Origin of the sequence: Arthrobacter sp. AZCC_0090 (assembly GCF_014207375.1) — a bacterium.
In the GTDB taxonomy this organism is placed as follows: domain Bacteria; phylum Actinomycetota; class Actinomycetes; order Actinomycetales; family Micrococcaceae; genus Arthrobacter.
The window spans coordinates 1-115,343 of the sequence record NZ_JACHEE010000009.1; the positions used below are offsets into that span (position 1 = coordinate 1).

General features: G+C 62.9%; 105 protein-coding genes, 1 tRNA gene and 3 pseudogenes. 33 read left to right on the forward strand and 76 right to left on the reverse strand.

The features are described 5' to 3' along the window. From HNP00_RS14570 to HNP00_RS14585, 4 genes are all read right to left on the reverse strand, one after another. A partial coding sequence (locus tag HNP00_RS14570; protein ID WP_184740331.1) for an ABC transporter permease occupies positions 1-869 on the reverse strand: 869 nt, incomplete at its 3' end. 7 nt (positions 870-876) lie between these two features. Next, positions 877-1,806 (reverse strand): ABC transporter permease, encoded by a 930-nt coding sequence (locus HNP00_RS14575; RefSeq protein ID WP_184740333.1) that lies wholly within the window; start codon positions 1,804-1,806, stop codon positions 877-879. Positions 1,807-1,940: 134 nt separating this feature from the next. Further along, complete coding sequence (locus HNP00_RS14580) at positions 1,941-3,620, reverse strand: ABC transporter substrate-binding protein (protein WP_184740335.1); 1,680 nt, start codon at positions 3,618-3,620, stop codon at positions 1,941-1,943. A 408-nt stretch (positions 3,621-4,028) separates the two neighbouring features. Further along, on the reverse strand, positions 4,029-5,876 hold the full coding sequence (locus HNP00_RS14585) for an ABC transporter ATP-binding protein (protein ID WP_184740338.1): 1,848 nt from the start codon (positions 5,874-5,876) through the stop codon (positions 4,029-4,031). 79 nt (positions 5,877-5,955) lie between these two features. On the opposite strand from HNP00_RS14585, the gene HNP00_RS14590 reads away from it, so the two are divergent. Beyond that, the gene (locus tag HNP00_RS14590; protein ID WP_184740340.1) at positions 5,956-6,585 is read left to right on the forward strand and encodes a PH domain-containing protein; all 630 of its coding nucleotides are present in this window, start codon (positions 5,956-5,958) and stop codon (positions 6,583-6,585) included. 21 nt (positions 6,586-6,606) lie between these two features. Here HNP00_RS14590 and HNP00_RS14595 read toward each other — a convergent pair whose 3' ends face one another. The 5 genes and pseudogenes from HNP00_RS14595 to HNP00_RS14615 all read right to left on the reverse strand — a co-directional run bounded on the left by HNP00_RS14595 (position 6,607) and on the right by HNP00_RS14615 (position 14,248). Then, complete coding sequence (locus tag HNP00_RS14595) at positions 6,607-7,704, reverse strand: ABC transporter permease (RefSeq protein ID WP_184740342.1); 1,098 nt, start codon at positions 7,702-7,704, stop codon at positions 6,607-6,609. Next, positions 7,701-9,242, reverse strand: coding sequence for an ABC transporter permease (locus HNP00_RS14600; RefSeq protein WP_184740344.1), 1,542 nt, complete (start codon positions 9,240-9,242; stop codon positions 7,701-7,703). The genes HNP00_RS14595 and HNP00_RS14600 overlap by 4 nt, the downstream gene beginning before the upstream one ends. Before the next feature lie 182 nt (positions 9,243-9,424). Next, complete coding sequence (locus tag HNP00_RS14605; RefSeq protein WP_184740347.1) at positions 9,425-11,206, reverse strand: ABC transporter family substrate-binding protein; 1,782 nt, start codon at positions 11,204-11,206, stop codon at positions 9,425-9,427. 349 nt (positions 11,207-11,555) lie between these two features. Then, a pseudogene (locus HNP00_RS14610) lies at positions 11,556-11,843 on the reverse strand (tyrosine-type recombinase/integrase); the annotation flags it as partial. A 1,454-nt stretch (positions 11,844-13,297) separates the two neighbouring features. Continuing rightward, positions 13,298-14,248 carry a transposase family protein gene (locus tag HNP00_RS14615; protein WP_221451526.1) on the reverse strand — a complete coding sequence of 317 codons (951 nt, stop codon included), beginning with the start codon at positions 14,246-14,248 and terminating at the stop codon, positions 13,298-13,300. Positions 14,249-14,607: 359 nt separating this feature from the next. On the opposite strand from HNP00_RS14615, the gene HNP00_RS23815 reads away from it, so the two are divergent. From HNP00_RS23815 to HNP00_RS14635, 4 genes are all read left to right on the forward strand, one after another. Then, positions 14,608-15,126: a MauE/DoxX family redox-associated membrane protein gene (locus HNP00_RS23815; RefSeq protein ID WP_184740351.1), complete on the forward strand. Its 519-nt coding sequence runs from the start codon at positions 14,608-14,610 to the stop codon at positions 15,124-15,126. Between the two features lie 12 nt (positions 15,127-15,138). Next, positions 15,139-15,690, forward strand: a complete 552-nt coding sequence (locus HNP00_RS14625; protein ID WP_184740353.1) for a hypothetical protein — start codon at positions 15,139-15,141, stop codon at positions 15,688-15,690. A gap of 137 nt (positions 15,691-15,827) precedes the next feature. Next, positions 15,828-17,552 (forward strand): ABC transporter ATP-binding protein, encoded by a 1,725-nt coding sequence (locus HNP00_RS23660; protein ID WP_184740355.1) that lies wholly within the window; start codon positions 15,828-15,830, stop codon positions 17,550-17,552. Beyond that, complete coding sequence (locus HNP00_RS14635) at positions 17,549-17,977, forward strand: S26 family signal peptidase (RefSeq protein ID WP_184740357.1); 429 nt, start codon at positions 17,549-17,551, stop codon at positions 17,975-17,977. Before HNP00_RS23660 ends, HNP00_RS14635 begins: the two co-directional genes overlap by 4 nt. A gap of 704 nt (positions 17,978-18,681) precedes the next feature. Here HNP00_RS14635 and HNP00_RS23375 read toward each other — a convergent pair. Together HNP00_RS23375 and HNP00_RS23380 are read right to left on the reverse strand one after the other, a co-directional pair. After that, positions 18,682-18,846 (reverse strand): transposase, encoded by a 165-nt coding sequence (locus HNP00_RS23375; protein ID WP_260404990.1) that lies wholly within the window; start codon positions 18,844-18,846, stop codon positions 18,682-18,684. Next, on the reverse strand, positions 18,840-19,079 hold the full coding sequence (locus tag HNP00_RS23380; protein ID WP_260404991.1) for a hypothetical protein: 240 nt from the start codon (positions 19,077-19,079) through the stop codon (positions 18,840-18,842). Before HNP00_RS23380 ends, HNP00_RS23375 begins: the two co-directional genes overlap by 7 nt. A 295-nt stretch (positions 19,080-19,374) precedes the next feature. Here HNP00_RS23380 and HNP00_RS23385 point away from each other — a divergent pair, with 295 nt between their 5' ends. Continuing rightward, positions 19,375-19,671, forward strand: a complete 297-nt coding sequence (locus HNP00_RS23385) for a hypothetical protein (protein WP_260404992.1) — start codon at positions 19,375-19,377, stop codon at positions 19,669-19,671. Positions 19,672-20,388: 717 nt separating this feature from the next. On the opposite strand, the gene HNP00_RS14645 is transcribed toward HNP00_RS23385, so the two are convergent. Both HNP00_RS14645 and ychF read right to left on the reverse strand, forming a co-directional pair. Then, complete coding sequence (locus HNP00_RS14645) at positions 20,389-20,841, reverse strand: hypothetical protein (protein WP_184740359.1); 453 nt, start codon at positions 20,839-20,841, stop codon at positions 20,389-20,391. A 227-nt stretch (positions 20,842-21,068) separates the two neighbouring features. Then, complete coding sequence (gene ychF / locus HNP00_RS14650) at positions 21,069-22,172, reverse strand: redox-regulated ATPase YchF (RefSeq protein WP_184740361.1); 1,104 nt, start codon at positions 22,170-22,172, stop codon at positions 21,069-21,071. 122 nt (positions 22,173-22,294) lie between these two features. Between ychF and HNP00_RS14655 the strand changes: the two genes are divergently transcribed. Further along, entirely contained in the window at positions 22,295-23,512 is a 1,218-nt protein-coding gene (locus tag HNP00_RS14655) for a DNA recombination protein RmuC (RefSeq protein ID WP_184740363.1), read from the forward strand. A 38-nt stretch (positions 23,513-23,550) separates the two neighbouring features. On the opposite strand, the gene HNP00_RS14660 is transcribed toward HNP00_RS14655, so the two are convergent. Together HNP00_RS14660 and HNP00_RS14665 are read right to left on the reverse strand one after the other, a co-directional pair. Next, the gene (locus HNP00_RS14660; RefSeq protein WP_184740365.1) at positions 23,551-24,636 is read right to left on the reverse strand and encodes a 4-hydroxy-3-methylbut-2-enyl diphosphate reductase; all 1,086 of its coding nucleotides are present in this window, start codon (positions 24,634-24,636) and stop codon (positions 23,551-23,553) included. Beyond that, positions 24,633-25,511: a hypothetical protein gene (locus HNP00_RS14665; protein ID WP_184740367.1), complete on the reverse strand. Its 879-nt coding sequence runs from the start codon at positions 25,509-25,511 to the stop codon at positions 24,633-24,635. The genes HNP00_RS14660 and HNP00_RS14665 overlap by 4 nt, the downstream gene beginning before the upstream one ends. Positions 25,512-25,771: 260 nt before the next feature. Here HNP00_RS14665 and xseA point away from each other — a divergent pair, with 260 nt between their 5' ends. After that, positions 25,772-27,073 (forward strand): exodeoxyribonuclease VII large subunit, encoded by a 1,302-nt coding sequence (gene xseA, locus HNP00_RS14670; protein WP_184740630.1) that lies wholly within the window; start codon positions 25,772-25,774, stop codon positions 27,071-27,073. 3 nt (positions 27,074-27,076) lie between these two features. Continuing rightward, on the forward strand, positions 27,077-27,319 hold the full coding sequence (locus tag HNP00_RS14675) for an exodeoxyribonuclease VII small subunit (protein ID WP_184740369.1): 243 nt from the start codon (positions 27,077-27,079) through the stop codon (positions 27,317-27,319). A gap of 61 nt (positions 27,320-27,380) precedes the next feature. Here HNP00_RS14675 and HNP00_RS14680 read toward each other — a convergent pair whose 3' ends face one another. The 8 genes from HNP00_RS14680 to HNP00_RS14715 form a co-directional block, all read right to left on the reverse strand. Beyond that, positions 27,381-28,235: a polyphosphate kinase 2 family protein gene (locus HNP00_RS14680; protein WP_184740371.1), complete on the reverse strand. Its 855-nt coding sequence runs from the start codon at positions 28,233-28,235 to the stop codon at positions 27,381-27,383. A 49-nt stretch (positions 28,236-28,284) separates the two neighbouring features. After that, on the reverse strand, positions 28,285-29,505 hold the full coding sequence (locus HNP00_RS14685) for a pyridoxal phosphate-dependent aminotransferase (protein WP_059387460.1): 1,221 nt from the start codon (positions 29,503-29,505) through the stop codon (positions 28,285-28,287). Positions 29,506-29,729: 224 nt separating this feature from the next. Next, on the reverse strand, positions 29,730-30,674 hold the full coding sequence (locus HNP00_RS14690) for an ABC transporter substrate-binding protein (RefSeq protein WP_184740373.1): 945 nt from the start codon (positions 30,672-30,674) through the stop codon (positions 29,730-29,732). Then, positions 30,671-31,417, reverse strand: a complete 747-nt coding sequence (locus HNP00_RS14695) for an ABC transporter permease (RefSeq protein ID WP_184740375.1) — start codon at positions 31,415-31,417, stop codon at positions 30,671-30,673. Before HNP00_RS14695 ends, HNP00_RS14690 begins: the two co-directional genes overlap by 4 nt. Next, entirely contained in the window at positions 31,414-32,136 is a 723-nt protein-coding gene (locus HNP00_RS14700; RefSeq protein WP_184740377.1) for an ABC transporter permease, read from the reverse strand. Before HNP00_RS14700 ends, HNP00_RS14695 begins: the two co-directional genes overlap by 4 nt. Continuing rightward, complete coding sequence (locus HNP00_RS14705) at positions 32,136-33,221, reverse strand: ABC transporter ATP-binding protein (RefSeq protein WP_311770581.1); 1,086 nt, start codon at positions 33,219-33,221, stop codon at positions 32,136-32,138. The genes HNP00_RS14700 and HNP00_RS14705 overlap by 1 nt, the downstream gene beginning before the upstream one ends. A gap of 136 nt (positions 33,222-33,357) precedes the next feature. Then, positions 33,358-33,816, reverse strand: a complete 459-nt coding sequence (locus tag HNP00_RS14710) for an NUDIX hydrolase (protein ID WP_184740379.1) — start codon at positions 33,814-33,816, stop codon at positions 33,358-33,360. A gap of 9 nt (positions 33,817-33,825) precedes the next feature. Further along, positions 33,826-35,625: a beta-galactosidase family protein gene (locus HNP00_RS14715; protein ID WP_184740381.1), complete on the reverse strand. Its 1,800-nt coding sequence runs from the start codon at positions 35,623-35,625 to the stop codon at positions 33,826-33,828. A 50-nt stretch (positions 35,626-35,675) separates the two neighbouring features. Between HNP00_RS14715 and HNP00_RS14720 the strand changes: the two genes are divergently transcribed. Further along, entirely contained in the window at positions 35,676-36,722 is a 1,047-nt protein-coding gene (locus tag HNP00_RS14720; RefSeq protein ID WP_184740383.1) for a pirin-like C-terminal cupin domain-containing protein, read from the forward strand. A gap of 118 nt (positions 36,723-36,840) precedes the next feature. Here HNP00_RS14720 and HNP00_RS14725 read toward each other — a convergent pair whose 3' ends face one another. Together HNP00_RS14725 and HNP00_RS14730 are read right to left on the reverse strand one after the other, a co-directional pair. Further along, positions 36,841-37,770, reverse strand: coding sequence for a BadF/BadG/BcrA/BcrD ATPase family protein (locus HNP00_RS14725; RefSeq protein WP_184740385.1), 930 nt, complete (start codon positions 37,768-37,770; stop codon positions 36,841-36,843). Positions 37,771-37,804: 34 nt separating this feature from the next. Continuing rightward, positions 37,805-38,779 carry a LysR substrate-binding domain-containing protein gene (locus HNP00_RS14730; RefSeq protein ID WP_184740387.1) on the reverse strand — a complete coding sequence of 325 codons (975 nt, stop codon included), beginning with the start codon at positions 38,777-38,779 and terminating at the stop codon, positions 37,805-37,807. A gap of 104 nt (positions 38,780-38,883) precedes the next feature. On the opposite strand from HNP00_RS14730, the gene HNP00_RS14735 reads away from it, so the two are divergent. Beyond that, positions 38,884-40,161: an MFS transporter gene (locus HNP00_RS14735; RefSeq protein ID WP_311770582.1), complete on the forward strand. Its 1,278-nt coding sequence runs from the start codon at positions 38,884-38,886 to the stop codon at positions 40,159-40,161. Between the two features lie 6 nt (positions 40,162-40,167). Here the strand turns inward: HNP00_RS14735 and HNP00_RS14740 are convergent, their stop codons facing one another. Continuing rightward, positions 40,168-41,331: a PLP-dependent aspartate aminotransferase family protein gene (locus tag HNP00_RS14740; protein ID WP_184740391.1), complete on the reverse strand. Its 1,164-nt coding sequence runs from the start codon at positions 41,329-41,331 to the stop codon at positions 40,168-40,170. Positions 41,332-41,462: 131 nt separating this feature from the next. On the opposite strand from HNP00_RS14740, the gene HNP00_RS14745 reads away from it, so the two are divergent. Further along, positions 41,463-41,966, forward strand: a complete 504-nt coding sequence (locus HNP00_RS14745; RefSeq protein WP_395797851.1) for an Lrp/AsnC family transcriptional regulator — start codon at positions 41,463-41,465, stop codon at positions 41,964-41,966. 60 nt (positions 41,967-42,026) lie between these two features. Here the strand turns inward: HNP00_RS14745 and HNP00_RS14750 are convergent, their stop codons facing one another. The 3 genes from HNP00_RS14750 to HNP00_RS14760 all read right to left on the reverse strand — a co-directional run bounded on the left by HNP00_RS14750 (position 42,027) and on the right by HNP00_RS14760 (position 44,245). Continuing rightward, positions 42,027-42,254, reverse strand: a complete 228-nt coding sequence (locus tag HNP00_RS14750; RefSeq protein ID WP_184740393.1) for a 2-nitropropane dioxygenase — start codon at positions 42,252-42,254, stop codon at positions 42,027-42,029. Beyond that, positions 42,251-42,916 carry a winged helix-turn-helix domain-containing protein gene (locus HNP00_RS14755; RefSeq protein WP_184740395.1) on the reverse strand — a complete coding sequence of 222 codons (666 nt, stop codon included), beginning with the start codon at positions 42,914-42,916 and terminating at the stop codon, positions 42,251-42,253. The genes HNP00_RS14750 and HNP00_RS14755 overlap by 4 nt, the downstream gene beginning before the upstream one ends. Positions 42,917-43,006: 90 nt before the next feature. After that, positions 43,007-44,245, reverse strand: coding sequence for an MFS transporter (locus HNP00_RS14760; protein ID WP_184740397.1), 1,239 nt, complete (start codon positions 44,243-44,245; stop codon positions 43,007-43,009). 167 nt (positions 44,246-44,412) lie between these two features. Between HNP00_RS14760 and HNP00_RS14765 the strand changes: the two genes are divergently transcribed. From HNP00_RS14765 to zapE, 4 genes are read left to right on the forward strand one after another with little or no spacing between them, the layout of a single operon-like run. After that, the gene (locus HNP00_RS14765; RefSeq protein ID WP_184740399.1) at positions 44,413-44,988 is read left to right on the forward strand and encodes an Lrp/AsnC family transcriptional regulator; all 576 of its coding nucleotides are present in this window, start codon (positions 44,413-44,415) and stop codon (positions 44,986-44,988) included. Positions 44,989-44,997: 9 nt separating this feature from the next. Beyond that, a complete protein-coding gene (locus tag HNP00_RS14770; protein ID WP_184740401.1) occupies positions 44,998-45,423 on the forward strand; it encodes a DUF1761 domain-containing protein in 426 nt (141 codons plus the stop codon). Between the two features lie 18 nt (positions 45,424-45,441). Continuing rightward, entirely contained in the window at positions 45,442-46,437 is a 996-nt protein-coding gene (gene corA / locus HNP00_RS14775) for a magnesium/cobalt transporter CorA (RefSeq protein WP_184740403.1), read from the forward strand. Continuing rightward, positions 46,437-47,648: a cell division protein ZapE gene (gene zapE, locus HNP00_RS14780; RefSeq protein ID WP_311770583.1), complete on the forward strand. Its 1,212-nt coding sequence runs from the start codon at positions 46,437-46,439 to the stop codon at positions 47,646-47,648. The genes corA and zapE overlap by 1 nt, the downstream gene beginning before the upstream one ends. A gap of 6 nt (positions 47,649-47,654) precedes the next feature. On the opposite strand, the gene HNP00_RS14785 is transcribed toward zapE, so the two are convergent. From HNP00_RS14785 to HNP00_RS14795, 3 genes are all read right to left on the reverse strand, one after another. Continuing rightward, a complete protein-coding gene (locus HNP00_RS14785) occupies positions 47,655-48,278 on the reverse strand; it encodes a dihydrofolate reductase family protein (protein WP_184740405.1) in 624 nt (207 codons plus the stop codon). Between the two features lie 96 nt (positions 48,279-48,374). Then, positions 48,375-48,905: a ferritin gene (locus tag HNP00_RS14790; RefSeq protein WP_184740407.1), complete on the reverse strand. Its 531-nt coding sequence runs from the start codon at positions 48,903-48,905 to the stop codon at positions 48,375-48,377. Positions 48,906-48,954: 49 nt separating this feature from the next. Continuing rightward, positions 48,955-49,857, reverse strand: coding sequence for a DMT family transporter (locus tag HNP00_RS14795; RefSeq protein WP_184740409.1), 903 nt, complete (start codon positions 49,855-49,857; stop codon positions 48,955-48,957). Positions 49,858-49,942: 85 nt separating this feature from the next. Between HNP00_RS14795 and HNP00_RS14800 the strand changes: the two genes are divergently transcribed. Then, the gene (locus HNP00_RS14800) at positions 49,943-50,794 is read left to right on the forward strand and encodes a LysR family transcriptional regulator (protein WP_184740411.1); all 852 of its coding nucleotides are present in this window, start codon (positions 49,943-49,945) and stop codon (positions 50,792-50,794) included. A gap of 9 nt (positions 50,795-50,803) precedes the next feature. Here the strand turns inward: HNP00_RS14800 and crcB are convergent, their stop codons facing one another. The 3 genes from crcB to HNP00_RS14815 are packed head-to-tail and all read right to left on the reverse strand — an operon-like array spanning position 50,804 to position 52,205. Next, positions 50,804-51,172, reverse strand: a complete 369-nt coding sequence (gene crcB / locus HNP00_RS14805; RefSeq protein ID WP_184740413.1) for a fluoride efflux transporter CrcB — start codon at positions 51,170-51,172, stop codon at positions 50,804-50,806. Continuing rightward, entirely contained in the window at positions 51,169-51,672 is a 504-nt protein-coding gene (locus HNP00_RS14810; protein WP_221451530.1) for a CrcB family protein, read from the reverse strand. The genes crcB and HNP00_RS14810 overlap by 4 nt, the downstream gene beginning before the upstream one ends. Then, the gene (locus tag HNP00_RS14815; RefSeq protein WP_184740415.1) at positions 51,669-52,205 is read right to left on the reverse strand and encodes a universal stress protein; all 537 of its coding nucleotides are present in this window, start codon (positions 52,203-52,205) and stop codon (positions 51,669-51,671) included. The genes HNP00_RS14810 and HNP00_RS14815 overlap by 4 nt, the downstream gene beginning before the upstream one ends. Positions 52,206-52,311: 106 nt before the next feature. Between HNP00_RS14815 and HNP00_RS14820 the strand changes: the two genes are divergently transcribed. Then, positions 52,312-53,046, forward strand: coding sequence for an SOS response-associated peptidase (locus HNP00_RS14820; protein WP_184740417.1), 735 nt, complete (start codon positions 52,312-52,314; stop codon positions 53,044-53,046). A gap of 8 nt (positions 53,047-53,054) precedes the next feature. On the opposite strand, the gene HNP00_RS14825 is transcribed toward HNP00_RS14820, so the two are convergent. Then, complete coding sequence (locus HNP00_RS14825; protein ID WP_184740419.1) at positions 53,055-53,324, reverse strand: hypothetical protein; 270 nt, start codon at positions 53,322-53,324, stop codon at positions 53,055-53,057. Between the two features lie 196 nt (positions 53,325-53,520). On the opposite strand from HNP00_RS14825, the gene HNP00_RS14830 reads away from it, so the two are divergent. Continuing rightward, positions 53,521-53,826: a hypothetical protein gene (locus tag HNP00_RS14830; RefSeq protein ID WP_184740421.1), complete on the forward strand. Its 306-nt coding sequence runs from the start codon at positions 53,521-53,523 to the stop codon at positions 53,824-53,826. Between the two features lie 170 nt (positions 53,827-53,996). On the opposite strand, the gene HNP00_RS14835 is transcribed toward HNP00_RS14830, so the two are convergent. The 24 genes and pseudogenes from HNP00_RS14835 to HNP00_RS14945 all read right to left on the reverse strand — a co-directional run bounded on the left by HNP00_RS14835 (position 53,997) and on the right by HNP00_RS14945 (position 82,591). Next, positions 53,997-56,270 (reverse strand): gluconokinase, GntK/IdnK-type, encoded by a 2,274-nt coding sequence (locus HNP00_RS14835; RefSeq protein WP_260405000.1) that lies wholly within the window; start codon positions 56,268-56,270, stop codon positions 53,997-53,999. A 61-nt stretch (positions 56,271-56,331) separates the two neighbouring features. After that, a complete protein-coding gene (gene manD / locus HNP00_RS14840; protein ID WP_184740424.1) occupies positions 56,332-57,561 on the reverse strand; it encodes a D-mannonate dehydratase ManD in 1,230 nt (409 codons plus the stop codon). Between the two features lie 119 nt (positions 57,562-57,680). After that, positions 57,681-59,009: a mannitol dehydrogenase family protein gene (locus HNP00_RS14845; protein ID WP_184740635.1), complete on the reverse strand. Its 1,329-nt coding sequence runs from the start codon at positions 59,007-59,009 to the stop codon at positions 57,681-57,683. An 86-nt stretch (positions 59,010-59,095) separates the two neighbouring features. Next, positions 59,096-60,502 (reverse strand): glucuronate isomerase, encoded by a 1,407-nt coding sequence (uxaC, locus tag HNP00_RS14850; RefSeq protein ID WP_184740426.1) that lies wholly within the window; start codon positions 60,500-60,502, stop codon positions 59,096-59,098. Positions 60,503-60,591: 89 nt separating this feature from the next. Further along, positions 60,592-61,638, reverse strand: a complete 1,047-nt coding sequence (locus tag HNP00_RS14855) for a LacI family DNA-binding transcriptional regulator (protein ID WP_311770584.1) — start codon at positions 61,636-61,638, stop codon at positions 60,592-60,594. A gap of 159 nt (positions 61,639-61,797) precedes the next feature. After that, positions 61,798-62,805 carry a Gfo/Idh/MocA family protein gene (locus HNP00_RS14860; protein ID WP_184740428.1) on the reverse strand — a complete coding sequence of 336 codons (1,008 nt, stop codon included), beginning with the start codon at positions 62,803-62,805 and terminating at the stop codon, positions 61,798-61,800. Positions 62,806-63,074: 269 nt separating this feature from the next. After that, positions 63,075-63,548 (reverse strand): DUF805 domain-containing protein, encoded by a 474-nt coding sequence (locus HNP00_RS14865; protein ID WP_184740430.1) that lies wholly within the window; start codon positions 63,546-63,548, stop codon positions 63,075-63,077. Positions 63,549-63,900: 352 nt separating this feature from the next. Then, positions 63,901-64,185, reverse strand: a complete 285-nt coding sequence (locus HNP00_RS14870; RefSeq protein ID WP_184740432.1) for a DUF427 domain-containing protein — start codon at positions 64,183-64,185, stop codon at positions 63,901-63,903. Positions 64,186-64,333: 148 nt separating this feature from the next. Further along, positions 64,334-64,503: pseudogene (locus tag HNP00_RS23390) on the reverse strand (Asp/Glu/hydantoin racemase); the annotation flags it as partial. A gap of 166 nt (positions 64,504-64,669) precedes the next feature. Continuing rightward, positions 64,670-65,518, reverse strand: a complete 849-nt coding sequence (locus tag HNP00_RS23820; protein WP_395893821.1) for an IclR family transcriptional regulator — start codon at positions 65,516-65,518, stop codon at positions 64,670-64,672. 85 nt (positions 65,519-65,603) lie between these two features. Continuing rightward, the gene (locus HNP00_RS14880; protein ID WP_184740436.1) at positions 65,604-66,719 is read right to left on the reverse strand and encodes an aspartate/glutamate racemase family protein; all 1,116 of its coding nucleotides are present in this window, start codon (positions 66,717-66,719) and stop codon (positions 65,604-65,606) included. 117 nt (positions 66,720-66,836) lie between these two features. After that, on the reverse strand, positions 66,837-67,385 hold the full coding sequence (locus HNP00_RS14885; RefSeq protein WP_184740438.1) for a 2-oxo-4-hydroxy-4-carboxy-5-ureidoimidazoline decarboxylase: 549 nt from the start codon (positions 67,383-67,385) through the stop codon (positions 66,837-66,839). Then, positions 67,382-68,677 carry a 2-isopropylmalate synthase gene (locus HNP00_RS14890; RefSeq protein WP_184740440.1) on the reverse strand — a complete coding sequence of 432 codons (1,296 nt, stop codon included), beginning with the start codon at positions 68,675-68,677 and terminating at the stop codon, positions 67,382-67,384. Before HNP00_RS14890 ends, HNP00_RS14885 begins: the two co-directional genes overlap by 4 nt. A 19-nt stretch (positions 68,678-68,696) precedes the next feature. Next, positions 68,697-69,851 carry a sugar phosphate isomerase/epimerase gene (locus HNP00_RS14895; RefSeq protein WP_221451531.1) on the reverse strand — a complete coding sequence of 385 codons (1,155 nt, stop codon included), beginning with the start codon at positions 69,849-69,851 and terminating at the stop codon, positions 68,697-68,699. Next, the gene (locus tag HNP00_RS14900; RefSeq protein WP_184740442.1) at positions 69,848-70,669 is read right to left on the reverse strand and encodes an ATP-binding cassette domain-containing protein; all 822 of its coding nucleotides are present in this window, start codon (positions 70,667-70,669) and stop codon (positions 69,848-69,850) included. Before HNP00_RS14900 ends, HNP00_RS14895 begins: the two co-directional genes overlap by 4 nt. After that, positions 70,666-71,697, reverse strand: coding sequence for an ABC transporter ATP-binding protein (locus HNP00_RS14905; RefSeq protein WP_221451532.1), 1,032 nt, complete (start codon positions 71,695-71,697; stop codon positions 70,666-70,668). The genes HNP00_RS14900 and HNP00_RS14905 overlap by 4 nt, the downstream gene beginning before the upstream one ends. A 10-nt stretch (positions 71,698-71,707) precedes the next feature. After that, positions 71,708-72,580, reverse strand: a complete 873-nt coding sequence (locus tag HNP00_RS14910; protein WP_221451533.1) for an ABC transporter permease — start codon at positions 72,578-72,580, stop codon at positions 71,708-71,710. 3 nt (positions 72,581-72,583) lie between these two features. Beyond that, the gene (locus HNP00_RS14915) at positions 72,584-73,624 is read right to left on the reverse strand and encodes an ABC transporter permease (RefSeq protein ID WP_221451534.1); all 1,041 of its coding nucleotides are present in this window, start codon (positions 73,622-73,624) and stop codon (positions 72,584-72,586) included. Between the two features lie 5 nt (positions 73,625-73,629). Continuing rightward, the gene (locus HNP00_RS14920) at positions 73,630-75,219 is read right to left on the reverse strand and encodes an ABC transporter substrate-binding protein (RefSeq protein WP_184740444.1); all 1,590 of its coding nucleotides are present in this window, start codon (positions 75,217-75,219) and stop codon (positions 73,630-73,632) included. Positions 75,220-75,402: 183 nt separating this feature from the next. Then, on the reverse strand, positions 75,403-76,647 hold the full coding sequence (locus HNP00_RS14925) for a Xaa-Pro peptidase family protein (RefSeq protein WP_184740446.1): 1,245 nt from the start codon (positions 76,645-76,647) through the stop codon (positions 75,403-75,405). 691 nt (positions 76,648-77,338) lie between these two features. Then, the gene (locus HNP00_RS14930; protein WP_184740448.1) at positions 77,339-78,652 is read right to left on the reverse strand and encodes a cytosine permease; all 1,314 of its coding nucleotides are present in this window, start codon (positions 78,650-78,652) and stop codon (positions 77,339-77,341) included. 29 nt (positions 78,653-78,681) lie between these two features. Beyond that, positions 78,682-80,103, reverse strand: a complete 1,422-nt coding sequence (locus HNP00_RS14935) for a DUF1116 domain-containing protein (RefSeq protein WP_184740451.1) — start codon at positions 80,101-80,103, stop codon at positions 78,682-78,684. Beyond that, positions 80,100-81,644, reverse strand: coding sequence for an acyl-CoA synthetase FdrA (fdrA, locus tag HNP00_RS14940; protein ID WP_184740453.1), 1,545 nt, complete (start codon positions 81,642-81,644; stop codon positions 80,100-80,102). The genes HNP00_RS14935 and fdrA overlap by 4 nt, the downstream gene beginning before the upstream one ends. Then, complete coding sequence (locus HNP00_RS14945; RefSeq protein WP_184740455.1) at positions 81,641-82,591, reverse strand: DUF2877 domain-containing protein; 951 nt, start codon at positions 82,589-82,591, stop codon at positions 81,641-81,643. The genes fdrA and HNP00_RS14945 overlap by 4 nt, the downstream gene beginning before the upstream one ends. A 111-nt stretch (positions 82,592-82,702) precedes the next feature. Here HNP00_RS14945 and HNP00_RS14950 point away from each other — a divergent pair, with 111 nt between their 5' ends. Together HNP00_RS14950 and HNP00_RS14955 are read left to right on the forward strand one after the other, a co-directional pair. Continuing rightward, positions 82,703-83,632 (forward strand): carbamate kinase, encoded by a 930-nt coding sequence (locus tag HNP00_RS14950; protein ID WP_184740458.1) that lies wholly within the window; start codon positions 82,703-82,705, stop codon positions 83,630-83,632. Positions 83,633-84,101: 469 nt separating this feature from the next. Beyond that, positions 84,102-85,136 carry a LacI family DNA-binding transcriptional regulator gene (locus HNP00_RS14955; protein WP_184740460.1) on the forward strand — a complete coding sequence of 345 codons (1,035 nt, stop codon included), beginning with the start codon at positions 84,102-84,104 and terminating at the stop codon, positions 85,134-85,136. 90 nt (positions 85,137-85,226) lie between these two features. Here HNP00_RS14955 and HNP00_RS14960 read toward each other — a convergent pair whose 3' ends face one another. The 6 genes from HNP00_RS14960 to HNP00_RS14985 form a co-directional block, all read right to left on the reverse strand. Then, the gene (locus HNP00_RS14960; RefSeq protein WP_184740462.1) at positions 85,227-85,436 is read right to left on the reverse strand and encodes a hypothetical protein; all 210 of its coding nucleotides are present in this window, start codon (positions 85,434-85,436) and stop codon (positions 85,227-85,229) included. Positions 85,437-85,497: 61 nt separating this feature from the next. Continuing rightward, positions 85,498-86,400: an aldose 1-epimerase family protein gene (locus HNP00_RS14965; protein ID WP_184740464.1), complete on the reverse strand. Its 903-nt coding sequence runs from the start codon at positions 86,398-86,400 to the stop codon at positions 85,498-85,500. After that, positions 86,397-87,917, reverse strand: a complete 1,521-nt coding sequence (gene araA / locus HNP00_RS14970; RefSeq protein ID WP_184740466.1) for an L-arabinose isomerase — start codon at positions 87,915-87,917, stop codon at positions 86,397-86,399. The genes HNP00_RS14965 and araA overlap by 4 nt, the downstream gene beginning before the upstream one ends. A gap of 35 nt (positions 87,918-87,952) precedes the next feature. Continuing rightward, positions 87,953-88,657 (reverse strand): L-ribulose-5-phosphate 4-epimerase, encoded by a 705-nt coding sequence (locus tag HNP00_RS14975; protein ID WP_184740468.1) that lies wholly within the window; start codon positions 88,655-88,657, stop codon positions 87,953-87,955. Further along, positions 88,654-90,402, reverse strand: a complete 1,749-nt coding sequence (gene araB / locus HNP00_RS14980) for a ribulokinase (protein WP_184740470.1) — start codon at positions 90,400-90,402, stop codon at positions 88,654-88,656. Before araB ends, HNP00_RS14975 begins: the two co-directional genes overlap by 4 nt. 127 nt (positions 90,403-90,529) lie before the next feature. Further along, positions 90,530-91,540 carry a LacI family DNA-binding transcriptional regulator gene (locus tag HNP00_RS14985; protein WP_184740472.1) on the reverse strand — a complete coding sequence of 337 codons (1,011 nt, stop codon included), beginning with the start codon at positions 91,538-91,540 and terminating at the stop codon, positions 90,530-90,532. 316 nt (positions 91,541-91,856) lie between these two features. On the opposite strand from HNP00_RS14985, the gene HNP00_RS14990 reads away from it, so the two are divergent. The 9 genes and pseudogenes from HNP00_RS14990 (at position 91,857) to allB (ending at position 102,050) form a co-directional block, all read left to right on the forward strand. Beyond that, the gene (locus tag HNP00_RS14990; RefSeq protein WP_184740474.1) at positions 91,857-93,125 is read left to right on the forward strand and encodes an ABC transporter substrate-binding protein; all 1,269 of its coding nucleotides are present in this window, start codon (positions 91,857-91,859) and stop codon (positions 93,123-93,125) included. Between the two features lie 258 nt (positions 93,126-93,383). After that, entirely contained in the window at positions 93,384-94,121 is a 738-nt protein-coding gene (locus HNP00_RS14995) for a sugar ABC transporter permease (protein WP_311770585.1), read from the forward strand. Then, positions 94,121-94,984 (forward strand): carbohydrate ABC transporter permease, encoded by an 864-nt coding sequence (locus HNP00_RS15000; RefSeq protein WP_184740476.1) that lies wholly within the window; start codon positions 94,121-94,123, stop codon positions 94,982-94,984. The genes HNP00_RS14995 and HNP00_RS15000 overlap by 1 nt, the downstream gene beginning before the upstream one ends. Further along, entirely contained in the window at positions 94,981-96,246 is a 1,266-nt protein-coding gene (locus tag HNP00_RS15005; RefSeq protein ID WP_184740478.1) for a family 1 glycosylhydrolase, read from the forward strand. The genes HNP00_RS15000 and HNP00_RS15005 overlap by 4 nt, the downstream gene beginning before the upstream one ends. Positions 96,247-96,256: 10 nt before the next feature. Next, positions 96,257-97,774, forward strand: coding sequence for an alpha-N-arabinofuranosidase (locus tag HNP00_RS15010; RefSeq protein ID WP_184740480.1), 1,518 nt, complete (start codon positions 96,257-96,259; stop codon positions 97,772-97,774). Positions 97,775-97,847: 73 nt separating this feature from the next. After that, positions 97,848-98,090: a hypothetical protein gene (locus HNP00_RS15015; protein ID WP_184740482.1), complete on the forward strand. Its 243-nt coding sequence runs from the start codon at positions 97,848-97,850 to the stop codon at positions 98,088-98,090. 19 nt (positions 98,091-98,109) lie between these two features. Next, entirely contained in the window at positions 98,110-98,382 is a 273-nt protein-coding gene (locus tag HNP00_RS15020; protein ID WP_184740484.1) for a hypothetical protein, read from the forward strand. Positions 98,383-99,050: 668 nt separating this feature from the next. Then, a pseudogene (locus tag HNP00_RS15025) lies at positions 99,051-100,537 on the forward strand (NCS1 family nucleobase:cation symporter-1). Between the two features lie 142 nt (positions 100,538-100,679). Further along, complete coding sequence (gene allB / locus HNP00_RS15030) at positions 100,680-102,050, forward strand: allantoinase AllB (RefSeq protein WP_260404993.1); 1,371 nt, start codon at positions 100,680-100,682, stop codon at positions 102,048-102,050. A 176-nt stretch (positions 102,051-102,226) separates the two neighbouring features. Here allB and HNP00_RS15035 read toward each other — a convergent pair. The 5 genes from HNP00_RS15035 to galU all read right to left on the reverse strand — a co-directional run bounded on the left by HNP00_RS15035 (position 102,227) and on the right by galU (position 105,716). Beyond that, positions 102,227-102,299, reverse strand: a tRNA-Ala gene (locus HNP00_RS15035). 31 nt (positions 102,300-102,330) lie between these two features. Continuing rightward, complete coding sequence (locus tag HNP00_RS15040; RefSeq protein ID WP_184740486.1) at positions 102,331-103,131, reverse strand: SDR family oxidoreductase; 801 nt, start codon at positions 103,129-103,131, stop codon at positions 102,331-102,333. Positions 103,132-103,137: 6 nt separating this feature from the next. Beyond that, complete coding sequence (locus tag HNP00_RS15045; protein ID WP_311770586.1) at positions 103,138-103,875, reverse strand: hypothetical protein; 738 nt, start codon at positions 103,873-103,875, stop codon at positions 103,138-103,140. Positions 103,876-104,183: 308 nt separating this feature from the next. Then, positions 104,184-104,804: a GNAT family N-acetyltransferase gene (locus HNP00_RS15050; RefSeq protein ID WP_184740488.1), complete on the reverse strand. Its 621-nt coding sequence runs from the start codon at positions 104,802-104,804 to the stop codon at positions 104,184-104,186. A 6-nt stretch (positions 104,805-104,810) separates the two neighbouring features. After that, positions 104,811-105,716: a UTP--glucose-1-phosphate uridylyltransferase GalU gene (gene galU / locus HNP00_RS15055; RefSeq protein ID WP_184740491.1), complete on the reverse strand. Its 906-nt coding sequence runs from the start codon at positions 105,714-105,716 to the stop codon at positions 104,811-104,813. A gap of 119 nt (positions 105,717-105,835) precedes the next feature. On the opposite strand from galU, the gene HNP00_RS15060 reads away from it, so the two are divergent. The 3 genes from HNP00_RS15060 to HNP00_RS15070 all read left to right on the forward strand — a co-directional run bounded on the left by HNP00_RS15060 (position 105,836) and on the right by HNP00_RS15070 (position 107,817). Continuing rightward, the gene (locus HNP00_RS15060) at positions 105,836-106,441 is read left to right on the forward strand and encodes a 5-formyltetrahydrofolate cyclo-ligase (protein ID WP_311770587.1); all 606 of its coding nucleotides are present in this window, start codon (positions 105,836-105,838) and stop codon (positions 106,439-106,441) included. A gap of 172 nt (positions 106,442-106,613) precedes the next feature. Further along, the gene (locus tag HNP00_RS15065) at positions 106,614-106,877 is read left to right on the forward strand and encodes an FmdB family zinc ribbon protein (RefSeq protein WP_059387425.1); all 264 of its coding nucleotides are present in this window, start codon (positions 106,614-106,616) and stop codon (positions 106,875-106,877) included. Between the two features lie 103 nt (positions 106,878-106,980). Beyond that, the gene (locus HNP00_RS15070; protein ID WP_184740495.1) at positions 106,981-107,817 is read left to right on the forward strand and encodes a Flp pilus assembly protein CpaB; all 837 of its coding nucleotides are present in this window, start codon (positions 106,981-106,983) and stop codon (positions 107,815-107,817) included. Positions 107,818-107,837: 20 nt separating this feature from the next. On the opposite strand, the gene HNP00_RS23825 is transcribed toward HNP00_RS15070, so the two are convergent. The 5 genes from HNP00_RS23825 to HNP00_RS15090 all read right to left on the reverse strand — a co-directional run bounded on the left by HNP00_RS23825 (position 107,838) and on the right by HNP00_RS15090 (position 115,253). After that, entirely contained in the window at positions 107,838-108,092 is a 255-nt protein-coding gene (locus HNP00_RS23825; RefSeq protein WP_395893822.1) for a hypothetical protein, read from the reverse strand. 24 nt (positions 108,093-108,116) lie between these two features. Next, the gene (locus tag HNP00_RS15075) at positions 108,117-112,052 is read right to left on the reverse strand and encodes an AAA family ATPase (protein WP_395893823.1); all 3,936 of its coding nucleotides are present in this window, start codon (positions 112,050-112,052) and stop codon (positions 108,117-108,119) included. 127 nt (positions 112,053-112,179) lie between these two features. Next, complete coding sequence (gene guaA, locus HNP00_RS15080; protein WP_184740497.1) at positions 112,180-113,784, reverse strand: glutamine-hydrolyzing GMP synthase; 1,605 nt, start codon at positions 113,782-113,784, stop codon at positions 112,180-112,182. Between the two features lie 120 nt (positions 113,785-113,904). Beyond that, positions 113,905-114,423, reverse strand: a complete 519-nt coding sequence (locus HNP00_RS15085; protein WP_184740499.1) for a DUF3817 domain-containing protein — start codon at positions 114,421-114,423, stop codon at positions 113,905-113,907. A 2-nt stretch (positions 114,424-114,425) separates the two neighbouring features. Beyond that, positions 114,426-115,253, reverse strand: a complete 828-nt coding sequence (locus HNP00_RS15090; RefSeq protein ID WP_184740501.1) for an SURF1 family protein — start codon at positions 115,251-115,253, stop codon at positions 114,426-114,428. Positions 115,254-115,343 lie beyond the last annotated feature (90 nt).

Consider the following 115,343-nt stretch of genomic DNA (forward strand, 5'->3'; position numbering starts at 1 on the left):
GCGGTTGCCGGGTAAAGCAGCACTTCGGGGTTGGTGCGCAGCGTATCCTTGGCCGCCGAAATGTCGTTGCCCCACGACATGATGCTGCCGGGCAGACCAATACCGAGGAAGGACAACGTTGCTTCGGTGACGATGAAGACACCCAGTTCCATGGTGGCGAGGACGATGATCGGCGCGAGCGCGTTCGGAACCACATGCCGGACGAGTGTGCCGATCTTCGAGACGCCTAGCGAGCGTGCAGCGGTGACGAAATCCGCGTTGCGGACCTCGATCACGGCGCCGCGGGTGATGCGGGCCATTTGCGGCCAACCGAGCATCACAATGACCATGACCACGGTGAAAACGCTCTTGTTCTCGCGGAAGAAGGGCAGCTGGGTAACTACCAGTGCGCCGAGGACCAAAGGCAGGGCGAAGAAGATGTCGCCAAGGCGGGCAATGACAGTGTCAACCCATCCGCCAAAGAACCCGGCCAATGCGCCGAGCGTGACGCCGATGATCAGGACGAAAATGACCGAGACAACGCCGACGGTCAGGGATGCCTGCGTGCCGTGGATGATGCGGGAGTAGATGTCGCAGCCCTGGAAGGTGAATCCCAAGGGGTGGCCGGCCGAGGGGCCAGCCAGGGAGTCTCCTAGCTGGCAGTTGTCGTTCGGGGCTGTCTGGGTGAACAGGCCAGGGAAGAACGCGACAACCAGGAGCAAGAAGATCATGAGCGCGGAGATGATGAAGAGCGGACGACGGCGGAGCTTCCGCCAGGCGTCTGCCCACAGGCTCAGGGGTGCTGCGTCGACCTTGAGGCTATCGGTTGCCAGCAGCGGTGTCTCGTCGACGGGGGCAACGTAGTGCTCGATCTGACGGTTACTTTTCATAGCGGATCTACTTTTCATAGCGAATCCTGGGGTCAAGCCAGGCGTACAGGAGGTCGACCAACAGGTTGGCCGCAACGAAGACCAGCACCAGCACGCTCACGATGGCAACGACGGTGGGGCCCTCGCTGCGGATGACTGCTTGGTAGAGCTTTTGTCCGACGCCGGGCACGTTGAAGATGCCTTCGGTGACGATCGCCCCGCCCATCAAGCCACCGAGGTTCGCACCCAGGTAGGTGACCACGGGGATCATGGAGTTTCGCAGGATGTGGGCCAGGACCACGCGGGGGCGCGAGAGGCCTTTCGCGGTTGCGGTGCGGACGTAGTCGGCGTTCATGTTTTCGATGACCGAGGCGCGCGTCAGGCGCAGCACGTAGGCGAACGACACGAGGCCAAGAACCGTGGCCGGGAGGATCAGCGTTCCCCAGTCCGCGTTGGATCCAACAGTGGGCTTGGCCCAACCGAGCTGCACGCCGACGAGCAGCTGAAGCACGAAGCCCAGCACGAAGGTGGGGACGGCGATGACCACGAGGGAGGCAACCAGCACGGTGGAGTCAAAGAGCTTTCCCTTGCGCAGACCGGCGATCAGGCCGAAAGCCACACCGAAGACGGCCTGGATGGCCAAGGCCTCAACGGCGAGCATGGCGGTCACGGGAAAGATGCGGCCAAGGGTGGCGGCGATCGGCTGACCAGTGAAGTCAACGCCAAGGTTGAAGGTGAACAGGTTCTTGAGGAAGAGTCCGTATTGGACCCAGAACGGCTGGTCGAGGTTGTATTGCTGGCGCAGTGCGGCAATGACGGACTCGCTGGGCGGCCTGTCGCCGAACAAGGCGCGGATGGGGTCGCCCGGGAGGGCAAAGACCATGAAGTACACAAGCAGGGTGGTTCCCAGGAAGACCGGGATGACCTGCAGCAAACGCCGGAGGATGTACTGGATCACAGCAAGGTTTCCTGAGCGCTCTTGAAACTAAGGGGATTCATATGGGACAGCTTTCGTGCCGGATCAAGCACACAGGGGCCCGGTTTTGTGACCGGACCCCCACGCACTATCGAGCTTGGAACGAGTCCAGAGGACTACTTTGCGGTGATGTTGTAGTAGAGCAGGACGCCGTTCCAGCCGGAGTCAACGTTGGTCACGTTCTGGCTCCAGACGGCCTGGCGGGCCTGGTACCAAAGGGGCAGGTTCGGCAAGTCCTTGAAGAGGATTTCCTGTGCCTGGGTGAACTTCTTGTTTGCGTCGTCCGTGGACTTGGAGGCCAGGCCTTCCTTCAGCAACTTGTCGAAGTCCGGGTTGCTGTAGCCCTCGTAGTTGGCACTTGCCCCGGTCTGCAGCACAGGGCCGAGGAAGTTGAACAGCGACGGGTAGTCTGCCTGCCAGCCTGCGCGGGTGAAGCCCGGAAGGGTCTTGGCCTTGCGGAGGTTCAGGATTTCAGCAAACTTGGCGAACGGCTGGCCTTCGGCCTTGATGCCGAGGTTGTTCTTCAGGTTGTTGGCAACGGCGTCGATCCATTCTTTGTTGCCACCATCTGTGTTGTACGCGAGCTGCAGAACCTTGCCGGCCGGCCACGGGCTCATGGCATCTGCCTTGGCCCACAGGTCCTTCGCCTTCGCGGCGTCGAACTTCAAGACCTCAGAACCGGCGACGTTGGCGTTGTAGCCGTCAACGGAGGGAGACGTGAAGTCCTTCGCCGGAATGCGGGTGCCGCTGTAGACAACCTTGGTGATTTCGTCGCGGTTGATGGCCATGGAAATAGCCTGGCGGCGGAGCTTGCCAGCGTCTCCCTGGAACTCAGGAAGGTAGTTCGGGATGTTGAGCGTCGCGTTGCCGGCGTAGGCCTTGTTCAGGTTGTGATCCGGGAAGTCCGTGGTGTAGGTCTTCAGCGCGTTGGTCGGCAGAACGTCCGTGACATCAAGGTTATTGGCCTGGATGTCCGTGTAGGCCGGAGCCGGATCGGTGTAGAACTTGAAGGTCACGCCACCGTTCTTGGCCGTGCGGGGACCCTGGTAATCGGCGTTCTTGACGAGGGCGATCTGGCTGTCGTGCTGCCAAGCACCCTTGGCGGCCATCTTGTACGGGCCGTTGCCGATGGGGTTCTCGCCGAAGGCCTTCGGATCCTTGAGGGCATCGGCCGGAAGCGGCATGAAGGCGGAGTAGCCGAGGCGCAACGGCCAGTCGGCTTCCGGCTGGGCCAGCTTCACTGTGATGGTCGAGTCGTCCTTCAGAACCAAGCCGGACATGGTCTGCGCGGTCGGGGCAGGGACAGCTTTGGCCTTGCCGTCGGCGCCGGTTTCCTTCTTGGTAGCGCTGACGGCGTCGTAGCCATCGATCGATTCGAAGAAGCTGCTGCTGGCCTGCGCGTTGGTGCTCAGTGCAGCGAAGTTCCAGGCGTCAACGAAGCTCTTGGCGGTGACTTCCTGGCCGTTTGTGAACTTGGTGCCCTTCTTCACTTTGATGGTGTAGTTCTGACCGTCAGTCGTATCAATGGATTCCGCGAGGGCGTTCACGGACTTTCCGCTGGCGTCGTAGCTGCGCAGGCCTTCAAACAGGAGTTCGACGACGCGGCCACCGTACACCTCATTAGTGTTGGACGGCAGCAGGGGGTGCTGGGGTTCATTGCTGTATGCGGTGATGATTTTGTTTGGATCACCGGCAGTCTGGCCACTGCTTCCGGAGGCGGCGCTGCCGCATCCGGTGAGGGCGAGCGCGGCGACTGCCAGCAAGCCAAGAGCTTTGGAAGTGCGCGAAAAACGCATTCCGCCTCCTATGGATTCAGGGGGATGAGTCGGGGCAACTCATGAATGCCCCGGGGCCAGGCACAGATTTATCCTGTGACGCGGCCTACATGGATGTGTAATCCTAACCACACGTTGTCCGAAATGTGGAATCCCATTGGCAGTTTCATGGCAAGTATGCATGTGACAGTTTTAGTAATGAAGCAGTCATTTCACGTAATGGGTTACTCCTTGGTACACTCGACACGCCTGACCCCTACTTTTCGCTGGAACTCCGGGGTTTTCGAGCATGCCAAAGCGCCTTTTGCGGAAGCTCAAAGAGGACACTCGAGGCACAAAAAAGAGTCCCCGCGACCATTGGCCACAGGGACTCTTGCGCGATTGGCGGCAGTCCGTTTGTGCCGCGAGCTCTGCCTCGCGCGCAGTTGGCTACTCGATGCCGGCGGCCATGAGCTGGGCTCGCAATTCCCGGCGCTCGCGCTGTTTCTCCGGGTCCGGAAGGGGCACCGCAGCAAGTAACCTTTGCGTGTAGGGTTCCTGCGGATTGCGAAGGATCTGTTCCCGGGTACCCTGCTCCACGATCCGGCCACGCTGCATCACGCAGATCCGGTCAGCCAGCACATCAACCACGGCGAGGTCGTGGGTCACGAACAGGCATGCGAATCCCAGCTCCTTTTGCAGGTTCTGGAAGAGTTCCAAAACCTTCGCCTGCACCGAAACGTCCAGGGCCGACGTCGGTTCATCCGCCACCATGAGCTTCGGCTGGAGGGACAGCGCCCGCGCAATACCGACACGCTGCTTCTGCCCGCCGGACAATTCATGCGGGTAACGGTTGCGGTAACCGCGAGGCAGTTCAACCTGGTCCAGAAGGCTTTCGATCCGCTTCTGCAGCTCGACGCCCTTGGCGACCCCGGCAAGGAACATCGGTTCGCCGATGCTCTCACCGATAGGCAGCCGCGGATTCAGCGACGACGACGGATCCTGGAAGACCATGCCGATATCGCGGCGCACCTCGTGGAGCTGTTTTCCATTCCGTTTCGCGGCGGAAATATCCTGACCCACCACGTGCATGCTACCGGCGGCCACAGGCAAGAGCCCGACGGCGGCGCGTCCAATGGTCGTTTTGCCGGAACCTGACTCCCCAACAAGGCCCACGACTTGGCCTGGGTAGATCACCAGGTTGGCTCCCTCAACGGCGCGGAACGCGGGAACGCGGCCTTGCTTGGGGTACTCGATGGCGACGTCGATCAACTCAAGCACCGGCTGGCCCTTGGGCTTGGCGGCTTCTTGCGCCGCCGCCTTCAAGGCATCCTGGTTCTCGCGTTCGCGGCGGAGCAACTCGCCATGCTCAACAGATTCCAGTTCGGTGTTCGTTGCCGCAGCCAAAGCGGCGGTGACGTCGACGTCGGCAGTCTCCGCCCCTTGTCCGAGGTGCGGAACCGCTGCCAACAGCGCGCGGGTGTACTCATGCTGGGGATTGCTGAAGATCTGCTGTGCCGTGCCAGTCTCCACAATGACGCCTTTGCGCATCACTGCTATCCGGTCTGCGAGGTCGGCCACCACACCCATGTCGTGCGTGATGAGGACGATGGCGCTATCCAGTTTGTTGCGCAAATGGCGCATCAGGTCCAGGATTTCGGCCTGGACGGTCACGTCCAAGGCGGTGGTGGGTTCATCCGCGATGAGGAGTTTCGGATCGCAGGACAACGATTGGGCGATCATGGCGCGCTGGCGCTGGCCACCGGAAAGCTGGTGTGGATACGATTTGAAAGCCTTTTCCGGGTCAGGAAGCTCCACGAGGTCCAGCATACGCAACGCGCGCTCCTTGGCCTCGTCCGGGGAGACCACGTTGTGAAGCCGGATCGTCTCAACGATCTGGGCACCCACAGTGTAGACGGGGTTGAGCGCCGTCATCGGTTCCTGGAAGATCACCGCAACATCCTTGCCGCGGACCTCCCTGATGGCGCCGGATTTGGCGCCTAGCAACTCCTTGCCGGACAGCTTCACACTCCCGGTGACACGACTGTTGCTGGGCAGCAATCCCAGCAAAGCCATGGAACTGGCACTCTTACCCGAACCGGATTCGCCGACGATCGCGAGGACTTCACCCGCCCTGACCTCATAATTCAGTCCGATGGCGGCCGGGACCCATGTCTTCTCCACACCGAAGTCGACGCTGAGGTCGCGCACTTCCAGGACCACGCTCCCGGGCGCACTTTTGTCCGAAGCAGTCTCAAGCGATGTTGCCTCAGGTTCGGGGCTGGTGTTGTCAGTCATGTTGGGTATTCCCTTCCGCCCGGGCCACCCTCCAAGGGGTGATTAGTGAAGTAGCCCGGAATCCTGAATTATTAGGGGCATGAGCCGAGAGCCCCATGCTGGAAATGTCGAAATCTTCAAGGCCCGCACCAGCAGGCTGTTCGCCTGGACTTGCTGGGCAATTGCGGCCTTCGGGGTGGTCGTGACGCTTGTGGTGGCCGGTCCGGGAGCCCTTCCGGGCACCGCTCCCCTGCTCCTTGTTGCCTTCATCGGCTGGTTGCTCTTCTGGCGGCCGGCGGTAGTGGTCCTGGACTCCGGCGTCAGGCTGGAGAACCCTTACAGGACCATTGAGGTCCCGTGGGATGCCCTGGTGCAAGTGGACACCCGCTACGCCCTCACGCTTATGACACCGCACAAGAAATACCCCGCGTGGGCTGCGCCGGCGCCCGGGATCTGGGGCGGGCGCAATGCCCGCCCCGAGCACCTGAAAGGTCTCCCGGACACCACCTACGGTCCGGGCAGCTCGGTTCGTCCCGGAGATCTCAAGAACACCGACTCGGGTGCCGCAGCCGTCTTGGTCCGCACCCGCTGGCAGGCGCTTGTGGAGTCGGGGCAGGTTGAACCCGGCCGGGCGGAGGAGGCCGTGGTGGCGGTTACGGTTGAATGGTTCCGCGTGGCGGCCACGGTGGCGCTGGCCGCAGCCAGTTACTGGGCGGTCTTCCGGTATTAGGGTTCCCCGGGCGGGTCCCACTCAGCTGCCCTTCGGAGTACGGGTGACCGGCGCAGTCGTTGCACTGGAGTGCTTTGCGGTCTCAATCGCGGACTTGGCCCGGAACTTCTTCTGCCGCGGGTCGAAAGCGTCCCGCAGCCCATCGCCGATGAAGTTGATGCTGAGGCAGATGAGGATGATGAACAAGCCCGGGAACCAGAACAGCCACGGTCGGGTGGCAAAAGCTTCCTGGTTCTGCGCAACCAGCAGGCCGAGCGACGTGTCCGGAGCCTTCACTCCGAGGCCCAAGTAGCTGAGGGCGGTCTCCAGCAGGATGGCGGCGGACATAGTCAGCGTCACGTTGACGATCAGCACACCGACGGCGTTCGGGAGGATGTGTTTGAAGATGATCCTGGCGTTGGAGGCTCCGGAGATCCGGGCAGCGTCAACGAATTCCCGCTCGCGGAGGGTCAGGAACTCACCGCGGACAAGACGGGCCAGGCCCACCCAGCTGACAAAGCCGAGGAAGATGCCGAGAATGACGACGCCGTTGTTGGCGGCAAACCCGGTCAACCAACTGCCCTCGTCCCTGCGGTTGGCTATCTGGCCAACCACTGCCGCGAGGAGCAGCAATGGAATGATGATGATGACGTCGGTCAGGCGCATGAGGGTGGCTTCGACCCAGCCTCGGAAATAGCCCGCAAGTCCCCCGACGATAGCGCCGATCGCACCTGCAATGCCACCGATCAGGAGCATGACTGTGATTGACTGCTGCGCACCACGCATCGTCATGGCAAACAGGTCGCGTCCAATCCGGTCTTGGCCGAACGGATGCTCGCCCCACGCAAACGGCCACAGCGATGAGGTAGGAGTACCATCATTGACGAGCGGCGAGACGTCCACGTGGTTGTACTTCCACCACCCGGGAATCCCGAACGCTCCCACCGAGGTGAAGGCAAGCAGGAAAATCACTGCGAAAACCGCGAGCCCTATCAGGGCGCCCGTGTGGCCGAAAAACCTCTTGCGGACAATCTGGCCCTGACTCAGGCCGCTGGTAACTTCGCTGCCTGTTTGGATGGCTGCAGCTTCGGCGAGCGCCTGTTGCGCGAGGAGTTCTTCCTCTTGGGTTGGCTGGCTCATGCTTTGATCCTTACGCGTGGGTCGAGCGCGGAGTACGCGAGGTCCGCTATCAGGTTGAAGACCATAGCGGTGATAGCTACACAAAGGAACACACCCATCACCGGGTTCGGATCCGTGTGCAGCAGTCCGTCAATGAACAAGAAGCCCATGCCCCGAACGGAAAAGACCGTTTCGGTGATGACGGCACCACCGATCAGTGCACCGATGTCAAAGGCGACAATCGTTGCAATCGGAATCAGGGCGTTGCGGAAGGCATGGCCCATGATCACGGACCGTTCGCTGAGGCCCTTGGCGCGCGCCGTCCGGATGTAGTCCATGTTCATGATTTCGAGCATCGACGAGCGTGTGAACCGCGTGTAGCTGGCCAACGAGACAAGGATCAGGGCTATGGTCGGCAAGACGAGGTGGGTCAAAGTGTCCGTTGACATGATCCAGAAATCGCCTTGGATGTTCGGTGTTCCTGCCCCGATGGTGGCGATCGGGCGCCCGCGCACCCGGCTGTTGTTGAAATAGGACGGCCAGGCCTGCATGAACCGGTCCACCACCAGGAGGGCTCCGACCAGGAAGGCCGTGAGTCCGGCGGCGCGCATGGACTGGCCACGGTCGTAGCCGCCCATAAAGTACCCCACCGCTACGCCGACCAGAATGGTGGCGATTGCGAGGAGGAAGATCATGAGCCCTGTCGCGTCATTGAGCAGCGGCTGCACGGCGAAATAGGCGATCACACCAATGCCCACCACAATCAGGCTCGATTGCAGTGCCTTGCGGTTCTTAAGTCCGGAAACCAAGATGGTGATTCCGACGGCGATTCCCGCCCCCATGATCGCGATGATGACGGGCCCCAAGCCCGGATTGCGGAACCATTGGGTCAGCGAGAAGTAGAAGAGGACAAGCGAAACGGCAGCAAAGACCGAGCCTCCGACGATCAGCCGGCGTTTCACCGCACCGCCCACGACGACGGCCCCAATGAGGCCCAGAACAGCTCCGATTCCAAGAGCAACGGCCGGCGGTATTTCCGGATTTCGCAGGAAATCATTAAAGCCAATCGCGCCGAACTCCTTGAGAAGGACGGCTACCCAGAAAATCGGCAATGAGAAAAACAGGAATGCCATGAAGGTCACGCCGTAGTCCAATGCGCTGTACTGGCGGAGTGCGGTGACGATGCCAAGCGAAATGCCGATGAGAATCGCGAGAACCGTTGCGCCGGTGACGAGTGTCAGGGTTTGAACCAGCGCGAAGCCGAGGGCCTCTGTGATTGGCTGTCCGGCGATGTTCTTGCCGAGATTGCAGGCGTTGCCGAAGGGAACGAGACACTGGGCGGCGCCGCCCAACCACTTGAAATAGCGAAGCGGCGCTGGTGTATCGAGATCAAGCAGATTGATTCGTGCATCCATCAATGCTTGCCGGTTCGGGGCGTTGCTGGCTCGAAGATCTTGCAACGGGTCTCCAGACAACGCTGTCAGGAGATACACCAGGAACGATGCTCCGAGAAGAATGAGTGCAGCGGTAACTAATCGCCGGACGATATAGGTCAACATCGTGAGGAACCTCAAAATCCAGGGCCGGAGTTCACCCGGGCCCTATCGCAGAATCCCGCCGTCATCCCCGGTTCTGTGGTCCGGAGGCCTCCGGCGAGGTCAGTGTAGTAGCCAGAGGGCGCCGGAGCCATGGTTCTCGGCCCCGGCGCCCTTATTAGGCAATGCGCAGTCTCAGCGTCGGATCAGCTCCGAGACCAATCCCAGAAGTTCCACCACACACCTGTCTGGTTGGGCATGGAAGTCACTCCGCTGATTTGATCGGAAAAGGCCTTCACATCCGGCGACTGGAACAGCGGAACACCATAACCGGATTTCCAGATATCTGCGTCGATCTGCTTCTGCAGATCGTCCTGCTTGGCCTTATCGGTGGTGACGATAAGCGTGTCCATCGCTTTGTCGGCGTCAGCATCGGAGAATCCATTGTAGTTCGATCCGGCCCCAGTCTTGAAAATCTGAGGCGTTCCGGAAACGCCGACGCCCGAGTTGATCCAGCCGAAAATCGTCGCGTCATAAGACCCGTCGCCGAGGTGCGAACTCCAGTCAGCCTTGCCCAAGCCGCCGTCGACGATCTTGAATCCGGCTTTGGTGGCGGACTCGCGGATCAACGAGTAAGCATCTACGCGGTTGGGGTTGTCCTTGTTGTACATGATGCGGATTTCCGGCGTAGCGCCGTTGAGGAGCTTCTTGGCGCCGTCAATGTCGACATCCTGGTAGGCCGAGGAACCGTTGTTCTTGACAGAATCGGCATAAGCAGCCTGGGCTGGTACGAAGAGTTCCGAATCGAGCGGCTTGGCGTTCGGATCGATCTTCTTGATGATCTTGTCAACAATGTCCTTACGAGGCACCGTCTTCAAGAAGGCTTCGCGGACGTTTTTGTCTGCCAATGGACCGGAGAAGTTCAAATCAAGGTGATCGTAGGAGAGCTGGTTACCCAAAAGCATCTTCACGCCGCTGAGCTGCTTGATCTGGTCCACAGTGTCGGCTGATGCCTGCGGGTTGATGATATCCACTTCGCCGTTCTTCAGCGCCTGGACTTGGGCCGGAGCCGCGCCGATCGTGCGAACTACGATCTCGTCGAGCTTTGGCGTCGGACCCCAGTTGTAGTCCTTGTTGCGTACCAGAGTCACAGACTGCTCCGGCACCACGGACTTGATGATGTATGGGCCGTTCGAGAGGTACATGTTCGGGTCGCTCGGCAAGGTCTTCGATTCGAAGCCAGTGCTCCAGAAGTCAGCCACGGCCTTGAGTTGGGGGTTCACGGGTTGCGGTGATTTACTGTCTCCCCGCTTGATTCCCTTGAGCAAATCGATCAGGGCCTGTGCGTCTTTCAGTCCGGCCTTCTGTGCCACGATATGCGCAGGAACGTCAACGCCGCCATTGCCGGGGAAACTGTACGCCAGTTCCCAATCCGCGAAGGGCTTGGAGTACTTGAGGGTCAGGCTTCGGCCGTCGGAACCCAACTCGGGAAAGTCCGTCAGGTTCAACCCGGATGTGTCGGCCGCAGTCTTGAAGTAGGTGGTACCGGTTTTGGCTTTCGAATCGGCATCGTCGTAATAAGCAGAGCCGGATGCCCATGTCAGCAAAAGGTCGGCGGCGCTAACCGGCGTCCCGTCCGACCACTTGACACCTTCGTTCACCGTGTATTTGACGGTCAAGGGATTGTCAGAGAGCTTCTCGATCTTGCCGAACTTTTCATTCCTGACGATGTTCAGCTTGTCGTCTATGTAGATGAAACCCGAGTGGGTGGCATAGCCGATGTGCCCGTTGACGTCCGAATTACCGTCAGCGGTCCCGGAGTTGAAGCTACTGAAACCGTTGGTTTCGGCAACTCCAACGGAGCCGCCCTGCTTGGCTGCTCCCGTGGTGGAAGGGGTGTTGCCACCGGTATTGCCGGCGCAGGCGCTCAGTGCGAGTGCGAGGATCGCCGCAGCACCCACTGCTTTGGAAGTACGTCCGAAACGCATTCCGCCTCCTATTTTTTGAGTGGAAAAAGCCGGCGCTGTTGACTCCGGCAGACTGCCACAACCCCCTCAGCAGGCTTGTGGCTCGTCTCACATGAGCAGTAGCCTAGCGCCCGAGACGAATGTTTGGGTCCAAAGTTTCCCGCCAGTAAGGTTTGTTATCGAGATGCAACAAGACTGCTGCGAGCACAGGGGCTAATCGCGTTTGAGGGTGTAGTCGGGGTGTGAATCCGCCGGTCTCGATGACTGATCGTGCGATGGTATTTCGGTTTCGTGGTTATGTTGCCGTCCCCGGGGTCGGCGTGCTGGCGTGCGTGGCGGGGTCTCGCGGTCAACATAACCATCGGCGACATCACCGGTTTGCGAGGAACGCGAGTAGTGCATCGGATGCTCGGTAGCGGGCTGGCGGCTGCTCATCGATCGCGGGGAGGCGGTCGAAGGTTCGGCGTTTGACTTCCAGGTCGGCGTGGAGGTAGATCTGCGTGGTCTGGATGTTCGCGTGTCCGAGCCAGAGCGCGACGCTGGCGCTGTCGATCCAGGCGTGCAGGAGGCTCATCGGGCAGGTGTGCCAGAGCGTGTGCGGGGTGACGTTCTTCCCGGTCAGCGAAGGGCATCGCCGGGCTGCGGACTTCACGTGCCGCGTGACGAGCTTGGCGGCTCTTCACGGTTCGTGGTGAATGTTCTGCCGTGATGCAGCATGTTCATGCCGCAGTTCTGGCGGCACTGCGCAACAGGATACGCGTTTTCTAGTTGTCCGACAGAACGTAGTCAGGTCAGGAGGCAGAAACGTAGAGTGGGACACGTTGAGGGTCTCCGATGGGCAGTGTAGGAACTTCGATCACCGGAAGACCCCAACCCTACGCGTCTACCTTGACCGCGCCCTCAAGCTCTGAGCTGACCACGCTCACCCCATCCGGGAATGGACAGCGCCAATAAGTCAGGGGAAAATCACAGGCACCCAACCCCGGCCCGCGCATCGAGAATATATCATTGTAGTTCAAACGAGCGGAACCACAATCATACACAGACCGGGGCGGGAACTACTCATTTAGAAATGGAATCTATTCAATCCACTTGCAAGTGCCACAAATAGCTTCCGCGGAATTTGAAGAAGCATGCGCTACTCCACCCCCAAAAAGTAGACCAATAGCAACGAGAATCGCAGCAACGATTACCTTCATGACATCCTCAATTCAATCGGTAGATTAGTGACTGAAGTCACGAAACGAACATATCAAGTCACTCTGTAAAGTCAAGAAATAAGCAACACCCCTTGACCCGCCATCGACGGCCGGCGCTGGGAGGCCTATGACTCGTTCGACGGACCGTTCAAGCGAAGAACGACAACACCTACTATCGCCATTAAAATGCGAAGCTAGTATTTTTCTTTTTGATTGTCAATCATCTGATACGGATTCATACCGTGCGCCACGGAGCGGCGGTGTCGATTTACTCAGGGACCCTTGACGCGCAGAAACGTCAGACCTCGCCGCGCTCCTTGAGATCCCCGCATTTGTTCGACGTGTGAGTCTCGCATGGGCATGAGGCAACCGAGTCTTCCTGAGTCGACAATCCATCCGAAGTGGAACTTTCAAAAGGATGGAGCTCAACCAGGGCAGATGCAATCAGGCGCCCCAACCAAGGCTGATGCGCGGCGGGATCTCGATCTGGCCCGGAAGCCCATCTCGCCAAAAAGCAGCCCCGTCCGCTGGGACTTCCCTGGCCAATAGCCCCAAACGGTTCATGCGTAGAACCCCGCGAAGCGCCAGAGTGGACTGGATTAGAACGCAGCTAAATGGGCTGACACCCTGGTCAAATCAGGTAACTCCCTACTCAAACCGGCTGACACCATTGCAACTTTCCCGTCAACAAGTCAAGATCGCGGGGCCGCTCGCAACTCTCGACATCCTCAATGCCCCGGGGAATCATGTCAAGATGCCCGCGCAGCGGCATTCGAAGAATCATTTGATTTTGCCCGGATAGATGGCTGGGGTTTGGCTGCTTGTTTGGCTGTCGCGAGAGTCCGGAGATCTGCGCAAAGTGCTTAGATCTGACGCTGGATTGCGGCCGGGTTCAAGAGTTTGTTCTCCCGTTTCAGCCGGGCTTCACATCCCTCCTCACGGTGCCGGTGTCTGCCAGGACCCGTCGGAGCGGGGTGGCGGGTGCATCGTATTTCTTGCTGATCCTGACGTCGGCGCGGACCTTCGCGATGAGTTTCTGCTGGGGTGCGAAGTGGTTGGTCAGCAGTCTTTGCAGGCCCCAGATCCGGTTCAGCAGGTCCAGCTCGCCGGCCGTGTCGTAGCGGTGGTACCCGACGGTCTGACGGACGATGTGCCAGTTCTTCTGCTCCACGTAGGCCCCGTCGTTCTTGTTCACGGACCGGGACCGGGTGAAGGTAAGTTTCTCCTTCTCGCACCAGCGAATGAGCTCCCAATTGATGAACTCCGAACCATTGTCCGAATCGATGCCCAGGATCGGAAACGGGAACGACGCGATGGCGTCCTGAATGGCTGCGAACACCCGCTTCTGGGCCCTGTTTTTCACCGAGCGGCTTTCCGTCCAGCCGGTCGCGATGTCGGTGATATCAAGGGTGAAACAGAATTCACCCCTGCTGTTGCCGCCCTCGTGCCCGACCAGATCAATCTCAACGAACCCGGGAACCGCATCGTCCCACTGGGCCCAAGTCCGCATCGGAATCGAGTCCTTCAGCAGCGTTCCGGGCTTGGTATGGGACCGGCCCCGTGGATCCAGTTTCGCCCGGCCTGCCCTGAGCCGGCGGTCAATGGTCGCCGGCGCGATCTTCAGCAGCTGTGGAGCCGCGCCGGCATCAATGTCAGGCTCTTTGAAACGCCGCAGGCGCCGGACCAGATCCGTCAGCGCCGCCGCGAGCAGCCGCCCGCGAGGGTCCCGTGGACCGCCCAGCAGAACCGCAGCGCCTCGATCACCGGCTCGCCATAGAGCGGCGGCCGGGGTGCCCTGGGCCGGGCAACCTCCAATACCAGCGCCTGCCGCAGCGCTTTGCGGTGCCAACCCGTCGTGGCGCACAGCTCATCCAGAATCTACTTCTTCGCCGCCCGGCCCGACCGGGGCATAGCGGGTTGCGGTGACCTTCGTGACAGCCCTGCGTTCACCCATTGAAAGCTCGATGGCTCACACTGCCGGGACCGCGGACGCCGGCCCGGCGGACACGCCGCTACGCGGGCATTCTCAAATGATTCTTCGAATACAGCTACGCGGGCATCTTTGATGAGTCAACGCGAATGCTTGCACAAGCGGCGCCGGTCTGGTTTACTAAGCCGCACTGATGAGGTCAGACAAAATAATTGGGGATAATAATGCAGACTTTCGGCGTCGAACGCTCTCAGAATTTTGTTCGTTTGATGTGCAGAGCGAGCAAGTAGCCAATGGATCTGATTGGCGTGGCCGGCGGGACGATAATCGCAACAGTGTTTTCAATCGCCGCTATTGGCAAACTATCGAAGGCGGGGTTTGAGACCTTCGTTGCGGCAACCGTGCGGTTTATTCCCTCGAAATTGACTCCATTTGGCCGTCTAGTTGCTAAAGCGGTACTCACCACAGAATTTGCAATCATAGCGAGCCAGTTTACGCCATTTAGATCGACAGCACTGTTTTTCGCCGCCGCCCTACTTGGAGCGTTCACAATCGGGATCGGCCTCGCATTAGGGAGAGGCGACACAGCCCCTTGTGCTTGTTTTGGAGCCGATAATAAAAGCATCGGTGCCGCGCAACTAGCCAGAAACCTGGCTCTTATGGCGATTTGCGCAATTGGCGCGTCCGGGTCTCTTCTACAGGTCTCGCCGATAATAGACATGCCAACTGCTTTGATTACAATCTTGGCATTCTCTGCGGGCTCGTTGATCGCAGTCAGATTTGACGATGTTAAGTCCATTTTCGCTAGGTAGAAAGAGTAAATAATGATTCTTCTCTCTGTCGCATTGCTGGTCACTGCTCTGATTGCAGTCGTTAATCTAGTCTTCACTTTGGCCGTCGTACGGCGACTCAGAGAACATGAGTCTAAGCTCGGGGATATCTCCACAAAGTCGGCGGCAACAGACTTGATGGTCAAGCCGGGTGAGGCACCGGCGAATTTTGACTCACTCACAATCGCCGGTGAACGGCTATCGACGGCATCTCTCGGTGCTGGCACTCTGATTGGATTCTTTTTAAAGGGATGTGCTCCCTGCTCCGAGTTGTTCCCTGACTTCGTCAAAGCCGTGCGCGAATATGGAGGCAACAGCCGACCAATCGCAGTGCTCGCCGGCTTTTCCGATGAGGACAATGACTACGTTGCTGCTTTGAGCGAGTTCGCTCACGTTGTCTTTGAAAACCAAAGCGATACCTCCGACACTTTGACAAAGGCGTTCAAAGTCAGCGCCTACCCCTCCGTCTGCACGATGGACGCCGCAGGCTGCGTGTCGTCAACAGACAAAAGGATTGTCCTTGCACCAACGCTCACAGTCGGATGACACGTAAGGAACCGTGCAGCCCTGCGCCCGCAACGCGGGTCATGCCTTGGGCCGTTAGCCTTCAACTAGTCCTAGAATGCGCGCCTGCCTCGCTTCTAGTAAGTCTTGTCTGCGCGTTTGGTCTTGGTGCAATTCCCGTGGTCAGCGCCTGGGTTCTCAAACGGTTGTTAGAAGACGTCTCGACGCGGCAGTTCGATGAACACATCGTGACCGCCGCTGTAACCCTGGCAGTACTGGGGCTTGCTCTTGCGCTCCTAACGGGGGCCGCCCGCTTCGCAGAAGCCGAACTTTCGCGCAAAATCGGATTGGGCGCTCAAGACCGGTTGCATACGGCCCTCGCTGAACGGCTCCGAGGGCTTTCGCGTCTTGAGGATCCAGCATTCCAGGACCGCTTGCGGATAGCGCAAATTGCAGGACGAACGGGACCCATACAGGTCACGACAGGGACCGTGGCTATTAGCAAGTGTGCCATCACTTTTGCGGGCTTCGTTCTAACGCTTTTCATGATCAATGTCTGGCTTCTCCTAGCAGTCATTTTGTCAGCTGTGCCCGCGATCTATGCCGAAGTCGGCCTCAGCAAAAGGCGAGACCGTGCCATTTGGAAGATCGGGCAGTCGGAGCGCCGCCAGATGTTCTACGCGTCGCTCCTCACAGCGCCAAGCGCAGCTAAGGAATTGCGACTTCTTGGATTGGGGAAGTACTTCCGCAAAAGAATGCTGAGCGAAATGCGGTCGGCCAATGCGGTCGACCGCGCAATTGACGCCCGATCATTCAGCGCGCAGACAGGTCTTTCGTTTCTGAGCGCCTGCGTAGCCGGGGTGGGCCTCGTCTGGGCCGTCAATGCGGTACGTGAGGGAAAGCTCTCCATCGGCGACATTAGTGTCCTCATAGCAGCCGTGGCGGGGATACAGTCCTCCGTCGCCTCTGCGATTCAACAGGCTGGCCTGCTCAATCGGGCAAATCTATCAATGGCACATTACGCGGCACTCACCACCCTCGAAACCGACATCATCGTTCCTGCTTCCCCTCGCGAAATCCCTCCGCTTGCACATTCGATAACACTCGAAAACGTCTGGTTCCGCTACGGGCATGGGCTGCCCTGGGTTCTCAAGGACGCCAATCTTACAATTTACGCTGGTGAAACTACTGCTCTCGTCGGTTTGAACGGCGCCGGAAAAAGTACGGTAATAAAATTACTTTGCCGGTTATACGAGCCAATTCGCGGTCGCGTGCTCTGGGACGGTATCGATGTCCGAAGTTTTGATCCGGAGGCATTACGCAATCGAATAAGCGCCGTGTTCCAAGACTACATGCAATACGAACTTAGTTTAGGCGAGAACATTGGTCTAGGCGACGTGGAAGCGATCACTGACGGTCCGCGAATACATCGTGCCGCGGCGCTCGCGGGGATCCAGGAGCTAGTTCGAAGTCTCCCAGATGGACTTGAAACTATGATCACCAGAATTTTTACCAATAGCGACGATCGAGCCAACCCCGGGACCGGTGTAGTTCTTTCAGGTGGACAGGGTCAAAGAGTCGCAATGGCTCGAGCGTTCATGCGCGAAAATCATGATCTGCTGATTCTCGATGAACCCAGCGCTGGCCTGGATGCGATAGCCGAAAAGGAGATTCACGAACGTCTTCGGACTCTTAGAACCGACAAAACTACGATACTAATTTCGCATCGGATGAATGCAGTGAGGGACGCCAATCGAATAGTTGTTCTTGACCGCGGAGATATTTCGGAAAGTGGAAGCCACGAAAATCTCATGGAAATCGGTGGACGATATGCCGAGCTTTTTAATCTGCAGTCGGAGGGATTTCAACGAGATTCCAAACCACGGATGCCATTCTTTCCGTGAAGTCTGTCAACCCCATCTCTCTTTTGATCCGTTCCCTTGCAACTTGGTTTGCAACCATAAGGCTTTCAACGGGATTCGTTGTCAGTGGTAATAGCATGTTGCCAACTCTGGCGCCGGGCGATCGGGTTCACGTCGTCCCGGTTCGCCATAAAATTCTTCCTGGCGAAATTGTGGTTTTCAGTGCCGACGGACTATATAAACGGTTGGACAGCCCGTCAGCTTGTCGCCCAGTTGAAGTTGGGGGAAGGTTGATAAAGCGAGTCTACGCCAGCGAAGGTTCACCGATCCCTTTTATTGACGATGTTCAGATAATCCCACCCGGAATGTTTTATGTGGTCGGAGACAACCTCGAGGAGAGTATCGATTCCCGCACCTTTGGTCTTATAGATTTAGGTCGTATTATCGGACTGGCGTCAAATGTTTGACCCCGAATGAGTGAAGTTCCAACGACTTGAAGAGCAAAACCATCTATTTTATTATGAGCAATTCTATTTATATTCGATTTCATGCGAAAGAGTGGTTCTCAGGTATTGATACACGTCAAAAATGATGGTTAAGTACAAGTATCGCTTTTCCGAGCGGTCGTATCAGATTCAGATACGTAGGATTTGAGCTGAATTGGAGTAAAGATGGACACGTTAGTTAGGCGCGTCGAGGTCTTGGGCGATCGACTTCTCAGTCACTTCGTGCCGCGCGCAGTTGAAGCGGGCGGCACATGTACTTACTGCAATTCCTATATCGTCCAGTGCAGTTACGGGCAGCACCAGACATGCGATATGTATTTTCAGTCCTATTGCGGCGACTGCGGCACATATTGCGGTTCTTGTGTGGGCGGAGGATGGTGACGGGAAATAGCTACCGAGTCATCGGGTTGTAGCCCTGGCGACGATGTTCGCCTACCGTAGCCTACGCTATTGCGGAAGCTACCGGCGCCCCAGAACTTGGTCCTGGTTATAGCGAGCCCTGGCGCCATTTCCTGATGTGTTCGGATAACGAGGCAACGGGTGGCCTTTTCTGATGCTACCCGTTGCCTCTCCCTGCGGGGCTGCTTAAACCGACCCCGTGCACCCCTTTGCTGCCCAAAATGGCTCTTTGCGGTTCGTGAGGAAATGGATTCCCGGAATGAGCGTCATGCCGCCGTCCTGACGGCATTCCTCAGGAGGATAACGGATTTGTAGCTGGCATTGCGGTAGCCTCGCGCTGTGCGCTTGATGTTCTTGATGGCGGTGTTGTTGGCCTCGACCTTCGCCGTCGTGGCGCCCGGATAATCAGCACCTTGATTTCCTTTCACCACCGGCAGACGGTGCGGTAGAGCCTGTTCGTCTCCGGTCGTGCGGCTGCCTTGACCAGTTCCTCGAGTTCTTTCTTCGCTGTCGCGGCGTCCTGCAGGGAGCCGATGCGCAGCAAGGTCCGGAGTTGTTCTTTGACTTGCCAGACCGATCGGAGAGTTCCGGTCGGATCATCAGCTGCAAAGACTTCCTCCAATCGACGGGCCGCCCTGAGGCTGAGGCTGTCGCCGCCGCGCACAGGAGCATGCGGGCGTCCAGGCCTTGTCGATGGCCTGCCCGCGGCGGCCCTCCTGCTGGGACAGGTTCTGCCGGGTCTCGGTGACGGCCTGGTTGGCCAGCGAGATCAGGTGGAAGTGATCAACAGGGACCGCGGTCCGGGGGAAGCCACATCCGCAATGCCTTGCGGAACGCCGCCGAAGGATTGATCGCGACGAGCTGAACCCCGAGGCGCCATTCCAGGGGCCGGTCGAACAGAGATTCCCCGACGCTCCTGTGGTCCCGGAAGTAGCGCCGACCGGAACCGGTCTTCATCGATGCCCAACATCCGCGGGCTGAGCGCATCCACGTCCGGCAGGGTTGGGAAGCAGGCTTCATTGAGCGCGGCCCGGACCATCCACCAGGACACCGCGAACCCGGCGGCAGTCTCCGAAACGGCCCTGCCCGAACGGATGACCGCATCCACGAGCTGGTCGCGGAGCCTGCTCGTGGAGCGGGCACGGCGCGGGACCTGGGCGTTGGATTCAAAGAACGAAAGCCTCTCGCACCCCGGCTCCTGGCAGTACCAGCGGTACTTGGACCACAGCACATCCACCGGCCCGCGACAGGAATGACCCTGAGCTCCTGGAAGCGGCGTTCCTTCCGCCGTGACGCGATGACGCCGCAGCTGGGGCAGCCCGGTGACTGGTCGGTTTCGATGATGACCGCCGCCGGCCGGCAGTTACAGTGGTGGAAATGCGCGGTAGTCAGGCAGGTTGAAGAGGCTGGTGGCAGCGTCGGCTGTGGCCCCGGTAGGCTCGATCAAGGCTCGTGGTCCTGTTCCAGAATTGAATGCTAAACACACTCATCCCAACAGGGCCACGGGCCCAATTGTCTTCAACGCCACGAACTCGATTCCCCACCAACCACGAAGAGCCCCCAAAATCCGGAGGGCTTGCCTGCGAATCGCGAGAACCGGACTCACCACCGCGAGCCTGCTCATTACAGACCTCGGCGCATTTTGCGACAGTTGGCGCCGGAACTACGTTCGCGACCTACTACGGATCCGCGGTCTCGGGGGACCCGGTTCTAGCCGCAATCAGGCTTATATCTCTTAAGTACCCCCTGAGGTTGGGGCGGTAGTCGTTGACGGTTGTCTTGGGAGGGGCGTGGGTGGTTCCCGTCTCCGGCTGGGCATCCTGGCCCGTGAAAGAGATCGTCGCCCCCGGCCCGTCTTCCGAGCAGACCCGGAGTTGCGGATTCTGTGCGGACTGCCGAAGCCTGACCCCTTATTTTGCAACGAAATAGGCGAAGTCACACGTTGAAGCGGAACTCCACCACGTCGCAGCCCATCAATCGCGGCTCAGATCGGTCTTGTCGACAGGCCACCAATGATCCGCGTTCCTGACGCACTCTGCGGCCATACGTCTCTCTGTGACCTTGCGTCGATCGGTCTCCAGATAGGTAATCCATTTTGTGGGCTTGTCGTAGAACTTGAGACGGCCCTCGCAGATCGGACAGGTGCCTTGTAGCCGGGCCAAACCGATCCGGCCTCCCCACCCGGTCAGAGCCGGAAACCAAGGGATTGGCGAGAAGTGCTGAGTTCGGTTGCTTGCTACGCTTCGCAACCACACAAAAACAACAAGGAGCAGAAGGACAACGGCGAGCGCGATCATCCATACCGGCTTGGGACTTTCTCTTGGAAGTCCGCGGCCCAACGTTTCGAAGAACGGAGCGAAGCCTTGCCAGCCCGCAATGACGCCGAGAACCCCTAACCCGACGGAAATCCAGGTCAGGAGCGCCAACGTCAGGGGGCTCTTCCAGGACCATCTAGGCTCGTATTGGGCCACCGGTTCCTCCGGTGTTCCACCAATGTGGATATCCCCAGCCGCTTGATAGACCCCACCGGAGATGTCGCCCCCACCCGAACTCACGCCTTGACTCGGCCCAACTCGGCCGAGTCGAGATCCACATTCCGGGCAGAACCTGGAGCTTCCCGATACCTCAGCAGCGCAAGCTGGGTTTGGGCAGATCATTTCTTTGCGCTAGAGGTTGTATTGTGACGGAACTCCACCACGTCGCCGTCGGCCATGACGTATTCCTTGCCTTCAATACGGACCTTGCCGCGGGACTTGGCCTCGGCCATGGATCCGGCGTCGATGAGGTCATCGAAGGAGACAACTTCGGCCTTGATGAATCCGCGCTGGAAATCTGTGTGGATGACTCCTGCAGCCTGGGGCGCGGTGTCGCCTCGGTGGATGGTCCAGGCACGGGCTTCCTTGGGACCGGCAGTGAGGTAGGTCTGCAGTCCGAGCGTGTGGAAACCGACGCGTGCCAGCTGGTCGAGGCCGGATTCGTCCTGGCCATTCATCTCGAGCATTTCGCGGGCTTCTTCTTCGTCGAGTTCAACGAGATCCGATTCGAGCTTGGCGTCGAGGAAAATGCTGTCTGCGGGCGCCACCATGGCACGGAGTTCTTCCTGCTTTTCCGGGCTGCCGAGGATTCCTTCGTCGGCGTTGAAGACGTAAATGAAGGGCTTGGCCGTGAGGAGGCTGAGCTCCTTGAGGTGCTCCATCTCCAGCTTGTCGCTCGTGACCGAGGAGAAAATCGTGTCGCCACGTTCCAACACGGCCTGGGCGGCCAAAATTGCTGCCAGTTCAGCGGCTTCGCGCTTCTTGATCTTGACTTCTTTTTCGATCCGGGGAATGGCCTTTTCGATCGTCTGGAGATCGGCCAGGATCAATTCGGTGTTGATCGTCTCAATGTCGGAGCGGGGGTCAACCTTGCCGTCGACGTGGACGACGTCCGGGTCATCGAAGACGCGGATGACTTGGGCGATGGCTTCTGCCTCGCGGATGTTTGCAAGGAACTTGTTGCCCAGGCCTTCGCCTTCGGAGGCGCCTTTGACAATTCCCGCGATGTCAACGAAAGAGACGACGGCGGGCAGGAGCCGCTGCGATCCGAAGACCTCGGCCAACTTCTGCAGGCGCGGGTCCGGCAGGTTGACGACGCCGACATTTGGCTCGATGGTGGCGAACGGGTAGTTCGCGGCCAGCACCTGGTTGCGGGTCAATGCGTTGAAAAGGGTTGATTTGCCGACGTTGGGCAGTCCGACGATGCCAATAGTAAGAGCCACGAGCATTGATTCTACCCGCTGAGGACCCTTGTCCGCTTTGCGGGAAGAACCCCGGACCGCATGGCCGGGCGCCGTGACCCGGCTTCGCTATATTGTCCTACCCCTATGCCAAGGTTGGAGGCATGGATGGTCTTGCAGTTATACTCGCTTTGTTCATGCTTCTTCTCGGTGCCGCCGCAGGGGTGGTGGCTGGCTTCCTCCTGTTTCGGCGCCGGAACGTCGCCCTTGAAGAAGATTTCGACGCCGTCTCGGAGCGGCTTGCCGCGGTGAACGCCCAGTTTGCAGCCGCCGACGCCGAGCGGCGCCTTCTGTCGTCGCAGAACCGCGAACTGAACGAGTCCAGGAACCAGGACAGCAGCGTGTTGCGTGCCCTTGCCCCCGTTGCCGAGAAGCTGACGGCCGTCCAGCAACAGGTCTCGCTTCTGGAACGGGACCGTTTGGAACAGTACGGCCAGCTTGCCCAGCAGCTCCAGGAAGCCCGTTTGTCGGATGAGCAGCTGCTGCGTTCCACCCACGCCCTGGCCTCCGCGCTGCGGTCCAACAGTGCGAGGGGGCAGTGGGGGGAAGTCCAGCTGCGCCGGGTGGTGGAAGCCGCGGGCATGTTGCGGCACGTCGATTTTCACGAGCAGGTGCACTCCGCTTCCGTGGACAACGCCGTCCGGCCTGACCTCGTTGTCCAGCTGCCCGGCGGAAAGCAACTGGTAGTCGACGCCAAAGTGCCGCTCGGGTCTTACCTTGCCGCCCAAGAACAGGGCAACATCAGGCACGTGGCAGAGAGCGGCATGCAATCGCCCGGCAATAGCACAGACGCATTGCTGCTGGCTCATGCGAAGGCCCTCAAGTCGCATGTGGATGCCTTGGGCTCCAAGAAGTACTGGGACATCCCCGGCAACTCGCCGGAGCTCGTGATCTGTTTCCTCCCGGCAGAATCGATCCTCGCTGCGGCCCTGGAAGCTGACCCGGCACTTTTGGACTATGCCCTCTCCCGGAACGTGGTCCTGGCATCCCCCGGCACCTTGCTGGCTGTTCTCAAGTCCGTTGCCTTCACGTGGCGGCAGGACGTTTTGACGGACAACGCCCGCGAACTGTTCGAGCTCGCCCGGCAGCTGTACGAACGCATGGGCACCCTGGGTGACAACGTGGCCAAGCTAGGTTCGTCTTTGAAGACCTCGGTAGATCGCTACAACGCACTCGTCGGAACGCTGGAGGCTCGCGTACTGCCCACGGCCCGGAAACTCAATGCCATGGACACCGACGGCTTGGTGTCACCGCCCGCTGTGGAAGCAGTGCCACGCACTTTGGCGGCGCCCGAACTGATCGAAGGAGAATCCGCGGCCTGAGACCGGGCTGAAACCAGCCTAGGACCGCCGGGCACCGCCTACGACGTTGGGCGGTTCCCTCGTCCGCCCAAGGCGCGTGTGACGTCTCCGGCCTCTTTGAGGGTGGCGCGCAGTTCCTTCGGCAGGGAGAACAGCAAGTCTTCCTCCGCTGTCACCACCTCTTCAACTGCACCATAGCCATAATCGGCCAGCAAGCGGAGAACGTCCTGGACCAGGACCTCGGGTACGGAAGCGCCCGAAGTCACGCCGATGGTGGCAACGCCCTCGAACCAGCGTTCGTCAACCTCGTTCGCGAAATCGACCCGGTAGGAGGCCTTGGCCCCGTATTCAAGTGCCACTTCGACGAGCCGCACAGAGTTGGAGGAATTCGCGGACCCGACCACGATCACCAGGTCCGCCTGCGGTGCAATCTTCTTGATGGCCACTTGGCGGTTGGTGGTGGCGTAGCAAATGTCGTCGCTGGGCGGATCCTGCAGCGTGGGGAACCGTTCCTTGAGCATCCGTACCGTCTCCATGGTCTCGTCCACGCTCAGGGTGGTCTGTGAAAGCCAGATGGTCTTCTCCGGATTGCGCACGGTGACCTTGTCAACTTCGTGCGGACCGTTGATGATCTGGATGTGGTCCGGAGCTTCACCGGCCGTGCCTTCCACTTCCTCGTGACCGTCATGGCCGATGAGGAGAATGTCGTAGTCTTCCTTGGCGAAACGGACGGCTTCGCGGTGCACTTTCGTGACAAGGGGGCACGTGGCATCGATGGTACGCAGGCCGCGGTCCTCGGCCGACTGAACAACGGCCGGGGACACTCCGTGGGCGGAGAAGATCACCAGTGCTCCTTCGGGCACCTCATCTGTCTCATCGACGAAGATGGCACCCTTCTCCTCCAGGGAGGTGACGACATGAACGTTGTGCACGATCTGCTTACGCACGTAGACGGGCGGGCCATAGTGTTCCAGCGCTTTCTCCACCGCGATGACTGCGCGATCGACTCCTGCACAGTATCCGCGAGGAGCCGCGAGCAGGACCCGCTTGGGGGCCGACACCGGGGCGGCGGCCAGCACCTCTTCCGGCGTCCGGCGCCTACGCGGGACAGTGGGCATCGGAATGGAAACTGCTGAGCTGGTCATTCCTCCATGCTACCGGCAGCGTTCACCCGCACGCTCGGCCTGGCTTTGGGTGAGAAAATCGCACCGAGCAGGCCGAGGAGCGCAAATACTCCCGCGGCAATCCAGGCGATGGTGATCCAGCCGTTGAAATTGTCGACCGACGCCGCCACCAACTCCCGCGCGAAAAGACCGCCTGTGGCGGTTCCGCCCAAGCCCGCATCGCCTGCGCCCTTCAGCACCGTCGTAGCCACTTGCCACAGTGCCGCGACTGCGGCCAGGCCCAGTCCGGTGAACAAGAGAAGCACACCCCTGCGTTTCGCGGCAAGCAGCCCCAGGACAAACAGCAGGACGGCGCCGAGGCCTGGAATCCACCACATCGGCGCGTACGCGGCGATGGCGTCTACCTGCTGGCGCTGGGCGGGGCCGCCGATGTTGATCAGGGTGGAGTCCGGCGTCGCAATGGGGAGGCCGGTTGCCGCGTGGAGCCTGTCTGCGGCGAGCTTGGCCAGGGGCCCGACGTCGAGCACCAAGGACGTCCCCGCGGTCGAGTTCCCGGCACCGGTGTTGCCTGCGAAATTCAGTTGGTGGCTGCGGCGTACGGTTTCATTCCACGCTTGCGGGTATTCGGGCCACGTGGTCATCGCGGTGGCCGCATCTTTGAGGAAAGTGGCGCCAAGTTGCTCCACCTGCGCCGGTAGATTGATTTTGGATTCCAGGCTTGCGACGGCGGTGGCCGCCAGGCGCGACTGGAACGCTTGGTCCTTCCCTAGCGAAGCCGTGAGCCCCACGAAACCGTCTTCACGAACGATGTTGGCGTCTGTCCATGCCATAGGGACGGCGATTCCTGTGAGCAGAAGGGCAAAGATCACTGCGATTGCAGAGACGAACGTGCGCAATGGATTCCTCAGGTTTGGAGTACAGCAGTTCCAGCCGGGGCGACGACCAGAAAATGTCAGTCATGCATGCTACAAGGTATGGATAGAGTTGGAAGCCTGCCGCCAACTTTGAGGCAGCAAACTTTTCAGTAGCACTCATAGCTGCGGAGCTACCGGCAGCCCTTAGCAACGTACCAGCGAGGACGGAACCATGCACAAGCCACCAGCAGGAGGCTACCCGCGTGTCCTATGATGCCGTGCCCGGCGCCACGCCACAGCCGTTGCCAACCGCGGAGTCTCCCAAAGGAGAGTCAACACTGCCCGCCACGGCGTCGGAGACCACCCCGGACAATCCGTGGCCATTGCAACTGCTGTCCCGCAAGCTCAAGACGCACATAGAACGGGCTCCGGCGGCGTGGATTGAAGGCCAAGTCATCGAACTCAACCGTCGTGGAGGCAGCGCTTTCGTGACGTTGCGGGACACAGACGCTGAAATTTCTTTGCCTGCATCGCTGTGGTCCAATGTCCTGGACCGCCAGAAGGTGCCGTTGGAGCGTGGCTCACGCGTCGTCGCATTGGTGAAGCCCGAATTCTGGCTTAAGACCGGCCGGCTCAACATGTCGATCAAAGACATCCGTCCGGTGGGCCTTGGCGATCTCCTCGCAAGAATCGAGCGCCTACGCCAGGCACTCGCCGCAGAGGGGTTGTTCTCAGACTCTCGGAAGAAGCGGCTGCCTTTACTCCCCCACCGGATCGGGCTCATCACGGGCCGCGATTCGGACGCCAAGAAAGACGTCCTGCGCAACGCGGCCCTTCGCTGGCCCGCCGTCGAATTCGCCATTCGCGAGGTCGCGGTCCAAGGGGTTACCGCAGTCACCCAGATCCTCGCCGCCCTCAGGGAGCTCGACGGCGATCCCCATGTGGATGTGATCGTGATCGCCCGTGGCGGCGGTGCTTTGGAGGATCTACTCCCCTTCAGCAACGAGGAACTGGTACGGGCGGTATCTGCTGCGGCTACTCCCGTGGTCAGCGCAATTGGCCATGAGGCCGATCACCCTATCTTGGACGACGTCGCCGATCTGCGGGCGTCCACGCCTACCGACGCCGCGAAGAGGATCGTGCCGGACGTCGCTGAAGAATTGGCGAGGGTCCGGCAGGCCCGCGAGCAACTGCACCGTAGCGTGGGCCGCCTGGTGGACCGGGAAACCGATCGACTCCACGCTTTACGGTCACGCCCTGTTTTGGCTTCCCCCGAGGGAATGGTCACGGCGCGGGAAGAGGACGTCGAGCGACTCCGGAAACACGCGCACACGGCGGTGAGCGCCGCCGTCGTCCGCGCACTTGACCAGGTGCACCACCTCCGCGCCCAGATAAGGGCCTTGTCCCCGCAAAAAACGCTGGACCGCGGTTACGCGGTGGTCCAAGTGACGGGAGCGGACGGCGTCGGCCACGATGTCGTCCGGAACCCGGACCAAGCCCCGGACGGCACCGAGCTGACCCTGCGGTTAGCGGAAGGCCGTCTCTCAGCCGTGTCTTCCGGAACTTCCGGACACCCAAGCAAAAAACAGCAGAATGAGGACTAAGAGATGACAGCGGAGAACACCTCCCCCGAAGCCAAGGGTTCAGCTGAGAACCTGGACGCCCTCAGTTACGAGGAAGCCCGCGAGCAGCTGATGGGCGTTGTTGGCCGCCTTGAAGCCGGCGGAGCAAGCCTTGAGGAATCACTCGCGCTGTGGGAACGCGGCGAGGCGCTGGCCAAGCGCTGTGAAGAGTGGTTGGAAGGTGCCCGCAGGAGGCTTGCCGCGGCCCAGAGCAAGAGCGAGGAATAGCGAGGATTTGCGACGGCCACGCGCTGAGCATCAGGCACGTTGATTAGGCTTGGGCGGCACGTTAGGATTCGACGGCCAACGCCCGTTCAGCCGATACGTCAAAGTCCGCCTTCGGCCAGCTCAGGTCCAGCTTCGCGAGTGTCTCGAGGAGAAGCTCCTGGACGGCGATCCTCGCAAACCACTTCTTGTTCGCTGGAACCACATACCATGGCGCCACCTCGGTTGACGTCTTCTCGAAGACGAGCTGATAGGCCTTCATGTAGGAATCCCAATGGGCACGTTCCTTGAGATCGCTCGCATTGTACTTCCAGTGCTTGGAAGGGTCGTCCAATCGCGCCAGCAAGCGCGCTTTCTGTTCATCGCTGCTGATGTTCAACATGACCTTGACGATCGCAGTGCCTTGCTCGGCGAGTCGTGCCTCGAACTCGTTGATTGCTGCATAACGCCGTTCCAGTTCGGCCTCATCGGCCCAACCGTGCACTCGGTGAATCAGCACGTCCTCGTAGTGGGAGCGGTCAAAAACCCCCACGAATCCAGGGGTAGGCAGAGCCTTCTCGATCCGCCAGAGGAAGTCGTGGGCTTTTTCCTCGTCCGTCGGAGCCTTGAAAGGGGCAACCTTGACTCCCTGCGGATCCATCGATCCCACGACGTGCTCAACAATCCCGCCTTTGCCGGCAGTGTCCATGGCTTGGAGGATCAACAGCACCCGTTTGGGGCTACCGAACTTCCCCTCGGCAAAGAGCATCTCCTGGAGCTCGTCCAAGCGGTCGTCCTGGGCCGCCAGCAAAGCGACCCCATCGGATTTCTTCCCCCTGTAGCCGGGCGTCGATTCCGGATCCACCCCGGACAGCGAGAAGCCCGGCCCGGCTTTCAGTTCCTTCGACGGACTGCGCTTGAAACCCACAACGGCGGCCATTCGACTTCCCCTCCGGTCTGGCCGCATTCATCGCGGCATGCACAACAGGCTAGTTGCCTTGGTACCGCCCGAGGAAGTCCGCCATGCGGCCAATCGCTTCTTCAATGTCCTTGACGTTTGGCAGGGTCACCATCCGGAAGTGATCAGGACGCACCCAGTTGAAAGCCCGGCCGTGCGAGACAAGGATCTTTTGTTCCTTGAGCAGGTCGAGGACGAATTTCTCGTCATCGCGGATGTGATAGACCTCGGGGTCCAACTTCGGGAACAGATAGAGGGCACCCCTGGCCTGCTGCGTGCTGACGCCGGGAATGGCGTTCAGAAGATCGTAGGCTTTGTTCCGCTGCTCCAGGAGCCTGCCGCCGGGCAGGATGAGATCGTTGATGCTCTGGTGGCCCCCCAAGGCGGTCTGGATGGCATGCTGTGCCGGTACGTTGGCGCACAAGCGCATGTTGGCCAGCAGGTTGATGCCCTCGAGGTAGTCAGCGGCATCCTTCTTGGGGCCGGAGATGGCCATCCAGCCGGCACGGTAGCCACACACCCGGTAGGCCTTGGACAATCCACTGAACGTCAGGCAGAGCACGTCGTCGCCGGTGAGCCCGGCAAGATTCACGTGGACAGCGTCTTCGTAGAGGATCTTCTCGTAAATTTCATCAGCGAAAACCACCAGACCATGCTTTTCGGCCAGAGCCACGATCTTCTTGAGGGTCTCCTCCGGGTACACGGCACCCGTGGGGTTATTGGGGTTGATGACCACGATGCCCTTGGTTTGAGGCGTGATCTTTGATTCCATGTCCTCAAGGTCCGGCTGCCAGCCCGATTCTTCGTCGCACAGATAGTGGACAGGGCGGCCGCCGGCCAGTGCCACTGAAGCGGTCCAGAGTGGGTAATCGGGAGTGGGGATGAGGATCTCGTCTCCCACCTCCAGCAAGGCCATGAGCGACATGGTGATGAGCTCACTCACGCCGTTGCCCAGGTAGATGTCGTCAACGTGGATGTTTTGGATACCGCGGGTCTGGTAGTACTGCGAGACGGCGGTGCGGGCCGAGAAAATACCGCGCGAATCGCTGTATCCCTGGGCATGCGGCAGGTGGCGGATCATGTCCACCAAAATCGCGTCCGGCGCTTCAAATCCGAAGGGGGCCGGGTTTCCGATATTCAGTTTGAGGATACGGTGACCCTCTGCCTCCATCTGCTGGGCGGCCTGAAGAATCGGTCCACGGATGTCGTAAAGGACATTATGAAGCTTGGTGGACTGCTTGAATTCTGCCATCCATCAAATATGCCATACCGGGGATGTTCTTCAGTTGAGACGTCACTCACATACACGACGACGGCGAGGCCCCCAAAGGGTCCCCCGCCGCCGTCGTCCTTGGCAGGGGCCTCCGCCGCCTGGGCCCCCGCTACCGAGGGGCCCCAATAGAGCTTGCGAGATTGGGGAGGTAGCGGGGAGGGTTCCCTGGACGAGCGGAGCGAGGCGAGGGAGGCGGTGGGGACTTACTTCACGATCCCCTTGTCCTTGAGCCATGCGGCTGCAGCGTCCTTGGGGTTCTGCTTCTGGTTGCCGCTGACGGCGCGGTTGAGGTTGATGAGATCGTCCGTGGTCAGGATCTTGGACACGGCGTTGAGGGCGCCCTTCGCCTTGTCCGTCATCTTGGCCTTGTTGTACAGCGGGAGGACCTGCTGGGCCTTGAAGTTGTTCTTGGGATCATCCAGGACCACCAAGGCGTTGTCCTGGATGGACGGCGTGGTGGTGTAGATGTCGGCAACCTGGACGTCGTTGGACAACAGGGCCTGCAACGTCAAGTTACCGCCGCCGTCACTGAACGGCTTCAGGCCCTTGAGAACGCAGTTGTAGTTGGCCTTGAGGCCCGGGAACCCGTAGGCACGGGTCTCGAAGGTTGCCGGCGCCGCCATCGTGAAGTCCTGGCAGACCTTGGCGAGGTCCTCAATGGACTTGAGCCGGTACTTCTCTGCCGTGGCCTTGGTAACAACCATCGCGTCCTTGTCTTCGGCTTTGGCAGCGTCCAGCACTCCCAATCCCTGCGGAAGCTTGCCGGGCAGCGCCTTGTAGACGTCATCGGCCGAAACCTGGGTAGCGTTCGCGTCCAGGTAGGACAGCAGGTTGCCGGAGTAGTCCGGAGCGAGATCGATCGAACCGTCCTGGACGGCCTTGAAGTAGATTTCGCGCGATCCGATATTGGGTTTGGTGGTGGCAGTGACGCCCGCGGCGTTCAGTGCTCCCGCGTAGATTTCGGCGATGACCTGGCTCTCCGGGAAATCTGCCGAACCCACGGTCAGGGAGCCCCCCGCCCCGGAGGGAGCGTTGGTGGACGGCGTGGACAGCGGGCTGCCGCCACATGCGCTCAGGGCAAGCGCGACGCCGACTCCGGCCGCTAGGCCGCCGAGCCCGCGGCGGGTCAGGGTGACGGGGTGCTTCATGCGGTACCTCCTTGAACGGCAGCCCCCGCTGGTGCAGCGGCTGCGAGATCTCCGGCTGCCTTGTGGCCGCCGTTGGAATCGATGGAAAGTCCCGGCGGGAGCAGAATCTTCTGCACCAGCGCCAGAATGAGGTCGACGGCGATTGCCAACGCCGCGATGAGCAGTGACCCGCCGAGCATGCGGGGGAAGTCCTGGAGGACCAATCCGTCAAAAAGATAACGCCCCAAGCCTCCCAACGGAAGATAGGCCACCACGGAAACCGTCGCGATGACTTGCAGGACCGCAGTGCGGATGCCACCAAACATGACCTGCAGGCCGTTGGGCAGTTCCACTCGGAACAGAATCTGGAGTTCTGTCATGCCCATGGCCCGGGCTCCGTCAACAACCGTTGGATCCACGCTGGAAATCCCGGCGTACGTCCCGGCCAGGAGGGGCGGCACCGTCAAGATGACCAAGGCCCAGACGGGTGGCATGAGTCCGCTTCCGGCCAACAGGGCGAAAAGGACGAGCAGACCAAGGGTGGGAAGTGCTCGCAGGGCCCCGGCGAACGCCACGGCAACGACGCGTCCATGTCCTGTGTGGCCGATGAAGAGGCCCACCGGCACGGCGATGGCCGCGGCAATTACCAGGACCAACCCGGAATACTCCAGGTGCTCCAGGAGCCTCGTGGCGATTCCACCGCTTCCTGACCAATGCACCGGATCCGTGAGCCACGCGAGGGTGTCGACGAAGATGTTGCTCATCGGCCGGCCTCCGCGTGGATCCCGGCATCCGCGATGAACTGCGCCGCTGTGGTATCCGCTTTGGTGTCTTGCTTGGCGGTTGCGGCACTGGCCCGCGTCCACGGTGTCAGCAGCTTCTCCAGCAGAACCAGGACCGTGTCCATGATGAGGGCCAGCAGAAGGATGGCGATGATGCCGACCACTACCTCTGTGACGAACGCCCGCTGCAGGCCGTCGGTGAACAGCATTCCGAGGTTCCCGACACCCAGGAGCGCGGCGACGCTGACGAGGGAAATATTGCTGACGGACACCACGCGCAGGCCAGCGAAAAGCACGGGCAAGGAAAGGGGCAGGTCGATCTGCAGGAACCGAGCGGTCGGCTTGAAACCCATGGATACGGCCGCCATCCGGAGGTCGTCGTCCACGGAATCGAAAGCGTCCATGGCAGCCCGCACCAGCAAGGCAACGGCGTAGATGGTGAGGGCAACCACCACGTTGAGCGGATCCAGGATCCGGGTTCCCAGGATCGGCGGAAGGATGATGAAAAGCGCCAAGGAGGGGATGGTGTACAGCAGTGAACTTCCCGTGGTGACCGCGGCCCTGAGGGTTCGGTTCCTGCGAGCCAGTTGCCCCAGGGGCACGGCGATGAGCAGCCCCAAAACCATGGGAATCAGGGCCAGGACAAGGTGCTCACCCGCCCGTTGGAAGACCATTCCGCTGTTCGCCAGGAACCATTCCATCAGGGGGCATCCTCCCGGTTGTGCCGGGTTTTTTCGATCAGGGCCAGCACTTCCTCCGCTTTGAGGACACCGGCGAGCCTGCCGCCGTCGTCGACCACCACGCCGAGGCCCGAAGGCGAGGACAAAGCCGCATCCAGCGCCCGGCGGAGCGTATCCCCACGCCGGAACAGGGAACCTCCGGGAACCAGTCCGGCCCCGTCACGCGGCGAGGCCCATCCCATGGGCCGGGAGTCGCCGTCGAGCACCAATGCCCATTCGCCGCTGCTCGCGCCGAGTTGCGACGCGTCGACGGTCTTGACAGGATGCACCGGCACGGCATCGGCGGCGTTGAAGGCCAGGTGCCGGAATCCCCTGTCGCGTCCAACAAAAGAGGCCACGAAATCGTTGGCGGGGGCACGAAGGATCTCTTCTGGCGCCGCATATTGCGCCAGCTTGCCCCCGACGGCGAAGACGGCCACTTTGTCGCCGAGCACCGTGGCTTCATCGATGTCGTGGGTGACGAAGACGATGGTCTTGGCCAGCTCGCGCTGAAGCCGGAGGAGTTCCCGCTGGAGTTCGTCGCGAACCACGGGATCCACTGCGCTGAAGGGCTCATCCATGAGCAGTACCGGCGGGTCGGCCGCCAGCGCTCGCGCTACCCCGACGCGCTGCTGCTGGCCGCCGGACAATTGGGACGGGTACCGCTTGCCAAGCACAGAAGCCAGCCCGACGACGTCGAGCAATTCTTGCGCGCGTTTGCGGGCTGCCGCCTTGGAGACACCGTTGAGCCTCGGAACGGTGGCGATGTTGTCCAGCACCGAGCGGTGAGGCATCAGCCCTGAGGACTGCATGACATATCCCATGGAGCGGCGCAACTGGGCAGCCGGTTCGTTCGAAACGTCCTTGCCGGCCACGGTGATGGTGCCCGACGTGGGCTCCACCATGCGGTTGATCATCCGCAGCGAGGTGGTTTTTCCGCAGCCCGAAGGCCCGACGAACACGGTGATTGCACCTTTGTCGATGGACATGCTCAATCCATCAACCGCGGGTTGCCCGCCCTGATACTGCTTGGTGACGCTCTGGAACTCAATCATGGCTTCAGCCATTCCCGGGCTTACCTCACTGCTAGGCGGCAATATCAACGATGGAAACGATTCAACAGTGACCTGATGTTTCTACAGCCTAGCCAGCACCACCGACGATGTCAGCGCAGGCGCGAAGACCGTAATGAATCGGCAATGCTCAGGACGTCGGGAGTTTTCCGTTGACGGGCCTTTCACTGTGCAAGCGGAGGCCGATGTCCACCAGGGAAACACGGTTCAATCCGGGTACCTTGTCCAACGGCACCCAGGCCGCGTGGGTAGTGCTGCCATCTATCTCGTGGGTCAGTTCGCCGCCCGTGATGCTCGCCTCGTAGACCAGGCGGATCGCCTGGAATCCACGGTCCAATCCGTCCAGCCGCTCCTCGCCCGGCCAGTGTCCGACGTCGATACCGAGCATCGCTCCGATGTCGGCGTCGTACCCGGTTTCCTCCAGGATCTCGCGGCGGCAACCATCCACGGGGTGCTCCCCCAAGTCCAAGCCTCCGCCGGGGAGGGTCCACCCTTCTTTGCCGTCTTGCTTCCAATAGGCCAGAAGGATTGCACTGTCACGGATGACCACTCCGTAGGCTGCCGGGCGGGTATCGAACTCGATGCTCATGGAGCCAGCCTAAGCGGGCAGCAACGCCTCCGCGATCTCCGAGTTGTCTGTTGCCTCAAGATCGGCGCTTTCACAAAGTTCCACCACGGTGCCGGGCTTTTCGAGTTCAAGCACTTTGATGCTGTTGCGGCCGGTCCGAATGAGCGGTGCTGGAACGTAAAGCGTGTTTTGGGGTCCGATGCTCCAGTACCGGCCAAGGAGGAAGCCGTTGATCCAAACGAAGCCTTTTCCTGAGTCGGACAGGGCGAGATACGTGTCCGCGGCTTCCCCCGCCACGAACTCTGCCCCGGCGAGCTGCACGATCTCCTCGGAACCCCATTCGGCGAGCCGCACTGGCGTCTGCGTCCAGTGGAAGGTGTACCGCTGGTTGACCAGGACGCCGCCGAGGATTCCTTTGCCGTGCCCGGTCAGGGGTCCGTAGTTGATCCGCCCCAGGTTCTCTACGAGGATCTCCAGCTTGACCGAAGCCCCGGTCCCGGTCACCTTCAGGCCCTCCGGCGCAGTGACGTCGTCGAGGATTCCCGCGAAGACGCCATCCACCCAGATGTAGGCCCGGTCGTTCAAGCCCGTGATTCGAAGCGCGCATTCCGTCGGGGTTTCAGGCTTCCCCGGCAGCACGGCCTCGGCCGAATACAGCACCATGCCGGCGTCGAGCCCCAATTGTTCGAAGCTCAGGGGACGGACGCTGGCAACAGGGATTCCTGCCGCCCTGGCAATTGCTAGAAGCCCCGGACCGGGCGTCAACGGCAGCGTCTGAGCGGGGAGAACCGCCGGTTTGGCGAGCAGCTCTTGCGGAAGCTGAGGAAGCTCCTCGATCCCTTGCGCCCTCAGGAACTCGCGCCGCAGTGCGTGGAACTTGGGAGTGAGGGTTCCGTTCTCGGCAATGGGAGCATCGGAGTCGTAGCTCGTGACGGTGGGCTGGATACGGGTACCGTCGTGATTGCAGCCCGAACCAAGCCCGAAGTTGCTGCCTCCGTGGGCCATGTAGATGCAGACGGAGCCATCCAGATCGAGCATTTTCCGGACCTCCGCGGCTGCTTCGGCGGCATCCCGCACATGATGGTGTTCGCCCCAATGATCGAACCAGCCGCCCCAGAACTCGACGTTGAAGAACGGCTCGCCCGGGCGGCGGCGTTCCCACGTTGCCACCGCTTCGTCGCCGCGGCTGCCGAGGGTCGCGGTCGCCCATGTCCCGTCGATGGCGCCGCCGTCGAGGTAGTAGTCCGTGCCGCCGTCGGCAGTGAACAGCATTTCGGTGATTCCGCGCTCTTCCAGCGCGCGGCGATTCCAACGGATGTAGTCATGGTCGTCGCCGTAGCTGCCGTACTCGTTCTCGATCTGCACAGCCACCACCGGTCCTCCGACTGATGCCTGGCGGCTGGCAATGATGGGAAGCACATGGTCAAACCACAGCTCAAGAGCGGCGGTGAACACAGGATCGAGGCAACGCAAACCGATCCCCGGGGTGCCGGTGAGCCACGCCGGGAAGCCGCCGTTGTCCCACTCAGCACAAATGTAGGGACCAGGGCGGACAATGACGTCGAGCCCTTCTTCGGCAGCGAGATCAATGAACCGGCCGAGGTCCCGCCACCCACTGAAATCCGGCGCAATATCGGGACTAGGCTGGTGGAAGTTCCAGGCCACATAGGTGTCCACCGTGTTGGCACCCATGGCTTTGAGCTTGCGCAGCCGGTCCTGCCAGTGGTCCGGGTGTACGCGGAAGTAATGGATGGCTCCGGCAAGGATGCGGTAGCGTTCCCCGGAACGGTAGAGGACGGCGTCGTGGTAGCTCAAAACGGCATTGTTCACGCCAAACATAATAGTACATTTAGCAACATTTCAGCACATGGAGTTGTATCGTGACCAACTTGGAAACGGCCCCGGCCCAGGAAGTCTGCCCCGCCGGTCACCCCGGCCAAGGACCTTGTGTGCAGCTTTGGCCGTCCCGCGAGGTTCCCTTGGGCGGCGTCCGCAACATGACGGTCTCCCGCACCCTCCCCCAGCGCGGCCTGCCGACCGTGGGAGCGTGGTGCTTCCTGGACAGCTTCGGCCCGGATCGGGTGGCGATGAGCGTCCTCCCCCACCCGCACATGGGATTGCAAACCGTCACGTGGCCGCTCTTGGGTGAGGTTCGGCACCGCGACAGTGTGGGAAGCGACGTCGTGGTGCGCCCCGGTCAGCTGAACATCATGACCGCCGGCCGCGGCATTTCGCATTCCGAGTTCGGCGTCCTGCCGGCAGGACTTCATGCGGACGGAACGCCCGACGGCGGCGCTCCCCTGCCGCTCTCACGCGGCCTGCAGTTGTGGGTTGCCTTGCCGGACGCTGAACGGCACCGGACGCCGTCGTTCCAACAAGTCGTCGATCTACCCGTGGTTGCCACAGATGGTTTCAGGGCTACCGTTCTCGTCGGTGAATTCGCCGGACAACGCTCGCCCGCCATCATGTACAGCCCGATTGTCGGCGTCGAAATCACTGCCTCGGACGCCGTCGAACTGCCACTCAACCCGGTCTTCGAACACGCGGTCCTGGTTCTGGACGGCTCGGCCGTGATCGATGGCCAGGCAGTCGACCCCGGCCCCTTGGCCTTCCTCGGTACCGGCCGCGAATCGCTCCACGTCGAGGCAGCTCCTGGAACCCGTTTCATGCTCCTCGGCGGAGTACCCTTCGAAGAAGACGTCCTGATGTGGTGGAACTTCGTGGGCCGGACGCACGAAGAAGTAGAGCAGGCGCGCGAGGATTGGGAAGCCCAGGCGCTCCTGGGCGACGACGACGCCCGTGCTGCGCGGTTCGGCTTGATCGATGGCCATGGGCCTGATGCGGGAGCAGAGGCCGGGCGCATCCCCGCACCGCCTATGCCGGGAGTCCAGCTCAAGCCGAGGACCCGAAACAGGACTGTGGAGTAGGGCTCACAGCCCGGCGACACGCATCAGGACTGGCGACACAGGAATTCCCTGCGTCGCCAGTCCTTCTCCGTGTCCGCCGTTCATTCGCGCGTCACGCAGCAGGGACCGCCGCGGCGCCTTAGGCCTGTTCGGCCAGAATCTGCAGCACACCGAACACCGGTTCCTGGTCCAGGACCCGTACATCGGTGATTCCGTGCGCGGCCAGCCCCGCCCGGAAGGCGGACTGCAAGGGCTCCACATTCATGCCGAGCCCGCCGCCCAGGATCACCGGTCCGGGGAGGCCAAGTTGCCGAACGGCCTGCGCCGCCAGTTCCGCGAGATCCCGTCCTGCCTGGTCCAGCAGCTGGCGGCTGATCTCAAGCCCTTCGCGGGCGGTCTCCACCACGGCATTCGCCCGCTGAGCCCAGTACCGCCGGTCGGTATCCTCCGAATGGAAGAGCGCAATGAGTTTGTTGGGGTCGTCCACCCCGCAGGATTCCAAGAGTGCCGCGGTGAGGCCATCGGGTTCAAGCCCTTTGTTCATCCGGCGAAGACTGTGACGCACTGCCTCCCGGCCCAGCCAATAGCCGCTGCCCTCATCGCCCAGGAGAAAGCCCCAACCGCCCGCACGGGCTTCTTCGCCGTCGGCGTTCTTTCCCCAGGCCGCCGATCCAGTCCCGGCGATGACAGCAACACCCGTGCTTGCCCCGCCTGCCGCCAGCAGGAGGCGGGAATCGTGAACCACCGTGACCTCTGCGCCCGGAACATGGGGCTCGATCAAGTCGGCGAGCGCACGGGCATCGGCGTCGGTGTCGATTCCGCCGGCGCCGGCAAGGACGCGGTCCACCTGGCCGCCGCCGATCATGGCGAAGAGCCTTGCAAGATTTTCGGCTGCCACCTCGCGGGTGACGTTTTGGACGTTGGAGCTGCCCGTGCTTTCGTCGCGGACGGGCCTACCATCCTCGAACCGCACCCCACGGGTCTTCGTACCGCCAATGTCTAGGCCGATGACCGTCGATGGGACCGATGCGTCGCCGGGCCGGGGGGTCGTGTTCTCTGCAGTCTCCACGTCCAAAAGCGTAGCGCGGGCGCACTGGGTGATCCTATTGGCTTCCGGAGCGCGCCTTCACAAGTCCCGCGAGCAGTCCGGGGCCTTCGGAAAGGACGAGCTCGCGGAAAAGACGCACGGGATCGGGTTCCTTGCGTCGTTCGCGCCACGCAATCCCAATCTCCCGGTACGCGAGCTCCGACTCAAGCGATACCTCCACCCAGCCCAGGTCCGTGGAATCCAGAACGCCTTGAGGTCCCGGACCTAATCCTCCAGGTGGCAGGATGCTGTAGCCCAATCCGGCAGACACCAACCCGCGGATGGTGTGCGAGTCCTGGCTTTCGAAGGCAATCCTGGGGCGGAAGCCCGCATCCCGGAAGATCGCGTCGGTCAGCGAGCGCAGGCCGAATCCGGGCCCCATCGACACGAACGGCTCGTGTTTGAGCTCGGCGAGCCTAACGCCGGACCGCCCCGCGACTGGATGGCGATGGTGGACCACGAGCCGCAGCGGCTCCCCGTAGAGCGCTGCCGAGCCCACGTTCCGGCCTGAAGCTGCAACCGGTGCCGTCAAGGCGAAGTCGGTGTCTCCGGCAACGAGCAATTCGAGGCAAGCGGCGCGCGCTCCTTGGCTGAGTTCGAAGGCCGTGGAGGGGTGCCGGCTCCGGAACGCGCTCATGAGCAGGGGCAACGTTGCTTCGCCGAAAGTGTGCTGGAAGGTCACCGAGATTCGGCCGCGGACCACGTCGGATTCGTGGCGGACCACGTCCAGCCCGGCTTGGAATTCCGCGAGCGCCGACTCGATATAGGGAAGCAGCGTCTTTGCGGCAGGAGTCAGGCGGACGCCGCGCCCTTCGCGGATGAGCAGCTCGGTCCCGACGACGGCGCTAGCCCGGGCCAGCGCCCGGCTCACGGTTGATTGGGGTACTCCGAGCAGTTCGGCCGTCTCGGTGATGTGTTCCGTCCGGCCTAGCTCGGCAAGCAAGGGCAACATGGGGAGCAGCTGGACCAATTGCTTGTGTTCGATGTCCATTCTTGCCACCTCAGGCCGTCACGAAGCTTTCATCCAATTTTGCTATCAATCCTAGATGAATCATGCATTGGATTCATCACTTCGTGCCGCCGTACTGTGAAAAGGTGAGCACAAGCGCAGCATTCCAGAGCACCTCCGAATCCCCCTGGGAAGGCCACCTGAAGGGCTCCACTGCGTACCGGAAGATCCTCGCCGGGCTGGCCCTGGCCGGCGTCGCCACGTTCGCGCAGCTCTACTCCACCCAGGCAGTATTGCCACTCATGGCCAACGAGCTCCACATCACGGCAGCCGAGGCGGCACTCACCATTTCCTTGGCCACGATAGGACTCGCGGCGACGGTACTACCGTGGTCTTTCGTGGCCGACAAGATTGGCCGCGTGCGTGCCATGGCCATCGGAATCGCGGCAGCCACCGTCCTGGGCCTGCTCGTCCCCATGGCCCCCACCTTTCCCCTCGTCCTAGGCTTGAGGGCGCTGGAGGGAATGGCCTTAGGTGGTATTCCTGCCATCGCCATCGCGTACCTCAACGAAGAAGTCAACAAGGTGCACGCCGCACTGGCCGCAGGGAGCTACGTAGCCGGCACCACCCTCGGCGGACTTGCCGGCCGCTTGCTCGCGGGGCCCATCGGCGAATTGTGGGGATGGCGGGCCGCCGCCCTTGCGGTCTCCGTCCTCGCCACGGTCTCGGCAGCCCTGTTCCTGGTCCTCGTCCCGAAGCCGCGCCGCTTCAGTCCTAGTTCAGCGGGCGGTTTCGGCGGTGCAATGAAGACCTTGGCGGGCCATTCTTCCAATCCGCGGCTACTCGCCCTTTATGTTCAGGCGTTCCTGTTGATGGGCGGTTTCGTGGCCGTCTACAACTACCTCGGGTTCCGACTGCATGCGGAGCCGTTCGGGCTGCCTGGCACCGTAGTAAGCCTGATCTTCCTGGCCTACTTGTCCGGAACGGTGAGCTCCCGTTGGGGAGCTGGGCTGTCCATGCGTTTTGGCCGGCGCACGGTATTGCTCGGCGGCATCGCGACCATGACGGCCGGCCTTGGACTCACCCTGTGGGACAACGTTGCAGCGATCCTGGCAGGCTTGGTGGTCTTCACTGGCGGATTCTTCGCGGCCCACAGCATCGGAGCAGGCTGGACCGGCACCATTGCCACGAGCGGGCGCGCGCAAGCCGCCTCCTTGTACAACCTCTCTTACTACCTGGGTTCAAGCATCATTGGCTGGGCCGGCGGGCTCGCCTTCCAGGCGTTCGGGTGGACCGCACTCGCCTGGGCGGTCATCGCCCTAGGGTGCACGACGGCGGTGATCACCGCCGTCGTGCACCGCTCCCCGGCGCGGGAGGGCACCGTCGTCGGCCCCTCTTTGAAACCGGCCGGGCAGGGAGAATAGCGGACGCTACCGGGTGGACTCGATGGCCTGGACCAGGTCATCGACGATGTCGGCGGGGTCTTCCAGGCCGATCGAAAGCCTGAGCATGCGCGCTTGGGGCTTGGCTTCCGGCGCCACGGGGCGGTGGGTCAAACCGGCGGGGTGCTGGATGAGCGTGTCGATTCCTCCCAGCGACACCGCGTGCGTAATGAGCCGGACCGCTCCTGGAATACGCTCCGCGTGCTCGGCAGATTCAAGGTCGAAAGATATCAACGAACCTGGACCGCTCATCTGTGTTCCCACCAGGTGCAAGGGATCGCATTCGGGAAGCCCGGGGTAGTACACCTTGGCGACGAGTTCGTGGCTGGCGAGGGCAGCCGCGACCTTGTGCGCGTTGTCTTGCTGGGCACGGACCCGGATGGGAAGGGTCGCCAGGCCCCGGTGCAGCAGGTAGGCGGGCCAGGGAGTCAGGATGCCCCCGGTCACCGCACGGACCCGGCGGAGCCGCGTGGCCCATTCCGCACTTGTCGCCACCACGCCGCCCATGGCATCGCCATGGCCGCCCAGGAACTTTGTGGCGCTGTGGAGCACCATCGCGACGCCATGCCTGAGCGGCTGCTGGAGAATCGGAGTGGCGAAAGTGTTGTCCACGAGCACTGGAACATCGCCCGCATCGGCCACCAAACGGGCCAGGTCTACGAGGTCCAGGCTCGGGTTCGCGGGGGTCTCCACCACCACCAGGCCGGTGTCCGGGCGAAGGGCGTCCCGCACGCCGGAGGCCTTGACGAAGGTGACTTGGTTGCCAAGGAGGCCGCTGGCCAGCACGTGGTCCGTGCCGCCATACAGGGGCCGAACCGCAACTACGTGCGTCTTGCCTTCCGATTGGGCTGCCAGCAGCACGGCACTGAAGGCGGCCATGCCTGAGGCGAAACCGACAGATTGCGCTGCACCTTCGAGCGCCGCTACGCCGTCTTCGAACCTGGCTACCGTAGGATTCCAGAGACGCTGGTACACAGTGCTTTGACCTTCGAGGGGCACGCCGCCCGTGGCCATCTGCTCGTAGGCCAGGCCGCCGTCGTGAACAGAGGGCAGGGGCGCAGTAGTTGAGAGGTCGATGGGAATGGCGTGCACGCCTTGTTCCGTGAGTCCGGCCCGGCCCGCGTGGACTGCAAGTGTGTCGATGGCTGTCACTGCTCTCCTTGAATTATTCACCGTTGAATTCGGTAAGTATCTGGCAATAATTCGGACTTTGACAGTGCAAATGAATGGATTGTGCGGAAACCGGCACCTATGATGAATAGACAGCACTTTCAGGAGGATCCGTGAGCACCACCCCGAAGAACGTTCGGCCCGTCGGCATGAGCGAGCCCTTGGATGCAATCGACGAACGCATCCTCGCAGCTTTGGTCGACGATGCCCGGATCTCCAACAAGCAGTTGGCCGAACTAGTCGGAATTGCCCCGTCTACAGCCCTCATGCGCACACGGTCACTCTCCGAGCGCGGCATTATCGAGGGCTTCGAAGCGGTCCTCAGCCTGCCCGCAATCGGGCGTTCGGTGCAGGCCCTGATCGCCGTGCGCCTGCGCGCTCACGACCGAGACCAGATTGACCGCTTCACGGCCCGCGTTCCGGCGCTCCCCGCGGTTATCTCCACGTTCCACACTTCGGGCTCCGTGGACTACCTGCTGCACATCGCAGTAGCCAACACGGACGATCTCCGCGACTGGGTCCTGGACAATCTCGCCACGGACCCCGTAGTGGGCCACACCGAGACCACCTTGGTCTTTGCCCACATCCAGGGCAACCACGGACCGCTGCCGGAATAACGGTTGCCTTAGGCGGCTCGGTTTTACTGCTCGCCGATCTTGCTACTGGCTCGATCCTGCTCAGTGCCGTGGTTCGAGGCCCGAGTGTGAAGCCCCAATGGCGTCCCGGCGAAGATCACCAAGTTCTTGCCGGCGCTTGAAGGCCGCTCGTTGCAGGGCCACGTCGACCGGCGGGATGTAGCGCCTGCGCTCGGCCCACGAAATCAGATTGGCTCCGATTCCGGCGGCTGCCGACTCCAGGATGGAAGGCGGGCGGTAGGTGCCGCATGATGCGGTGGCAGTGCTCATGACTCTTTCCCTTCGATGGTTGCGGCGTGCGACTTCGCGTCGCGGGATTTTTTGTCCCCGGCCCAAGCGGGGACGCCCAGGATCGGGAATGCGTTGAAGTGGATCTGCACGGGACGGGCGTCTTCCGGCTCGGGCTCGCTCCGGATTTCCTCCAGCAGCTTGTAGGCCATCGTCTCCATGGCATGGGCATAGCGTCCGAGCTGCTCCGCGGACATCCGCGCATTAGCGGTGTTGACGATGGCTGCCTCCAGCCATTCTTCGTCCAAGGAGTCCATGCCGTGGGCCATGAAATCGGCGAGTACAGCTTGCCTGCCACGCTCGAATTCGCGGGTGACCAGCCGCGAAGCCTCCTGGGTTGCCGGTGAATTGGCCATTTCGGGCGAGGTGATCTGGATGGCACCCTTGGGCCGCTCCCACCACCGCTCCCTCGCAGTCCCTTTGCCCTTGACCTCGCGGACGAAGTCGAATTTGGCAAGCTGCCTCAGGTGATAGCTCGTGGCGCCGCTGGATTCATTCAAGAGTTCGGCCAAGCTGCAGGCCGTCTGCGCTCCGTAGCGGGAAAGCATCTCGAGGATTTGCACGCGCAGGGGGTGCGCGAGCGCTTTGAGTGATGCTGTATCGACCTTGCGGACGGGGAATTCCGGTTCCTGCACCTTGTCCATGCCGGAAACGCTACTCTTGCAAAGAAACCTTTGCAAGCATTTCTTTGCAAATCAACCTTTGCGAACTTGACCTTGGCGGATGGGCCGTCGTTAGCCCTTCCGGAGCACCCTGCGGAAGGACACGGCGGCGAGCGCCATCGCTGCCAACCCGCACACCGCGGTGAAATAGTTGGCCGCGACGCCCAGTCCGAGTACCGAAGCCGCCAGTCCCAGCCCTATGACGGGCACAGCGCTGCCGAGGTAGGTGATGACGTAGACCGTGCTGATGATCTGGGCATGCCGGGATGCCTCAACCTTGCTGGCAACGTCATTGAACACCAGCCGGAACGCGATCCCCTGCCCAACTCCGGCAGACAGGCTCGCTGCCACCAACAGCACCGGACTGGACAGGGATGCGGCCGCGCCGACCAGCACAATGGAAACCCCCAACGTGGCCAATCCCGCGGACACTGCGAACCGGCCGCGGACGGTCAGCAGTTGGCTGAGCGCGGACGCACCCAGCGTTAGCCCCGCGAGCAGCCCGGTCATGGGGCGGGAATCGGCGTGCACGACGACGGCGAAGTAGCCAGGCGCGAGCGAGAGGCAGAATCCGAACACGGCAAAGCTCAGGAATCCCACGCTCGAGGCGAGCCAAAATGCTCCCCTCGCTTCCCTCGACACCGAGGGCCGGCGAGGGGCGAGGACCGTGTACGGCCGCGGACCTTCGGCAGGCCGAATCGCAGGCCGCGCTTTGAGAAGCAACAGCGGGACCAGCAGAAGGAGCAGCACTGCCGCGTGGATGATGAACGGCGTAGACGTTGCACCCGGGAGCAGCGAAAGCAGTCCGCCGATCGCAGGACCGGCGGCCACGCCGCCGGAAGACGAAAGCAACGTGAAACGCGAGGCCCATTCCGGCCGGTACGGGAGCAATTCCCGCAGCGCTGCCGAGCTCGCCCCGGTGGCGAGACCAACCGCAACACCCTGGAGCATGCGCCCCGCAGAGAGCATCAAGAGGTTGTCCGCATTGGCGAAGACGAGTCCACCCGCCAGACCCACAAGGACAGCCAGCACCAGCGCCGCTCGCCTGCCGATATGGTCCGACCAGTGGCCGGCGAGCATCAGGACGGCCACCAGCGCCAGGACGTAGCTCGCGAAGGCAATCGTCACGCCTAGTGAAGTCATCCCCAGTTCCGCTTGAAGCAGCGGATACAGCGGACTCGCCAAGTTGGCGCCGACAAGCAGTGTGAACATCACGACGCCGGCCAAGACCAGCCGTGCCGTGGTGGAAGCATCCCAGCCCCAGCGCTCGGCGGTAGCCGGACGCATGCGCAGTTCGCTAAAGACAGTCATTTCCGTGCCTTCGCCTCAGCGGCCATCACGAAACCTGGCCTTGTGGGCCGGGACGGTACGGCCCAAACATTGATGGCAATAGAATCTCGCAAGCCTGCCAGATAGAGCAGTTGGCCATGGAATAATTGATCAGAACAGTCAAAACTGACGTCCGAAGATGACCACAAATGATCCGGAGTGACGATTTGAACACCCTCGACCCGACGGACCTGAAGATCCTGCTGGAGTTGATCCGTGACCCACGGGTTCAGATCGGCGAACTCAGCGAGTCCCTGGGGATTGCGCGCAACACCGCCCAATTGAGGATGCGCCGCCTGGTTCGCTCGGGCGTACTGAACGACGGCGGCCGCGAGATCGACCTCGAAAAGGTGGGGTACGACGTCGTCGGTTTCGTCACCCTGGAGGTGACCCACCGGGAACTCGACGGCGTGATCGGAGCCTTGCGCCGAATCCCCCAGGTACTCGAGGTGCATGAAATCTCCGGGAGGGGCGATCTCTTGTGCAGGGTGGTGGCCACCGACACCCACAACCTGCAAACCGCGCTTCGCTCCATCCTCAGAATCAAGGGCGTCATCCGCACGGAAACGGTCCTCGCCCTGCACACCCATATCCCTTACAGGGCAGAACCCCTCATCGGCAGGCTTGTGGACGCAGCCGAGACGGCCGGCACCGCAAAGGGCAGCACCGCGAAACGGGGCAAGCCGCTGCTTGCGGGCGAATCGCCCATCAGCGAAGCCGACTAGGATTCCAGAATGGATTGGCTCTCTTCTCTTTCGCAGCTCAACTGGCTGGCCATACTCGTGGCCTTCGTGTCCACCATGGTCATTGGATTTGTCTGGTACATGCCTGCCCTCCTCGGTCGAAAATGGATGCAGGCCATCGGCAAGACCGAGGAAGACCTCAAGAAGATCAACGGCGGCGCGGGGATTTGGATCCCTATGATGGTGGCCGCAGCCCTGACAAGCATCTTGCTGGCCATTCTGATCGGCAAACTGGGGGTGCGCGGAAGCCTGGCCGCCGGGTTCTTTGCGTTGGTTGTGGCGCTGGTTTTCCGCGCCGGTGGCCACGTCATCCATAACGGTTTCGCAGGCAGGCCGTCCGCCGTGACGCTCATCGATTCCGGCCACGACATCGTGGCTATGACGGTGGCCGGGTCAATTATCGGGGCATGGCAGTAACGGGGGGAGAATAGCCTCGTGACCATCATTGACAACGCCGTCTACGTCAACGGCATCCGGACCGCCACTCCGGAGAGCCTCGAGCAAAGCGTCGAAACGCTGGCCGCCCATGGCGGAATGGTGTGGATTGGACTGTACCGACCGGACGAGACAGAAATGGCAGCAGTGGCTGCCGAGTTCGGACTTCACTTGCTGGCGGTCGAAGACGCCGTCAACGCCCACCAGCGGCCCAAGCTGGAACGCTACGACAACAACCTCTTCACGGTCCTGCGGCCCGCGCGGTACTTGGACGACACGGAGACGGTGGAGTTCGGTGAGCTTCACATCTTTACCGGCAAGAACTTCGTGGTCACCGTCCGTCACGCGGAAACGCCTGGAGTGGCCCAAGTTCGGCGCAATCTGGAACAACAACCGGAACTGCTGCGCCACGGGCCCGAGGCCATCCTGTACGCCTTACTGGATCAAGTAGTGGACGATTACGGTCCGGTGATTTCCGGGCTGGAAAACGACATTGACGAGATCGAGGACCAGCTCTTCGGCGGCGATCCCATCGTATCCCGGCGCATCTATGAACTCGCTCGCGAGGTCATCCAGTTCCAGCGTGCAATCAACCCGCTCCCGGACATGATGGACTCCCTGAAGCGCGGGTTCGAGAAATACGGCGTCGACATCGAGCTGCAACGCAAACTCCGCGATGTGGAGGACCACGTCGAACAAGTCATTTCCCGCGCCAATGGGTTCCGCGACCTGCTGCAGAACGCCCTGACCCTCGACGGCACCCTGACCGCGAACCGGCAAAACGAAGCGAGCGCAGCACAAAACGAACAAACCAAGAAGATCTCCTCGTGGGCAGCGATCTTCTTCGCACCGGCCTTCGTTACGGGGCTCTACGGCATGAACTTTGACATCATGCCAGAGCTCCATTGGCCCTACGGCTATCCTATGGCGATCGGCCTGATGATTGCCGCGTCCTTGCTCATGTACACCATCTTCAAGCGGAAAAACTGGCTCTAGTGTTCACTGCCCCTGCTGGACGGCCCCCAACCCGGCAGGGGCGCCCCGATGCAGCTGCCTTGATGGCGGACATCATCGCCGACGCCGATGCTTCAGGATCCGTCCTGGAGCCTGCCCAGGCCGCGGCCGCAGCCAGGCTCTGCCAACTCGGCGCGTCCCTCCGCGCCCGCCGCGCCGGACTCTTACGACGGCGGACGCCCCAGAGCGTCTACCTTCACGGTCCAGTGGGACGCGGCAAGAGCTGGCTCATGGACAGCTTTTACCGTCAGTTGCCGGGACGCAAAAGACGCATCCACTTCCACGATTTCTTCCGTCAACTGCATCGGGGCGTACACGCCTCGGCCGGCAGGCCCGAGGCCGATGGCACAGCAATCCAGCGTTCGGTGGATGCCTTGCTGTCCGACATCGACATCCTCTGTTTCGACGAATTCCACGTGCACGACGTCGGCGACGGAATGTTCATCGCCAAGCTGCTTCGCACGGCGGCCCAACGGCGAGTTGCACTCGTGGTGACGTCGAACTATCCACCGGATATGTTGTTGCCAAACCCTCTGTGGCATGATCACTTCGTGCCGACCATCGGGGTGATCAAGGAGATGATGGACATCGTGGAGATCAACGGAGACACCGACTTCCGGCGCTCGCCGGTTTCCGGTTCCACTACAGCAGGGCGCAACGACTCCCCCGGCCCGGAGGCCTTCAGTCGTGGCAAGATCATCACGCCCGGAACGCCGGCGCAACTGGGAGCTTTCGGCTTGTTCCCGCCGTCAACATCACAAGAGCGGGTTCTTACCCCCACAACGCAACGGCTCACCGTCAAAGCGGCCGACGACATGCTCTGGGTCAGCTTCGCGGAATTGTGCGGCAGGCCGACGTCGACGGCTGACTACCTGGCTTTGGCGGTGGACTACAAGACCTGGGTGATCGACGGCGTACCCTCGCCAACTGTGGAGTCGGCCGCCGGATCCGCCCCGGCTTGGCAACGGTTCAGTAATGTGGTCGATGTCCTTTACGACCAGGACATCACCCTGTTCCTGGTCGGCCACGGCCCCCTGGACTGGGATCTCGCCCAAGATCCGTCCCACCGAGCAAGCCCGCACCCGACAAACGCCCAGCCCGTTGACTTGGCCCGAATCGCAAGCCGGCTCTCACTCTTGGGCAGGGTAGAAGCGTCGGTGCCCTTCGAAGAAGTAGAGGCCGGGGGCAGCTGAAGGCTTCTAGCCCTCATGATCGCCGGCCGACATATCGCCGACGCCAGGCGTGCCGTCGGCGAGCGCGTAGCGCTGCATCACCGCACCCTTCGGTGAGGCGACGACGGGCTCGATGAGTCTGAGGTTCGTCGGAACCACCCCGTCGGCGAAGACCTTCTTTCCACCGCCGAGGAGGATCGGATAGACCCAGAGCGTGAGCCGATCGAAGAGCCGCTCGGTGAACAGGGTCTGCACGAGGTCGAGACTGCCGATGACGTGGATGTTCGCGTGCCGGTCGCGCAGTTCGCGCACCGCGGCGACGACATCAGGACCGAGCAGTGTGGAGTTGGCCCACTCGAGGGTCGGCGCCTCGCGCGAGGCCACGTATTTCGGGATGCTGTTGAACAGCCGTGCGATGCCCCCGTCCGCATGCGGCCAATACGCGGCGAAAATGTCGTAGGTCCGCCGCCCAAGCAAAAGCGCGTCCAGGTCCGCCATCCCGGTATTGACCTGCTCGTCGACAACCTCGTCCCAGAGGGGCGCCTGCCAGCCGCCAAACGCGAAACCGTCCTCAGCGTCCTCGTCTGGCCCGCCGGGCGCCTGCGCGACGCCGTCGAGCGTGGTGAACAGGTCGATATGGATAAGCCCCATGCCGTGCTCCCTCTCAGCCGCCCGTCGTCACCCCGGCGACGGGATCACTTCGAGGCTGCCACACGGTCCCCTTCGAAGCAACAGGAAAAGAACAACCTAAATCGCACCACCGGCAGTAGGCGGCGCGCCGGCGTCGTTCCCGCCGTCGCCGACTTGCTCGCGGGCGACGTAGTTCTCAATGTCGAAGAGGTTGTCCGCGCGCTCCGCGATGTTCAAAAGAGTCGTCATGGAGGCCACTTCCTCCACCTGCTCCTTCAGGAACCACAGCATGAATTGCTCACCGAGAGGATCATTCTGTTCCCTGGCGGCACGGAAGAGCTCCTCGATATTGCGGGTAACTTCCTTTTCCTGGGCCAACGCCAAAGCAATCGGCTCCCGCACATTGGCAAACTCGTTGCGAACGGCCGGAACCCCTGGAATGTTGACGGGCTGGTTGCGGTCCAGCATGTACTGGACCATCATCATGGCGTGGTTGCGCTCTTCAAGTGACTGGCGGTAGAAGTGTGCTGCCAGCTGCGGCAGGTCCTGCCCATCGAAGTACACGGCCACCGCGATGTATTGCTGGGACGCGGCAAACTCGTTTCCCACTTGGGCGGACAAGAGCTCGTTGAATGCCTTCTTTGCCATGCGCCGATCCTACCCCTGGGGCTCGACGCCGGGCATTTAAGGAATTGCATCAGATGCGTGATCCGTGGCGGCGCTTCGGTTGTCCATCCCGCAACAGCATCGCCCCGGCGTTGGCCGCGACGATCAACGCAATCCCGGCCCATTGCCCAACATTGAGTTCCTGGTGGAGGGCGAGGGCTCCAATGATCGCTGCGAACACCGGATTGATGCTCATGAGTACACCAAACAGCTGGGCCGGGACCCTGCGCAGCGCGATCAGATCTGCCACGTAGGGAAGCACGGAGGCTAGGATGCCGGCACTGACAGCGCAGAGAATGGCAAAGCCGTCCAGCGGCTGGCTCGCAAGGATCACGACGGCGACGGGTAGGTACAGCGTTGCCGACACCCCGGTTGCAGCTGCCGTCCCTTGGATGCCTTGGATGCGTTGTCCGACGGTTCGGTTCAGGAGGATGTAGAAAGCCCAGCTGCAGGCGGCGACGAGTCCCAGCCCGATGCCGGCGTAGTCCATGGACGCGTCCGGCTGGGTAATCGCCACTACGCCGGCACCCGCGGCCACAGCACACACGACGCTGCTCTTCCGGCGCGAACTGAGCAGGGCGACGGCCAAGGGTCCCAGGAATTCCAATGTCACGGCTAAACCCAGACCGATCCGCTGGATGGATGCGTACAGGCAAAGGTTCATGGTCCCGAACACCACGGCCAGGAGGAGCACCGGCCACCATTGCCGCCAACTGAATTCGCGCAGCCGCGGGCGAACGATGGGCAGGAGAACTGCGGCGGCCACGAGTTGGCGGACCGCAACAACCCCCAGGGGTCCAATGACGGGGAATGCGAGGGAGCCACTTGCGGCACCCAGCTGGTTGGATAGCGAACTGGCCACAAGCGTTGCAACGCCGCCCGCCTTTCGCCGCGGCAACCCTCCGGACCCGATGGCCGCATTGGTCTCGATCATGGGGGAATTCTGCGCCCCCGGCACGCATCCCCAAAATGCGTGGACTGTCCTATTTATACGGTGAATGCATGAATATGATGGGGCCATGGGCGTGGAGTTTAGGCAGTTGCGCTGCCTGATGGCGGTAGTCGAGGAGGGTAGCTTCACCGACGCTGCCCTTGAGCTCAAGATGTCCCAAGCCGCTGTGTCACGCAACATCGCCGCACTGGAGCACACGCTCGGGCTGAGGCTCGTTGAACGCACCACTCGAAGCGTGGCCCTGACCCCCGGCGGCGAGCGCGTGCTGGCCAAGGCGCGGCGCCTACTCGCACTCCTTGCGGAGCTGGAACAGGAGGCGCGGGTAGGAACGGGGAAAGTACGGATCGGCTATGCGTGGTCCGCCTTGGGCGAGCACACCACCGAGTTCCAGCGACGGTGGGCCGCCAGTTTCGCCCACACGGAACTCCAGCTCATCCACTCCAACAGCCCGACGGCGGGACTCACCGACGGGACCACCGATTTCGCCATCCTGCGGCGCCTGCCGGAAGCGGCCGCCGTCGAGCATGTCCGCATTGGCGCGGAGAAGCGCTACTGTGTCATGTCCTCGGACGATCCCCTGGCGCCCAGGCGGTCGGTGACGCTCGCGCAGATTGCCCAGCGGCCGGTGGCGATGGATCTCCGCACGGGCAGCACCACCCTTGAGCTCTGGCCCGAGCACGGTCGCCCGCAGGAGGTGATCGCCATTCACGACGTCGATGACTGGCTGACGCTGATCGGCAGCGGTGCGGCGCGCGGCATCACGGCCGAATCGACGATGCACCAGTACCGACGGCGGGGCGTCGTCTACCGTCCGGTGCGCGATGCCCCGCCCGTCCCCGTCTATGCGGCCTGGTCGAAGAAGGACCCGCCGCGGGAGCGCGAACGCGTTGTTGAGTTGCTGGCGGGGCTATATGGCTGACAGGCCGCTTCAGGGCAAGAAAACCAGCCCGACGCCGGCAGCTGCGGCACCGACACATGCCGCCATGGTGCCCACTCCGTTGAGGAGGGCCAGGCCCGTCCGGCCGCTCTGGACAAGCCTGACGGTCTCCAAGCTTGCAGTGCTGAAGGTCGTGTATCCGCCAAGGAATCCAGTGCCAAGAATCAACTGAAGGGACTCAGGAGCCTGATGAGCCATGACCAAGCCAGCCAGGATCCCCATGAGCAATGAGCCGGAGACGTTGATGAAGATAGTGCCCAGCGGCAGCGCGGTCCGGGCCCAGGAACGGACAAGCCCATCCACGACGAACCGGGCGGCCGCCCCCGCACCGCCCGCAAGCGCGATCAGAAGGACAGTCATGGTTGGGCCTTCTGCCTCTGTTGGGCGGACTTGTGCCGGAAGGCTCCAAGCCAGATGCCGAGGGTTGTGGCTGCTGCACCACCGAACAGGCTGGCAGCTAGGTACCACAGAGCGTCCATCCCTCGTCCGGCGCCGAGGAGATGCACTGAGTCCAGGGCCAGGGTGCTGTACGTGGTGTAGGCCCCGAGGAAACCACTCCCCATGCCGAGCCGCGCCACGCGGCGGAGCCCGGCGTCGGGACCCCTCCGGACGAGCGCCTCGAGGAGCCAACCCAGCGCGAGCGCGCCGGACAGATTGATAAGCAAAGTGGGCAACGGCCACGCGTCCGGGGCCGGAAGGGCCATGCCAAATCCGTAGCGGCTTAAGGCGCCGAGAATTCCTCCGGCCGCCACAAGGAGAACGAACCGCCCGTGCAGATGGAGCGGACGGTGCGCATGCCCGTCCGTGGGCCGCGCCGCCTGGGTTTGGGCTCCGGGCGGAGCGGTGTTGCTTTCCTTCATTGATCCCTGCTTGCGTCGTGGCGGCCCAGGGGAACCATGAGCACGGGGCAGTTTTGGCGATGGGCCAAGTGCAACGCTACCGATCCGGTGACCAGTCCTTCAAACTTCGGGCCGAGGCCATGTTCCTTGGTTCCCACCACAATCATGGAAGCATTGATACTCGCGGCATATCGGCCTAGTGACCGAGCAGGCTCACCGGCGAGCGTGACAAAGGTCCACTGCACACCCGTTCCTTCAAGTTGAGCCGCGATGCGGTACTGGAGCGACTCCGAAATGGCCGCTGCGTCGTCGTCGATTCCGTCAGGATCGATCGGCTGGGCCGCCAGATGCCCGTCCCGGTCACCAGCCGCCGGAAAGCTCGTGACATCAGCGAACGCCAGGACCAGTTCCAATCCAGTGCTGAGCGCTACTTGCGCGGCTTTCTCAACCACGGTGGCAGGCTGGTTCGGGAGCACCCCTGCCAGTACCGGTCCGGTCAATCGATCCGGCCGCCCGTGGGCCAGCGGTGTGTCCTCGCCACCGGGATTACTCATGGAGCCCTCCGAATGTCCGGGTTGTCAGGATGTGGGTTCTTCCATCTTGCTCCAGTATGGTCGTCGAAGACTGGCGTTGTCCCAAGCCCTAGGCGAGAATGTCGATATGTGCGGTCGGTTCAGTGTCGGTTTCGAAGCAGACTACCTTTCGAGAAAGCTCGGTGCTGTGCTGCGCGGTGATACCGACTACCCCTCGCCAACGCTTCAGATCAATCCGACTGACCCGGTGGTCTTCCTGCGGGGGCGGGCGGGAGAAGGCACGGTCGGAAGGGAGCTCGCGGCCGGGCGGTGGGGCTTGGTTCCATCGTTCTCCAAGACCTTCGATTCGAAGGTACCCACCTGGAATGCGCGCTCGGAAACCGCTGGTGGTATCCCGGTATTCAAAGCTTCACTGCCCAAGTGGCGGGCAGTTGTTCCGGCTTCTGCCTACTACGAATGGAAGAAATCTGGACCCGGGCGCAAGGATCCCAAGCAGCGCTACATCGTCGAGCCGCAGGATGAGCTGATTACCTTCGCCGGGTTGTTTGCGCCGTGGCGCGACGAGAGCATCGCGGACAAGTCCGCGCCGGGCGCGTGGCGTTTGTCCTGCTCGATCCTGACCATGGATTCCCCTCCGGAGGGAGTCCACGAGAGACTGCACAATTTGCATGACCGGATCCCGGTGCCGATCTCCGCCGACATGATCGACGATTGGATCGACCCCCAGGAAACCCGCGGCCAGGCACTCTTGGATGCCGTGCTGGGGGAGGCGTATGGCTTGGCGTCGTCATGGACACTCAGGCCCGTGGAGCTCGTGGAGGACAACACCAGGTTGGTGGACGTCGCGAATCCTGCAGCTTGACTCAACGCTCAACGTTCATAGCGGAGTTCTGCCCGCACGTCCGTATCTTTCAGCCACGTCAACCTCGTGGCCGATCCGAAGGGATTCGGCCACCATTGCACCAGTACCTTGCCCTCTGCCGTCCGGGTGACCATGGCCGGAACGTATTGAAGGTACTTCGGCCACACGAGTTTGGCGATGACGGGCACCCTTGAAACGGTGGACAGCGGCTCCGTTTGACGCGGAGGCGGGGCACCAACTGAATTCAACGGCGCAGGATACTCAGGCTGGTCAGGCATGCCCGAATACTACTGCGAGGCATTGACAAAGTGCGGAGTTCGTCGGAGCTGCTTACGCCAACCCGCGAGACTCTGGTTTTTCCGGTTCTCCGCTATTGGGTGCGATAGTCCTTAGCGGACTTTTTGCGGACTCGGCATGTAGGCATGTTCGGCAACGCGCCCTGTCTTTCCAAGATGCCACGTCATAAAATCTGCTATGAACCACAACGCCGCAAGCATCGCCGCAGAGGACGTCTCGGCAGGCCTACTCGTGTTTGGCTTGATCGGCATGGTGGTCGCTTTCGCTGTAATCATGATGGCGGAAGTAGCTACCGATGCTCTTGCAAGAAGATTTCCAGCAGGACCAGGAATCATGATCGGCGCGGGCGCAGTATCGCTCGTCTTGGCTTCTATCTTTTCAAGCGCGTTATTCGGCATCGTTGGAGTCGTCTTGCTTGGCATCCCTGTCCTGCTGATTCTTTTTGGCGGACACAATGTTCGTGGCAAGTGGCACCGTTCCTGAGGCAGAGCCGGTCTTGTATGTTTTGGGCATGGATGAGCTGATCAAGCAGGCCAGTGGTGGTGGTTGCTCGTACACGTCCCAAATCCGTCCGGAACCTTGGCATCACTGACAGAGTGAGCGTCACAAAGCCAGCCGCTGAGGACTGCCCCCGGGCCGCTGGGAGAAATGGCCTAAAGCCGGGTGTCGAACGAATCGCAGAACACGTTCTCGTTGAACGTTCCTTGGAACTCGGACTTGCCCTGGATCTTCTGGATAGTCGCCCGAATGGCCGCACGAGTTCCTGCGTGGGCGTTGATGGCCGTCTTGACCATCGGGACATCGATCAGGTGGTTCGGCTGGTTCAGCGAGACGAACACCGTGGGGACTTCCGTGACGTACCAAGGGATTTCCGCAGCCATGGGGCTGGACCACTTGATGCGGATCGCCGCCTCTTGGGCGAAGCCCTTGACGTTGGCGAAGACGAACGCGGCATCATACTTGTCCGCATAGTCGCCGGTGGCCTCGTCAGAGATGACGCTCATGAAGTTCACGCCCGTCTCCCCCGCGGCTTCACGCTGCTCCGCGGTCTTGAAGACGTGGACTTCGAAACCGGCGATCTCAAGTTCTTCCTTGACCGTATCCAGGTAGGCCAGCGGGTCCGCCCGGGTGAAATCTGAACCGCCGGAGATGCCGTACAGGCGAATGCGCTTATGCGTTTCCGGCGTGATGGGCAGGTTGCCGGCGGTGTCCTTGATCAGGGTGACGGTCTTGTCGGCGATTTCGGCGGCGACGGCGAGATGCTCTTCGCTGCCGATCAGCCGCAGCGCCTCAGGCGACGGCGTCAATTCTTCCGGGAGCTTCTTGTGCAGCCCTAGGCTGGCCTTCAACCCCAGAATCCGGCGCAGTGCGTCATGCAGGCGCAGATCGGTGATCACGCCGGATTTGTAACCGTCCATCATGTACTGGAAGTCCTCCGCCGGGTTACGGAAGAACAGGAACATGTCGCATCCGGCGGCGATGGTGGCTGGAACGAGGTCCTTGCGCTTCTTGGCCTGGGTGAGGCCTACCATCTGCGATGCATCCGTGAGGATCAGTCCGTTGAAGCCGAGCTCGCCCCGGAGCAAATCCTGGAGCAGTTCCGGAGCGAGGGTGGCGGGCAAGACGTCCTTGTCCTCCGTCTCCGGACGGAAATGCCGCGTGAGCTCAGGCGCCCCGATGTGTCCGACCATGATCGATTGGACCCCGTGGCCGATCATTTCCCGGTACACGTGCCCGTAGCTGGAATTCCATTCCGCGTACCCGAGTGTGTTGTACGAAGTGACCACGTGCTGATCTCGTTCGTCCACCCCGTCGCCCGGGAAGTGCTTGATGGCACACACGGTGGGCGATTCGCTGATGCCGTCGAAATACTCCTTGGCGCGCTCCACCACGATTTCCGGCGTGTTGCCGAACGCCCGGGTGGAGATGACCGTGTTGCGCCAGTTGTAGTGGATGTCCACGATCGGCGCGAAGGCCCAGTTGCAGCCCAAGGCCGCTGTCTCCACTCCGGCGACCCGACCCATTTTCCGGGCAATGGACTTGTCCGGATGCGAGCCGGCCTGCAGGTGCGTCGACACAAAAGTTCCGTCGTCGCAGCTTCCGGCTCCCCCCATTTCCGGATTGGAGGCCACCAGGAGCGGGATGCGAGTTTTCGATTGGGCATAGCGGATGTGCCGCTGCACCGCGGCGGACGGGCCCGGCCTGTACCGCATGCCGCCCACGTGATAGTTCTCCAGCACACCATCGAGGTACTCCGGGGAGAAGTCGTTGTTGTGGTTGATAAAGAGCTGCCCGATTTTCTCCTCAAGGCTCATGCCGTCGATCGTCGAGTGCACCCATGCAACGGCGTCGTCGTCGAGGTTGAACGGCGCGCCCTGAAGGTCGACGTCGAACTGCCGCGCTTGGGTGCGTGGGGCGCCCGCGCTGCCGCTCACCGGAGCTTTGGAACCCACGACGGCGGCAATGCCCGCCAGCGCCTCGGCCACCACCTTGCTTACCGGGGCGGCGATGTCGACGACGATACCGGCCTCGTCGCCGTCGAGCGGTTCCAGGGTGGCGAGCTGTGAATCCAAGAGCGCAGGCGGCATGAAGTGTCCGGAGCGCCCTTCTGTCCGTTCCCTCAGCACCTCCTTGCTGCCGTGGAGATGAAGGAAAACGGTGTCCGGCGCTTGCAACCGGATGGCGTCCCGGTAGCTGCGCCGGAGGGCGGAGCAGGCGAGAACCAGCCCGCCGTCCCCGGCGTTAGCGAGTTCAGTGCCGACCGTCGCCAGCCACGGCCAGCGGTCCTCGTCGGTCAGCGGCGTTCCGGCGGCCATCTTGGCAACGTTCTCCACTGGGTGGAGCGAATCGCCGTCGAGGAACGGAACGCCGAGTTCCCGGGCCACGAGGTCCCCGATGGTGGTCTTGCCGCAGCCGGAGACGCCCATCACCACAATGCGCCGCGGCTTTTCCGCGGCTGCGGTGGGCTCGCCAGTCACGCCGACGTTCCTACCAGTCATGAACGGTGCCGTCCACGAGGCGGTTGTAGGGCAGGTATGCCTGCTGATACGGGAAGGAGTTGGCGGCTTCTTCGTTGAATTCGACGCCGAGGCCCGGCTTGTCGCCCGGGTGCAGGTAGCCGTCCGTGAAGGTCATGGACTGTTCGAAGACCGTGTTGGTCTTGTCCGAGTGCTGCATGTACTCCTGGATGCCGTAATTGTGGATGGCCAGGCCAACGTGCAGCTGCGCGGCGAAACCGACGGGGGAAATATCGGTGGGGCCGTGGAAGCCGGATTTGATCTGGTACTGGGCGGCGAAGTCCATGACCTTCTTCAGCGGCGAGATTCCGCCGAAGTGCGTGGACGCGGCCCGGACGTAGTCGATGAGCTGTTCCTTGATGAGCGTCTGGAAGTCATACACCGTGTTGAAGATCTCCCCGATGGCCAGCGGGGTGGTGGTGTGCTGGCGGACCAGGCGCAGCCCTTCCTGGTTTTCGGCCGGAGTGCAGTCTTCGAGCCAGAACAGATCGTACGGTTCCAGCGCCTTGCCGAGCTTGGCTGCCTGGATGGGAGTCATGCGGTGGTGGCCATCGTGCAGCAGCGGGATTTCCGGGCCGAATTCGTTGCGCACCGCTTCGAAGACGGTGGGCAGGTGGCGCAGGTAGGCCCGGGTGTCCCAATCCTCTTCCTGCGGAAACGCACCGCGGCCGGCAGGCTCGTAGTCGTAACGCTCACCCGAAGCCTGCGCCTGGGCGGCCACGCCGTACACGGCCTTGATCCCGGGAATGGCTGTCTGGATCCGGATGGACTTGTAGCCCAGTTCGAGGTGCTCCCGGACCGAATCGAACAGGGACGGGATGTCCGACCCCGAAGCGTGGCCGTACGCGCGGAGCCCGTTGCGGGAGGCACCGCCCAGGAGTTGGTAGACCGGCAGCCCGGCGACCTTGCCCTTGATGTCCCACAACGCCATGTCGACGGCGGCGATCGCGGCCATGGTGACCGGGCCGCGGCGCCAGTACGAGGAGCGGTACAGGAACTGCCAGGTGTCCTCGATCCGGTGCGGGTCCTTGCCGATCAGCAGCTGCGCGACGTGTTCCTTGAGATATGCCGCGACGGCGAGTTCACGGCCGTTCAGCGTCGCATCCCCGATGCCCGTCACGCCGTCCTCGGTGGTGATCCGCAAGGTCACGAAGTTCCGGGTGGGGCTGGTCACGAAGACTTCAGCGGCAATGATTTTCACAGCTGGTCCTTTCAGGGTTGCTGATCGAGGGCTGACCTGGCCCGGATGCGAGGTGCACCACAGGGCGGGTAAGGATGATCTTAGGATGGATGACAACTATTGGCAACCGGTTGCACACCTTATTTCGTGGAAACTTTGCCGACGACCGCGAAGGTGTCGGCCAAGCTATCGACGAGTGCCACGATCTCGGCATCGGCGGCCAATTCCGGATCCACGAGGCTTAGGAGGGCCCCGAGCCGCACACGGCCCGGTAGGAGGTTCGCGGCGGCGATGTCTGCCGCCCGCGGGTCTTGGAGTCCGGTGGCCGAAGCGGTGTAGGCCGACCACGCTGCGATCATCCGTGCCGCCGCTTCGCCGCTGCGGCCGGCGGCGCGCTCGGCGCGGAGAACCGGTACTGCCCGCATGCGCAGTTTGGTACTGCCATCCATGGCTATCTGGGCCAAGTGGTGGGCGATTCTGGAGTTGGCGAATCGCTCCAGGAGGGCAGCCCGGTACTCGGGGATACGCAGATCGTCGCCATGCAGGTTGGCAGCGGCCTCGTCCCAGAAGTCTTCCACGGCCCGGCGGCAGGAATCATCAGCGAGCGCCTCGGCCACGGTCTTGTGGCCGCGCAGTTGGCCCGCATAAGCGAGGAGCGAGTGGGCGCCGTTGAGGAGCCATAGCTTGCGGTTCTCGTATGGCTCGATTTCGTCCACGAAAACGGCACCGGCGTCTTCCCAACGTGGTCGCCCGGCGGGGAAGTCTCCGCTGAGGACCCAGTTGTGGAAGGGCTCGGCGACCACAGGCGATTCGTCGCGGTATCCGCAAGCGGCAGCGACGGCGTCGATATCGGCGTCCGTCGTCCGCGGCGTAATCCGGTCAACAGAAGTACTGACAAAACTGACACTCGCGTCAATCCAGGCGGCGAGTCCGGCGTCGAACGCCAAGGCCATCCCCACCACGGCGTTCCTGGCCACCGTCCCGTTGTTGGAAAGGTTGTCGCAACAGACGACGGAGAGGGGACCTGCGTCGGCATCGCGGCGGGCGGCGAGTCCCCGCACTAGGCGGCCCAGCGGCGTCGACGGCTTGCTGGAAGCAGATCCGTCGGCGAGCACGGCGAGGTCCGCGACGACGTCGGGCGCTTCCGTGTCCAGCTTGCCGTCGACGCCAAGCCGGTAAGCGGCCTCTGTGATGGTGAGCGTGACGACCGAGGTCAGCGGCGCGGAGACAAGCTCGACAAAACGCTCGACGTCGGCGCCATCAACTGCCTCGACGATGCTGCCGATGATCTCGAACGAATCGCCCTCATCCGACCGTTCCACCACTGTGTACAGGCCGTCCTGGTCAGACAGGACCGCTGCCGCGTCCGGGCGGCGACCCGTGAAGGAAGCAATCCCCCACTCAGCTGCGTCCCCGGCGTGTTGGGTGTACCACGCCTGGTGCGAGCGGTGGAATGCGCCAAGCCCCATGTGCACAATGCGCACGGGAGCCTTGCCCAGGGGCTTGACTGCGCGGCTCAAGCGGGGAAGGTCCGCGGGTTGCTTGGGTTCAGTGGTCACAGCTTGAAAACCCTTCGGGGTGAGGAGTCGACGACGTCGACGATCAGTTCGTGGGCGCGGTCTTCACTGACACGGTGTTCGGCAACCAGCCGGGCAAGGAACGATGCCTCGATCCGACGGGAGGCGTCGTGCCTGGCGGGGATGGAGCAGAACGCGCGGGTGTCGTCGATGAAACCTGAAGACCGCGAGAAGCCGGTGGTTTCGGTGACGGCGGAGCGGAAGCGGAGCATCGCGTCCGGCGCGTCGAGGAACCACCACGGTGCCCCGAGGTACACGGACGGGTAGAACCCTGCCAGCGGCGCCAGTTCGCGGGAAAACACTGTTTCGTCCAGGGTGAACAGCACCAGGTGGAAGTCCTTGGCCGTGCCGAAGTCCTGGAGCAGGGGCCGAATGGCCTCGGTGTAGTTGGTGGCGAATGGAATGTCATGTCCGGTGTCCGCACCGTAGGCATCGAAGGTGGGCTGGTGGTGGTTGCGGAAGGAACCGGGGTGGATGGTCATGACCAAGCCGTCCTCCACCGACATCCGTGCCATCTGGTACATCATGTGGGCTTCGAAGATGTTGCGGTCCTCGGCTGTCGCCTTGCCGGCACGGGCGAGTTCGAAGATCCGCTCGGCCTCGGCACGGTCCAACTTGACCGTTGCCGGGGTGAGGACGCCGTGGTCCGCGGAGACCGCGCCGTGGTCCACAAAATAACGACGCCGGTTTTCCAGGGCCATGATGTAGCCGGCGTAGCCTGTGGCGCCGTCGCCGGCGGCTTCGATCAGCCGGTCGACGTTGGCGCTCCATGCCGGGTGAGCGATGTTCAGGTATGCATCCGGGCGGAAGGTTGGCAGCACGCGGCCGTTGAAGGAGGGGTCGTCGGCGATCGCTTTGTGGCTCGCCAGGCTGTCCAGGGGATCGTCCGTGGTGGCCAGGACCTCGATGTTGAAGTCCTTGAAGAGCTGGCGCGGACGGAAGTCGGGCTCCACGAGCTTGGCGGCAATGGCGTCGTAGCTGGCGTCGGCGGACATATCGCCGAGATCCGCGCCGAGCTTGAATACACTCTCGAACTGCGTGCGCAGCCAGTAGCCGGAGGCCGTGCCTTCGAAGAGCGGCCAGGCGTCGACGAACCTCCGCCAGACTTCCCGCGACTCCGACGGGCTGGAGCCTCCCGAGCGCAGCTTGTCCATGGAGACCCCGCTTGCGTGGATCAAGCGAGTGACGTAATGGTCCGGGCTGACCAGGAGCGCGGCCGGATCAGGGAACGGTGTGTTGTGCTCGATAACAGCCGCGTCAACGTGGCCGTGCGGGGAGATGATGGGCAGGTCCTGGACGCGCTCCAGCAGGGAGCGCGCAATGCTCCGGGTCCCGGGATCCGCGGGCAGGAGGCGGTCAGGATTGGCTGCAATCGACTGTGACATAGGTCAATTTTCGATCCGAGGAGACAATCTGTCAACCGGTTGCCATCTATTGCCATACCGTTGCAGTTACTCCCGAATATCCCTTGAAACTAGGCGATCAGCCGTCCGCTGGAGCCGCGCACCACGAGTTCCGTATCCACCCGAACCACTCCCACGGGCCCCTCATTACCGAGGAACATGTCCAGCAGCAGGGCTGCGGCCCGGGATCCGCACTCCCCCAACGGCGACCTGACCGTGGTGAGCGCCGGCGTGGTGAAGTCCGCCCCGAAGATGTCGTCGAAACCCACAATGCTGATCTGGTCGGGAACGCGGACGCCGGCGGCCTGCAATTCCTGCATGAGCCCTATGGCGAGGAGATCGTTGTAGGTGATGACCGCCGTCGCACCGCTCCCCAGGACGTCGCGCGCTGCCTGGCGGCCGCCGTCGACGGTTGGCTTGGACGATTCCAAGCGGACCGCTCCCAACTTGTACCAATCGCAGGCAGCCTGGACCCCTTCCCAGCGGCGGCGGGACATCCAGGACAGCGGCGGACCGGCCACGAAGGCGAGCTGGTGATGGCCGTTGGCCGCGAGGCTCCGCACCGCCTGGCTGATGCCTTTGTTGACGTCGGGGACAACGCAGGGCACTCCGTCCACTTCGCGGTTGATGACGGCCACCGGTTTGTCCGAGGCCAAAGCACGGATCTGCTCATCGTCCATACGCGGGCTCGCCAAAATGAGGCCGTCCACGGTGCTCAACATCCGGCGGGCAGCCGTGAGCTCTGTTTCCGGCGACTCCGCGGACTCAGCCAACACCAGGGTGTAATCCCGGGCGGATCCGGTGGTCTCAGCGCCGCGGATAATGTCGAAGAACGTCGGGTTGGTGATGTCCGCGACGATCAGCCCGATCGTTTGGGTCCGCCCAGTGGGAAGCGCCCGGGCGAAGGGGTTCACTCGATAGTTCAGCTGCTCGGCGGCATCCTCGATGATCTTCTGGGTTTTGGCACTGACCCGCCCCGGTTTGCTCAGCGCGCGCGAGACCGTGGATGGGTTGACTCCCGCGAGCTTCGCGATGTCGTAGATCGTGGGTGAGGATTTCTCCCCGCGCCCACGCCTGGTGGGGACAGTTGCTGCTCCGGAGTTCGTCGCTTGAGTCACGGCTCCATCGTAATCCGGCATGGCAACAAAAAGCAGGACGGTTGCCAATCAATCTCCCGGCGACCGCCCTGCCCGTCCAACCGGAGAGGTGAATGGCGCTTGCCAGGCGGACGCCTGGTTGTCAGGCGGACGCCTGGTTGTCAGGCGGACGCCTGGTTGTCAGCCGACCTGTGCGGAAAGCTCCAGGTAGCTCTGGGCATAGATGTCTTTGACGATCCTGAGTGACTTTTCGGCTTCAGCAGGGCTGATCCAGAACGGATCAGTATCCCCAAGCTTGGCGTAGAAGTCCTTGATGAGGAGTTCGTGGGATACGCCCCAGTACGCCCGCCCCCCTGATTCCAAGGCACGTTCCGGGATAATGTCCACGGTGCCGTCGGCGTACGTGACGTTGAGGTCGCCACGAAGGCTGAGCGTGGCCTTTTCGGTCACGATGTCCAGCGTCACCGGCGCGTTGGTGGCGTTCGCCAGAGTGGCATAGAAGACGCTGGTTGCACCGTTGGCGTGCCCGGCGATGAATTCCGCCGTGTCCTCCACTTCGATCACGCCGCCGAGCGAGCGCGTGGAGGCGTGGCCCTCCACTTTGGTCACGTCACCTACCAGCCACTGGAGCAGGTCCACCGTGTGGATGGCCTGGTTCATCATGAGGCCGCCGCCTCCTTCAGCCCAGGTCCCGCGCCACGGCCTGTCCCGGTAGTACTCGGCCGTCCGGTGCCACATCACGGTTGCCGAGGCGCCCAGAACCTGACCCAGCCCGCCGTCGTCGAGCAGTCGCCGCATCGCTTGAGACGTCGCGTTGTAACGGTTCTGGAAACATACGGCAATCTTCGCCGTGCTCCGTTCAGCCGCCTCGACCAGCCGGCGTCCCTCTTCCAGAGTGTGGGCGAGCGGCTTCTCGACAATCACGCTGACGCCGCGCTCGAGGCAGTCCGCGGCCAGCGAGGCATGAAGGTGGTGCGGAGTGCAGATATGCACGACGTCGGGCATCACCGCCTCGAGCATCTCAAGATGGTTCTCGTACCCCTCGACGCCATAGGCGGCTTTTGCCGCGCCCAGACGCGGGAGGTCCGTGTCGCAGACTGCCACGAGTTCGACGTCGTCCATCTTGGCGATCGCCCCGAAGTGCACACTCGATACATCGCCGCAACCGATGACTGCTGCTGTGGGCATTCTTGCTCCCTCGAAAAATGTCCTTCTTTGAACGTACAGGCGCTCAGGCGGCATGTGTTTCCCCGAGTCTAACCAGCTCGACACGGCCTGACAACCGATTGCCAACTGCTCGCCCTGGTCCGGCAGACCAGGTGGGGTGCTCTCCCTGGCGATTTTCGGCGTCGTGATGTCAGGCTGCTGGATGTCGCCTCCGCAGGTGAATCTCGAACCGAGACCAAAGGCCACCGGCATGACGCCGATGGCCTTCAGTGTTACCGCTGCCGTGTGGGCTAGGCGGGGACGTCGAACCGCTGGCCTTCCGGCTTGGGCGGAAGGAACATGAAGATGAGCAGGGCCAGTCCACCGAGGAACGGAACGAGGCCGATCAGGATCAACCAGCCGCTGAAGTTCGCATCGTGCAGGCGGCGAACGACGAGGGCCAGGGACGGGACGATGACCGCCAGGCCCCAGATGACCAAAAGGATGACACCGACGATCGCGCCTGGACCCGGAACCGTGGTTCCGGAGTCACTGACAGTGGCGCCAGCGGAGCCTGCCACAGACATGATGATGTTCAGCACGATGCTCACGACGACGGAGATGAGGGTCCACCACCAGTATTCGCTGCGGCTGGCGCGGCCGGTGAAGGTGGCGTACTTCTTGAAGAACCGGCGTGCGGCCTCACCGATGGGCGCACCGTAGTACGGGGCCCAAAGCGGGACGGCACTACCGGCCGGGACGGTCTGTTGCTGCTGGTACGACAATGGATCTCCTCTATAGACGAGTGATGACGATTTATCCTAGGGCTCCAAACCACCCGCAAAGTTGTCCTGCAGGTGAAATTCCAGCGGCGTGTCGGAAATACTGCGTTCGTTTTTTGATAAGACGTGCCTGTCACGGGCCTTTTGTTTCGTGCTCTTACTACCCTCACCGCTATTAGCGCCGATGATTCTGCCAGAAAACGGAGATTTTATGCCCGACATGACTGGAGAGTGGTCAAACGGGGTTTTCACCAAGCCAAACTTTCCACCGTTGGGTAGCTAATTGTCTTTGGAAGGTTGGCCGGATTAAGGCTTGTGAAGGCTGGCTGTTACACAGCTGCGTACAAGACCGGGCCTATTCTTCGATAGTGACCCCACGCCAGAAGGCGATGCGGTCCTTGATGGGAAGCGCCCGTTTCTTGGGGTCGGGGTAGTACCACGCGGCGTCAGCATTCCCCCGGCCGTTGACTTCCAGGCTGAAGTAGCTGGCGTGGCCCTTCCACGGGCAGATCGAGGACATGTCGCTGTCCGTCAGGTATCGGTCCTCCACGGCATCGCGGGGGAAATAGTGATTTCCCTCAACCACGACGGTGTCATCGGATTCGGCGATGACGACTCCGTTCCAGAGTGCTTTGACCATGATCGGCTTGTTCCTTTCGTTGCGCCCGATCCGAGTCCGGGCCGCTGGTTCCGGGAGTTCTGGTGGTATCGTTTCCCGGTTCATCCGAGGTACGGGACCCGGCCCCGCGTATCGGCCGTCCCTGAGGAATCCGCTCCTAGGTCCTTCGGCGCGAATCCCGGACCGCCAACAAAGCCTGTTCAATGATCGCTTCTACTGCCCGCTCTGGTTCTTCTTCAAGCTCAAGGACTGCCATGCCGCTGGCCCGGACCGAGGCACAACGGGCGTCTAGTCCGGCCAGCTTCAGCCGATCCTGATCAAAGGGACAGTCCGGTCCAGACAGCCGCGGCGGACCTGGCCTGCTCGGCAATGGACTCCGTCATGGATGCGGTGGTATTCACATTGGCGACGAGAATGCGCATTCCTTGTCTGGGTGTGCAAAAGGCACGGCTAATAAGGCAGGCCGTTCCCTTGTCGGTATCTGAGTGCGCCGCCGCCATGCCGATCAGGGCTGTTCAACAGGACAACGGCCGGGGACACCCGGCCCTCTTGGCTGCGGCCGAATCGCTTTCGGCGATGGTGCCGGTTTGAAGCCCTCGCTGATCTTCTCTGCGGTTTCCCTGAGCACAGTGATGGCACGGCCCTCTGAGCCGTTCCCGAGCCGCTCGATCGGGCCAGCAACAGAAATTACAAAGGGCCTCCCGGCACCGGGAATCGGGACTGTGTAGCACCGCATACCTAGCTCGTGATCACCTTCGTCTATGGAGTAACCAGCCGCCCGGATCTGCCTGATCGTCGAATCGATCCGTTGGTTGTAGGCTCCGTCTGAAGTTCTCGGATTCGGTGACCTCGCGCGGGCAAGGCTCTGTCTGAGCTGATCATCCGTGAGTTGGGCTAAGAGCACTCTACCGGCGCCTGTTTCGTGAGCAGGAGCAGGTGTTCTGATCTCAACATTTGAACGTAGTGCGTGGGGTGACTGGACTTGGAGTGTGTAAACAATCGTGTCACCGTCAAGCATTGCCAGGGTCGCCGTTTCACCCAACTGGAGCACCGCCGAGGCGAGCGCCGGCCGTGCCGCCGACATGTGCTGTCCAATCGCCCCCTCGCCCAGACGGATGAGTCTAGCGCCGAGGGTGTAGCTCCGATCGCTTAGCTGGCGTCCGTATCCAAGGGTTACCATAGTGCGCAGCATCCGGTAGGTTCCCGCCATACTCACCCCAAGGCTCTTGGACAACTGGCTCACCGTCACGCTGCCTCCGGAATCGGCCATATGCTCGAGCACAGCAAACGCACGCTCGACTGAGCGCACGTGTTGCATTCCGCATCCGCCGTCCGATCCTGTCTCCCGAGTCATGAAACTCGACGCTCCCCGCCCGCTGGCTCATTCTCGACCGACCGCCAGCGCCGACTTGTCATTTGGCCACCTCGTGGCGCAGGTTTCATGCCCGGACCGGCTTGGTCAATGACGACACAGTTTCCTCGGCGATCTGACGGGCAGCAACCATGGCCCCCTGGCTGGATTTCGTCCACGCTCGCTCGGAAACACTTTGCGCGGACAACCACCCAATCAACGCGCCGTCCAGCTCCACGGGCTCAAGGATCTGGGATTGGATGCCGTCGACAAGGTTGCGGCGGGACCACTCAAGCCATTCAGCCACGTTGACACCGGGCGGCGCATTTGTTTCGTCCGAGCGAATCGGACGGACTCCTGGACCCACAGACTCACCCACCGGCAACACTCCTCGAAGGTTGCGCTCAGGAATATCCAGATGAAGGGTGGTACGGTCCGCGGCTGTGTCGCGCAGCAGCGAATCGCAGAGGGCTTGAAGACGTGATCGGAAGGCGCCATCTTGGAGGAGCGTTCCGAACCCAGTGAGGGACGTCGGTGCCACAAGCTGGAGCGCCTGCCAAAGGGTGGCCGCAACACTATCGAAAACAGGGATCCCCAACTCCGCCTCCAGAATCGGGGCTACTGACGCGCCATGAAGGTTTGTGCAGAGGATTGTCACCGCTTGCGCGTGCGATGCCGCTGCCCGGACGCCCGCGGCGACGGCATCTTCAGGGATCCGTGCAAACGCCTTGTTTCCTTCGATTCCCATGTGGGATTCGGAGACTATTTCCACCCCGTGTTCGGCGTATACCGCGGCAATCCTGACGTTCACGTCCGCGGTGTAGGGGGTGGCCAGGCCGAGATTGGTCACGCCGTAGATTCTGCAGGCTTCGAGGAGTGCGAGTGTCGTGCTCGTGGATGGCACCCCGCAAATTCTGGACAAGTTGGCGCAGATCTCTCGATCACGCTCGACTCCGAGCCACGAACCGCTGCTCGCGTTCCAAACCACGGCGTCAACTTCCGCATGGGCAAGTTGCTGCGCCGCTGTGGTCATCCCTTCCCCACCAAGTCGCGAACCAAAGGAGGGTTGATCTACATCGACCCGGGCAAAGTGAACCGTGACCTCAGGCACTCCGCCCAGGAGCCGGTAGGTGACCGGCTCCAGGCAGGTGTTGGATGACGGAACAAGCATTCCAAGGCGCAAACCGTCATTTCCGCGAGCCATACGGTTCCTTCCCGGCATGTCTTCCTTGGATGGCAAACCCACTGGACCGTGGCCAACGAATCAAACTTCCAGTCATGGTGACGGAACGTGTCTTCAAGCAGTTCGCCGTTGGAAGCATCAGAGGCTCCCCTGTAGGCCGGGATCCAATTGCTGCATCAGCTTGGCGATGCGCATCCGGCAGATCAGTTCCAGCTGCTGCCGGGACGTGGCCAGTTCTTGCCCGGGCTCGGCCCGAAGTCGTTCCTTCATGGCCTCGAGGACCTCGGGACTGGTCCGCCCGGCGGCGGCAATGACGAAGGTGTAGCCGAAACGCTCCTTGAACTTCAGACCCGTCTCAACCAGCTGGGCCTTCACGTCACTCGCGGAGGCGTGGATGGCGGCCTCCTCCTGACGGGACCAGTTGGCCGCCCGGGAATCGCCGCCCCGGTCCACCGCGATGGGCGGGAACAGGTTGAGCACGTCCGGCAGGGTCCCGTCCGGGATGGCCCGCGTGGCCACACCTGCCTGGTCTTCGGCCTCCTCCACCGAGCGGAACGGCCGGGCGGAGACCACCGTCGAACCCCATTCCGGCAAGGGGCAGCAGCTGGCGACCGCCGTCAGGGCCTCGGCTTCCGGCAGGGAGTTGAAGGCCTCCAGGCCATCGTGCACCGTCGTCTCCGTGCTCATCGCTGGCTCACCTGACGCGAGAAGTCCACAGTCTCCTTGCACAGGGCCGACGCCTGCTCCGGGGTCAGCCAGCGGGGGTACTCCGGGATCCCGTCAATGGCGTCGTTGAGGGCTTTGTAGACGGCCTCGACTTCCACCCCGTTGAGTTCCAGGCCCAGGTTGGCGGCGAGCTGGCGTACCATGGCGCGGGTGCTGAGGCGGTCCCAGACCCAGCGGATGTCGGCGCCCACCACGTCCGCGTGGAGGCAGCCGGAGATCGGCGGGAACGTCCGGACACCGTCTCGCAGGGAGCTGAGCACATCGGCGGTGGTGCTCTTGAGGTACGCGTAGCCTCCTGTGACCGGCTTGAGGGCCGGGTTCGGGAGGCCGGTCTCCCGGTAGACGAGGTCGGAAAGTGCCTGCAGACCGGACAGCTTGATGCCGGTGTCCACACCGTAGAGGACCTCCAGGCTGGTGGCGACCTCCTCCAGGGGCGGGAAGCCGCAGCGGTAGGAGACTCCGTTGACGGAAACGTCAGGCCCGGCACCCGCGGCAGCGGCGGCGATGGCACCTGCCGTTCCGAGCCCGAAGTCGTCGTGCACGTGCATGGTCAGCGGCACCTCGGTGGCGAGCCGGGAACGGAAGCGCCGGATGAACACGCGCATGGCCTCGGGGCTGAGGCTGCTGGTGGAGTCCATGAGGTCGATTCTCTTGGCGCCGAGCGCCACGGCCTCGTTGGCCACGCGCATCATGCTGTCGAAGCCCCGACGTCCCGCCTGGGCCAGGGTGACGGTCCACTCCAGACCGCAGGAGGTGGCGTACTCCACCACCTCGGCCAGCTGGCGCAGCTGCCGGGCCTCGCTCTCCGGGGACGAGGCCTCCACGATCCCCGGCGCAATCACCTTCGCGCCAATGGACAGCAGGAGGTCCACCGTGGAGAGCGGATCGATGCGCGGGGTTCCATCGCCGTTGCCCAGTAGGGTGTCGGCGTAGACGTTGCAGGTGAAGGCGAAGCCGCCGGCCAGGACTTCCCGGACCATTTCCAGTTCCCGGGCGTTCGGTGTGTCGTCGCCCCACCAGTCCAGGTTGAGGCTCTCGTCCTTGATGCCGATGTCCTCGAGGGCCTGGGCGATCCGGAGGAAGCCATCGATGGTGGTCTCGGCGCCGGCGGTGTAGTTCGTCTTGCGCAGCGTGCTGTCTATAAGGCCCAGCGGGTTGGGGAAATCGAAGTCGCGGGTGACCTCGTCGTCGAAGTTGACGGGGCTGACCCAGTGGCTCCCCTCCAGCCGGTATTCGCGGTTGGGGTTGATCATGTTGTGTCCTTTGCTTAAATCAGTGGCCGGCGGTGGCAGCCTGCCCCAGGGGGGTGTGCAGTGGGAAGCCGGCGGAGCCGATGATGGACCGGGCCATGCGGGCGCCGGTCTTGATGCATTCCACGGCCTCGGCGTATTCGTACGGCTGGGTGAGGTAGCTCTGCCAGTCGGCCACCTCGCCGGAGGCGACGCGTTGCTCATAACGGTGGATCATGTCCAGATAGGCTGCGAGCTCCTCGACCGTCAGGTCCGGGTGACCCTTCAGGAACTCGGGGTGGAAGGCCTCGATCACGCGCGGACGCTGGCTCGGGGTCTTATCCAGGTAGGACTGCGGGTTCTCGATGGTGACGTTCATGGTCGGGTTTGCGGCCACGATGATCGGCAGCACCCCGGCGAAGTCCACCACGCCCTCACCGTACGGCCGCAACTGGTGGACCAACCCGCCGTCGTCGTGCGCCACATAGGCGTCTTTCAGGTGCGTCTGCCGGACATACGGCGCCACGCGCCGCGCCGCGAACATCGGATGCTCCATCCGCTGCAGGACGTTGGCGGTGTCGTAGACGATACCGGTGACGTCCGGGCCGACCTCCTCGACCAACCGGACCAGCTCGAAGGTGGTGATCTCCTCGTGGGTCTCCAGGTTCATGTGGATACCCAGATCCCGAGCGATGGGGGCCAGTTTCTTGAGGAACCTCTCCGTCGCGGCCAGCTGATCGCTCCAGTCCACATCGGTGCGGAACCGGTCGTAGGCGAAGCGGCCGTAGTAGGACCCCTTGAAGTTGGCGGTGGCCACCCACAGCTCACGGCAGTCGATGGCCGCGCAGGCTTCCATCATCCGGCGGAACCCCAGGACGATGTCCCCGTCCCCGATGGCCCGCAGCTCGGGGGCCTCGGGGTTGGCATAAGGGTTAACCTTGCCCAGCCCGGTCTCCAGGTACATGTCCAGTTCGTCCGCCCGCTGCCGGATCTCCCGAAGTTCACCAGCGTCCAAGGTGGGACTCATGTCCAGCACGGTCCGGAAGAACAGCCCGTCCATGTCCAGTTCGTGGGCGTGGGAGACGGTGGCGAGCGGGCCACGCTTGGCGGATTCAGGAATCTTCTTTCCGTCAACCCCTACACGTACGGGGTGGGTCGATATGGTCCCCGTGGAACCGTTGGCAACTTCAAGCATCATGCAACCTTTTCTTGGAGCCGTGCGAGCGCCCGCGCGCGGGCGACGGCGGGATTGGGCGTGGGAACCGCGGCCAGAAGTGCCTGGGTGTACGGGTGGGACGGAGCGGCCAGGACGTCTTCGGAAGGCCCCTCTTCAACGATCTGCCCCAACTGGATCACGGCCACCCGGGAACAGATCTGCCTGACCACGGCAAGGTCGTGGGCGATGAACAGCACCGTGAACCCCAGCTCCTCCTGCATGTCCTGCAGCAAATTGAGCACCTGCGCCTGGACAGAGACATCCAAGGCCGAGACCGGCTCGTCACAGACCAGGAGCTTGGGTCCGACGGCGAGAGCCCGGGCAATGGCGATCCTCTGGCGCTGGCCGCCCGAGAAGGACCGGGGGTACCTGTCCAGATCGCGATCGCTCAGGCCCACCATGGTGAGCAGTTCCGCCACCCGCTCGCGGCGCTGCGCTTTCCCGGCGACCAGCTTGTGCACCAGAAGACCCTCACCCACCAACTGCTCCACGGTCATGCGTGGGTTCAGGCTGGAGGTGGGGTCCTGGAAGACGAACTGGACCTCACGCCGGATCCGCTTGAGCGTCTCCCCTTTGGCTTCAGGGATGTTTATGCCGTCGTAGGTGACAGTGCCACTCGTGGGCCTTTCCAAGCCCATGATGCTCTTGATAATGGTGGTCTTCCCGGAGCCGGACTCCCCCACCAGGCCGGTGATGGTGCCGGCCTCGACGGTGAGATTGACGTCCCTGAGAGCCTTCACCGGCTCCCGCCCCAAGGCGTGGAAGGTCTTGCACACGTCACGCAGTTCCAGGAGGCTCATGATCCTTCGTCCTTTCCGGAGGCACCATAGAGGTGGCAAGCGACGACTCCACCCTCTGGCGAGGGCCTGAGTTCAGGCGATTCCACGAGGCACAAATCGAACGCGAAGGGGCACCGTGGGGAGAAAGCGCAGCCAGTGGGCCGGTTGAGGGGGTGCGGCGGCGCCCCCGGGATGGTCAGCAAGCGCGGGACCGTCTGGTCGATGCGCGGCACCGCTTGGAGCAGTCCCTGGGTGTAGGGGTGGGCCGGGTTGCTGAAGAGTGCATCCACCGAGGCCTCGTCCACCTTGCGGCCCGAGTACATGACGGCCACGCGGTCCGTGAATCCGGCCACCGTGCCGAGGTCGTGGGTGATCAAAAGCACGGCAAGGCCGCGTTCCTTGGACACCTTGTCCATCAGGGTAAGCACCTGCTCTTGAACGCGGACGTCCAAGGCAGTGGTGGGCTCATCCGCGATGATGAGGGACGGGTCGGAGATGAGTGCCATCGCCAGGACGACCCTCTGGCGCATGCCGCCGGAAAACTCGTGCGGGTAGGCCTTCATACGGGACTCGGCGTTGGCCACGCCGAGCTCCTCCAGGACGGACTTGGCCCGGCGCTCGGATTCAGCGCGGCTCACTCCGGAAATCCGGAGCGGCTCCATCACCTGTTCCCCGATGGTCATCAGCGGGTTGAGCGCTCCCATGGGGTCCTGGAATACCATGCCGATCTTGTGCCCCCGGACGGCCACCATCTGCTTCTCATTGAGCTTCAGGAGGTCCTGTCCTTCGAAGTCGACGGTTCCGGAGAGCCGGAAGTCAGGATCCAGGCGCATGATGGCACGGGCCGTGACAGATTTTCCGGAGCCCGATTCACCTACCAGGGCCACCCGGTCGCCCGGGGCCATGTCCAAGCTGAAATGATCCACGAGGCGCACGGAAAGCTCCTTGGATCCCGCCTCGATGGTGAGGTCCCGTACGGACAGCAGTGTGCCAGGATCAGGACGGCGTTCGGCGTCCTTCTGTGCTGGGGTATTGGTCATCGTTTTCATGTTCCGGTCCTCACCGTTTGCGGAGTGCAGGATTAAAGCGGACCTGGAGTATGTCACCCAGGAGGCCGAAGGCCGTCGCCGTGATCGCGATGGCAATGCCGGGGGTGAACGCCGCCCACCATGCGGTGGCGATGACACCCTTGGCGCTGGTCACCATGGCTCCCCACTCCGCGCTGGGGGGCTGCGCGCCCACGCCCACGAAGGAAAGGCCACCGAGGATCAGAATGGTGTTGCCGACGTCGCCCGCCCACTTGACCACTAGCACGTCCAAAGAGTTCGGAAGGACGTGCCGGAGCATGAGCCGGGTCCGCGAGACGCCCAGGACGCGGGCGTTCTCCACGAAAGGCTGGCTCATGGTCTCCTTCATGACGCCTCGCAGTACGCGTGCCGTGACGGGCCAGCCGGTGAGGATCATCGCGATGATGGCCGAGTTGAGGCTCGGGCCGAGGGCCGCAGCGACACCGAGGGCGAAGATGATCGGCGGAAAGGCCAAGGCGGCGTCGACGACGCGCATCAGGACTTCGTCCGCCCACTTGCCACCAAGGGTGGCCAGGGTGGCTACCAGGACCCCCACGAAGGAAAAGCCGGTGACGATTGCGACGGCGGACAACAGGGAGGACTGCGCGCCGGCGATGATGCGCCAGAAGACGTCGCGGCCCTGTTCGTCGGTGCCGAGCCAGTGCGTACTGCTCGGCGGAGCAAGCGCGCTCAGGATGTCAGATCGGTAGACCAAGGCATCCGGGGCAATCAGCGGCCCTACGATGGCGAGCACCAGGAGGAGCACCACCACCGTCGGGACGATCAGCTGCATGCCCGGGAGCCCGCTGACAGTCCGGCGCCAGCTGCGTCGCTCGGGGACGAACACAGGAAGGGTTGCGGCCACGGTTCATGCTCCTAACTGGCCGGCCCGCAGGCGCGGGTCGCGGACCAATTGCAAAATATCTACGACGAAGTTCGAGACGACCACGAGTGCACCGATGACCAGGACCCCGCCGAGGACGGCGAAGGTGTCCTTCTGGCTCACGGCGTTGGTCAGGTAGGAACCGATTCCCACCAGCCCGAACACCGACTCCACCAGCACCGCGGCGCCCACCATGGCCCCGAACTGGATACCCACCAGGGTGATCGAGGGACCGATAGAGTTGGGCAACACGTGCTGCATCACCAGCTGCCTCTGGGGGACGCCCTTTGCACGGGCGACTGTGAGGTGCTCGCGAGCGAGCACCTGGATGAGCTCCGCCCGCAGCATCCTGTAGAGCTGCGCCCCGAACGGAAGGGCGAGGACGACTGCCGGCAGGATGAGGTGCTGGAGGCCGTCCCACGCGGCGAGCGGGTTCCCGGCCAAAAGGGAGTCCAGGACCACGGAGCCGGTCCGGGTCGGCACGTGCATGTTGCGGGACAGACGCCCCGAGATGGGGAACAGCTGCGCCTTGGTGCCCAGGCCATACTGCAGGAGCAGTGCGAGCCAGAAGGTGGGGAGACCGGCGCTCACGATCACGAGGATCTTGAAGGTGTAGTCGATCTTGCCGTCCCGGTGCAGCGCCGAGACCGTGGCCAGCGGGACCACGACCGTGACCACGATGAGCACGGCGAGCAGGACCAATTCGATGGTCTGGGGCAGCACCTGCTGGATGCCCTGAGTGACCGAGACATGCGTGGTGATGGACGTTCCCAGGTCACCGTGCAACAGGCGGCCGATGAAAGCCACAAACTGTACGGGGACCGGCTGGTCGAAGCCCAGGCTGTGGCGGATCGCTTCCACCTGTTCGACGGACGCGTTCTCACCTGCGGCCACGCGCGCTTCGTCACCGGGGATGAGCTTGACCATCATGAAAACGAAGGCGCTCAGACCGACCAGCGTGATGAAGGAAGACGCGGCCTTTCTCAGCAGGAAGACTGCTGTCTGCTGTTTGGGGTTGTTCGCCACCGTGGTCACCCCACCCGGACGTTGAAGAAGGACATGGGGGTTGCGGACCAGTCGAAGACGATGCCCTGAAGGCCCTTTCGGTAGCCGACCGGGAACGTCACCTGGTACAGGTTCGCAGAGACGGAGTCCTGGGAGACCTGGGCTTCGACCTGCTTGTACAGATCGCAGCGTTTGCCCGAGTCGGCGATGGTGCGCGCCTGGGCGAGGAGCTCGTCGACCTTGCTGTTGCTGTAGGCGCCCTTGTTCGTACTGCCGATGTTCTTGGAGTTGTAGAGCTTGTCCAGGCTGGCACCGGGGTCAGGGGTCAGGATGTAGTCGTTCAGCAGCATCATGGACGGGATCGTGGCTGGGTTGGACAGGGTCTTGAGGTAGTCCGGGAAGGCGATCGGCACCAGGTTGACGGTCACACCCAGGTCCTTCAGATTGGACTGGAAGAGCGTTGCGAGCTGGGTCTGCACGGAGTCCACGGACTGGTAGCGGAGCTCCAGGGCCTGGGATCCGAGGCCGGCCAGCAATTGCCTGGCCTTGTCCTTGTCCTGGGCCGACGGCGTGGAGTTCTCCGGGCGGCAGGTGAAGGCGTCGGAGACGGTGCCGGAGGCGATGGTGCCGTTGCTGTTGAGGATCTTCTGGAAGCCGCCCGCGTAGTCAAAGGCCAGTCTGAGACCCTCGCGGATCTGGGGGTTGGCGGTGGCACCGGTTGAGGTGTTGAAGAACAGCTGAGTCTGGCCGGAAGTCTTGAGGAAAGCGACGTCCACGTTCTGCTGGTCCTTCAGGGCCGCAGCGTCGACCGCCGAGACGCCGAAGGCGATGTCCACGTTGCCGGCCTTCAGCTCGTCACGCTCAGTGGCGCTTTCGTCGATGCGGCGGAAGACCATCTGGGTGGGCCGCTTGTCGTCGAATCCCCAGTACTTGTCGTAGCGGGTGACGGTGGTGCCGTCGGCGGAGGACGTCCCGGTGCCTTGGTAGGGGCCGGTGCCGGCCTCATGGGACTGCAGCCAGCCCTGGCTGTCGTCGGACCCGGCGTTCTTGGAGACCATGTCGGCTTCCAAGATGTAGACATTGGCGATGCCGTTGATGAAGAAGGCGTTGGGAGCCTTCAGGTTGAGCACCACGTGCTTGTCATCGACGACGGTGGTGGAGGCGTAGCCCTGCAGCTGGGAGGCGATTCCTTGGCCCAACCGTACGTAGCGGTCCAAGCTGAACTTGACGTCCTTGGCCGTGAGGGGGGTGCCATCGTGGAAGGTCACGTTGTCACGGAGGGTGAACGCGATCGACTTGGCGTCCGGGGCCAACTTGAACTCGGTGGCCAGCGAGCCGACCATGTTGTTCTTGGCGTCGAACTTGACCAGCGGCTCGTAGAGCACATTGTCGACCATGTTCGTCTGGGCGTAGTCCGACCGCAGCGGGTCCATTGTGTTGAACTCGTGCTTGAAGGCCACGACGATCGACGACGAGCCACCGCTGGCGTCGCCGCCACCGCCACCGCCACTGGAGCTTCCGCCTGCAGTGCAGGCCGTCAGCATGGAAGCGACGAGGGGGACGGTCAAGATAGCGGTACGGGCGATGGTCCTTGAACGGCGGGGATTGGAGGTCATTTTGGGGGCTCCTGAGAGGCTTGTCAGTGGGATTCCGAGGGGTGAGCAGCAGCACGGAGACGCTGCTATTTTTGGTCGCCAAGTGGGCGGGTCCTTGCGTGAGGTCCGCTAAGCGAGGATGTTCTTTTTGGGGTTCGGCAGGTCAGGGGCGCCTTCAGCGGTGACACGACGAACAGAGCGGAATCAGAGTTCCCAGATTCCGCGGGGTGACTCGGTGATCCATTCGGCACCGTCTTCCGTGACGAGCGCCATGTCGCCGGCGACGACGCAGCCCAGTCCGGGAACAGTGAAGTTGGGGTGGACTTCGATGACCATGTTGGGTTCGATCAGAACACCACTGGGGTCGAGGGACTTGTCCCTCAGGGGGTTCAGGTCCCGGGCCATGCCGGGCTCGACGTAGCTGAGCCCGAGTCCGTGGCAGCTTTGGAAACGGAAGGGGTCGGTTCCCCGCGTGTAGGGTGCGTGCGCCGCGTACATCTCCTCGATGACGTCGATGACCCGGTGCAAGGGCTCGCCGGGGCGCATGACTCCGAGGGCGGCGTCCTGGATCTTCAGGAGGATCTCGGAGTACTCAGCGAGCTCTCGGCTCGGGGTTCCCCTTACTCCCATCCTGAGGCACTGACCAAAGTATCCTTCGTAGGCCGTGGTGGTGCCCATCTGCACGCGGTCACGCGAGGTGACCTCCTGGGGCAGTTCCATGAACTCGAAGTACGTGGTGGGAGGAGCTTCTCCGACGGACAGCCAGCAATTGGCCAGATCGGCTCCGAGGAGCCTGCCTGTGTGCTCGATCTCCGCCATGATGGAGGGACCGGAGGCTCCAGGGCGGATCGACTCCGCAAAAGCAGCCGCCACCATCGCGTCGGAGATCTTTGCGGAGACGCGGAACATCTCCACCTCCTCCGGGGCCCGGGTCAGCCGCAGGCGGTCCAGCAGGCTGTCAGCAGCGACGGTCTCGTATCCGCCGAGTTCCTGCTCCACCGCGAGATAAGACGCGTGGCTCAGCTCGTCGGTTCCGATGACGCCCAGCCGGGATCCGGGGGTGACTCCCGCTTCCGCCAGGAACCTGGCGGCCACCGCGGGGTGGGAGCGCTGCTCGCCGGCCTGGATGATCTCCCCCAGCCAGCCGGAGCGCAGTCCGAACTCGCGCGTCTCGTGGGCGCCGAAGGTCAGGACCGCTCCTTCGCCGGACGCCGTGAGCACTACTGTGGAGGGTGTCGGCTTGGATGTGAAACCGGCCAGGTACTGGACGTATCCGGTAGTCCGGGTCCGGGATCCCAGGGAACGGGGGCTGGCGAAGACCACCAGGGCGTCGATGCCCTGGTCCTTCAACACGGCCCGGACCCTGGCGATGCGCTCCCGGAGGACGCTGAGGGGGAGCTTGGCGGTGAAGCGCTCCAACACAGTGGCTGCGCTGTTCGCCGGGATCATCGTGCGCCGTCTGGGATCAGGCCGGAGCGGGGGGATTCGACGCCATTTCTGGCGATCAGTGATGCGGGGACGGTGCGCGGAATGGACTTCGCACCCGTCTCCCCCAGTGCCGAACTCACCTTCGGCACTGTTGAGTCTGAAATGTTCATGATTCAGAGCCAATCTGTCTTCGTTGACGCCCCAGGGAGGGGTGGACTCAATATAATTCTCGTCACATTTTTCCGCAAGAGAAAATCTAATTTCCACAGAGTGGAATTCTTGTTCGGCGAAAACCCGGCACCGGCAGCGCGGCGGGATGACCCATGGTGGCGTTTGCGGGCCATCCGGGACGCCCGACGAGGGTCAGCAGGCTGCTGGGCAGCCGTCATCGCGATCGGTCCCCCGCAGCCGCATGTGGGGGACGAGCCAGGGCACCTAAAACGACGGCGCCCGGTGATTATCGACGTCGCCCTCCGAGAGGAAGCCGCAGAAGCGGCCACCGGCGACACAGGGGCTGCGGGAAGCAGACCGCCTCGACGCTGGCACGGCGTGCCCCAACTCGTGGGGGCCAAAAGAGTTTCAGGTGGGCCGTCGGCAGCAAACCAGACCACTGCTCATCCGTCAGCTGCGCAAATGACACACCCAACAAGCACGCCAAAAGCCACCGAACCGAATTTGGAGGCACACCCTATGCAACGAGCTGCGCTTAGACCTACCTCCCTGCCGTTGCCCGGCCGGACAGCGACTCGATCGCGAGGTAGGCGACAAGACCGACAACTAGGCCCACTACGGCATCCGAAAGCATCGGCGCGTTGAAGTGGACCACGACGGCGGCCGCGGCCCCGATGGCCCAGGCGATGAACGCCGTCGGGCGGATCTTCGCCTCACCCCGGTCGGCAAGGCGCTTGCGCAAGATGATCTGGTCCGCGATGAGCACGGCTCCGAGCGGCGGGACCAGCACGCCCAGGAAGGCGAGCCAGTTCACGAAGTAGTTCCACGCACCCAGCAGAGCCACCACCACGCCGATTACCCCCAGCACCAAGGTGAGGAGTCGCATCCTGGACCGGGTCAGATGGGACCAGCCCAGCGCGCCGTTGTAGAGGCAGTGCGTGCACACCGAACCGAGATTGATAACCACGAACACCACCACCAGGGCGTTGAGGAACGGGTTGTTCACGCCGGTGAGGATCGGGGTGAAGTTGCCGCCGGCGGTCTCCGCGGCCGCTATGGCGCCGGCTGCGACCAGCAGGCCGCCGCTGAGTTGGGCCACGAGGCTCGCGAACGGGAACGCGGTGACCGTGGCAAGCACGGCTTCGCGCCCGTTCTTCGACCAGCGGGTGAAGTCCGCCGTCATGGTTCCGGAATCGGCGAAAGTTGCCATGATCGAGGTGACGGCCACACCGAAGGTCATGGCACCGCCGCCCACGCCCTGGTAGTTCACGATCTGGCCCAGGTCGTGGCTCTGCGCCGCGATCGCGATGGCGATGATCACCACCACGATGAACAACGGAGCCGCGATGGCACCCAGCCAGGACAGCGCCTTGATGCCAAGATAGGTCACCGCGATGAACGCGACACCGGCAACGGCAACTACCAGCGCCTCGTTCCAGCCGAACGCCTTGTTCAGGCTGGCGCCTGTGGCGCCGGTGTTGAAGGCGAACCAGCCCACCACCACGGTGGCCAGGAAGCCTGAGGCAATGGCATAGCCGGCGGTCCCGAAGGTTTCGGTGGCTTGCAGAGCGAAGCTCTTGCCCGTCTTGCCGGCCCGATAGCTCAGCAGGCTGACGTAGACGAACATGAAGAGATTGGCCACGACAATCGCGGCGAGGCCTTGCCAGAAACCGAGCAAGGCAACCACGAGGCCACCGGGGACGGCATTAGTGAGGATCATCGGGAATCCAAACCAGACGGCCGAAACCGTCAGGAGAGATTTCCGGTGGGACTCGGGAACCGGGGAGTGCTCGAATTCGGATTCGAGACCGGCCCCGGCAGCCGTGACTTCAACTGTGTCTGGCGGTGTTGTCATATCAGCGACTGCTTTCTCTTGGGGTCGGTTCAGGCGAGCTTGTCCGCGAGGGCGATGATTGCCTTCTCGAACGCCTCGACCGGTGGGTGGGTGATGCCGGCGCCGATCATGCCGATGCCGGCATCCTTGTGCGCGATGGCGGTGTTGATGACCGGGAGGATGCCGGTGTCCAGCACTTTGCGGACGTCGATCGCCGTCGGCAAGCCTTGGAAGCCCAGCGATGGGATGGTGATGTTCCGGTTCTCGGTGGTGGTGATTTCAGCCATCGCGTGCGTGTAGGCGACCGCGTCTTCCACTGTGCCCCCCACGAGCGCGACGATCGCCGGGGCCGCGGCCATGGCGAAGCCGCCGAATCCATAGGTCTCAGTGATCGCGCTGTCGCCGATGTCCAGCCCGGAGTCTTCCGGCTTGTAGCCGGCGAACATCGGCCCGATGACCTTCTGGGCCGGCCCCGTGAGCCAGTGGTTGCCGGGCAGGCCGCTCACGCGGATACCGAATTCGACGCCGTTGCGCGCCATGGTGGTCACGATGGTGGAGCCTTCGATCCCGTGGGCGGCGTCGAGGGCCGCTTTCGCCGTCGCCATCCAGGTGGGGCCGGAGAAGTAGTCGGAGCTGGCGATGAAGTCGAAGACTTCCTTCTTCTGCTCCGTGCCGAAGCTGGTCTGTAGGAGGGCGGGCGCCAGGGCCTGGAAAAGCAACACAGTGCCGGCGACGTTGCGGTTGTGCGCTTCGTCGCCCATGTGGAGGGCCTGGGCGAGCATCAGGCGCAGGTCAATAGCCCCGCCGATTTCCATGGCTTCCTTGAGCATGGGGCCCAGGACGTCCCGCATCCAGACGAGGCGGTCAATGACGCTCTGGTCGTTGGCGCCCATGCGCAGGATCTTGGCCATCTGCTCTGACAAGTTGGTGTAGGCGTAGTTGCCGTGCGTCTCGTTGTGGACCACGTGCATATACATGGATGCGGAGGTGACGCCGGCCATGGAGCCCACGCAGTCGTGCTCGTGGCAGGGCGAGAAGGTAATCTTCCCGGAGGCGGCCACGTCTTCGGCCTCAACGAGATCGGCGGCGAGGCCTTCGAAGACCAGCGCACCGGTGACAGCACCTTTCATCGGGCCGGACATCCGCTCCCAAGTGATGGGCGGGCCGGCGTGCAGGATGGTGGTGGCGGTCATGCCGGGAACGACGTCGATTGCGCGGCCGAAGCCCACCAGCATCGGTTTGGCGCTCATGATGCGGTCCGCCGCCTCAGCGTTCGCGGCGCCAATCTTCTCCGCGAGCTCCGGCCGCTCAAGCTTATCCAGCGCGGCGATCACCTTCGGCTTGCCGCCGCCGGGAGGGGTCCAGTCAAGGGTGCGGACCTTGGCGCCCTGCGCGGCAATATCCTCTTCGAACATTGCCAGGCCGACGTTGATGACGTTCAACTCACTGTCGAAAAGCTTCGACATGCTCATGCCTTGATTCCTTCCCGCACCAATGCACGGGCGAATTCGCCCGTCTCGGTGCTGCTGCTGGTAACGATGACTCCGGCCCTTTCAAGGGCCGCAGTTTGGGCCGCGAGGCCTGGCGTATCCAAGTCCGTCCCGAGGACGTACGCCACGATCTCAAGGTGGCGTCCTGCGTCGGCGGCAATCTTCTTGGCTTCGGTAATCGCCGGGAGGGTGACACCTACCGGGTCTTCGTGGGCGCCAAAGCCCAACACGAAGTCCATGATGATGGCCGCCACGGAGGGATCCTTCGCCTCTTCGACCAGGCGGGCCAGGCGCAAGGAAGGATCGATCATCGGGTGCGGGCGACCGTTGGTGAATTCGTCGTCGCCGAAGTCGAGGAAGGTGTGCCCGGTGCTCGGGTTGCCCGCGCCGAGCACGAATTCCGGGTTCTTCTGGATGTTGCTCCAGACTTCCTCGCCGTCGTCGAGTAGCGCGTACATCGACTCGTCGCATAGGGTGCCGCCGCAGAAAAGGCCGCGGATGTTCGTCTGTTCCGGCGAGAGCCGGGCGCGCACGGATTCGATGCGAGCGGCGTCGACGGCCAGGGCAGTGGCAGAAGGCGAGCCTGTGAGCCGCACGGCGGCCAGGGCGGCGTCGAGGCTGCTCGCGGCGAAGTGACCGCCTGCAGCGGTGACGGCTTCCTCGGAACCGCCGATGAAGTACACCACCACGGGCTTGCCGGCGTCGGCGATTTCCGCGAGTACCTTCTTCTCAACCTCCGGCGCGGGCGGCTTGGACACCAGGACTATCGCTTCGGTCTTCGGGTCCGCCGCGAGGGCCCGGATTCCGTCGATCATCATGACTCCGCCGACTTCGGCGCTCAGGTCGCGCCCGCCGGTACCGATCAGCTGGGAGACGCCGCCGCCCAGCGCGTGGATTCGGACGCTGACCTCCTGCGAACCGGTGCCGGACGCGGCGACGATGCCGACCGGGCCGGGGCGGACGGCGTTGCCGAAGCAGAGGGCTACGTTGTTGATGATGGCCGTTCCGCAATCGGGGCCCATCATGAGCAGGCCTTGCTCGTGGGCAAGAGCCTTCAGTGCGATTTCCTCTTCAACGGGGACGTTGTCGCTGAACATCATCACGCTCATCCCGTTTTCAAGGGCCTTGCGTGCCTCGCGCCCGGCATAGGCGCCGTTGACCGCGATGATCGCCAGGTTCGCCCCGGCGTCGGCATGTGCGGCCGCGGCAATGGTGCGGTACGAGATCTCCGCCGCGCCGCCGGACGGTGCCCGGCGTGTGAGCAGTTCCTCGATCTGCGGGACGATCGCGTCGGCGTTCCCGCCGCCGGATGGGACGACGACGATCATCAGGTCGCCGTTGCCCGCCTCGGCGAGTTCGGGGGTGAGCAGACCGAGGTTCTTCAGAACTCCCTTGTTCATCTCGGTCGCCATCGCGACGAACGCCTGTTCGACGCCGTCGATCCCGTTCGCTTTCGTCGATATCGACATCAGCGATACCGAATCGAAATAGCTGTTCTTCTTGATCACCGCTGTGACACTCACATGGATCCTCTCAGTTCTGTTTCGAGGCGGAGTCCGGCCAGAAGGCCGGACAGGATGTCTGTTCCCGAGGTGTGGCCAATGCGCAAAGCGCGGTTCACCGGGGCTCGGAGGTGCCGGGCAAGTTCGGCCGGGCTTTCCGCGCGTTGGCGGAAGAGCTGGCTGAGCAGCTCGAGGACGCTTTCGCGGGCGCGCCCATCGAGCGATTCCCGCAGCGTCGTCCAGCTAAGCAGGGTGGTGCGGTCTGAATATTGCCCGACGACGGCGGAGATCACTTCGCGTGCCCCGCCGAGCCGACTTCCGGGCTGGGCCGCGAGCAATGTCAGGCCGCTGAGGAAATCGTCGCCGGCCGGGGTAAGTCCGGGGCCGAGACCGAGCAGTTGCAACGCGGTCTCGCCGATGTGGTCCGGCTGGTTGGCACGGATTGCAGCCACGAGGGCCTCGCATCCGTTGCGCAGGCCTGCGGCGATTTGTTCCTCGAAGGCATTGGCGTGCGCCGACTCCTTCTGGGCGGACTCCTCAAGGATTCCGCCACGGATGCCGAGTTCGTCGAGCAGTCCAGCCAGGACATGGCCGCGCATTTGGAACTCCTCTGCCGCGAGATGTTCCAACGAGACCTTCTTCGCGAACCATTCCCGGGCTCCGGACAGCAACACTGTAGGTGCGTCCGGGCTCTCGAAACGGATCTGCTGCGCGCCGAAGGCCACCGGATCGCCGGCCTGGACATCCTCCCTGCTCCAGTCGCGCACTTCGGCACGGATAGTCCACGGTGCGTCATCCAATTGTTGGGCGGCAAGGGCGACCAACTGCCCGCACGGAGCCAGGACGTTGATGACCCGGTCAAAGACCGAATGTACTTTTCCCGTGCCCGGATTCTCACGGAGGGCAGGCAGCAAGACCGAATCCAAGGAAACGGATGGTATACGGTTCGGCCGCGCCGATGTTTTCATAACCCTCCTTTGTCCGCCTTCCAGGGGCGAGACGCGGCCCGTTCGACCGCTGGTTCTGATGATGGTATACCATCATCCGTATCTTGAAGCCAATTCCAGAGGAGGATTCAAATGCGACTAGTGGTTGCACTGGGCGGAAACGCCCTGGCCCGCCGCGGTGAGCCGATGACGGCAGACCGCCTGCGTGCGAACGTGAAAGCAAGCTGTCAAGCCCTTGCCGCCCTGGCAAAGGAGCACGAGCTGGTGATCACGCACGGCAACGGTCCCCAGGTCGGCTTGCTTGCCCTGCAGAACCTTGCCTACCAGGACGTCGCGGCATACCCCCTAGATATCCTTGGCGCCGAGACCCAAGGCATGATCGGGTACGTCATCCAGCAGGAACTATCCAATGCCCTGGCTGGAGAACGGGAGGTTGCCGCCGTCGTGACCACCACTGTCGTAGACGAACACGATCCCGCCTTTGAACGGCCCACCAAGCTCATCGGCCCCCAGTACTCCGCGCAGGATGCCGCGGAAGCCGCGTCCGAGTACCGCTGGACGATTGCCAAGGACGGCAACGCCTTCCGCCGTGTAGTTCCTTCTCCGGACCCCGTTAGCATCCTCCAGGCACCGCTGGTCCGGCTGCTCCTGGAAAAGGGCCGCCTCGTAGTGTGCGTCGGCGGGGGCGGCGTTCCTGTGAAGATCGACGGAAAAGGCCGCCAGACCGGTATGCAGGCCGTTGTCGACAAAGACCTTGCCAGTGCTGCCCTTGCCGCGGAGCTCGGGGCCGACACCCTCATTATGCTCACCGACGGCGACTACGTCAGCGAAAACTGGGGCACCCCCGAGCAGCGCGACATCCTCACGGCCTCGCCGGAGGCCATCTCCGAGCTGGCTTTCGCCGAGGGATCCATGAAGCCGAAGGTCGACGCCGCGATCCGTGTCGCCAAGGCCGGCGGCCGCGCCCTGATTGGCCCGCTGGACCGCCTGGACGACCTGCTGGCGCGCAAGGTCGGGACGGAAATCCGCCCAGATGTTCCGGAGGGCATCGTTTTCGCCTAAGCAGCTCCGCAGCTCGGAGGGCCTTCCGTGGGGCGTCCTACAAGCCTATTCGAAACAAAGTAGCGGGTCAGTCAAACTTCGTTCCTTCAGTGCCGAACACGTCACGGCACTGACCGAGGACTACCAGTCAAGGATGCGAGTCAAGGACGGTTCTTCGGCCGACGCGGTACTCCAAGGGACTCCTCAGTCGCGCCGATCCGACAACGCGAATACGCGGTTCGCCGATCGGCCACCACCTTTACATCGTGAGTACAACGTTGCAAAATAGAGGCTGCGAACCCGCTGGATCCTCGTCAGCGGGAAGAAGGGGGCTGAACTTGCGCGCATGTCCGGGTTGTCGCCGTCGGCCCCCATGCTCCCGCTGTCCCAGGGGTACGCGCCGTCAAGGGCGCGTCCCCCAAAGATTCCGGACCTCGTGCCCGAAATCCGGACCCCTGGGTACTATGTGCTTCAAGCCTAGGAGGTTGTAGTGGCCACTCTGCGCGATGTCGCGGCCCTGGCGGGGGTTTCCGTCAAAACCGTTTCTAACGTTGTCAATGGTTTCGAGTTCATCCGGGACAGCACGCGCGAGCGGGTGAACAACGCAATCGCCGAGCTCGGCTACAAGCCGAACCTCGTGGCCCGAAATCTGCGGGCCGGAAGGACTGGTGTGATCGGCCTCGCCGTGCCGGAGCTGAAGTTCAGCTACTTCGCCGAGCTCGCAGACGCTGTCCTTGAGGCCGCCCGACGACGAGGATACGTGGTCCTCATCGAGCAGACAGGCGGAGAGCGGTCGTCCGAAATCGAGTTGCTTCACGGCTCCCGGATCTCCATGATGGACGGATTGCTATTCTCCCCTCTGGGGCTGTCCAGCGACGACGGAAGAGAGCTCGAGGTGGACTATCCGGTCGTCCTGCTCGGGGAACGGATCTTCAACGGCCCGACCGACCATGTGACCATGCAGAACGTCGAAGGTGCTGCCATGGCGGTGCGTCATCTCCTGACTTCCGGGCGAAAGCGGATCGCGGTGCTCGGCGCCCACGAGGGCGAAATTATCGGTTCGGCGTCCTTACGCCTCGACGGATACCGGGCGGCACTGGAGCAGGCGGGCGTCCCCTTCGACCCAAGCCTGGTCGTGCATCGGCAAGGCTGGCACCGAACCGACGGGGCCGAGGCCATGCAGGAGCTCATCCGCCGCGAGATACCATTCGACGCCGTCTTCGCGCTCAATGACGAACTGGCCCTCGGAGCCCTCCGCACCCTGTTCCACTCGGGAATTAGTGTCCCGAAGGACGTTGCGGTGGTCGGCTTCGACAACGTCACCGAGGCGCAATTCGCCATGCCCAGCCTCACCACCATCGACCCTAACAGGGCAAAGATCGCCGAGACCGCCGTCGACGCGCTCCTTGAGAGGATCGCCGGGCGCGGCAAGCCAGACGAGCCCGGGCCGCGGATCTTCGAGGTCCCGGCGACGCTCGTCCCGCGGGAGTCCGCGTCAGCAGGGATCCGCAGCGCTGTCGCCTGATTCTCTCGGCGTGCATGACGCGGTTCTTGATGTCGGTGAACACGCTCATCCAGAACTTGACGCCCTGGCCGACGGCACCGGGCCGTGGAATTAGCGGAAAAGCTCTCGAGTCATTCCGAAGGGGACCTGGTCGGAGAGTTCGGCCGTGTAGTGTCCTGGTTGGTGGCGAGTGATGAGGATCCCGCGTGTCCTGGCATAGAGCGCGGTTTCCTGTAGGTCTCGCACCGCGGCCGCGAGCCGATGATCAAGGTCGTTGCGGGTGTTAACGTATATGTCGATGCGTTCGGTGAGGGTGACCATGTTATGCCTTCCTTTGTGGCGGGTTCATGCTTCGGCGAGTCTTGAAATCGAGAGACTGCTGTCACGCAGCGAAAATGCTCCACCGTGCCTCGTGCACTGAGCCTGCTTCCAGCCGGACCAGGTCCCGCCCGCTGTTGAAGGCATCGGGTGGGCAGGTCATGGGTTCCAGGGCCAGTCCGAGGCGGTTGGGCATCGGCGCGGGTTTGTCCGCGGTGTGGACCTGCAGCCATGGGCTGTTCCGGTCCCACGACATGCCCACGCCCGTTCCCGAGGGTTCGCGGACCACGACGCGGGCGGTCCCGTCGTCGTCGTACTTAATGTCCGTAAACGCATGGTCGATTTCCGTCGCCCCAATGGTGCGCGGTGTACGGAAATCGAACTCGCGGCCTGCCACGGGGAGCATTGCAATGGGCAGTAGCCGGTCGGTGGTGACCTCCAGGAAGGATTCGGCGGGCAGTTCGAGGACCCATTCGTCCAGCGGGGCGGGTCCGGCCAGCAGATACGGGTGCGGGCACACACCGTAGGGCGCGGTGTGCTTTCCGAGGTTTCTTGCTGTCACTGTGGTGTGCAGCCCCCCAGAGTCCAGCTGGTAGTCCAGCTGCAACGCGAGCCGGAACGGATACCCGGGGCTGTCGCCAAGTTCGCAGGACAGGCTGAGGCTATCGCTGCTGCCGGCTTGAAGTGTCCAGAGCTGGTTGAACACAAGTCCGTGCAATGCGGTCCGTCGCGCGGGCTCGTTGAGCGGAAGGTGCAGGACGGTGCCGTCGTGGCGGTAGCTTCCATCGGCGATCCGGTTGGGCCACGGGGCGGCGATGATGCCCCGGTAGTCCGGGATGGGCGCGGCGGCGTCGAACGGAACCACCAGGTCCCGGCCCTGGTATGTCAGCTGCCGCAGCGCGCCGCCCCGTTGGACGACCGACGCGGTGTAGTCGCCGGCGACCAGCCGGAATTCCTCGCCGTTCACAGCCCGCTGGCGAGTTTGTAGTAGGCGGCGTTCCAGGCCAGTTCCTTCTTGAACGCCTTGAGGGTGGTGCCCTCGTCGATGGTGAGCAGTTCGGTTTGGGCGATCTCGGCGAAGTCCTCGAACACGTCCATGCCTACCTGGGTGGAGAGGACGGTGTGGTGCGCGGCGCCCGCGGTAAGCCACGCGGCGGCCGAGGTCGCGAAGTCGGGTTTGGGTGACCACAAGGCCCGTGCGACCGGGAGGTTGGGGAGCGGCTCAGGGAGGTCGACGACGTCGACCGCGTTGGCCACGAGGCGGAACCGGTCGCGCATGTCCGACAGCGCGACGACCACACCAGGGCCGGCGTCGGTGTCGAAGACCATGCGGACGGGATCTTCCTTGCCGCCGATGCCCAGCGGGTGGATCTCCACGCGCGGCTTGGCCTTGGTCAGGGAGGGGCAGACTTCGAGCATGTGGGCGCCGAGGATCTTCTCCTGCCCCGGGGTCAGGTGGTAGGTGTAGTCCTCCATGAGGGACGCGCCGCCGGGCAGCCCGGCGCCCATGACCTTCGCGGCCCGGACCAGGATCGCGGTCTTCCAGTCGCCCTCGGCCCCGAAGCCGTAGCCGTCGGCCATAAGCCTCTGCACCGCCATCCCGGGAAGCTGCCGCAGCGCGCCCAGATCCTCGAACGACGTCGTGAACGCGGCCGAGCCGTTCGCCTCCAGCATGCTGCGCAGACCGAGTTCGATACGGGCGCTGTAACGCAGCGATTCATGCCTGGCAGCGCCGGCCTTCAGCTCGGGTGCGACCTCGTAGAGGCGCTCGTACTCGGCGACGAGGGCGTCGACGTCGGACTCCGCGGCGCCGTGCACGGCGTCGGCGAGCTCGTTGACCGACCAGGTGTTGACCGAGACGCCGAAGCGCAGCTCGGCCTCGGTCTTGTCCCCTTCGGTGACGGCAACGTTGCGCATGTTGTCCCCGAAACGGGTCAGCTTCAGGGTGCGCACGGCGGCCCAGCCCGCGGCAGCGCGCTGCCAGGCGCCTACCTGGCGCGTGACCTCCGGGTTGGTCACGTGCCCGACGACGGTCTTGCGCGGCACGCCGAGCCGGGACTGGATGTAGCCGAATTCGCGGTCCCCGTGGGCCGCCTGGTTCAGGTTCATGAAATCGAAGTCGATGTCCGCCCACGGAAGGGCCACGTTCGCCTGGGTGTGCAGGTGCAGGAGGGGTTTGCGGAGCAGGTCCAGGCCCTGGATCCACATCTTGGCCGGACTAAAGGTGTGCATCCACGCGGTCACGCCGATCACGGCGTCCTCCGCGTTCGCCTCGAGCGCGGTGCGGCGGATCGCGTCCGCATCCGTCAGCACTGGCTTCCAGACCAGCTTGACCGGCACATGTGAGGACGCGTTCAGGGCGGCGGCGATCTCCTGCGACTGGGCGGCCACCTGCTTGAGGACGTCCTCGCCATAGAGGTGCTGGCTGCCGGTCAGGAACCAGACTTCGTAGTGTTCGAGAGAGGTGTTGTGGGCGATGGGCATGCGTTTCTCCTGGAAAAGTTCGTGGTTGCCGCGCGTTAGCGGCCGTAGACGTTCTGGTAGCGGTCGTAGAGGGACTCGATCTGGGCTGCGTCGATCGGCAGTGGTTCGCCGAGCTGCCGGGAAATATGGACCGTCTTGGCCACTTCCTCGCACATGACGGCAGCCTTCACGGCGGAGCGGGCGTCCTTGCCGATGGTGAAGGGCCCGTGGTTCTGCATCAGGACCGCCGGCGAATTCGAAGCCCGGAGGGTGTCCACGATGCCGCGGCCGATCGAGTCGTCCCCGATCAGGGCAAACGGGCCCACGGGAATGGTGCCGCCGAATTCGTCCCCCATCATGGTGAGCACGCACGGGATCGGTTCCCCCCGCGCTGCCCAGGCCGTGGCGTAGGTGGAATGCGTGTGGACGACGCCGCCGACGTCGGGCATGTTCCGGTAAACATAGGCGTGCGCGGCGGTGTCCGACGACGGCGGGAGGCCCGGGTTGCCCCATTCCACGATTTCCTGACCGGTGCACGCGGCTTTCACCGGGGTGCCGTGCAGGTCGGTGACCACCATGAGTTCCGGCGTCAGCTCATCGTAGGACACCCCCGACGGTTTGATGACCATGAGCTCATGGCCCGGGACGCGGGCGGAGACGTTGCCCGCTGTCCAGACCACCAGCTCGTAGCGGGTGAGTTCGGAATGCAGTGCGCACACCTCGGCCCGGATCCGGGCAATGGTGTCCAGCAGGGCGCTCATACGTTCGCTCCCTCGGTGACAAGCTCCGCGGCAGGGTCCGTGCGCGCGTCATCGTGGAGGCGGCGCTGGATTTTCTTGAGCCGGTGCATGACCTCGTTCGCTCCCCTGCCGAAGTAATCGTGGAGTATCCGGTATTCGCGGAACAGTTCCTCGTAGGCGGCGACGTTTTCCGGGATCGGCGTGTAGACCGCGCCGGGTTCGGATCCCATGGCGGCCGCTGCCTCCCGGATGTCCGGGTACTCCCCCGCGGCGACCGCGGCGTGGATGGCCGAACCCAGCGCAGGCCCCTGGGCCGAGCCGATCGTGGAGAGCTGCAAGCCGGTGATGTCGGCGTAGATCTGCATCAGCAGCGTATTCTTCAACAGCCCTCCGGCCACGATGAACTCCTTCACCGGAACCCCGGAATCCCGGAAGGCATCCACGATGGTGCGGGTGCCGAAGGCCGTGGCCTCCAGAAGCGCCCGGTACGTGTCCTCGGGTTTCGTGGCGAGGGTCTGGCCGACGATCACGCCGGACAGCTCGTGGTCCACCAGCACGGAACGGTTGCCCGAGTGCCAGTCCAGGGCGATCAGCCCGTGTTCACCGATGTCCTGGCGGGAAGCGAGTTCCGTGAGGTACTCGTGGATGCCCAGACCCAGTCCAGCGGCGGCCTCGTGGTATTCGGGCGGGACGCCGTACCGGGTGAACCAGCCGAAGATATCACCCACCCCGGACTGGCCGGCCTCGTAACCCCAGAGCCCGTCCACGATCCCGCCGTCGACCACTCCGCACATGCCCGGCACCTCGCGGAGGACGTCGGCATTCATGACGTGGCACGTCGAAGTGCCCATGATCGCGACGAGCTGTCCCGGTTCCACGGCCCGGGCCGCCGGGGCGGTGACGTGGGCGTCAACATTCCCTACGGCGACCGCGATGCCCTCGCGCAGCCCGGTCCATTCAGCGGCTTCGGCCGTCAGATAACCGGCAGCGTCACCCAACCGGCCGATCGAGTGCTCCAACTTGGTGCTGATGAAGTCCTTGAAGTCCGGGTTCAGGGCGGCCAGGAACTCCTCGGACGGGTAGGCGCCGTCCTGGTAGATGCCCTTGTAACCGGCCGTGCAGGCGTTCCGGACGTAGTTTCCGCACATTTGCCAGACGATCCAGTCCGCGGCTTCCACCCAGTGGTCCATCGCGGCGTATGCTTCAGGGTCCTCCTCCAGCAGCTGGAGGCCCTTGGCGAACTCCCATTCAGAAGAAATGAGCCCGCCATAGCGCGGCAGCCAGTTTTCGCCGCGCTCTGCGGCGAGGGCGTTGATGCGGTCTGCCTGGCCCTGGGCCGCGTGATGGCGCCACAGCTTCACATAGGCGTGAGGCCGGTTCGCGAAGCCGGGCAGCTCGTTCAGCGGTGTGCCGTCAGCCTTCACCGGCACCATCGTGCACGCGGTGAAGTCGGTGGCGATTCCGACGACGGCGGCCGGATCGATCCCGGCGTCGCGCACCGCTGCGGGAACCGCGTGACGTAAGACGTCCCGGTAGTCCTCCGGCACCTGCAGGGCCCATTCGCCCGGGAGCCGGGCCGCTGTTTCATCTGGTACATCCGCCAGATCGGCTGGAAGGGCCTGCGTGATGACGGCGTGCGGGTAGTCGAACACGCCGCTTCCCAGTTCCTTGCCGTCCCTGACCCGTACCACCACAGCCCGGCCGGAAAGCGTGCCGTAGTCCACGCCGATGACATAGTGTTCGTTGCCGTCCGCTGTGACGCCCATGAAATCCTCCGAATAACCAGTCCGCCGCTTTGCGGATTCACTCAATTGTGAGCGCTAACAATGCTGCCGTCAAGATGTGTGCCTCGAGACACGAGGCGTCCGGTGCCGACTCCGTGAAAGAACGCGGTCAGGCGGGGGCGGAGGTGCTTTGGCGAACCACCAGCTCGGGCTCCACCACGGTGGTGCCGATGCTTTGCCCGCCCTCGATGCCACCCAGCATGATGTCCATGCAGCGCCGCCCGAGTTCCTCGAAGTCCTGGCGCACCGTGGTCAACGGCGGCGTGAAATAGCCCGATTCAGGCTGGTCGTCGAAACCCACCACCGAGACATCCTGGGGCACCCGGACACCGGCCTCGTTGAAGGCACGCAGCAGGCCTAGGGCCATCTGGTCATTTCCCACGAAAAGCGCCGTGGCCGCCCTTTCCCCGGCAAGCTTCCTGCCGATGTCATAGCCGCTGCCGGCACTCCAGTCCCCCACCACCAGCAGATCATCGTCAAGGCCTGCGGCCCGCAGTGCCGCGCTCCATCCCTCGGCCCGGGCGACCCCGTCGATCCAGTCCTGCGGTCCAGCCACGTGCCCGATCCTGCGATGCCCCTGATCCACCAGATGTCTGACGGCCAATTCCGCACCCCGTCTCTGGTCCACCATCGCGCCGCCGACGGCCGCGTTGCCCAGCGACCCCACGGCCACCACGGGAACCCCCGGCTTCACTTCAGCCAACGCCAACAGGGTTTCCGAATGCGGCACGATCACCACGATCCCGTCCACAGCCTGGTCGAGGAAGTGCCGGACCGTATCAAGAATCGCCTCCCGGCTGACGGTCCGAAGCGCTGCAATGCTGACGAAATAGCCGGCATCCCTGGCGGCCTGCTCGACGCCCAGCAGGGTGTTCGCCGGGCCGTATTGTGCCAGCTCGCTTGCCAGGACGCCGATAGTCTGGGAGCGTCGTGTCACGAGGCTCCGCGCGGCAGTATTGCGCCGGTATCCCAACTCGGCGATGGCCGCCTCGACCCGCTCACGGGTGCCCTTGCTGACGTTGGGGTGGTCGTTGATCACCCGGGAGACGGTCTGGTGCGACACTCCCGCCAGTTCCGCCACATCCTCGAGCCGTGGCAAGCGCCCGCTGCTATTTGTCATGGAGCTATTCTGCTCGACGCATGAACGCATCGCGGAATGAGCGATGCAAGATTTGCCAAAGCGAATCCAGCTATCGCGGAGGATGAACCCCGACATCCGAGACTGACTGCGCCGCCGGCGAGGCCTACGGGCACGAGTTTCCTGATCGCAACGCCCCGTCGAAGCGTCACCATCGCACTTCTAATTTGTCTCGGCGCCCCGTTGACGGGGTGTGACGCAGGTCCCTATACTCGCAGTTACAACGTTGCATTTCTATCGTTGTAAAGATTCGTTCGATTGGCGGTCTACCCGATCGACGACCCCAGAGAGGCATTCAATGAAGAAACTGCTTGCGACGCTCGCGGTGTCCGCCGTGGGCACAGTCCTGGCTTTGACAGGCTGCTCGAACTCCACGAACTCCACGGCAGCCGACGCGTCCGGCCCCGTCACGCTTACTTTCTGGCACGGTTACACCGAGGCCGACGGCAAGGTCCTAGACCAGATCGTCGACGACTTCAACAAGTCCCAGAACACGATCACGATCAAAACCACGACTAAACCGTGGGCGGTAATCGGCGACACTCTGCTCACATCCCTCTCGGCGAAGAACGGGCCAGACATCGTGGCGCTTCCCGCCGAGAACCTCCCGGTCTATGCGTCCAAGGGAGCACTGCAGAAGCTCGATGACTTCTACTCGTCCGCCTCGACCCAGAGCGCATCACTGAACCCGCGGGCGGTCGAGATGGAGAAGATCGGCGGCTCCTACTACGGCGTGCCCACCGGTTTTGTACCACTGTCCGTCATCTACAACAAGGCCCTGTTCCAGAAGGCCGGGATCGCCACGTTCCCCACTACGTGGGACGAGTGGGTCGCTGACGCCAAGAAGCTGACCGTCGGCGCTGACACCGGCACGCCCGGGCAGTACGGGCTCGCGCTTCCCGACCACGCGACCGTGGGCAACGGGGTCTGGGCCAGTCTCTTCTACGGCAACGGCGGCGCAATCGTCGATGGGGACAAGTCCGTGCTCGACTCCCAGGCCAACCAGGAGACCCTCGCCTACTGGTCCAAGGCCGTGCATGACTTCAAGATCTCCCCAACAGGCCTGGACGGGATCGCCTCGGACAAGCTCTTCTCCTCCGGCAAGGCCGCGATGGAGATCGGCGGGCCCTGGATGGCCGGCGTGGCGAAAGATAACAACATCGACTACGGCATTGCGGCGATCCCGGCAGGGCCGAAGGGCCAGGCGGCATCGGCAATCGGGATCTCGGCTGCTGTGACCTCTCAGGCCGATGCGGCAAAGAAGGCCGCGGCCGGGAAGTTCTTCGACTACCTCTTCACGAAGGACAATGCGGCCAAGTGGTCACTCGGCTCCGGCTGGCCTCCCCTGCGGACTGACCTCCCCGCATCGGCGGTATCCTCGAACGCGGTCGTGTCCGCCCTCTCAGGCATCGTCAGCACCGCTCGTCCCCTCCTCCCTGGCGTCGCCGACAGCAGCGATGTGCTGACCGCGGTGGACGAAGCGACTCAGAAGTCCCTCAGCGGTGGGGATCCTGCCGCGCTGCTGAAGAGCGCCTCCCAATCTGTACAGCAGGCCCTCGGCAAGTGATCCTGAGGTGGCCGCCGCGCGTGACGGCGGCCACCTCTCACAGAAAGAACCCCCAATGACCTCTCCCACCCGAGTGCGCACGCCCTACCGGGCTCCGGCTCCCCTCGGCGGACGCCCCTCGAGCCGGCGCGCCCTGCCGGCCAGGGCGTTGCTGTTCATGCTCCCGGCCCTGGTCGTCCTCCTCGCCTTCGTATTCTGGCCGATGGCCTCCGCACTGCGGCTCTCGTTCACCAACGCCTCCGGGTTCGGGATCGAGGAGTGGGTCGGTTTCGGCACTACGCAAGGATCTTCACCGACCACCGCATCCTGGCCACGCTCGGCAACACCGCTCTGTACACGTCGATGTTCACCCCGACCGCCCTGATCGTGGCGCTGGCCCTCGCGCTCCTGCTGAACAACCGACTCCTGGTCGCGCGCGGGTTCTTCCGCACGGCCCTCTTCCTGCCCTTCATCGTCTCCCTGGCCGTGGCTGCCTTCGCCTGGACGTACCTGCTCGACCCGCAGGTCGGCCTCCTGACGTACTGGCTGCGAACGGTCGGCGTCCAGATCGGCAACGTCCTGCAGGACCCCGTGCTTGCCATGCCAACGGTCGTGGCCGTGGCCATCTGGAAGAACTTCGGCTTCTACATGGTGGTCTTCATCGCCGGGCTCCAGGAGATCCCGGCGTCCCTGTACGAGGCGGCGACGATCGACGGCGCGGGCCCCTGGCGACGCTTCACCAATGTCACGCTCCCCCAGCTGGGCAACACACTCGCGTTCGTCGTGGTCTTCGCGATGATCGCTGCACTGCAGGCCTTCGACCAGATCTACGTGATGACCGGCGGCGGCCCCTACAGGAGCACGCAATCAGTCGTGATGGAGCTCTACCAGGACGGCTTCAAGAAGCTCGACCTCGGCTTGGCCTCCGCACTGTCCTACGTGTTGCTCGCCGCCACCCTGCTCCTGAGCCTCATCCAGTTCCGCTTCTTCGGACGCCGCGAGAAGGACACCCTCTGATGACCATCACCATGACCAAGGCCGCGGCCGGACGCCGCCGCCCCGGCCGCACCGCGCACCGGTGGCTGCTCGCCGCGGCCGTGCTGGTGCTGACAGCGATGGTGCTGCTGCCCGTTGCCATCATCGTCTTCACCGCATTCAAGCCCACAGCAGAGATCAACGCCTTCCCGCCGACCCTCGCGCCTGCAAGCTGGACGCTGGAGAACTTCACCCGCATCTTCACCGACCTGCCGTTCGCACGACTGTTCCTCAACAGCTTCCTGTTCGCCGGCGGAGTGACCCTGTTCGCCCTGACCTTCGACTCTCTTGCCGCGTACGCCCTGGCCCGACTCGACTTCCGCGGCAACCGGCTCTTGCTGATCGCCATCGTGGCCAGTCTCATGATCCCGTTCCAGGCCACCCTCATCCCGGTCTACCAGCTCGTGGCACAGCTGGGCTGGGTCAACACCTTCGCCGGACTGATCATCCCGCGCGCCGCGGACGCCTTCGGCATCTTCTTCCTGCGCCAGTTCTTCGTCTCGCTGCCCCGGGATCTGGACAACGCGGCACGTATCGACGGCGCGGGCGAGTTCCGTGTCTTCCGCAGCATCATCCTGCCCAACGCGGTGCCGGCACTACTGACCCTGGCAATATTCACCTTCGTAAACAACTGGAACGACCTTCTCTGGCCCCTGGTGTTCACCACGACCCCGGACATGGGCACCATCACCTCCGGCCTGACTCTCCTGACAGGCCCGAGCGGCATCATCCCTTACGGCACCATGATGGCCGGCTCCCTCATCGCCGTCCTGCCGCTGGCGGTCATGTTCCTGATCATGCAGCGCCGCTTCAGCGAATCGGTCGCGACGACGGGGCTCAAATGACGGCCGCGCCGCGCTGGTTCGAGGACGGACGCCTTCACCTCGCCTTGGGAATCGAAGACACCTTCGTACCGCAGTCACGGGACGGAGAGCGGGCGATCGACGAGTACGAACTGACCGAGCACTACGAGCAGTACGCCGAAGACTTCGCCCTCGCCGCCGGATCTGGCGCCGAGCTCCTGCGCTGGGGCGTGCCCTGGTACCGCATCGCCCCGGAGCCGGGGCGATGGGACTGGTCCTGGACCGACCGCGCCGTCAACGCTCTCCTTGACACGGGTCTGACGCCCATTATCGATCTGCTCCACTACGGCACTCCCCTGTGGCTTGAGCGCGAATTCGCCAACCCGGACTACCCCCACCACGCCGCCGAGTTCGCCGAGCGCTTCGCCACCCGCTACGGCGACCGCGTCACGGACTACACCCCGGTCAACGAACCTGTGATCCATGCCCTCTTCTCCGGCGAGTACGGCTACTGGCCGCCCTACCTCCACGGCCCAGCGGGCTTCGCGACAATAGCAGCCAACCTCGCCCGCGGGTTCGTCCGCACGCAGCAGGCCATCGCGGCCTCCATCGGAGCACGGGCCGCCTTCGTCCATGTGGACGCGGCCATGGGCTTCGTCGGCGACGAGACGGCCCCCGAGCACCTGGAAGAGGCGTCGCGGCTCCGCCACCAAGTGCACCTAGTCGAGGACCTGGTCACCGGTAGAGTCGATGACCGGCACCCGCTCCGGCGGCACCTGATGGCCGCCATCGACGACGCTGAGCTCTCCTGGTTCCGGGAGAACGCCGTACAGCCGGACGTAATGGGGGTCAACTACTACCCACGCCATTCCACCGAATTGTTCGAACCCGGGGTCCGCCATGCGGGCGGGTTCACGGACCCCCGCCCCGCTGTCGACCGCGGAACCGAAGGCCTTCGGGACGCGATCGACCTCTACGCCGGACGCTACGGGGCACCGGTGATGATCACCGAAACGTGCGTCACCGGATCCGTGACCGAGCGGATCCGCTGGCTGGACGAGTCGGTGGCACTCGCCGAGCGGATTCGCGCCGAGGGAACCCGGCTGGTCGGCTACACCTGGTGGCCCCTCTTTGACATGTACGAGTGGACCTGGCGGCACAGCGGCAGGCCCCGCGCAGACCACCTCCTCACCATGGGCCTGTACGACCTGGCCGAGAGCCCCGAAGGACTCCTGCGCCTGCCGAACCCGGTCGCCGCCCGCTACCGACACCACGCCTCCCTGCACCGAACAACGAACCACTGACGGAAGACCCATGCACACAGCACACCTCACCATCCGGCCACAGGCCGTCATCGGCACTATCAACCCGCGGATCTACGGCTCCTTCATCGAACACCTCGGACGGGCCGTGTACGACGGCATCTACGAGCCGGGCCACCCGCTTGCCGACGCAGCGGGCTTCCGCACCGATGTCATCGAGCTCGTCAAAGAGCTCGGCGTCTCCGCCATCCGCTACCCCGGAGGGAACTTCGTCTCCGGGTTCAAATGGGAGGACAGCGTCGGACCAGTTGCGGAGCGCCCGGCCCGGCTCGACTTGGCATGGCACTCCACCGAAACCAACCAGATCGGCCTGCACGAGTTCCAGGACTGGCTGGACCGCGTCGGCAGCGAACTGATGCTCGCGGTCAACCTCGGAACCCGCGGGACCGCCGAAGCACTCGAGCTCCTCGAGTACACCAACCTCCACACCGGCACTGCCCTGGCCGAGCAGCGCATCGCCAACGGCCGAACCGAACCCCTCGACGTGCGCATCTGGTGCCTTGGCAACGAGATGGACGGACCCTGGCAACTCGGGCACCGCCCGGCCGAAGACTACGGAAAGCTCGCAGCCCAGACCGCCCGGGCCATGAAGCAGTTCGACCCGGACCTCGAGCTCGTCGTCTGCGGCTCCTCAAGCTCGTCCATGCCGACCTTCGCCGAGTGGGAGCGCGTGGTGCTCTCCCACGCCTACGACGCGGTCGACTACATCTCCTGCCACGCCTACTACGAGAACACCGGCGACCTCGGTTCGTTCCTCGCCTCCGGCGTCGACATGGACAGGTTCATCCGCAGCGTCCTCGCCACGGCAGACCAGGTCAAGGCCGTACGCGGCAGCAGCAAGACGATCGACATCTCATTCGACGAGTGGAACATCTGGTACAACACACGGTTCGAGAACGTCGACAAGATCGAGGGCGTGCGCAACTGGCCCAAGGCCCCACGCCTGCTCGAGGACGTCTACACGGTAGCTGACGCTGTCGTGTTTGGCAGCCTCCTGATCACCCTGCTCAAGCACGCCGACCGCGTCACCAGCGCCTCCCTCGCGCAGCTGGTGAACGTGATTGCACCCATCATGACAGAACCCGGGGGGCCCTCCTGGCGGCAAACCACCTTCTTCCCCTTCTCAGCGACCTCGGCCCACGCCCGCGGCACCGCGCTCGACGTCGCTACGGTCACCGACACATACGAAACAGGCCGCTTCGGCGACGTCCCGGTCGTGGACGCCGTCGCCGCCCACGACGAGGTCGCCGGACACTACGCCGTCTACGCGGTGAACCGCTCCATGGACGGCCCGACAGAAATAGTGGTGGACCTCTCGGCACTGCCCCACGGAGCGGAAGGGTTCGCCGCATCCGCACGGGTGCTCAACGACCCCGACCTCGACGCGGCTAACACTCTCGAAGAGCCGGAGCGGGTCACCCTCCGGAACCTCCCCGTCGTCCGCGACGGCTCGACCGTGCACATCACGCTCCCCCCGGTCTCCTGGGCGGAGATCCTGCTGGAACGCTGACGCAGTCAACCAGCCGATGTCGCGACGGCCCGCGGCGACCGCTCGCGGGCAACCACCCACAGAGGAGATAGAGATGGTTCCATCCGTCACCGCCGCTTCGCGCCCGCCGTCAAAACCCATACGTCTTCGGTTCCGCGCCATCGTCGCGATAGCCGCCACCGCGCTCAGTATGAGCGCCTCCGCCGTGACGGCGCTCCCCGCGCACGCCGTCACCACGGGCAACGGCTCGCTCGTGTACTCGCCCGCAGCGCGGGCCGGCGCATCATCGATGGACTTCTCCATTCCTGAGTCCGCAGAAACGGCAATCCCCGCATGATCGTCGACGACGCGGGCTGGTGTTCATCAGCATCCCCAACGCCCGCGGCGCGCGCGTGCTCAAAGGGGCGGCCTACCGGGAAGATTCCCGCGACAAGGAGCGTCGTCTGGACGACGCCGTCGTCCTGTGCGCAACCATCAGGAATCCTCTGGTTGCAGCAAGCCACATGAAAGGCATTGACAAGTCCCGCATCCTCAGCCTGCACAAGAAACTCGCCGCCGGCGAACCGGCTCAAGCGCGGCCGACGACGACCGTCACCCGCGCGGCTGCCCCACGGCGGCGATGGACTTGATGCGCAGCGGGACCACACCATCGTGCTGGACGGCAACCGGTTTTGCCTTCACGCAGCACAGCCATGACGTCACCGCGCACCTGCCAGTCCTTTCCTACTGAAACTGGTAGATCGTCAGCGGCCGGTACGGCAAAGACTATGGGGAACTCAGATAATTTCATAATATGGAAATCAATTCCCCTATTGTGAAATAATGTGATCGACCTTACAGTATTCATATCCTCATTGGCGAGGATCCCACCAGAGGATTGGTTCAGGTCAATGTCCATATCCCACGCTGCTGGGCCGAAAGCGAGTTCGGCCACAGCCCAGAGGCACCAGGCGTCTCCGCCGGTTCCCCTCTTGAACAGCTCTGATCGCCCCGGCGGCGTATTCAGACATCTAACGCCGCGGGCAGATCCCCGCAGCTGTCCGGATCATGGGACCCGGTTCTTCTTCCTGGCCCGCTAGCACTTCCTGCCATCCAGCCCCGTTGCCCCGGCTCTCTGCCCGGGCCCGACAGCGTACAAACGGCGGCAGCACCTCACATCAACGGTGCGCTTTCGCGCGCCCGATTACGCATCACTGCACGAAAGGCCTTCTCAATGAGCATGCCCCCAGAAGCAACCCCACAGGCTGACACGGTGAGCCGTCCTCACCACGAACACCACGAACACCACGACCCGATCATGCACCAGCCGCCGGCCACGGCGCTGGGCATCCCGGGACTGCCTCCCACCAGTCCGCGGCTCTACAACCAGGACCTGGCCCCGACCAAGACGGCCGGCCGCCGATGGAGCGCCTACAGCATCTTCACGCTCTGGGCCAATGATGTGCACAGCCTTGGCAACTACGGATTCGCCCTCGGCCTCTTCGCCCTGGGCCTGGGCGGTTGGCAGATTCTGCTGGCACTTGGCGTCGGTGCAGTCTTATTGTTCCTGCTCCTGAACTTCTCCGGCTTCATGGGCCACAAAACCGGCGTGCCCTTCCCTGTGATGAGCCGGATAGCCTTCGGCATCCACGGCGCCCAGATACCCGCCCTTATCCGCGGTGGCGTCGCCATCGTCTGGTTCGGCATCCAGACCTACCTGGCCTCCCTGGTACTGCGAGCTGCTAATTGCACTTGCCCCTGGATTGAAAGGTCTGGACGAAAACTCGATCCTCGGACTCTCCACCCTGGGCTGGCTTACCTTTGTCTTCCTCTGGATCGTTCAGGTTTTCATCGTCAGCTACGGCATGGACATGATCCGCAAATACGAAGCGTTCGCCGGACCCATCATCCTTGTCACAATGATTACGCTGGCCATCTGGATGTTTTTCCAGGCCGGCGGATCGATCGCCTGGTCCACCCATAACAGCCTCGTGGGCGGCGAAATGTGGCGCACCATCTTCGCCGGCGGTGCACTCTGGGTCTCCATCTACGCCACGTTTGTCCTGAACTTCTGCGACTTCACCCGGTCCTCACAGTCAAAGAAATCAATCGTCCGCGGCAACTTCTGGGGCATCCCGATCAACATGCTGCTCTTCGGCGCTATCGTCGTCGTACTGGCCGGGGCACAGTTCAAGATCAACGGCACCATCATTGGAAGCCCTTCCGACATCGTGCAGACCGTCCCCAACACACTCCTGCTGGTCGCCGCGGCACTGGCCCTGCTCGTTCTGACCATCGCCGTGAACCTGATGGCCAACTTCGTCGCACCGATCTACGCGCTGACCAACCTCTTCCCCAAGCACCTGAACTTCCGCCGCGCCGGCATGGCCAGCGCAGTCATCGGACTCGTCATACTGCCGTGGAACCTCTACAACAACCCGACAGTGATCGTCTACTTCCTCGGCGGCCTCGGCGCCCTGCTCGGCCCGCTCTTTGGCGTGGTCATGGCCGACTACTGGCTGCTCCGCCGCGCAAAGATCAACGTCCCCGAACTCTTCACCGAAGAGCGGACCGGGGCCTATTTCTATCGCAACGGCTTCAACCCCCGCGCCATCGCAGCGTTCACACCGGCTGCCATCATCTCACTGGCTCATCGCCTTCGTCCCGGCCCTCGAACCGCTGTCTGCCTTCTCGTGGTTCTTTGGAGCCGGCCTCGGAGCCATCGCTTACTTCCTGCTGGCCGACCGGAAACAAGTGTTCCATGACGTCTCCGGCGAACCACTGGCCGTCCCCAGCATCCACTGACCGATGTGCCCCCCATGGCGGGACGACCCCTTCGGGGACCGTCCCGCCAACCAGCCGTCGACACCCTCTTGTGGGAAAACTATTGCAACACGTTGGTCAGTTCAGACGAAGGCGCCTGAATCCGAAGACAAGGAGAGTTTCCATGATTGAAGAACCAATGACATCGATTCAAACCGCTGCACGATTTGACCTGGTCATCCGTGGCCAGCGCATCCTCACCACCGCCGGCATCACCGCCCGCGAAGTAGGCATCCGCAACGGTGTCATCGTCGCGATCGAACCCCTCGGCAACGGGCTCTCCGGCACCGAAATCATCGAGCTCGCCGAGGACGAAACCCTCATCCCCGGCCTCGTGGACACCCACGTGCACGTCAACGAACCCGGCCGCACCGAATGGGAAGGCTTCGCCTCCGCCACCCGCGCCGCCGCAGCCGGCGGCGTCACCACCATCATCGACATGCCGCTGAACTCCATCCCGCCCACCACCAACGTCGAAGGCCTCAAGCTCAAGCGCGAAGCCGCCGAAGACCAGGCATTCGTGGACGTCGGATTCTGGGGCGGCGCCATCCCCGGAAACAAAGCCGACCTCCGTCCCCTGCACGACGAGGGCGTCTTCGGCTTCAAGTGCTTCCTCCTGCACTCCGGCGTGGACGAGTTCCCGCACCTGGACGCGGACGAAATGGAAGAGGACATGGCCGAGCTCAAGTCCTTCGACTCCCTCATGATCGTCCACGCCGAAGACTCCCACGCGATCGACCACGCACCCCACCCCGGCGGCGCCCACTACTCCACCTTCCTCGCCTCCCGCCCCCGCGGCGCCGAAAACAAAGCCATCGCCGAGGTCATCGAACGCGCCCGCTGGACCGGCGCCCGCGCACACATCCTGCACCTCTCCTCCTCGGACGCCCTGCCCATGATCGCCTCGGCAAAACGCGACGGCGTCCACCTCACCGTCGAGACCTGCCCGCACTACCTCACCCTCATGGCCGAGGAAATCCCCGACGGCGCCACCGCCTACAAATGCTGCCCGCCCATCCGCGAAGCCTCCAACCGCGAACTCCTCTGGCAAGGCCTCCAGGACGGCACCATCGACTGCATCGTCTCGGACCACTCCCCCTCCACACTCGACCTGAAGGACCTGGAAAACGGCGACTTCGCCGTCGCCTGGGGCGGCGTCTCCTCCCTGCAACTGGGCCTCTCGCTCATCTGGACCGAAGCCCGGCACCGCGGCATCCCCCTGGAACAGGTCGTGTCCTGGATGTCCGAGAAGCCCGCAGCCCTGGCCCGCCTCCACAACAAAGGCCAGCTCGCGCTCGGCTACGACGCCGACTTCTCCATCTTCGCCCCCGACGACGCGTTCGTCGTCGACGTCAAGAAACTCAAACACAAAAACCCCATCACCCCCTACGACGGCAAAGCCCTCTCCGGCGTCGTACGCAAAACATACCTGCGCGGCAACGAGATCGACAGCCGCACACCCAGCGGCAAACTGATCCGCCGCGGCGGCGTGTAAGGGATTGCCCGTCCGGCGCATATAGGTTTGACGCATTAACTCGGCCGGTGCCTGGGCTGTTCCTGGCCTATTTGCCCTCGTGGTCCGGGTCATCCCAAATCGTGGGGTGGGTTCAGAACTGGCCACAAGAAAGGCCCTCCGTCCCAGCGTTTCCGCAGGTCAGAGGGCCTTCACTGTGGAGCTAAGGAGATTCGAACTCCTGACCTCTTCGATGCGAACGAAGCGCTCTACCAACTGAGCTATAGCCCCTGGTCAACCGTTTGTTGCCAGTGCCCCTAGGCTACAAACTATCTTCGCGCTTTGCCAACCAAGACTCGAACGTGTCCTTCCCTGTCCGTTCGCTCGGGGCCAAATTCAGCCCGCTCCGAAGGAACGTGCCCATCGCTCCGGGCAAGGGAAACTCCACAATACGTCCGGCGTGGCCTGCAGCCGCTCGCCAGATCTCAGCGAGTTCACGCATGGTTCGGATGTCCGGTCCGCCGATCGTCCGTGTCCGATGCCGGACCGCGGAACGCTGCCCCAAAGCTTCGGCAAGCAACGCGGAAGCCACATCGGACGGGGAAATCGTTTGAAAGCGCGCGCCCTTGAAAACCGGAATGAGGCGGACTTTCGCTCCGGTCTCGAAAACGGCCGTGACGAGGCTGTGGAATTGGGTGGCCCGCACCACGACAGTCTCAAGCGCCGACAGCGCGTATATCCGCTCCTTCTCGGCTTTGGACACATAAAAGGCGGCATTGCTCTTGTCGCAGTTGATGATCGAGAGGAGGACCGCCTTGCGGACGCCCGCACCAGCGGCCGCGGCGAGCAGGCGCGCACCGCCGTCGGCGAAATTCTTGCGGGCTTTGCCGAACTGGCCTTCCAGGCAGTCGATCACGACGGCGGCCCCCTGCAGGGCTTCTGCCAAGCCCGCGCCCGTGGTGACGTCCGCCCGAAAGTAGCGGGCGCCGTCGTGATGGGCCAGTGAAGTGCCCGACGGCGGGCGGCGACTCAGCACCGTCACGTCAAGTCCGGCGTCGAGCGCCAAACGGACGACTTCGCGGCCCACCTGTCCAGTGCCGCCTGCCACGCAGACGGAAGTCATCGGCGGTTACGCCCGGCGGCGCTGCAGGACGTCGTCAAGGTTGCTGAGGGCGCTCTGGGGCTTGACGTGCTGCGCCTGGACCGACGCCTGAACCGACGTGCCCGCGGCCGGCGCACTGCTCGGCTTCAAGGTCGGCTTGCCGAGGGGCTTGGGAGCCTCAGGCAAGTCGAGGGGTTCCGGTGCCGGCCGAGGTGCCTTGGCAGCGTCGACGTATGTTGGTTTGGGCACATCCACCGGCTGCCATTCGGATTCCTTGGATTCCGCCGTAAACCGGACTGTGTTGTCGCCGGCAGCGACAGCAACGTTCAGCGCTGCCTGACGAAGTTCGACGGCGGTCAGCCGCTTCGCTTCGCGGGAGTGTGCTTCCGCATCGAAAATCTTGGTCGCCGGACGGTCCGCTGCCTTCGTGGTTGTGCCGGGATTCTCAACGGTGGGACTCATTGCGTTACGGAAAGCCGCGTTCATCTTCATCCTGCGGTCCCTGATGGCCAATCGGCGGAGTAGGAAGACAATTCCAACCACACCGACTACGGCGACCAACGGCAGCCAGCCGGAAACAAGGCCGAGAATACGCAGGACCCCGGAAACGGCCGCAGTGAGCAGCAGGAGAAGACCAGCAAGGGCAAGGGCGCAACGCCCATACCTGACTTTGAAGACCACAGGATCCTTTGCAGCATCACGCCGTTCGCCGGAGCCGGCGGATTCCTTGGGCAATGCGGTTGCGGTGCTCTGCATGGTTTCCATTGCTTTCTCCTGCCGAGGGGCGATTGACAGAACCACCCCGGGTTGCAGTTCGTGAGCGTCATCTTCACTGTCATCCACTGGAGCGTCGCCGGCTACCTGTGCGTGCAGGCGGCGGTTCCGCAACATGTATGGCGCAACCCAAACGATCCACAGCGCCACAGCAATCACCAATATCACTGAGCTGCTGAGAGGGAAGTCCACAATCAAAACCGTAGAAGGAAATGCTCAGGGGCAACCGCATTGGCCGCGGTGTGTCGTCGGAGAGTCGGCAAATCAATGGATTTATGACAGTCATTCACCCAATTGGACTAGTTGGCCTGGCGTCCAAGCCAAGCAGCCAGCAAGCCTCCCGGGACCTCTTCCGAGGTCAGTGCAAAGCTTCTATGGTCAGCCCATTCTCCGTTGATGTGAAGGAAACGCTCACGAAGCCCCTCGTCACGGAATCCAAGCTTCTCAACAACCCGCAAGCTTGGACCGTTTTCGGGCCTGATGTTGATCTCCATCCGGTGCAAGCCGAGAGTCACGAAGCAATGGTCGGTCGCCAAGGCAACCGCAGTGGGAGCAATTCCGTGGCCTGCCCGCGCCTGATCTACCCAGTAGCCAAGGGTGGCCGTCATCGCCGATCCCCAAACAATGGAGGAAACCGTCAGCTGGCCAACAATCCTTGGCTCTTGAAACCCGGGAATGCGTTCCGTGATCACAAATGGAAGGGCACTCCCCTGCCGCGCCTGGAGGTTGAGGGAAGCCACCATCTGCCGATAGTTTGGCAGATGGCCGCCGGGTGCCGGGTTGGAAGCTTCCCAGGGGGCCAGCCAGTCGCTATTGCGTGAGCGGACCTCGGTCCATTCCTTCTTGTCCCGGTAGCGAATCGGACGCAAAATGAGGTCGCCACATTCAAGTGTCACCGGCCAAATGGCCGATCCCCACATAAGGAGCTACTTGCTGAGACCGGCGGCAAAGCCGGGCAGCCATGCACGCAGGCCGGGCCCGAGGTCTTCACTGTCGCACGCAAGCTGGACACAGGCTTTGAGGTAGCTGAGCTTGTCTCCGGTATCGTACCGACGGCCGCGGAAGACAACTCCGTAGACACCGCTGCCTTCGCCCTCCCCCGCCGCCAGGACCTGGAGGGCGTCCGTCAGTTGGATCTCTCCTCCACGGCCGGGCTCGGTTTGCTCGAGAACGTCGAATACCGAGGGGTGAAGCACGTAGCGACCAATCACGGCCAAGTTGGACGGAGCTTCCTCGACAGAAGGCTTTTCCACAAGTTGCTTGATGCGAACGTAGCCATCTTCACCGATGTCCTCGATGTCCGCACAGCCATAGGCGCTGATCTGGGACGGCTCGACCTCAATGAGGGCTACGACGGATCCACCGGTCTTGTGCTGGACCTCGATCATGTCGCTGAGGAGAGTGTCCCGCGCATCAATGAGGTCGTCGCCTAGGAGGACAGCGAAAGGTTCGTACCCAACGTGCTGCTTGGCACGCAGAACCGCATGGCCCAAGCCTTTGGGGTCGCCCTGGCGGACGTAGTGAATGTCACCGAGGTTGCTGGTAGCCTGCACCGAATCCAGCTTGGTGGTGTCTCCCTTGGCCTCCAGGGTCGCTTCCAAGGCCGGCACACGGTCGAAGTGGTCCTCCAACGCGCGCTTGTTGCGGCCCGTGATCATGAGGACGTCATTGAGGCCCACGCTCACGGCTTCTTCGACAACATATTGGATGGCCGGCTTGTCGACTACCGGGAGCATCTCCTTGGGCATGGCTTTTGTCGCAGGTAGAAACCTTGTGCCGAGCCCGGCAACAGGGATTACGGCCTTACGGACGGCGCAGTTATTGGAAGTCACCGGACTAATCTAACGGAAGTGGCTGGACAATGGGCAAAAAGGGACACTGTTCGATGAATGGGATCATGCCGATCCTTACGGATCCGAGGCGCCGGACAGACGCGAGAACTGGAGCAAAAGTGACTTTGAAAGACGAGATCCGTCGGGAGAACCGCAACCGCCGCCTCGCCCGGACGGTGCAACAGCGTGCCGACGCCGGAACCGGGATTGCCCACCGCGGCCTCTCTTGGGCGGATGCTGTTTCCCACGGGAAACCGGCGACCTTCGCGGCCTACGTAGGAGTGGCTGCCGAACCGCCGACGATGCCGTTGCTTGAAGCACTGCATGCGGCTGGGCACAGGATTCTGCTTCCGGTCTGTGAACCGGGGCGACGCCTCAGCTGGGTGTTTTGGACACCGGAGACGACATTTGTTCGCTCAAGGTATGCCCCCATCGATGAGCCCGTAGGCGAACGATTCGACAGCGACGTCGTCAAGGATGCGACCGGAATCTTCCTTCCGGCTACTGCCGTCGACGAGGGCGGCAACCGCATTGGCCAGGGCGGCGGCTACTACGACCGGCTCCTCGACAAACTGGATGCAGACGGCCAACGGCCCCCGACTGTCGCCGTCGTTTATGACGATGAAGTCCTGCCCGCAGGCACCATCCCTGCCGAACCGTTCGATAAACCCGTCGCAGAAGCCCTTACCCCTCTCCGCCTGCTCGGACTAGCCCGAGCTGGCTGAACCGGGCTGGCCGAACCGGGCTTCTGGGCAGTTTGTTCCCTCCGCCACATTCCCTGGTGGAGACCCCGACGTCGGATGATAGAATTGGCACTCAGGCCCTGGGACTGCTAATGGATGGAACAATCACCTTCGCAGTGCAGGACCTGTAGTTCGTCCCGGAGGAGGATCACAAGTGCCCACATATGCCTATGCCTGCAAAGACTGCGGCCATGCCTTTGACATCGTTCAGGCCTTCACGGACAGTTCCCTGTCTGACTGCCCCGAATGCCAGGGATCCTTGCGCAAGAAATTCAACAGCGTGGGCGTCGTGTTCAAGGGATCGGGCTTCTACCGCACGGACTCCCGGGACTCCAAGGGAAGCACCGTTTCGGCTGCTCCTGCCGCGCCAGCTGCATCCCCGGCTCCAGCGTCGGTTCCCGCGGCTGCCGCCAGCTGACCGCGGTTCTTCCACCCGGTTACCGCATTTCAGCCTGATCCGCTTTTCCACATAGCTCAATAAGGCCCTGTCTCCGGATTACTGGCCGGGTTAGCGTGGCAGCATGCCAGCAACCCCGTTTGTATCCCAAAGCCCCAGTTCAACGGTGCCTTCTTCGGTTCCGGGCAATAGCCGCCTCGCGCCGGTCACCAAGGACCGCCCTCGCGGTGTTCCGGCTCTTCCACTGGGCCCTGCCCGCCGCCCCGGCAGTCACCGGAGGTATTCCAACCATCGCAGGTTCGGCAGCTGGCTGAACCGCAACCGCCGCCTCGTGGTGGCACTCCTGCTGTGCGTGGCCGCCGGGATCGCGGTCCACCAGCTGACTCCTGCCTCCGAACAGCGGGTGACGGTCCTCGCCGCGGCCCGGGACCTTCCGGCCGGGTCCACCTTGGCAGATTCCGACCTCAAACCTCTTGAAGTCCTTCCCGGCGGAGCTCCCGCCGGAGCGCTCACCTCTGGCACTGGACACAGGGGAAAGCAGCTTGCCTCGCCCCTTCAGAAAGGGCAGGTTCCCACAGACGCCCAATTCCTGGGCCCGGGTTTGCTGACCGGCGCCGGGCCCGCAACAGCAGCCGTTCCACTGCGCATGGCCGACTCCGCTTCAATTCAGCTTGTTTCGCCGGGCCAGTTGGTCAACGTTGTGCTCACGGCAGCTGATGGACTTGAAGGACCCGGCAAGAAATCCGAACTCCTGGCTGCAGCCGTCCCCGTTTTGTGGACGTCCGCACAAGGAGGCAGGGCGAGCCAGTGGCTCGGTACGAACGAGTCCGACGGCCTCGTAGTTGTCGCCGCGAATCCGCAGCAAGCCGAAATCCTCGCCGGAGCTTCCACCCGCGGAAAGTTGTTCTTTATCTTGGTCAATCCCTCAGGCAACAGGCAACCCGAAACCCATGCCGGATAGCCCGGATCATCGTGGAATGTTCAGCCCCAGTGTGGAGGCCTTTGCTCCTTCAGCCAGGCGTCGTGATCGTAGCCGGGCTCGTCACCCCAGCGGCGCGGATCATCCTCGGAGGCCTTCTTGGGCAAAATGCCTTCTCCCACAGGCTTGTGCTCCGGTGCGGGCTTCAATTCTGTTTTCTCCTGCTTGTCCAACTCCGTGTTATCCAGCTCGGTGGCAGCCTCTACTGCATCACTGTCCGCGGGGTATTTGGCTTTTGTGCTCTTTCTCTCCGCCATTGCGCTTCCTTACTGGATAGCTGGTCACAGGCCGGGACCTTGCGTACCGCCAAGTTCGGCCTGACCCGGCTCCGCCTGACTACCCCGCCCTGCCTGTGTGCCCGGCCCTGCCTGTGTGCCCGGCTCCGGCTGACGATCCAGTTCCAATTGTTCAACATCCATGTCCAGGAATCCATGCTCGACGGCGCCAAAGGAGGGCGCAACGGGCTTTTCGAGTCCAAGATAGGAACCGATGCGGTCCGCACAAGACGAGGGGTCCGTGAATACTTCGATGGTCCACAAAGACATGTAACGCCAGCCGAGGCGTTCCAGGAGCTGGGGCCGGAGCCTGCTACGCTCCCTAACGCTCATGCGGCGGTATCGCTCCGTGCCATCCGATTCAATGGCCACCGGGGTGGGCATTTCGGTGTCATCACGGCCGATGGTGTGCACGGGATCGGCCGCCGCGGCGATGTCCAGCGCTCCGTCGTAGTGATGCCACACGCGGGCTCCACGAGCACGGAGCCGCTCGCCCAGATCCGCTACCAGCGGATCCTCACCGAGCGCCTGCTCGCTGGCCGCCGCCCTGGTTGCCGGTGTCCCCAGATCCGAATTGCCCGAGAGTTCGCGATCAAGGAGTTCATGGAAATCAACCGCTCCATGAGCCAATCGGTCCAGATCCAGGTCCTCAGGACGGAAGCAACTCAGGACGTGCAAGGATCTGCGCGAGCGGGTCATTGCCAAGGCAAACTTGTTACGGCCGCCTTCGGCGGACAGGGGGCCGAAACTGTGCAGCGCGCGGCCATGTGGAGTGCGCCCGAAGCCGAGGGAAAAGATGATGTGGTCGCGAACCAATCCTTGGGCACGCTCCAGATCCACCACGCGGAAGGACTCTGCACCTGCGTTGAAGAAACCGGACAACAGAGGATAGTTGGGCAGCTGGAGCCTAATGGCTTCGCCGATCCTTGCAGCATGGCGCAGGCTTGCGGTCACCACTGCGAGCGAGGTACGGGGCCGAAGCCTGGCGTGTTCGAAAACCAGATCCACCACACGATTCACTTCTGCTGCAACCGATTCCACGCCTTCGTGATCCGAACCTGGCAGTCCGGTACCGTCCGGGATGTACTCAACCACAACCGAACGGTCGAGACCGGTGACGGATTGGCCATCCGGCAGTCGACGCAGGCCACCATCGTAGTAATTCTTGCTCAGTTGCAGGACCAGATCTTCATCAACAGCGCGGTACACCCAATTCAGTTGCCAAGTCGGCAAGACGCGGGCCAATGCACTGAAGGCACTGTCAACCGTGTCCTGGCTCGTGACGCCTGCCAGGGGAGGCTCCACGGCCACGCTAAATGTGCGGGCGTTGGCAATCTTCGCGTCGCCAAAGGCAATCACTTGTTCGGCCCGGGCGATGGCCGGCAGCACAGCCTGCAAAGACGTGCTCTCGGCATCAAGAATCACCACTGCGTCGAACTTCTGTTCGGCAGGCAACAGCCCGGTCAGCAGGTATGGGCTGATGGACCACACAGGCACGAGCCGGGAAACCAGAGCCGGAGCCTGGGCGCTGAGCGCCGAGAGGGTAACCCGGCCGTCCTTGATCAGATTCCGCAGGAGCTCTGCCTGGCGGGGATGTTCCGCGATTCCGGCCCGCCACATTTCGGCAAGCGTCCACCTCAGCCTGGCTGCACCGCTGGCAATGTGCGCGTGATCCGCCAGGCGGTACTCGGCTTCGAGACGGCGGAGGGAATCGCCGTCGGACATGGCAAGGTAGTCGTCACCGCTGATCATGGCTTCCAGGGCAGACTGCCACCAAGCCAGCTCCAATTCCGCGCCAACGGATTCGGCAGGGACTTCCCGACCTGCCAAATCCGCGAGTAGTTCGCCGAGTCCGTGCTCACGCATGTTCTCGACCAAAAGCGTACGCTCCGGCAGGGTCTCCAGAGTTCCCGTATCCGCGACAAGACGCTCAAGGCGCGCCATGAGAACTTCGTAGCGGGTCGCGTGAAGGTCGCCGCCGTCGGCCGTGTGTTTGAGGCAATCGCCCAGACGACGGAGCTCCCGGTCCAATTCCCGGTACGTAGCGCCCAAATCCGCGAGCCCGGATGGCACGGCAGGATGACGCTGCGTGGTGGCGTACTCAGCCCAAAGGGCCCGCTGCTCCTGAACGAGTGCCAAGGAACTGTGCAGATCCGCAATGTGGACACCGGGCCGGACGTATTCTTTGGCCACTCTTCGCAAACGGGAGCGCTGCATCGACGGCATTTCGAGGCCCCGCTCGCGACGCCATGCGGAGGTGGCGGTAGCCGAAATCAGATCGTGGACCGGCCGGTCGAAGATATCCGGGGTGAATTTGTCCAGGCTCTCCCGCACCGCCATCAACAGCTCAAGTTGCGCGCCCCATTCGGCGAAGTTCGCCCCGAGGCGGATTTCGGAGTGCTCTGCAACCTGGTTCATCCGTTCCCGCAGTTTGGGGAGGTGCTCCGCGGCGGCGCCAGCCAGTTGCTGGGCTTCTTCCGTCTCCTTGCGCGTGACCAAGCGCGCACCGTACCAGGGGCTCGACGTCGACGCCCGGCTGAAACTGCCTAGTTCGGCAGCGCGGCGCAGTCGTCCAGCCAGCTCGGCCCGGTCTTTGATATTGTCCAACACGCTGCGCTTCAAGCGCACGGTAGTGGCGGGGGCAGGCTGGATGGAGGTCAGCTCCGCGAGCGACTGCATTGCCTGATAGGGCGAGCACCCCCAGCGCTGGCGAACATTGTGCAACGACGCGACATGGTCCATGAGGGCATGACGGTGCTCAGTCAGGGTCTTGTGAAGATTCGCAAGTTGAGGTTCCAGTGACTTCTCGTTGCGTATGATCGCGCTGACCAGCTGTCCCTTGAGCTGCTGGGCCGTGGCACCATTGCCCGGCCTGAACAGCATCGACTCAAGGCCAAGGGCTTCAAAATTGCTGGCGAGCCCGTTGAGGCTCGCACGCCGGTCGCCCACCACGAGCACTGATTTGCCCTCGTTGACAAGCGCGCCGATGGCATTGATTGCAGTTTGGGTCTGGCCGCTGCCTGGCGGGGTGCTTACCACGAGCGAATCGCCTGCCCGGACTGCATCCACGACGTACTGCTGGTCAGCATCCGCATCAAGGAGCAGCGACTCCTCGGCAGGCTCGCGCTCGTCGAGGTTCGGGAACCGCCCGGACTTGATCGGTTCAGGTTCAACGTTCCCGCCGTTGGCAGCTTCGAACAAGGATGCGACGACGCTGCTGTTTTCGTTGATCCAGGGGTCGTCCAGATTCCCGGACAAATCCGCCAAGGTTGTTATGAGGAGATTGGGGGTTACTTCGGCACCTGGGATCGGCTGCACCAGCGTGGCAAGACGGTCAAGGACTGGTTGGGGATCGAGGCGCGCGGTGTTGTAGGCCATGCGGCTCACCGCATTGACGTCGAACACAATTCCATGGACGGTCTTCAAGTGCCGGACCAACGCAGGGTTGATGCCCGCTTGTTCCGTGAGTTGCAGTTCGTAGTCATCCTCGCCGGGCCGCGCTGTGAGCGAAATAGCTGCCAACATGACGGGAGCGGAAACGCGCTGGGGTTTTCCTCCGACGGCCGATGTCCAGACGACAGTTCCGCAGGACAGATACCCGGCGTCGATCCCCCGGTCGTTGCCCAATTCGAAGATCTTCGAGCGAAGGTTCCTGGCTGCACGCGCGGCAACAAGATATTGCTGGCGATCCCGGATCAGGGTAGAAAGACGGGTTCGGCGTCCGGCGAGGAGCTGCGCGAGGCCTGAAGGGTGGCCGTTACTAAGGTCGATCGAACCTTCCGGCGTCTTGACGAAGCGCAGCATAGTGTCCGCGCCAGTCACAGGTTTGAGCCCCGACAGCCATTTCCGGAGCTCTGCAGAGCTCTCTTCGTGGCTTTGACCTACTGACACCGCTGCCTTCTTTTCTGTTCTAGCTCGAGACGACTTGGACCAAATCGGCATACTTTCGAGGGTAGCGGGAATCGACCTGCAGTCCGCACCGCAACACTGGTGGAAAGGCAAATTACCCCTGATTTCAGGGGAAATGCAAGGTGACCGGCCTCTGGAAAGAGACCGGTCACCTAGAACGCTATTCCCACTCGATGGTTCCCGGTGGCTTGCTGGTGACGTCCAGTACCACGCGGTTGACTCCATCTACCTCGTTCGTGATCCTGTTGGAGATCCTGGCGAGGAGGTCGTAAGGGAGCCTCGACCAGTCAGCAGTCATAGCGTCCTCGGAAGAAACGGGACGCAATACGATCGGGTGCCCATAGGTACGTCCGTCACCTTGCACGCCGACGCTGCGGACATCGGCGAGCAGCACCACCGGCATCTGCCAGACGTCGTTGTCGAGACCGGCCGCCGTGAGCTCGGCACGCGCGATGGCGTCTGCCTTGCGCAGCAGGTCCAAACGTTCCTTGTTCACTTCTCCGACAATGCGGATGCCGAGGCCCGGACCAGGGAACGGCTGGCGTCCAACGATTTCCTGCGGCAGGCCCAGCTGCGCACCCACGGCGCGAACCTCGTCCTTGAACAGGGCGCGGAGCGGCTCAACGAGCTCGAACTGCAGGTCCTCGGGCAAGCCTCCCACGTTGTGATGGCTCTTGATGTTCGCAGCACCTTCGCCTCCGCCGGATTCGACGACGTCCGGGTACAGGGTGCCCTGGACGAGGAATTTGATGCTCTCGCCTTCGGACGCGGCCTCGGCAATGATGGCCCGCTCTGCTTCCTCGAACGCACGAATGAACTCGCGGCCGATGATCTTGCGCTTGGTTTCGGGATCGCTGACTCCGGCCAGGGCGGACAGGAAACGCTCCTGCTCATTTGCCACATAGAGTTTCACGCCGGTTGCAGCAACGAAGTCACGCTCGACCTGTTCGGCTTCGCCTTCGCGCAGCAAACCATGGTCCACGAACACGCAGGTGAGCTGGTCACCCACGGCGCGCTGCACAAGGGCTGCGGCAACGGCCGAGTCGACGCCTCCGGAGAGGCCGCAGATGACCTTGGAATCACCGACCTGCCGGCGGATTCGATCAACCTGCTCTTCGAGGATGTTGCCGGTGGTCCAGTTGGGCTTCAGGCCGGCTCCGTCGAACAAGAAGTTCTCCAGAACCTGCTGGCCGTGTGCCGAGTGCTTGACCTCGGGGTGCCACTGCACGCCGTAGAGGTGCTTTTCCTCGTTCGCGAAAGCGGCTACAGGTGCACCGGCGGTGGTCGCCAGGACTTCGAAGCCTGCCGGGGCAACATGCACGGAGTCTCCATGGCTCATCCAGGTGTTCTGCGAGTCAGGGGTGCCTGCAAGGATGGAGCGGGCTTCGCCAACCGTGGTGGCTTCGGTGGCGCCGTACTCGCGCAACCCGGTCTGTGCGACCTTGCCGCCGAGCGCGTTGGCCATGGCCTGGAAGCCGTAGCAAATACCCAAGACCGGCACGCCGGCCTCGAAAAGGTCTGCGCCAACCCTCGGGGCACCCTCGGCATAAACGCTTGAAGGACCGCCGGAAAGAATGATCGCTGCCGGGTTCTTGGCCAGAAGCTGCTCGGTGGTGAAAGTGTGCGGAACAATCTCCGAGTACACATTCGCTTCACGGACGCGGCGGGCAATCAGCTGCGCGTACTGGGCACCGTAGTCAACAACCAGCACCGGCTTCTGGGAAGTCTGAGCTTCAGAACTGAAGGGTGCGGTGGGAGTAGTCACCGTAACAGCCTACTTTGCCGGGATGCCCCGGTGCACCTTGAAGCCTGTCGTGAAGCCGGGAATCAGCCCACAAACCGTCCCGACGTTAGCGATCTCACAATGCCCGCCGGGGCGGGCCCGTCAGTAACGCTTGGATGCCTGCGGATTGGCGGCTAGTTCGGCTTCTACCTCCGAGTGGAACTTCTTCTCCACAATGAAGGACATCAGCGGGACAACCCCGCCCAAGGCAAGCAGGATGAGCTTCGTGAACTGCCAGCGCATGAGCGACCACAAACGGAAGTCCGAGATGAGGTAAACCACGTACATCCAGCCGTGGACGATCAGCACCGTCACGGAGACGTTGACGCCGCCAAGAACCGCCTTCGACTCGGCGTCAGCGAAGCCGAAACCGAAGGGCTGCCCGGTGGCCGCGTTGGTGCCGCCGGCAAAGAGGTATACACCGAACACATAGCGTGCCACGAGCTCGGCGCACAGGAGCAGGAGCATGGTGCCGGTGAGGTAGGCCATGACCTTGTAGAACTTCAGTGCGGAGCGGATCTGGGCCGTGGTTCCGCCAAAGCGGCGCTTCTTTGCCGGGGTCGGCTTCGCGCCGGACTCTCCGGACTGTTCGGGTTGGATGGCCGGTTTGGGCTCAATCATGGCTATACCTGTTCTGGCTTGGTAATTGCTGGCAAATCGTCTGACGGGAATTCGTCGTCGGGCTCTTCCTCTTCGAGGGTTCGCCGGTAGTCATCGGCCACCATTCGCCACCAGATGTAGAGGGCGAAGCCCGCAAAAACCACCCATTCCACGGAGTAAAAGAGGTTGAGCCAGTTGATCTGCTGGGTAGGTGGCTGGGCCGGGATATTGAGGGGCTTCAGCTGCTCCGGAAGAGCGAGGGCCTTGCCTGCGGACACTTCCGACGTCGCGGCGACGAAGCCCGGGTAGCTTGAAATTTCCCACGTGTTGATGAGTTCCGCGACCGAAACCGCGGACGCGCGGTCCGCTCCGGCGTCGACGTTTGGCACTGGCGCCTCGGACGGCAGAAGCCGCCCGGTCAGTTCAATAGTGCCCGACGGCGGCGGGCTGGCTTGGGCGGGATCGGGGACCCAACCGCGTGCTACGGGAATCCAGGTCTTCGGCGAAGCGCCAACGCCGTGGAGAACGGGAGCACCGTCAACCGCAAACGCGGTGACTACCCAGTATCCCTTTTGCCCAGCGAGCAGGCGACCTTCCACAAGGACTTGCTTGGCGGGGTCGTAGCTGCCTTTCGCACTGACCATCTGGTCCGATACGGAACCAGGAAAGAAGGTTCCCGGCTGCAGGACACCGGTAAGCGGCTTGACTTGCTCCGCCGAGGGATCAACTGGCGCATCACTCTGAGTGGATCTGCCGAACTGCCACTGGCTGAGCAGCACGAACACCCCGGAGAGCAGGAGCGCGAAGACAAGTCCTGCGATCCAGCGGGGCTTCAGAGCGGTTTTCAACACCCCTTAACCGTACTTCGTCAAGCTGTAGAACAGCTAAACGAGCCCAAGAGTGGGGCAGCAGGGTCCCTACGTGGCGCGGAACGCGACACG

Excerpts from the sequence above, each read along its gene's own strand:
- HNP00_RS15010 (WP_184740480.1), top strand. The coding sequence starts at position 96,257 with ATGCACACAGCACACCTCACCATCCGGCCACAGGCCGTCATCGGCACT.
- HNP00_RS14625 (WP_184740353.1), top strand. The coding sequence starts at position 15,139 with ATGATTCTTCTCTCTGTCGCATTGCTGGTCACTGCTCTGATTGCAGTC.
- HNP00_RS23815 (WP_184740351.1), top strand. The coding sequence starts at position 14,608 with ATGGATCTGATTGGCGTGGCCGGCGGGACGATAATCGCAACAGTGTTT.
- HNP00_RS14845 (WP_184740635.1), bottom strand. The coding sequence starts at position 59,009 with ATGGGGCTTGGCGCATTCCACCGCTCGCACCAGGCGTGGTACACCCAA.
- araA (WP_184740466.1), bottom strand. The coding sequence starts at position 87,917 with ATGCCCATCGCCCACAACACCTCTCTCGAACACTACGAAGTCTGGTTC.
- HNP00_RS14675 (WP_184740369.1), top strand. The coding sequence starts at position 27,077 with ATGACAGCGGAGAACACCTCCCCCGAAGCCAAGGGTTCAGCTGAGAAC.
- HNP00_RS14800 (WP_184740411.1), top strand. The coding sequence starts at position 49,943 with ATGGGCGTGGAGTTTAGGCAGTTGCGCTGCCTGATGGCGGTAGTCGAG.
- HNP00_RS14925 (WP_184740446.1), bottom strand. The coding sequence starts at position 76,647 with ATGATCCCGGCGAACAGCGCAGCCACTGTGTTGGAGCGCTTCACCGCC.
- HNP00_RS14985 (WP_184740472.1), bottom strand. The coding sequence starts at position 91,540 with ATGACAAATAGCAGCGGGCGCTTGCCACGGCTCGAGGATGTGGCGGAA.
- HNP00_RS14895 (WP_221451531.1), bottom strand. The coding sequence starts at position 69,851 with ATGATGCTTGAAGTTGCCAACGGTTCCACGGGGACCATATCGACCCAC.
- HNP00_RS14885 (WP_184740438.1), bottom strand. The coding sequence starts at position 67,385 with ATGAGCACGGAGACGACGGTGCACGATGGCCTGGAGGCCTTCAACTCC.
- HNP00_RS14785 (WP_184740405.1), bottom strand. The coding sequence starts at position 48,278 with ATGGGGCTTATCCATATCGACCTGTTCACCACGCTCGACGGCGTCGCG.
- HNP00_RS14870 (WP_184740432.1), bottom strand. The coding sequence starts at position 64,185 with ATGGTCAAAGCACTCTGGAACGGAGTCGTCATCGCCGAATCCGATGAC.
- HNP00_RS14685 (WP_059387460.1), bottom strand. The coding sequence starts at position 29,505 with ATGGCAGAATTCAAGCAGTCCACCAAGCTTCATAATGTCCTTTACGAC.
- HNP00_RS14880 (WP_184740436.1), bottom strand. The coding sequence starts at position 66,719 with ATGGCTCGCGGAAATGACGGTTTGCGCCTTGGAATGCTTGTTCCGTCA.
- HNP00_RS15045 (WP_311770586.1), bottom strand. The coding sequence starts at position 103,875 with ATGGAAACCATGCAGAGCACCGCAACCGCATTGCCCAAGGAATCCGCC.
- HNP00_RS14820 (WP_184740417.1), top strand. The coding sequence starts at position 52,312 with ATGTGCGGTCGGTTCAGTGTCGGTTTCGAAGCAGACTACCTTTCGAGA.
- HNP00_RS14890 (WP_184740440.1), bottom strand. The coding sequence starts at position 68,677 with ATGATCAACCCCAACCGCGAATACCGGCTGGAGGGGAGCCACTGGGTC.
- HNP00_RS14770 (WP_184740401.1), top strand. The coding sequence starts at position 44,998 with ATGGATTGGCTCTCTTCTCTTTCGCAGCTCAACTGGCTGGCCATACTC.
- HNP00_RS14815 (WP_184740415.1), bottom strand. The coding sequence starts at position 52,205 with ATGAGTAATCCCGGTGGCGAGGACACACCGCTGGCCCACGGGCGGCCG.
- HNP00_RS15075 (WP_395893823.1), bottom strand. The coding sequence starts at position 112,052 with ATGCCGATTTGGTCCAAGTCGTCTCGAGCTAGAACAGAAAAGAAGGCA.
- HNP00_RS14945 (WP_184740455.1), bottom strand. The coding sequence starts at position 82,591 with ATGAAAACATCGGCGCGGCCGAACCGTATACCATCCGTTTCCTTGGAT.
- HNP00_RS14695 (WP_184740375.1), bottom strand. The coding sequence starts at position 31,417 with ATGAGCAACATCTTCGTCGACACCCTCGCGTGGCTCACGGATCCGGTG.
- HNP00_RS14795 (WP_184740409.1), bottom strand. The coding sequence starts at position 49,857 with ATGATCGAGACCAATGCGGCCATCGGGTCCGGAGGGTTGCCGCGGCGA.
- HNP00_RS14790 (WP_184740407.1), bottom strand. The coding sequence starts at position 48,905 with ATGGCAAAGAAGGCATTCAACGAGCTCTTGTCCGCCCAAGTGGGAAAC.
- HNP00_RS14830 (WP_184740421.1), top strand. The coding sequence starts at position 53,521 with ATGAACCACAACGCCGCAAGCATCGCCGCAGAGGACGTCTCGGCAGGC.
- HNP00_RS14900 (WP_184740442.1), bottom strand. The coding sequence starts at position 70,669 with ATGAGCCTCCTGGAACTGCGTGACGTGTGCAAGACCTTCCACGCCTTG.
- HNP00_RS14600 (WP_184740344.1), bottom strand. The coding sequence starts at position 9,242 with ATGTTGACCTATATCGTCCGGCGATTAGTTACCGCTGCACTCATTCTT.
- HNP00_RS14730 (WP_184740387.1), bottom strand. The coding sequence starts at position 38,779 with ATGGACATCGAACACAAGCAATTGGTCCAGCTGCTCCCCATGTTGCCC.
- HNP00_RS14655 (WP_184740363.1), top strand. The coding sequence starts at position 22,295 with ATGGATGGTCTTGCAGTTATACTCGCTTTGTTCATGCTTCTTCTCGGT.
- HNP00_RS15070 (WP_184740495.1), top strand. The coding sequence starts at position 106,981 with ATGCCAGCAACCCCGTTTGTATCCCAAAGCCCCAGTTCAACGGTGCCT.
- HNP00_RS15000 (WP_184740476.1), top strand. The coding sequence starts at position 94,121 with ATGACCATCACCATGACCAAGGCCGCGGCCGGACGCCGCCGCCCCGGC.
- araB (WP_184740470.1), bottom strand. The coding sequence starts at position 90,402 with ATGGGCGTCACAGCGGACGGCAACGAACACTATGTCATCGGCGTGGAC.
- crcB (WP_184740413.1), bottom strand. The coding sequence starts at position 51,172 with ATGACTGTCCTTCTGATCGCGCTTGCGGGCGGTGCGGGGGCGGCCGCC.
- HNP00_RS14950 (WP_184740458.1), top strand. The coding sequence starts at position 82,703 with ATGCGACTAGTGGTTGCACTGGGCGGAAACGCCCTGGCCCGCCGCGGT.
- HNP00_RS14595 (WP_184740342.1), bottom strand. The coding sequence starts at position 7,704 with ATGAGCCAGCCAACCCAAGAGGAAGAACTCCTCGCGCAACAGGCGCTC.
- HNP00_RS14825 (WP_184740419.1), bottom strand. The coding sequence starts at position 53,324 with ATGCCTGACCAGCCTGAGTATCCTGCGCCGTTGAATTCAGTTGGTGCC.
- HNP00_RS14680 (WP_184740371.1), bottom strand. The coding sequence starts at position 28,235 with ATGGCCGCCGTTGTGGGTTTCAAGCGCAGTCCGTCGAAGGAACTGAAA.
- HNP00_RS14705 (WP_311770581.1), bottom strand. The coding sequence starts at position 33,221 with ATGGCTGAAGCCATGATTGAGTTCCAGAGCGTCACCAAGCAGTATCAG.
- HNP00_RS15040 (WP_184740486.1), bottom strand. The coding sequence starts at position 103,131 with ATGACTTCCGTCTGCGTGGCAGGCGGCACTGGACAGGTGGGCCGCGAA.
- HNP00_RS15085 (WP_184740499.1), bottom strand. The coding sequence starts at position 114,423 with ATGATTGAGCCCAAACCGGCCATCCAACCCGAACAGTCCGGAGAGTCC.
- HNP00_RS15050 (WP_184740488.1), bottom strand. The coding sequence starts at position 104,804 with ATGTGGGGATCGGCCATTTGGCCGGTGACACTTGAATGTGGCGACCTC.
- HNP00_RS14860 (WP_184740428.1), bottom strand. The coding sequence starts at position 62,805 with ATGCCCACAGCAGCAGTCATCGGTTGCGGCGATGTATCGAGTGTGCAC.
- HNP00_RS14755 (WP_184740395.1), bottom strand. The coding sequence starts at position 42,916 with ATGGACAAGGTGCAGGAACCGGAATTCCCCGTCCGCAAGGTCGATACA.
- HNP00_RS14810 (WP_221451530.1), bottom strand. The coding sequence starts at position 51,672 with ATGAAGGAAAGCAACACCGCTCCGCCCGGAGCCCAAACCCAGGCGGCG.
- HNP00_RS14710 (WP_184740379.1), bottom strand. The coding sequence starts at position 33,816 with ATGAGCATCGAGTTCGATACCCGCCCGGCAGCCTACGGAGTGGTCATC.
- HNP00_RS14580 (WP_184740335.1), bottom strand. The coding sequence starts at position 3,620 with ATGCGTTTTTCGCGCACTTCCAAAGCTCTTGGCTTGCTGGCAGTCGCC.
- HNP00_RS14835 (WP_260405000.1), bottom strand. The coding sequence starts at position 56,270 with ATGGGCGTCTCCGGCTGCGGCAAGACCACCATCGGGGACCTCGTGGCC.
- HNP00_RS14960 (WP_184740462.1), bottom strand. The coding sequence starts at position 85,436 with ATGGTCACCCTCACCGAACGCATCGACATATACGTTAACACCCGCAAC.
- HNP00_RS14920 (WP_184740444.1), bottom strand. The coding sequence starts at position 75,219 with ATGACCTCCAATCCCCGCCGTTCAAGGACCATCGCCCGTACCGCTATC.
- HNP00_RS14590 (WP_184740340.1), top strand. The coding sequence starts at position 5,956 with ATGAGCCGAGAGCCCCATGCTGGAAATGTCGAAATCTTCAAGGCCCGC.
- HNP00_RS14905 (WP_221451532.1), bottom strand. The coding sequence starts at position 71,697 with ATGAAAACGATGACCAATACCCCAGCACAGAAGGACGCCGAACGCCGT.
- HNP00_RS15005 (WP_184740478.1), top strand. The coding sequence starts at position 94,981 with ATGACGGCCGCGCCGCGCTGGTTCGAGGACGGACGCCTTCACCTCGCC.
- HNP00_RS14585 (WP_184740338.1), bottom strand. The coding sequence starts at position 5,876 with ATGACTGACAACACCAGCCCCGAACCTGAGGCAACATCGCTTGAGACT.
- HNP00_RS23820 (WP_395893821.1), bottom strand. The coding sequence starts at position 65,518 with ATGACTCGGGAGACAGGATCGGACGGCGGATGCGGAATGCAACACGTG.
- HNP00_RS14700 (WP_184740377.1), bottom strand. The coding sequence starts at position 32,136 with ATGGAATGGTTCCTGGCGAACAGCGGAATGGTCTTCCAACGGGCGGGT.
- HNP00_RS14975 (WP_184740468.1), bottom strand. The coding sequence starts at position 88,657 with ATGAGCGCCCTGCTGGACACCATTGCCCGGATCCGGGCCGAGGTGTGC.
- HNP00_RS23385 (WP_260404992.1), top strand. The coding sequence starts at position 19,375 with ATGCCCAACATCCGCGGGCTGAGCGCATCCACGTCCGGCAGGGTTGGG.
- HNP00_RS14690 (WP_184740373.1), bottom strand. The coding sequence starts at position 30,674 with ATGAAGCACCCCGTCACCCTGACCCGCCGCGGGCTCGGCGGCCTAGCG.
- uxaC (WP_184740426.1), bottom strand. The coding sequence starts at position 60,502 with ATGTCACAGTCGATTGCAGCCAATCCTGACCGCCTCCTGCCCGCGGAT.
- HNP00_RS14935 (WP_184740451.1), bottom strand. The coding sequence starts at position 80,103 with ATGAGCATGTCGAAGCTTTTCGACAGTGAGTTGAACGTCATCAACGTC.
- HNP00_RS14660 (WP_184740365.1), bottom strand. The coding sequence starts at position 24,636 with ATGACCAGCTCAGCAGTTTCCATTCCGATGCCCACTGTCCCGCGTAGG.
- HNP00_RS14990 (WP_184740474.1), top strand. The coding sequence starts at position 91,857 with ATGAAGAAACTGCTTGCGACGCTCGCGGTGTCCGCCGTGGGCACAGTC.
- allB (WP_260404993.1), top strand. The coding sequence starts at position 100,680 with ATGATTGAAGAACCAATGACATCGATTCAAACCGCTGCACGATTTGAC.
- HNP00_RS14760 (WP_184740397.1), bottom strand. The coding sequence starts at position 44,245 with ATGACTGTCTTTAGCGAACTGCGCATGCGTCCGGCTACCGCCGAGCGC.
- HNP00_RS14750 (WP_184740393.1), bottom strand. The coding sequence starts at position 42,254 with ATGAGCACTGCCACCGCATCATGCGGCACCTACCGCCCGCCTTCCATC.
- HNP00_RS14930 (WP_184740448.1), bottom strand. The coding sequence starts at position 78,652 with ATGACAACACCGCCAGACACAGTTGAAGTCACGGCTGCCGGGGCCGGT.
- HNP00_RS14765 (WP_184740399.1), top strand. The coding sequence starts at position 44,413 with ATGATCCGGAGTGACGATTTGAACACCCTCGACCCGACGGACCTGAAG.
- HNP00_RS15015 (WP_184740482.1), top strand. The coding sequence starts at position 97,848 with ATGGTTCCATCCGTCACCGCCGCTTCGCGCCCGCCGTCAAAACCCATA.
- HNP00_RS14605 (WP_184740347.1), bottom strand. The coding sequence starts at position 11,206 with ATGCGTTTCGGACGTACTTCCAAAGCAGTGGGTGCTGCGGCGATCCTC.
- HNP00_RS23825 (WP_395893822.1), bottom strand. The coding sequence starts at position 108,092 with ATGGCGGAGAGAAAGAGCACAAAAGCCAAATACCCCGCGGACAGTGAT.